General features: G+C 63.7%; 96 protein-coding genes and 1 pseudogene (1 of these 97 running past the window's edge). 40 read left to right on the top strand and 57 right to left on the bottom strand.

The genetic code is table 11. The annotated features are described in order from the left end of the window. Positions 1–162: the 3' end of a helix-turn-helix domain-containing protein gene (locus H163_RS0117785; protein ID WP_019965970.1), read on the top strand. 762 nt of this gene lie to the left of the window's left edge; the window shows 162 of its 924 coding nt (coding positions 763–924); its start codon lies beyond the left edge, outside the window; it ends in the stop codon at positions 160–162. Between the two features lie 167 nt (positions 163–329). Then, positions 330–2,318, top strand: a complete 1,989-nt coding sequence (locus H163_RS0117780; protein ID WP_174234536.1) for a copper amine oxidase — start codon at positions 330–332, stop codon at positions 2,316–2,318. 543 nt (positions 2,319–2,861) lie between these two features. On the opposite strand, the gene H163_RS0117775 is transcribed toward H163_RS0117780, so the two are convergent. The 4 genes from H163_RS0117775 to H163_RS0117760 form a co-directional block, all read right to left on the bottom strand. Then, on the bottom strand, positions 2,862–4,976 hold the full coding sequence (locus H163_RS0117775; RefSeq protein WP_019965967.1) for a UPF0149 family protein: 2,115 nt from the start codon (positions 4,974–4,976) through the stop codon (positions 2,862–2,864). A gap of 175 nt (positions 4,977–5,151) precedes the next feature. Further along, the gene (locus H163_RS0117770) at positions 5,152–8,226 is read right to left on the bottom strand and encodes an AAA family ATPase (protein ID WP_019965966.1); all 3,075 of its coding nucleotides are present in this window, start codon (positions 8,224–8,226) and stop codon (positions 5,152–5,154) included. After that, positions 8,223–9,362 (bottom strand): exonuclease SbcCD subunit D, encoded by a 1,140-nt coding sequence (locus tag H163_RS0117765; RefSeq protein ID WP_019965965.1) that lies wholly within the window; start codon positions 9,360–9,362, stop codon positions 8,223–8,225. The genes H163_RS0117770 and H163_RS0117765 overlap by 4 nt, the downstream gene beginning before the upstream one ends. A 278-nt stretch (positions 9,363–9,640) precedes the next feature. After that, complete coding sequence (locus H163_RS0117760) at positions 9,641–10,537, bottom strand: LysR substrate-binding domain-containing protein (protein WP_019965964.1); 897 nt, start codon at positions 10,535–10,537, stop codon at positions 9,641–9,643. 186 nt (positions 10,538–10,723) lie between these two features. Here H163_RS0117760 and H163_RS0117755 point away from each other — a divergent pair, with 186 nt between their 5' ends. From H163_RS0117755 to H163_RS0117700, 12 genes are all read left to right on the top strand, one after another. Continuing rightward, on the top strand, positions 10,724–11,725 hold the full coding sequence (locus H163_RS0117755) for a hydroxyacid dehydrogenase (RefSeq protein WP_026356007.1): 1,002 nt from the start codon (positions 10,724–10,726) through the stop codon (positions 11,723–11,725). A 10-nt stretch (positions 11,726–11,735) separates the two neighbouring features. Further along, positions 11,736–12,416: an RraA family protein gene (locus H163_RS0117750; RefSeq protein ID WP_019965962.1), complete on the top strand. Its 681-nt coding sequence runs from the start codon at positions 11,736–11,738 to the stop codon at positions 12,414–12,416. Positions 12,417–12,440: 24 nt separating this feature from the next. Then, entirely contained in the window at positions 12,441–13,400 is a 960-nt protein-coding gene (locus H163_RS0117745; protein WP_019965961.1) for a Bug family tripartite tricarboxylate transporter substrate binding protein, read from the top strand. A gap of 63 nt (positions 13,401–13,463) precedes the next feature. After that, on the top strand, positions 13,464–13,925 hold the full coding sequence (locus H163_RS0117740) for a tripartite tricarboxylate transporter TctB family protein (RefSeq protein WP_019965960.1): 462 nt from the start codon (positions 13,464–13,466) through the stop codon (positions 13,923–13,925). Between the two features lie 6 nt (positions 13,926–13,931). Beyond that, positions 13,932–15,440, top strand: a complete 1,509-nt coding sequence (locus H163_RS0117735) for a tripartite tricarboxylate transporter permease (RefSeq protein WP_019965959.1) — start codon at positions 13,932–13,934, stop codon at positions 15,438–15,440. Positions 15,441–15,442: 2 nt separating this feature from the next. Beyond that, the gene (locus H163_RS0117730; protein ID WP_019965958.1) at positions 15,443–16,486 is read left to right on the top strand and encodes an amidohydrolase family protein; all 1,044 of its coding nucleotides are present in this window, start codon (positions 15,443–15,445) and stop codon (positions 16,484–16,486) included. 5 nt (positions 16,487–16,491) lie between these two features. Beyond that, positions 16,492–17,427: a tripartite tricarboxylate transporter substrate binding protein gene (locus H163_RS0117725; RefSeq protein ID WP_019965957.1), complete on the top strand. Its 936-nt coding sequence runs from the start codon at positions 16,492–16,494 to the stop codon at positions 17,425–17,427. Between the two features lie 59 nt (positions 17,428–17,486). After that, positions 17,487–18,461 carry a TRAP transporter substrate-binding protein DctP gene (dctP, locus tag H163_RS0117720; protein ID WP_026356005.1) on the top strand — a complete coding sequence of 325 codons (975 nt, stop codon included), beginning with the start codon at positions 17,487–17,489 and terminating at the stop codon, positions 18,459–18,461. 1 nt (position 18,462) lies between these two features. Continuing rightward, a complete protein-coding gene (locus tag H163_RS0117715; protein ID WP_019965955.1) occupies positions 18,463–18,981 on the top strand; it encodes a TRAP transporter small permease in 519 nt (172 codons plus the stop codon). Then, positions 18,981–20,273 carry a TRAP transporter large permease gene (locus tag H163_RS0117710; RefSeq protein ID WP_019965954.1) on the top strand — a complete coding sequence of 431 codons (1,293 nt, stop codon included), beginning with the start codon at positions 18,981–18,983 and terminating at the stop codon, positions 20,271–20,273. Before H163_RS0117715 ends, H163_RS0117710 begins: the two co-directional genes overlap by 1 nt. A 4-nt stretch (positions 20,274–20,277) precedes the next feature. Beyond that, a complete protein-coding gene (locus tag H163_RS0117705; RefSeq protein WP_019965953.1) occupies positions 20,278–21,243 on the top strand; it encodes an SMP-30/gluconolactonase/LRE family protein in 966 nt (321 codons plus the stop codon). 181 nt (positions 21,244–21,424) lie between these two features. After that, positions 21,425–22,015, top strand: a complete 591-nt coding sequence (locus H163_RS0117700; protein ID WP_026356004.1) for an exopolysaccharide biosynthesis protein — start codon at positions 21,425–21,427, stop codon at positions 22,013–22,015. A 75-nt stretch (positions 22,016–22,090) separates the two neighbouring features. Here the strand turns inward: H163_RS0117700 and H163_RS23770 are convergent, their stop codons facing one another. The 14 genes from H163_RS23770 to H163_RS0117630 all read right to left on the bottom strand — a co-directional run bounded on the left by H163_RS23770 (position 22,091) and on the right by H163_RS0117630 (position 45,115). Then, a complete protein-coding gene (locus H163_RS23770; protein ID WP_019965951.1) occupies positions 22,091–24,439 on the bottom strand; it encodes a Kelch repeat-containing protein in 2,349 nt (782 codons plus the stop codon). Between the two features lie 7 nt (positions 24,440–24,446). Next, on the bottom strand, positions 24,447–28,211 hold the full coding sequence (locus H163_RS0117690) for a hypothetical protein (protein ID WP_019965950.1): 3,765 nt from the start codon (positions 28,209–28,211) through the stop codon (positions 24,447–24,449). 4 nt (positions 28,212–28,215) lie between these two features. Continuing rightward, positions 28,216–29,043: a hypothetical protein gene (locus H163_RS0117685; protein WP_019965949.1), complete on the bottom strand. Its 828-nt coding sequence runs from the start codon at positions 29,041–29,043 to the stop codon at positions 28,216–28,218. Positions 29,044–29,085: 42 nt separating this feature from the next. Then, a complete protein-coding gene (locus H163_RS0117680) occupies positions 29,086–30,597 on the bottom strand; it encodes a hypothetical protein (RefSeq protein ID WP_019965948.1) in 1,512 nt (503 codons plus the stop codon). A 37-nt stretch (positions 30,598–30,634) separates the two neighbouring features. Then, a complete protein-coding gene (locus H163_RS0117675) occupies positions 30,635–34,972 on the bottom strand; it encodes a DUF6603 domain-containing protein (RefSeq protein ID WP_019965947.1) in 4,338 nt (1,445 codons plus the stop codon). Positions 34,973–34,990: 18 nt separating this feature from the next. Then, positions 34,991–36,457 (bottom strand): ComEC/Rec2 family competence protein, encoded by a 1,467-nt coding sequence (locus tag H163_RS23125; RefSeq protein WP_040679159.1) that lies wholly within the window; start codon positions 36,455–36,457, stop codon positions 34,991–34,993. Between the two features lie 205 nt (positions 36,458–36,662). Then, a complete protein-coding gene (locus H163_RS0117665; protein ID WP_019965945.1) occupies positions 36,663–37,709 on the bottom strand; it encodes a hypothetical protein in 1,047 nt (348 codons plus the stop codon). Positions 37,710–38,300: 591 nt separating this feature from the next. Beyond that, positions 38,301–39,299, bottom strand: a complete 999-nt coding sequence (locus tag H163_RS0117660) for a Gfo/Idh/MocA family protein (protein ID WP_019965944.1) — start codon at positions 39,297–39,299, stop codon at positions 38,301–38,303. Then, positions 39,299–40,186, bottom strand: coding sequence for a sugar phosphate isomerase/epimerase family protein (locus H163_RS0117655; RefSeq protein WP_019965943.1), 888 nt, complete (start codon positions 40,184–40,186; stop codon positions 39,299–39,301). Before H163_RS0117655 ends, H163_RS0117660 begins: the two co-directional genes overlap by 1 nt. A gap of 26 nt (positions 40,187–40,212) precedes the next feature. Continuing rightward, on the bottom strand, positions 40,213–41,046 hold the full coding sequence (locus H163_RS0117650) for a carbohydrate ABC transporter permease (RefSeq protein ID WP_019965942.1): 834 nt from the start codon (positions 41,044–41,046) through the stop codon (positions 40,213–40,215). Further along, a complete protein-coding gene (locus H163_RS0117645) occupies positions 41,046–41,972 on the bottom strand; it encodes a carbohydrate ABC transporter permease (protein WP_019965941.1) in 927 nt (308 codons plus the stop codon). The genes H163_RS0117650 and H163_RS0117645 overlap by 1 nt, the downstream gene beginning before the upstream one ends. A gap of 246 nt (positions 41,973–42,218) precedes the next feature. Next, a complete protein-coding gene (locus tag H163_RS0117640; protein WP_019965940.1) occupies positions 42,219–43,445 on the bottom strand; it encodes an ABC transporter substrate-binding protein in 1,227 nt (408 codons plus the stop codon). A 45-nt stretch (positions 43,446–43,490) separates the two neighbouring features. After that, positions 43,491–44,432 carry an alpha/beta hydrolase gene (locus tag H163_RS0117635; protein ID WP_019965939.1) on the bottom strand — a complete coding sequence of 314 codons (942 nt, stop codon included), beginning with the start codon at positions 44,430–44,432 and terminating at the stop codon, positions 43,491–43,493. After that, complete coding sequence (locus H163_RS0117630) at positions 44,429–45,115, bottom strand: GntR family transcriptional regulator (RefSeq protein WP_019965938.1); 687 nt, start codon at positions 45,113–45,115, stop codon at positions 44,429–44,431. Before H163_RS0117630 ends, H163_RS0117635 begins: the two co-directional genes overlap by 4 nt. Positions 45,116–45,265: 150 nt before the next feature. Between H163_RS0117630 and H163_RS0117625 the strand changes: the two genes are divergently transcribed. After that, positions 45,266–46,372, top strand: coding sequence for an ABC transporter ATP-binding protein (locus H163_RS0117625; RefSeq protein WP_026356002.1), 1,107 nt, complete (start codon positions 45,266–45,268; stop codon positions 46,370–46,372). A 214-nt stretch (positions 46,373–46,586) separates the two neighbouring features. After that, positions 46,587–47,081, top strand: coding sequence for a cupin domain-containing protein (locus H163_RS0117620; protein ID WP_019965936.1), 495 nt, complete (start codon positions 46,587–46,589; stop codon positions 47,079–47,081). Positions 47,082–47,127: 46 nt separating this feature from the next. On the opposite strand, the gene H163_RS0117615 is transcribed toward H163_RS0117620, so the two are convergent. Next, positions 47,128–48,048 carry a LysR substrate-binding domain-containing protein gene (locus tag H163_RS0117615; RefSeq protein WP_019965935.1) on the bottom strand — a complete coding sequence of 307 codons (921 nt, stop codon included), beginning with the start codon at positions 48,046–48,048 and terminating at the stop codon, positions 47,128–47,130. Positions 48,049–48,159: 111 nt separating this feature from the next. Here H163_RS0117615 and H163_RS0117610 point away from each other — a divergent pair, with 111 nt between their 5' ends. After that, positions 48,160–49,542, top strand: a complete 1,383-nt coding sequence (locus tag H163_RS0117610) for an aminotransferase-like domain-containing protein (RefSeq protein ID WP_019965934.1) — start codon at positions 48,160–48,162, stop codon at positions 49,540–49,542. 28 nt (positions 49,543–49,570) lie between these two features. Here H163_RS0117610 and H163_RS0117605 read toward each other — a convergent pair whose 3' ends face one another. From H163_RS0117605 to nirK, 8 genes are all read right to left on the bottom strand, one after another. Further along, positions 49,571–49,981: a hypothetical protein gene (locus H163_RS0117605; RefSeq protein WP_019965933.1), complete on the bottom strand. Its 411-nt coding sequence runs from the start codon at positions 49,979–49,981 to the stop codon at positions 49,571–49,573. 15 nt (positions 49,982–49,996) lie between these two features. Further along, entirely contained in the window at positions 49,997–51,160 is a 1,164-nt protein-coding gene (locus H163_RS0117600; RefSeq protein ID WP_019965932.1) for an NnrS family protein, read from the bottom strand. A gap of 448 nt (positions 51,161–51,608) precedes the next feature. Continuing rightward, positions 51,609–52,040, bottom strand: a complete 432-nt coding sequence (locus tag H163_RS0117595) for a pseudoazurin (RefSeq protein WP_019965931.1) — start codon at positions 52,038–52,040, stop codon at positions 51,609–51,611. A gap of 79 nt (positions 52,041–52,119) precedes the next feature. After that, on the bottom strand, positions 52,120–53,253 hold the full coding sequence (locus tag H163_RS0117590) for a hypothetical protein (RefSeq protein WP_244296156.1): 1,134 nt from the start codon (positions 53,251–53,253) through the stop codon (positions 52,120–52,122). After that, positions 53,220–53,588: a metal-sulfur cluster assembly factor gene (locus H163_RS23120; RefSeq protein WP_019965929.1), complete on the bottom strand. Its 369-nt coding sequence runs from the start codon at positions 53,586–53,588 to the stop codon at positions 53,220–53,222. Before H163_RS23120 ends, H163_RS0117590 begins: the two co-directional genes overlap by 34 nt. A gap of 103 nt (positions 53,589–53,691) precedes the next feature. Then, positions 53,692–54,084 (bottom strand): hypothetical protein, encoded by a 393-nt coding sequence (locus H163_RS0117580; protein WP_019965928.1) that lies wholly within the window; start codon positions 54,082–54,084, stop codon positions 53,692–53,694. Further along, positions 54,069–54,902 carry an SUMF1/EgtB/PvdO family nonheme iron enzyme gene (locus H163_RS0117575; RefSeq protein ID WP_019965927.1) on the bottom strand — a complete coding sequence of 278 codons (834 nt, stop codon included), beginning with the start codon at positions 54,900–54,902 and terminating at the stop codon, positions 54,069–54,071. Before H163_RS0117575 ends, H163_RS0117580 begins: the two co-directional genes overlap by 16 nt. Positions 54,903–54,982: 80 nt before the next feature. Then, complete coding sequence (gene nirK, locus H163_RS0117570) at positions 54,983–56,113, bottom strand: copper-containing nitrite reductase (RefSeq protein WP_026355999.1); 1,131 nt, start codon at positions 56,111–56,113, stop codon at positions 54,983–54,985. A 175-nt stretch (positions 56,114–56,288) separates the two neighbouring features. On the opposite strand from nirK, the gene H163_RS0117565 reads away from it, so the two are divergent. Together H163_RS0117565 and H163_RS23765 are read left to right on the top strand one after the other, a co-directional pair. Then, positions 56,289–56,993 carry a Crp/Fnr family transcriptional regulator gene (locus H163_RS0117565; protein WP_040679157.1) on the top strand — a complete coding sequence of 235 codons (705 nt, stop codon included), beginning with the start codon at positions 56,289–56,291 and terminating at the stop codon, positions 56,991–56,993. Positions 56,994–57,095: 102 nt separating this feature from the next. Beyond that, positions 57,096–57,434, top strand: coding sequence for a DUF2249 domain-containing protein (locus H163_RS23765; protein ID WP_019965924.1), 339 nt, complete (start codon positions 57,096–57,098; stop codon positions 57,432–57,434). 42 nt (positions 57,435–57,476) lie between these two features. Here H163_RS23765 and H163_RS23110 read toward each other — a convergent pair whose 3' ends face one another. The 6 genes from H163_RS23110 to H163_RS0117530 all read right to left on the bottom strand — a co-directional run bounded on the left by H163_RS23110 (position 57,477) and on the right by H163_RS0117530 (position 62,794). After that, positions 57,477–57,758: a DUF6522 family protein gene (locus H163_RS23110; RefSeq protein WP_019965923.1), complete on the bottom strand. Its 282-nt coding sequence runs from the start codon at positions 57,756–57,758 to the stop codon at positions 57,477–57,479. Next, positions 57,755–57,988 (bottom strand): DUF1858 domain-containing protein, encoded by a 234-nt coding sequence (locus tag H163_RS0117550; protein ID WP_019965922.1) that lies wholly within the window; start codon positions 57,986–57,988, stop codon positions 57,755–57,757. The genes H163_RS23110 and H163_RS0117550 overlap by 4 nt, the downstream gene beginning before the upstream one ends. Positions 57,989–58,105: 117 nt before the next feature. Continuing rightward, positions 58,106–60,013, bottom strand: coding sequence for a nitric oxide reductase activation protein NorD (locus tag H163_RS0117545; protein ID WP_019965921.1), 1,908 nt, complete (start codon positions 60,011–60,013; stop codon positions 58,106–58,108). A gap of 3 nt (positions 60,014–60,016) precedes the next feature. Further along, positions 60,017–60,823, bottom strand: coding sequence for a CbbQ/NirQ/NorQ/GpvN family protein (locus H163_RS0117540; protein ID WP_019965920.1), 807 nt, complete (start codon positions 60,821–60,823; stop codon positions 60,017–60,019). Between the two features lie 117 nt (positions 60,824–60,940). Continuing rightward, entirely contained in the window at positions 60,941–62,299 is a 1,359-nt protein-coding gene (locus H163_RS23105) for a cbb3-type cytochrome c oxidase subunit I (RefSeq protein ID WP_040679156.1), read from the bottom strand. A gap of 12 nt (positions 62,300–62,311) precedes the next feature. Beyond that, the gene (locus H163_RS0117530; RefSeq protein ID WP_019965918.1) at positions 62,312–62,794 is read right to left on the bottom strand and encodes a c-type cytochrome; all 483 of its coding nucleotides are present in this window, start codon (positions 62,792–62,794) and stop codon (positions 62,312–62,314) included. Between the two features lie 193 nt (positions 62,795–62,987). Here H163_RS0117530 and mog point away from each other — a divergent pair, with 193 nt between their 5' ends. From mog to H163_RS0117510, 4 genes are all read left to right on the top strand, one after another. Beyond that, a complete protein-coding gene (gene mog, locus H163_RS0117525) occupies positions 62,988–63,521 on the top strand; it encodes a molybdopterin adenylyltransferase (protein WP_019965917.1) in 534 nt (177 codons plus the stop codon). Positions 63,522–63,615: 94 nt separating this feature from the next. After that, positions 63,616–65,121 carry a UbiD family decarboxylase gene (locus tag H163_RS0117520; RefSeq protein WP_019965916.1) on the top strand — a complete coding sequence of 502 codons (1,506 nt, stop codon included), beginning with the start codon at positions 63,616–63,618 and terminating at the stop codon, positions 65,119–65,121. Beyond that, positions 65,118–65,747, top strand: a complete 630-nt coding sequence (locus H163_RS0117515; RefSeq protein WP_019965915.1) for a UbiX family flavin prenyltransferase — start codon at positions 65,118–65,120, stop codon at positions 65,745–65,747. Before H163_RS0117520 ends, H163_RS0117515 begins: the two co-directional genes overlap by 4 nt. Next, positions 65,744–66,439 carry an NnrU family protein gene (locus H163_RS0117510; protein WP_019965914.1) on the top strand — a complete coding sequence of 232 codons (696 nt, stop codon included), beginning with the start codon at positions 65,744–65,746 and terminating at the stop codon, positions 66,437–66,439. Before H163_RS0117515 ends, H163_RS0117510 begins: the two co-directional genes overlap by 4 nt. 24 nt (positions 66,440–66,463) lie before the next feature. On the opposite strand, the gene H163_RS0117505 is transcribed toward H163_RS0117510, so the two are convergent. Further along, positions 66,464–67,162 carry a cyclic nucleotide-binding domain-containing protein gene (locus H163_RS0117505; protein WP_019965913.1) on the bottom strand — a complete coding sequence of 233 codons (699 nt, stop codon included), beginning with the start codon at positions 67,160–67,162 and terminating at the stop codon, positions 66,464–66,466. A gap of 220 nt (positions 67,163–67,382) precedes the next feature. On the opposite strand from H163_RS0117505, the gene H163_RS0117500 reads away from it, so the two are divergent. Genes H163_RS0117500 through H163_RS0117470 form a run of 7 tightly spaced genes read left to right on the top strand, consistent with a single transcriptional unit; the run spans position 67,383 to position 78,190 of the window. Next, positions 67,383–70,136, top strand: coding sequence for a nitrate/nitrite transporter (locus H163_RS0117500; protein ID WP_019965912.1), 2,754 nt, complete (start codon positions 67,383–67,385; stop codon positions 70,134–70,136). Positions 70,137–70,158: 22 nt separating this feature from the next. Then, entirely contained in the window at positions 70,159–73,908 is a 3,750-nt protein-coding gene (locus H163_RS0117495; RefSeq protein WP_026355997.1) for a nitrate reductase subunit alpha, read from the top strand. Beyond that, on the top strand, positions 73,905–75,428 hold the full coding sequence (gene narH, locus H163_RS0117490; RefSeq protein ID WP_026355996.1) for a nitrate reductase subunit beta: 1,524 nt from the start codon (positions 73,905–73,907) through the stop codon (positions 75,426–75,428). The genes H163_RS0117495 and narH overlap by 4 nt, the downstream gene beginning before the upstream one ends. Continuing rightward, entirely contained in the window at positions 75,425–76,132 is a 708-nt protein-coding gene (gene narJ / locus H163_RS0117485) for a nitrate reductase molybdenum cofactor assembly chaperone (RefSeq protein ID WP_019965909.1), read from the top strand. The genes narH and narJ overlap by 4 nt, the downstream gene beginning before the upstream one ends. Beyond that, positions 76,132–76,842, top strand: a complete 711-nt coding sequence (narI, locus tag H163_RS0117480; RefSeq protein ID WP_208975431.1) for a respiratory nitrate reductase subunit gamma — start codon at positions 76,132–76,134, stop codon at positions 76,840–76,842. Before narJ ends, narI begins: the two co-directional genes overlap by 1 nt. Before the next feature lie 2 nt (positions 76,843–76,844). Beyond that, complete coding sequence (locus H163_RS0117475) at positions 76,845–77,642, top strand: peptidylprolyl isomerase (RefSeq protein ID WP_019965907.1); 798 nt, start codon at positions 76,845–76,847, stop codon at positions 77,640–77,642. Then, complete coding sequence (locus H163_RS0117470; RefSeq protein ID WP_019965906.1) at positions 77,639–78,190, top strand: DUF2478 domain-containing protein; 552 nt, start codon at positions 77,639–77,641, stop codon at positions 78,188–78,190. The genes H163_RS0117475 and H163_RS0117470 overlap by 4 nt, the downstream gene beginning before the upstream one ends. Positions 78,191–78,272: 82 nt before the next feature. Here the strand turns inward: H163_RS0117470 and H163_RS0117465 are convergent, their stop codons facing one another. From H163_RS0117465 to H163_RS0117375, 20 genes are all read right to left on the bottom strand, one after another. After that, positions 78,273–79,208 (bottom strand): FAD:protein FMN transferase, encoded by a 936-nt coding sequence (locus H163_RS0117465; RefSeq protein WP_019965905.1) that lies wholly within the window; start codon positions 79,206–79,208, stop codon positions 78,273–78,275. A gap of 13 nt (positions 79,209–79,221) precedes the next feature. Beyond that, a complete protein-coding gene (locus H163_RS0117460) occupies positions 79,222–79,800 on the bottom strand; it encodes a nitrous oxide reductase accessory protein NosL (protein ID WP_019965904.1) in 579 nt (192 codons plus the stop codon). Then, positions 79,797–80,618, bottom strand: coding sequence for an ABC transporter permease (locus H163_RS0117455; protein ID WP_019965903.1), 822 nt, complete (start codon positions 80,616–80,618; stop codon positions 79,797–79,799). Before H163_RS0117455 ends, H163_RS0117460 begins: the two co-directional genes overlap by 4 nt. Further along, on the bottom strand, positions 80,615–81,538 hold the full coding sequence (locus tag H163_RS0117450; RefSeq protein WP_019965902.1) for an ABC transporter ATP-binding protein: 924 nt from the start codon (positions 81,536–81,538) through the stop codon (positions 80,615–80,617). Before H163_RS0117450 ends, H163_RS0117455 begins: the two co-directional genes overlap by 4 nt. Next, positions 81,507–82,850: a nitrous oxide reductase family maturation protein NosD gene (locus H163_RS0117445; RefSeq protein WP_019965901.1), complete on the bottom strand. Its 1,344-nt coding sequence runs from the start codon at positions 82,848–82,850 to the stop codon at positions 81,507–81,509. The genes H163_RS0117450 and H163_RS0117445 overlap by 32 nt, the downstream gene beginning before the upstream one ends. Position 82,851: 1 nt before the next feature. After that, positions 82,852–84,810 (bottom strand): TAT-dependent nitrous-oxide reductase, encoded by a 1,959-nt coding sequence (gene nosZ, locus H163_RS0117440; RefSeq protein WP_019965900.1) that lies wholly within the window; start codon positions 84,808–84,810, stop codon positions 82,852–82,854. Beyond that, entirely contained in the window at positions 84,803–87,097 is a 2,295-nt protein-coding gene (locus H163_RS0117435) for a NosR/NirI family protein (protein ID WP_115336490.1), read from the bottom strand. The genes nosZ and H163_RS0117435 overlap by 8 nt, the downstream gene beginning before the upstream one ends. Beyond that, complete coding sequence (locus H163_RS24460; RefSeq protein ID WP_040679153.1) at positions 87,094–87,510, bottom strand: DUF2946 family protein; 417 nt, start codon at positions 87,508–87,510, stop codon at positions 87,094–87,096. The genes H163_RS0117435 and H163_RS24460 overlap by 4 nt, the downstream gene beginning before the upstream one ends. A gap of 140 nt (positions 87,511–87,650) precedes the next feature. Next, entirely contained in the window at positions 87,651–88,772 is a 1,122-nt protein-coding gene (locus tag H163_RS0117430) for an FAD-dependent oxidoreductase (protein ID WP_040679167.1), read from the bottom strand. A gap of 46 nt (positions 88,773–88,818) precedes the next feature. After that, entirely contained in the window at positions 88,819–89,577 is a 759-nt protein-coding gene (locus H163_RS0117425) for a TVP38/TMEM64 family protein (RefSeq protein ID WP_019965896.1), read from the bottom strand. Between the two features lie 116 nt (positions 89,578–89,693). Continuing rightward, positions 89,694–90,311 (bottom strand): CDP-alcohol phosphatidyltransferase family protein, encoded by a 618-nt coding sequence (locus tag H163_RS0117420; RefSeq protein WP_019965895.1) that lies wholly within the window; start codon positions 90,309–90,311, stop codon positions 89,694–89,696. Continuing rightward, on the bottom strand, positions 90,308–91,822 hold the full coding sequence (locus H163_RS0117415) for a dihydrolipoyl dehydrogenase family protein (protein ID WP_019965894.1): 1,515 nt from the start codon (positions 91,820–91,822) through the stop codon (positions 90,308–90,310). The genes H163_RS0117420 and H163_RS0117415 overlap by 4 nt, the downstream gene beginning before the upstream one ends. A 152-nt stretch (positions 91,823–91,974) precedes the next feature. Further along, positions 91,975–92,943 (bottom strand): threonine ammonia-lyase, encoded by a 969-nt coding sequence (locus tag H163_RS0117410; protein ID WP_019965893.1) that lies wholly within the window; start codon positions 92,941–92,943, stop codon positions 91,975–91,977. Positions 92,944–92,986: 43 nt separating this feature from the next. After that, a complete protein-coding gene (locus H163_RS0117405) occupies positions 92,987–93,979 on the bottom strand; it encodes an ornithine cyclodeaminase family protein (RefSeq protein ID WP_019965892.1) in 993 nt (330 codons plus the stop codon). Between the two features lie 176 nt (positions 93,980–94,155). Beyond that, complete coding sequence (gene dld, locus H163_RS0117400) at positions 94,156–95,841, bottom strand: D-lactate dehydrogenase (RefSeq protein WP_019965891.1); 1,686 nt, start codon at positions 95,839–95,841, stop codon at positions 94,156–94,158. 70 nt (positions 95,842–95,911) lie between these two features. Further along, complete coding sequence (locus H163_RS0117395) at positions 95,912–97,189, bottom strand: TRAP transporter large permease (RefSeq protein ID WP_019965890.1); 1,278 nt, start codon at positions 97,187–97,189, stop codon at positions 95,912–95,914. Next, positions 97,186–97,677, bottom strand: coding sequence for a TRAP transporter small permease (locus H163_RS0117390; RefSeq protein WP_051105423.1), 492 nt, complete (start codon positions 97,675–97,677; stop codon positions 97,186–97,188). Before H163_RS0117390 ends, H163_RS0117395 begins: the two co-directional genes overlap by 4 nt. Beyond that, positions 97,674–98,654: a TRAP transporter substrate-binding protein DctP gene (dctP, locus tag H163_RS0117385; protein WP_019965888.1), complete on the bottom strand. Its 981-nt coding sequence runs from the start codon at positions 98,652–98,654 to the stop codon at positions 97,674–97,676. The genes H163_RS0117390 and dctP (H163_RS0117385) overlap by 4 nt, the downstream gene beginning before the upstream one ends. Positions 98,655–98,710: 56 nt before the next feature. Beyond that, entirely contained in the window at positions 98,711–100,225 is a 1,515-nt protein-coding gene (locus tag H163_RS0117380) for an aldehyde dehydrogenase (NADP(+)) (RefSeq protein ID WP_019965887.1), read from the bottom strand. A 27-nt stretch (positions 100,226–100,252) separates the two neighbouring features. After that, the gene (locus H163_RS0117375; RefSeq protein WP_019965886.1) at positions 100,253–101,389 is read right to left on the bottom strand and encodes an iron-containing alcohol dehydrogenase; all 1,137 of its coding nucleotides are present in this window, start codon (positions 101,387–101,389) and stop codon (positions 100,253–100,255) included. Between the two features lie 161 nt (positions 101,390–101,550). On the opposite strand from H163_RS0117375, the gene H163_RS0117370 reads away from it, so the two are divergent. Continuing rightward, positions 101,551–102,492, top strand: coding sequence for a LysR family transcriptional regulator (locus H163_RS0117370; protein ID WP_019965885.1), 942 nt, complete (start codon positions 101,551–101,553; stop codon positions 102,490–102,492). 11 nt (positions 102,493–102,503) lie between these two features. On the opposite strand, the gene H163_RS0117365 is transcribed toward H163_RS0117370, so the two are convergent. Beyond that, positions 102,504–103,460, bottom strand: coding sequence for a LysR family transcriptional regulator (locus H163_RS0117365; RefSeq protein ID WP_019965884.1), 957 nt, complete (start codon positions 103,458–103,460; stop codon positions 102,504–102,506). 152 nt (positions 103,461–103,612) lie between these two features. Between H163_RS0117365 and H163_RS0117360 the strand changes: the two genes are divergently transcribed. Genes H163_RS0117360 through H163_RS0117350 form a run of 3 tightly spaced genes read left to right on the top strand, consistent with a single transcriptional unit; the run spans position 103,613 to position 106,028 of the window. Beyond that, positions 103,613–104,863 (top strand): flavin-containing monooxygenase, encoded by a 1,251-nt coding sequence (locus H163_RS0117360; RefSeq protein WP_019965883.1) that lies wholly within the window; start codon positions 103,613–103,615, stop codon positions 104,861–104,863. Positions 104,864–104,901: 38 nt separating this feature from the next. Beyond that, positions 104,902–105,315, top strand: coding sequence for a RidA family protein (locus tag H163_RS0117355; RefSeq protein ID WP_019965882.1), 414 nt, complete (start codon positions 104,902–104,904; stop codon positions 105,313–105,315). A gap of 35 nt (positions 105,316–105,350) precedes the next feature. Further along, the gene (locus H163_RS0117350) at positions 105,351–106,028 is read left to right on the top strand and encodes a DUF1028 domain-containing protein (RefSeq protein ID WP_019965881.1); all 678 of its coding nucleotides are present in this window, start codon (positions 105,351–105,353) and stop codon (positions 106,026–106,028) included. A gap of 11 nt (positions 106,029–106,039) precedes the next feature. Here H163_RS0117350 and H163_RS0117345 read toward each other — a convergent pair whose 3' ends face one another. After that, positions 106,040–106,810, bottom strand: coding sequence for a GntR family transcriptional regulator (locus H163_RS0117345; protein ID WP_051105422.1), 771 nt, complete (start codon positions 106,808–106,810; stop codon positions 106,040–106,042). Between the two features lie 13 nt (positions 106,811–106,823). Beyond that, on the bottom strand, positions 106,824–108,542 hold the full coding sequence (locus H163_RS0117340) for a glycerol-3-phosphate dehydrogenase/oxidase (protein WP_019965879.1): 1,719 nt from the start codon (positions 108,540–108,542) through the stop codon (positions 106,824–106,826). 215 nt (positions 108,543–108,757) lie between these two features. Between H163_RS0117340 and H163_RS23095 the strand changes: the two genes are divergently transcribed. The 6 genes and pseudogenes from H163_RS23095 to H163_RS0117310 form a co-directional block, all read left to right on the top strand. Further along, on the top strand, positions 108,758–110,260 hold the full coding sequence (locus tag H163_RS23095; RefSeq protein WP_019965878.1) for an FGGY-family carbohydrate kinase: 1,503 nt from the start codon (positions 108,758–108,760) through the stop codon (positions 110,258–110,260). A gap of 44 nt (positions 110,261–110,304) precedes the next feature. Continuing rightward, the gene (locus tag H163_RS0117330) at positions 110,305–112,071 is read left to right on the top strand and encodes a thiamine pyrophosphate-binding protein (protein ID WP_115336488.1); all 1,767 of its coding nucleotides are present in this window, start codon (positions 110,305–110,307) and stop codon (positions 112,069–112,071) included. An 80-nt stretch (positions 112,072–112,151) separates the two neighbouring features. Further along, complete coding sequence (locus H163_RS0117325; protein WP_026355989.1) at positions 112,152–113,234, top strand: ABC transporter ATP-binding protein; 1,083 nt, start codon at positions 112,152–112,154, stop codon at positions 113,232–113,234. A 13-nt stretch (positions 113,235–113,247) separates the two neighbouring features. After that, positions 113,248–114,318, top strand: coding sequence for an ABC transporter ATP-binding protein (locus H163_RS0117320; RefSeq protein ID WP_019965875.1), 1,071 nt, complete (start codon positions 113,248–113,250; stop codon positions 114,316–114,318). A 3-nt stretch (positions 114,319–114,321) separates the two neighbouring features. Next, positions 114,322–114,900: pseudogene (locus tag H163_RS23090) on the top strand (carbohydrate ABC transporter permease); the annotation flags it as partial. A 55-nt stretch (positions 114,901–114,955) separates the two neighbouring features. After that, positions 114,956–115,343: IS256 family transposase (locus H163_RS0117310; RefSeq protein ID WP_040679161.1), on the top strand; the 388-nt coding region annotated here is incomplete at its 3' end.

Raw genomic sequence — 115,343 nt, 5'->3', positions numbered from 1 at the left:
CTTGAGCTTGCCCATGCCAGGCTGACCGGTGCCTGCCGCCGTCCGGGCGAGACAGTCACCTCCATTGCGCTGGATTGCGGCTTCAATGACCTGTCCTATTTCCACCGCGAGTTCCGCAGGAAATACGGCGCAACTCCAAGGACTGCCGCCAACGGCAGCTGACGGTTTTTTTCAATGGCCCTGTCGGCTTCGTCCAAGTCTGACGGCCAGCCCGCTTGCACAATCGGATCCCTGAAGCCTTCCGGGGTGCGGAAGCTTGAGCTTTTCAAGGCGTGATGCGCCAGCATCTGCTGCCTTGGGACAACAGCAAAAAACAAGAGGGAACACGGATGAAACTGACAAGACATCTGGCGTCCGGAGCATTGGCTCTGGGACTGGGCGCGGGGCTTTGGGCCTCAGGAGCCGCTGCTCATCCGCTCGACGGGCTGACGGCGGAGGAATACCAGAAGATCAACCAGATCCTGCGCGAGCAGAAGGTTACGGACGATGACACGCTCTATCCGCTGATCGAACTGAAAGAGCCGCCCAAGGCGGATGTTCTGGCCTGGACCGAAGGCTCCAGTCTCGACCGCAAGGCAACGGTTTATTTCACCAACGCCGGCGGCTTTGGCGAGGCGGTTGTCAACATCACGCAAGGCACGGTCGAAAGCAATGAGCGGGCCGCAGGCCAGCCGATGGTGCTCTTCACGGAGTTCATCGACGCGCTGGAGGGCGCTCTCAGCCATCCGGAGATGGTGGCGGGCCTTGCCCGGCGCGGGGTGACGCCGGAGGAGGCCTTCTGCCTGCCGCTGACGGGCGGGAACTTCTTTACCGAGGAATACACGAACTCCCGGCTGATGAAGGTGCCCTGCTACAAGGTGCCGGATGGATCCAACTTCTACGCCAAGCCGATCGAGGGGCTTTTCGCCATCTACGATATCGGCAAGAAGGAGGTGCAGCGCGTCATCGACACCGGCACCATTGCATTGCCTCAGGATGGCTGGGGCTATACGGAAGAGGAAGTGGCCGCGCGCCTGCCGCTGCGCCCGCAGTCCAATCCCGCCACGCTGTCGCAGGACGGCGGCCCGAACTTCACGGTCAAGGGCAGTCATCTTGAATGGGACATCTGGCGCTTCAATTTCCGCATCGACAAGCGCCCGGGCCTCGTGATCTCGAACCTTGATGTCAATGATCAGGGAACATGGCGGTCTGTCATCTATCAGGCGCATCTGTCCGAGGTCTTCGTGCCCTATATGGACCCGACCGAGGGCTGGTACTGGCGCACCTACATGGACAGCGGCGAATATGGCTTCGGACTGTTCCTGAGCCCGCTGCGGGCCGGGATCGACTGCCCGAAGCACGCCACCTTCCTTCCGGCGACCATTGCCGATGACAAGGGGGCAGCGCTGGTCATTCCCGACGCCATCTGCGTCTTCGAGCGCAACACCGGTGATCCGGCCTGGCGGCATTTCGAGGTCTTTGCCCAGACCCCGGAAACACCTGTTCCGGCGGAAGGGCGGCCTGCAACGGAGCTGGTTGTGCGCACCGCCTCGGAAGTGGGCAACTACGACTATCTCATCGACTACCGCCTGCAGCAGAACGGGCAGATCAACATCTATGTCGGGGCCACCGGGCTTGATGCCGTGAAGGGCGTTGTCTCAACCTCAATGAAGGATGCGACGGCAAAGGAGGACACGGCATATGGCACGCTGATCGCGCCGAACCTCGTTGCGGCCAATCACGATCACTATTTCAACTTCCGCATCGACTTTGACGTCGATCAGCCGGTGAACCATTTCTCCACCATGGACATCGTGCCTGCGAAGCTTGACCCGTCTTCCCCGCGCAAGTCGATGTGGACGGTCGAGCACAACATGCCGCATACGGAGCTGGAGGCGCGCTACAAGATCTCGGCCATGCAGCCGCGCTACTTCCATATCTCGAACCCCTCGCGCGAGGGCTATCTCGGCCATGAGCCGGGCTGGATGATCCATCACGGCAATGTTGCCTATGGGCCGTTCGACTTCGCCAACGATCCGCCGATGAAGCGCAACGCCTATATCGAATATTCGGTCTGGAATACGGTCTATGATCCGGAGCAGCGCTATGCGGGCGGCAAGTTCGCCATGCAGAGCGACGGTTCCGGCACGCTGGCCGAATGGGTGAAGCAGGACCGGAGCCTGATGGGCCAGGACATCGTGACCTGGTTCTCCGCCGGCTTCCACCACATTCCCCGCATGGAGGATTGGCCGGTCATGTCGACGGAGTGGAAGACCGTCCACATCATGCCGCACAACTTCTTCGCCCATAATCCGGCCCTGACGCTCAGAAAGGACTGAGTTCAGGACCTGACCGGGACCATGAACGAAGGACCGGGCCCCGGAGAGGCAATCCTCCGGGGCCCGGCTCTTCAGGAAAGTGTTTCCATCGGACTGCCAGTCAGGCACTTACTCCTCTCCCCCCCCCTTAAGCTACTGCATGCACATCTTGCTTGAAGCCGGAGACGGCTTGGAGAAAGCCTGAAGTCTGGTCACACTGGCACGGTCTTTCAGACCCCTCCCACGAAACATGCAAGCCGGGGACAAACCAAGACACACAAACCACACACCATTGATAGGGGGACCAGTGCAAGCAACGGCCAAGGACAGATCAAAACGATGCATTCGCCGCTGAAATGAGGTGAATGCGGCTACTTTCTTGCCGGTATGGTGCTCCAATTTTTACTCAGATCTGAGTTTGTTCTCTGGGGGGCATTCTTTGTCACCAATCCGGACGCAGACGGCTTACCTGAAGCCCTGCTTCTCACGGACTGGAGTCTCCGGCAAAGCCAGTGCTGATCACTTGACCAAACCTCGATGAGTCAAGCTCATTGAGGTTTGGTCTTACTCCATGTTCCGGGTGTGGCGGGCCGCGATGCATTCGCTCAGGGTCTTTATCTCTTCCGGGTGGAACCCCCTCGGGATGGCATCTGCCACGGTCTGCAGCATCTGCCGGTCGCTGGAGGTCATCGCCTTGGCCGGCCAGGATGACTTGAAATGCGTCCGGGCATGGCTGAAGCCTGTGGCCCAGGCCTGCATGGCCTTCCTGCTCCGGCGGGACATTGCTGCGGTAAACAGTGCGCCTTCATGCGCCTGATCGAGGCAATTGTTTGCCCGCATCATCAGCAGCCCGGCAAACCGCTGGATGTTGTCCATTGTGATGCTTGCCCTCGCGTTGTTCAGGATTTCGGGTAGCCATTTGTCTGGAGAAATTTCCTTAGGGGCGATGACCGCCGCCATCAGGAAACCGTCAATCCAGTCGGCCGTGACGGTGGAACCTTTCAGAATGCCTGCCAGTTCCCCCTTGCGTTCAGGGGCTTCCTCATCTTCCTCTGCTTCGTGCAATTCCTCGGGCATGGGGCTCATGTCCATGTAATGGGCATCCTGCAGCAGTGCCTGCATGGTCTGCCCATGGATGAAGGACATGGCTGGTATTTTCTTCAGGTCCTGCCCTTCGAGGAGGGCGAGGGCGGCCGCCGTGAAACTGTCCGCATCCGGGTGCCCGGCATCTGCCAGCGTGCCGGCTGACAGGGCGAGATGCCGTGCCCAGACGTCACGCCGGGTCTCGAGCAAGCGCCACAATGCGTTGTCCCGGGCCTTCCTGCTTTTGTGGCTTCTGAGCAAGTCGTGTGACTGATCGCTGTCCTCGAACCAGCTCAGGATGATCTCATGGCGCGTCCACCACTCAGCGCTGGCATTGACAAGCTTGCCACGCTCTTGCGCCGGGAGGCCGCGGATCCGCTGTGCTGAAGGCAGATCCTCGATCAGGGCTTCGGTGCTGACCGTTTCCGGCCGCAACGCACCCAGTCCGCAAAGCTCTGCAACTTCCATCAAGCCAGGTGCCGGGGGCAGGCCGGCAGCCAGGCCATCGGCAAGCGCCATGGCGAGACTGCGCTCCATCCATGAACGGCTGATCTTGACCGGGCTGGTTTCTACGCTGAAGTTTTGGATCAGGCTATTTTGCTGGCGCACGGAACCGAAGCTGAGTGCGTAGGCGTCCTTGATGCCATGGCCCTGCTTGAGAAGCAGCATGGCAGCCTTCCGGCGGTGTCCCGACTGCAGTGCGACGAGAAAACTCCATGCGCCAGCGCCATCAGGCAGAGTTGCCATGACCGACTGGATGGTCCAAGGGACGGTGGGCGTTCCCGCCGAATATCCAGACCGCATGGCTTCCTTCAAGGCACGGTCCACGGCGGCACTTGCACCATCCTGGGGCATCCAGTTCCGCAGGAACGCCAGCTTTCCGGCCGTGTCAGACGGGAGCATTCCGGCCGCAGCGTTTTCCGCAAGGCCATGGGCGGCAATGGCGCGAACGGATGCACTCTGGTCAAGCAGCCAGAAGCACGACAGTTTCGCGTGGACAGGCCCCGGCTGGCGGACCGACCATGCGATGAGATGCTCACGCATTTGCGCAGGCATTGCCGCCAGCATTTCCACCAGCAGCCCGTAGACTTCCAGTGCATCGCCTTCCGTCTGTTCCAGCAGATTGCTGAACAGCTGGTCCAGCAGTGCGTGCTCCTCTGCTGCGTCCTGTATGGGAAGTGATACGGCTTCCTGCTCCATGCCGGAGGCGCGGATCTCCAGTGATGCGGGCGCCGGCAGCCCGGCCCGTATCCATAGAGGCGCGAGACGCAGCCTGTGAAACGCAGTCAGGCGCTGCTGCCCTGCTGCCAGATCAACCGCCTCTGTTATGGCCGCCAGCAGCGCTCCGCCACGCTTCTGGTGGCTTTCATAAGCCATACGCGCAGTATCCAGGGCATTTCCCAGCAGTTCGGCCAGCACTTCCAGCTTGGTGTTACCCTCGTCCAATGCACAGATTTTCATGACCAGCTGCCCGCCGAGCGCAGGCGAGCGCAGCAGCGACTGGCTGATATGGCCGGTCACCTCGCGGCGGATATCATGATGATCCTTCAGCCTGAGCAGCTCTGCCAAGGCGATCTCGAACTGTTCGCTTGTCACGTTACCCAACCTTCTGCATTGCACTTCTGCTGCTTGGTACTCTGGCAAGTGGGGCTGTCATTGTCACTCCTGTGGATGCAGTCTGCAGTCTCCGCCCACAACAGTTCCTGTTCTTTCCTATCCGGGAGGTTCCTTGCCGGATAAGGATGCCTGACTGGGGTCCCCTCAAGGGCGGTCAGTCCTGCCCGCGCTCCCCGATGCTGCTGCCGCCTGCGCTCTTCTTGACGTAGAAGCCGTTGGGAATGGCTTCCTGCACCTGCGGCACATGGGAAATCAGGCCGACGGCCCGGTTTTGGCTGACCAGCGCGCCCAGCACCTGCAATACCTGATCGAGTGTGCCTGAGCCGTTCTCCGTATCGAGACTGCCAAAGCCTTCGTCGATGAAGATCGTGTCGAGCCGCACCTTGCCGCTGGCGCCTTCCACAACATCGGCAAGGCCAAGTGCAAGGGCGAGGGCGGCGATGAAGCTTTCGCCGCCCGAGAGCGTGCCCGTGCCGCGCGCCTTGCCCGTGTGCATGTCGAAGACCTGAATGCCAAGGCCGCGCTTGCCGGCGCCTGTGCCGTCCATGTCGCGCTCCAGCCGGTAGCGGCTCGCCGTCATCGGCGCCAGCCGCAGGTTGGCCGCCTCCAGCACCTGATCGAACATGGCACCGATGGCAAAGGTCTCCAGCGTCAGCTTCTGCGGGTTGCCGCCATTCACCAGCGCTGCAAGCGCCCGCAAGGGGGCTGTTTCAGCCTCTGCAGCCTTCGCCTTCTCGACCATCCCAGACAGGGAGGTCTTGACGCGCTCGAGGTGGGCCGCCCGGCTGGCGGCTGCGGCGCGCTCTTCCGATGCCAGTGTCAGCTTTTCAGCAAAGGCTGCATGCGCCTCACGCAAGGAGGCGGTATCCGGGCGGCTGGCATCGCCGGTCGCCAGCGCCGCTGCGCTGGCGGCGTCTTCCGCGCTCCGGTGCTCGCGCCAGAAGGCTTCAACTGTTTGCCTGTTGGCTTCAAGCGTTGCGATCGCCGGTTTGAGAGACTGAAAAGCCTCAAGGCTCAAGTCCGCTCCGGCAAGCCTTGCAGCAAATGCCTCCTCGGCCTTCAGCTGCCGCTCCTGACAGCTCAGATGCTGCGCCTTGGCGTTCTCGAGGTCGCGTGCGGCGGCAAGGGCCTTTTCCCGTGCAGCCCGGTCAGCTGCGGCGGCTGCCGTCCGCCCGGCCACAAGCTTGTCCAGCGCCTGCGAGACCTTTTGAAGGGCCGCAGCAAGGGCCTGCGGGCTCCTGAGGTCTGCGGGCACGTCTGCAAGCTGGCTGTCCCTGGCGCTGATGGCGGACGTTGCCGTGTTGCGGCTTTCTTCGAACTGATCCCGCAGCCTGTCGCGCTCCAGTTCAAGGGCTGCAAGTTGCCGGTCCAGCGCGGCAAGACCGTCTTCGGCAGACGCGCCATCTGCCTCCTGCCCGAGCGCAGCGAGCGCGTCTGCCAGCTGTTTCAGCTGTCCGGCCAGAAGCGGCGCAGGCTCTTCGGGCTGTGCAAGCGCGGCAAGGCGCGCTTCCCGCTCCGCCTGTGTTGCCTTGAGGCCTGCCAGCTTTTCAGCCGCCTGGCTCACCTCGCGGCTGGCTGCCTCCCATGCGGCCTTTGCCGTCCGGAAGGCCGCGTCCAGGCCTGCGTTTGCGGCTTCGCCCGTGGCGGGTGCCGGATGCTCGGTCGCGCCGCAGACGGGGCAGGGCGCGCCCGGCTCCAGCCGGGTGGCCAGATGCAGCGCCTGAGCGCCCGAAAGGCTCTGTTCAGCGGCATCAAGATCCCGCTGTGCCTGTCCGGCCTTTTCCTGGGTTGCGGCATGAACAAGCTGCTGCCGCTCTTCCGCGTTACGGGCTGCAGACACCTCCTCAAGCGCTCTGGCATAGGCGGATGCAGCCGCGTGTCTTGCGTCAAGCTCCCGGTGCTGTCCGGTGAGAAGGGTGCGCTGCTTTTCGGTCTCGCGCTGCACCCTCAAGGTTTCCTGCGCCCGGTCCCGCTCCTGCCGCAGGCTGGCAAGCCTGCCTTGCGCCGTCTCCAGCTTGGCTGCTGCCTCTTCCTGTGCCTTCAGCGCGGCGGTGGCTGTTTCGCCGCTTCCGGCAGCCGCTTCCAGAACACGGCCATAGCGGACGAGGTCGTCCTTCTGGCGGCGCAGTGTCTCCACGTCGTCAGACCGCGCCTCCTCGCGCTGCAGCGCCAACTCTGCCTCTGCCGCCGCTTTTGCGGTTTTCCCGGCGCTCTCTGCCGCGCTCTGCAGAACACCGGCGGCCTTCGCGGTCTCCGCCTTTGTGTCTTTCACCCGCTCTTCGGGGTCGAGCAGGCCGCGCGCAAGATCTGCCTGCCGCACCTGTCCGGCCAGCGTCTCAATCTGCTGGCGTGATGCTTCCAGTTCTGTCAGCCGCGCCTGCGCCTGATCTGCGGCGGTGAATTTCTCCTCAAGGGTCTCTGCGAGCCGCAGGCGTTTTTCGGCGGCTTCCGTTTCCGCTCTCGCCTCCGTCTGGGCGAGCTCGAGCCCGGCAAGGCGGGCCTGAGCCGCTTCGATGCCCTCATCCAGTGCATCGAAGCTCTCGAAGCCTTCCGCATTCAGCTGCCGGGCGGACAGGGCCAGCTCCTCGCGCACATGCCGCTCGGCAGCCTCGGCTTCCGATTTCAGATCCGCCATGAGCGCTTCATAGCGGGAGACATCGAAGAGCTCGCGCAGGATCTCCAGCCGCTCCTTTGTCTTGGCGGCGAGAAACTCCTCAAAGCGGCCCTGCGGCAGCAGCACGATCTGGCGGAACTGGCGCGCGCCATAGCCGAGCAGATCCTCGATGGCCGCATCCACATCCCGCACCTTCTTTTCGGCGATGATGCGGCCGCGCTGCGTCTGTGAAATCTCCTCCGGCTCCAGACCGGAGGCATCGAAGAGATAGGCTTCATGCGCGCTGCGGGTTTCGCCGCCGCCCCGGGTCTTGAGGCGCATCTGTTCCGGGCGGCGCAGGGCGGTGTAGCGGCGCTCTGCGATGTCGAAGACAAATTCGACTTCGGTCGGCATGTCCGCATCGGCATGGTCCGACCGCAGCGAGGAGGCGTCCTGCTCGGCCTTGGCGGCCTCGCCGAAAAGGGCGAAGGTCATGGCGCTGAAGATGGTCGATTTGCCCGAGCCTGTCTGGCCATAGATGCCGAAAAGGCCGGCATCGACTGCCTTGCGGAAATCAATGGTGACCCGGCCGGGGTAGGGGCCGAAGGCCTGAAGGGTGAGCTTGACCGGTCTCATTGCCCGTCCTCCTTCACGCGCAGGCGCTCCAGCGCGGCGCCGAGAACCTTCAGTTCCGCCTCAGACAGGCGATTGCCGCGCACCTGTTCCAGGAAATCGCCCATCACCGTCACCGGGTCGGCCGCCGCCACCGTGTAGCTGGCGGATTTCGTCTCCGGCGCACGCTGATGGCACTCGTAGACGAGTTCGCAGGCATTGGGAAACACCTCCCGCAGCCGCTTCATGCCATCGATGACCGGTGCCTCATCGGTGAGAACGGCCTTGATGAAATCGCCCGAGGGCGGTGCCTGAAGCAGCTCTGCATGTGTTCCCTTCAGCACGCGCACCCGGCGCAGCGGCGCGAAGGGGATTTCCTCAACCCTGGTCTGGCCTGCTGCATCCAGCTCGACAAGGCTCATGGATTTCGCACAGTCGGCCTCATCGAAACCGAAAGCCAGAGGCGACCCGGAATAGCGGATATGGGGTGCTCCCACCTCCTGCGGCCTGTGCAGATGCCCGAGCGCAACATAGTGGGCGCCAGCGAACACCTCCGTGCTGACGGTCTCGATGCCGCCGACCCGGGTCAGGGGCCGTTCGCTTTCGCTGTTGGAGGCTCCGGCCACAAAGGCGTGTGCGACAGCGACCCAGCGCGCCCCTTCGGGCAGATTGCCGCGGGCGCTGGCGATCTGGGCGCGCAGCACGTCCTCAGGGCTCTGCAAGGTCTCGTCGGACAAACACTCGCGAGCAGCGTGCTCATAGGCAAAAGGCAGGCCAGTGAAGGCCACCGGTCCTGCTGCATCCTGTAGAACGAGCGGCATCTCGCTGGCGCTGATGACACCCCGGATCAGGGCGCGGCGTGTGTCGGTCATGACGGACATTGCGGCAATGCGGTCGCCGGAATCATGATTGCCGGCGATCATCACCACAGCCGCGCGGGTCTGAGAGGCGACCTGCGATAGAAAGGTGTTGAACTGGCGGACGGCGGGGGCAGGCGGCGCGGCCCGGTCGAAAATATCCCCGGCGATGACGAGGACATCCGCATCCCTGGACACGAGCGCATCAAGGATCTGGCCAAGGATGGCATCATGATCTGCCTCCAGCGGCAGGCCGTTGAACTGCCGCCCGAGATGCAGATCTGCCGTGTGGAGTATCCTCATGCGTATACCTGTCAGGTTTTGAACGCATGAGGTTTAAAGGCAGACCGGCTGCTTCGTCTACCTGCAGTATGTCCGGTCCGGCGGGGCAGCCACCGCCTGTCGGTCATCTGCCGCCGGACCGCCCGCTGGAAAAGTCTCGCGGCTCCCCTCAGAGGCTTCTGGCAAATCTGGTGCTGTGCACCAAGGCGGCGCATGCGTCTTCGAGAGACCTGAGAACCACCGGCTCGGTTCCCGGCAGTGGCGATCGGAGCCCCCTTTGCCTGCGACCGCCAGACCCGTTACTGCCTGACATTCCGTGACAAGCCGTGCTCTCCGCAAAGGCTGGCGAGCATTTCGTGCAGATCCCCGATAATTTCTGTACGGGGCGAGACTGTCCGTTCCACTATTCCGATCTGCCGTGTCAGCTGAGGGTCGCCAAAGGCCAATTTCACGAGCTCCAGGTCTTCAGGTTCCTGAAGAGCCACATGCGGGACTATCGACACGCCGAGCCCCTGCCTGACGCAGGTAACGATCGAGCCGATTGTATCGATCTCGGCGATGTCCTGCGTCACGATTCCAAGCCGGGAAATCTCGGCATCTATGACGTTCGCCAGTGGCACCGCACTTCTGAAGCGAATGTAGGGCGTTTCCGTCAGCAGCTTTACAGCATTCGTTTCCCGTGTTCCCTTCGGTGCAATCAGCCAAAGAGGTTCGCGCAGGAACGGGCTCCACCGCAATGCTGGCGGTATGCCCATGTGATCAGCCACAATGGCTGCATCCAGCCGTCCACCGGCCACATCAGCAATCAGGATGGACGACTGGGATATTCGCAGGCTGGTCTTGAGCTGAGGGTACTGCGTACGCATCTGCACGATCGCCCGGGGCAGGAGATTGAGCGCACTCGAGCGCACCGAGCCGATGATCAGTGTGCCCGCGATCTTCTCACCTTTCAGGCTGGCTTTTACATCTTCCTCTTGCCGCAGAATGTTTCTGGCCATTTCCAGAACCTGCATTCCCTGCGGCGTCAGCGTCGGCGGTCTGGATGTGCGGTCAAAGAGCTGCGCTCCCAGCTCCATCTCAAGGGCGTGAACTTGCTGACTTACAGCCGAAGGCGTGAGCCCGACCACGTCCCCGGCCTTTGCGAATGTGCCATGCGTGACAATTGCCACGAGTGTCTTCAGCTGACGCGTATCCATCTTTAAATCCAGTTTTTCTACATCTAATAAGCAAAAATATTCGCTTTTGTGAAGTTATTCTCTCCATTAACGTTCTCCGACGGGAGGATTGCAGGTGTGCCGCCGGGAGCCGGCCGCCTGACCAATCGAAAAAATCAGACGGATTGACGAATGCCTGCGCAGGGCATTCGTTTGGAGAAGTGTGCGATGAAACGAACCATTCTCGTAACCGGACCGGACCTTGATCCGAGTGCGAAGAAGCTCTTGGCCGAATTTGGTTATGAGGCCGTACACACCCCGCCCTATGCCGACAGCGGCGTCATTTCCGAATATCTGAAATCCTCGGGCGCCGTGGGGATTGTCTCGCGCATGGGCCGGATCGATGAAAGCGTCATGGCCGGTGCGCCGCATCTGCGCGTGATTTCCAAGCATGGCGTGGGCGTCGACAACATCGATCTTGAGGCTGCGGCGCGGCGCGGCATTCCGGTGCTGGTTGCCGCTGGCGCCAACGCTGTCTCTGTCGCGGAACATGCGATCGCGCTGCTTCTGGCCGTCGTGAAGCGCATCCTGCCGCTTGACGCGGGGCTGCGCGCAGGCCGCTGGGAAAAGCCGGGCTTTGCGGGCCGCGAAATTGCTGGTGCCACGATGGGGCTTTTTGCAATGGGCGCGATTGCCCAGGCGACCGGCCGCATGGCGCAGGGGCTCGGCATGAAGGTCATCGGCTATGATCCCTATGCTGACGACAGCGTATTCGAGACCCTGGGCGCCGAGCGCTGCACCAGCTTTGAGGACATGCTCTCGCGCTCGGATATTCTGAGCCTGCATAGCCCGCTGACGGAGCAAACCCGCAACATCCTTGATGCCAGTGCCATCGCACGCATGCCGGGAGGCAGCTATGTGATCAACACCGCACGCGGTGGTTTGATCGACGAGACGGCGCTTCTTGAAGCCATTCAGAGCGGACATCTGGCTGGCGCTGGGCTCGACACCTTTGCAGTCGAACCTCCCAGGGCAGACCACCCCTTCTTCGCAGAGCCCCGGATTGTGCTGACACCGCATATTGGCGGCGTGACGCGCGAAGCAGGCGCGCGGGTGGGTGTCGAGGCGGTTAGCGGCATTTTTCAGGTGCTGGCCGGGGAGCCTGTGCCGCCGTCGCGAATTGCGAACCGCAAGCTCCTTGATGCCGCCAATCGCTCACTTGCCGAATAGAGGATTAGAAATGTCTACTGGTTTCCGTATCAACAATCGCGGGAAAGTCGCCTCGAAAGAACTGGTCGACGCCTTTGCCGTGCTTCCGGTCGCCAATGTCTCGGATGCCATGGCCCGCATGACAGCTGCCGGGCCAACGCTTCGCCCCATGCATGCATCAGGTGGAATGGCCGGGGTTGCCTTGACGGTCAAATCGCGTCCTGGCGACAATCTCATGCTGCACAAGGCCATCGATATGGCGGTGCCCGGCGACGTTATTGTCGTTGATGGGGGCGGTGACCTGACGAACGCGCTGATGGGTGAGCTGATGCTCGCCTATGCGGTCAAGAAAGGCGTCGCCGGTTTCGTTCTGAATGCAGCCATTCGCGATGCCGATGCCTTCGTATCGACCAACCTGCCGACCTTCGCCGCTGGTGTTACACATCGCGGCCCTTACAAAGACGGTCCCGGTGAAATCAACGTTCCGATCAGCATCGGCGGCATGGTGATCGAGCCGGGGGACATCATGCTCGGCGATTCCGACGGGGTTCTCTGCGTTCCGCTCGCCGATGCCCAAGCCATCCTCAGCAGGACACAGGCCAAGCAAGATGCCGAGGCCAAGCAAATGCAGGCGATCGCTGCCGGCACGAATGACCGGACTTGGGTTGACGCCACGCTGAAGAAACTGGGGTGCGCATTTCCAGAAAACTGAAATAAAAGTGGAGGAGGAAATACCATGTTGAAGTTGATGAAGAAGACGGCACTTCTGGCGCAAGCTGTCGTTCTGTCTGCGGGCACCGTGATGGCCGCTGATTACCCAAACAAGCCAATTGAGGTGATCGTAGGCTTTGAGGCCGGTGGAGGCACGGACGTCATGGCTCGGACGGCTGCTCCGTTCATCGAGAAATATCTCGGCCAGGGCGCAAGCGTCGTCATCAAGAACGTACCCGGTGCCAGCGGGCAGATCGGTGTGACCGAGGTGGCCCACGCGTCTGCGGACGGCTACACGCTTGGCACGTTCAATCTTCCGGGAATGATGGCCCGCACGATTGACCGCAAGGCTGAATACGAGGTCGACAGCTTCACCTACCTTGGCAATGTGGTGAACGACCCCAACGTGATCGTGACATCCAAGGCAAGTGGTCTCGATACGCTCGACAAGCTGATCAGCGAGGCAAAGGCGAATCCGGGTGCGATCACTGTGGGCATGTCGAGCCTCGGCGGTGACGATCACTTCGCCCTGATCAAGCTTCAGAACCTCTTGAGCACCGACTTTACGATTGTTCCGTTCAAAGGGTCTGCGCCTGCGCGCACGGCGCTGCTTGGCGGCCATGTTGCTATGGGTATTCTCAACATCTCCGAAGTCGCCGAGTTCCGGGAGCAGCTTAATGTGCTGGGCGTTGCTCTCGACCAGCGCTCCCAGTTCGCGCCTGACCTGCCGACATTCAAGGAACAGGGGCTCGACCTCGTAAATGGCGCCATGCGCGGGTTCGTCGCACCGGCTGGATTGCCGGACGACGCCCGGGCCAAGCTCATGGATGCGTTCTCCAAGCTCAAGGACGATCCCGAGTTCCTGAAGGCCATGCAAGATACCGCCAATCCGGTGGAGGTTGTCACGGGCGACGACTTCAAGGCGATGACCAAGGATATTCACGATCTGGCGAAGGGTGTGTGGGAAACCACGCCCTGGAACTGATCCGCCTCAGGCACGCAGCTCCTGGCTGCGTGCCCTTCCCGCATCATCGAATGGAGCCGGATCATGTCCGCAACCCGTCCCTCTCGCCTGACGCGCCCGGAGACCTTGACTGCAATCGGCATCATCATCGTTGCAGGTGCACTCCTCGTTCCGGCACTTGAATTCAGGCCGATTTCCGCCCTTCTTCCGGTCTCCATGCTGGCCGGCATGATCGTGCTGTCGCTTGCCCTGCTCATCAAGGACCAGAAAAACGCCGCAAAAGGCCATGTGGCGAAGCCTATGATGGTGGCGCCGCCGCGTGTCGCTGGCGCCTTCCTTCTGATCACCGGCTACGTGGTCGCAACCGGTCTGATCGGCTTCTATCTCTCGACCGCCATTACGGTCCCGCTGGTCGCCTATGCTTTCGGTTACCGGAGCGTGCCTGGCCTGCTGACTGCCACTCTCATCGTTGTCGGTGCCATCTACGCGATCTTCGATTTCGCGATGGCACAGCAATTTCCCGTCGGCATTGTGTGGGCAAGGTAAGCAGACATGTACTACGAACTGTTGCACGCGCTTCCCGAGGTCCTGAGGTTCTCGAACTTCCTTGCCGTGGTCATCGGAGTCGTCGCCGGTATCATCGTCGGAGCCATGCCCGGCTTGAGTGCCACCATGGCCATCTCGGTCCTTGTGCCTTTCACCTTTGGCCTGGAGCCGCTCGTGGCCCTCGGTCTCATGGCTGGCATCTACAATGGCGCCATGTATGGCGGGGCCATTCCGGCCATCCTCCTGCGCATTCCCGGCACTCCGGCCGCAGTCGCGACCACGTTCGACGGCTACCCGATGGCCCAGAAAGGCGAGGGTGGTTTTGCCCTGCAGGTCGCTGTCGTGTCCTCGTCGATTGGCGGTATTGCAAGCGCCTTTGCCCTCATGCTGCTTGCGCCTCCCTTGTCGAATGTCACCTTGCTGTTCGGTCCGTCGGAAGTCTTCTGGGTGGCGATCTTTGGTCTTGCCAGCATCATTTTTCTGCTCGGCGGAAGTCCGGTCAAAGGGCTGCTCAGCGCCTGTTTCGGGGTGTTTGTATCGGTCGTCGGATCGGATCCGATCTTCGGGACGGACCGCTTTACCTTCGGCCAGCTTGAGCTGCTGGACGGGATCAACATCGTCATTCTGCTCGTCGGGCTCTATGCGCTTCCGCCTGTGATCGATCTGCTCGAAGTGCCACTCAAGACCGAGGGCGTGAGCAGCAGCAAACTGGGAACAGAACCACTTTGGCGCGCGCTTCCGCGTATGGGGCGTTTCTGGAAAACCTGGATACGCTCTTCAATCATCGGCATCTGGATCGGTATCCTGCCCGGTGCCGGCGGCTCGATGGCGGCTTTCATGTCCTATAATGAGGCACGCCGCGCCAGCAAGACACCCGAAACATGGGAAAAGGGCGAGCCGGAAGGCGTTGCTGCTGCCGAGACCGCCAACAATGCCGATACCGCATCTGCGCTTATTCCGGCCCTGACACTGGGCATACCCGGCACGGCCGTTGCCGCCGTCATGCTGGGTGGGCTGCTGATCCATGGTCTGCAGCCGGGGCCGATGCTGTTCCGCGACAATCCGGACATCGTCTTCGGCTTCATGTGGCAGTTCCTGTTTGGCGCCGTGCTGCTGGTTTTGCTCGGAGGTTCGCTTGCCACCAACAGCTTCGCACGGCTTTTGAACCTGCCGCGCCCGCTGCTCGGGTCTGTCATCATCGTCTTGATGCTGATCGGCGTCTATTCGATCCATGGCCGCATGTTCGATGTCTATCTCATGCTCGGTTTCGGGGCGATCGGCTATGTCATGGACAAGCTGAAGTTCCCGCTTCCACCCGTCGTCCTGGGGTTGATCCTCGGCGCCTTTGCAGAGGAGAACCTGCGGCTTGCATTGCGCATCGGCCGTGGTGACTGGTCGATCCTGTTTGCCAACACGACGAGCCTTGTCATCGTCGCGCTCACGGTGGCTGTCGTGGTTGGCCCCATGATCAAACGGCGCCTCGGCAACAGAAAAGCTGCAAGCCCGGAGGCCTGATCATGGCAAAGGCCAATCCACATTTTGTGGTGAGAGATGACTGGCTGGCACAGGCGCAGGAAGAGATCCTTGCGCCGGAACAGCCGATCCTCGACGCGCATCATCATCTGTGGGTGAGGCCCGGCGGCCGGTATGCTGCCGCCGAGTTCCTGGACGACGTTTCGTGCGGGCATGATGTCCGCGCGAGCATCTATGTCCAATGCCGCACGGGCTACAACATGGATGCCGAACCTGCCCTGCAGCCGGTGGGGGAAGTGGAAACAATCCTGAACTGGTGCCGGGCACAGCCCGATTATCCCGCTGCCCTGGTTGCCTTTGCAGATCTGCAGCTGGGCAGTGAGGTTCGCCGCGTTCTGGACCCGTTAATGGAAGCCGGTGGTGGCAAGGTGCGCGGCATCCGCAACACCACTGCCTACCATCCCCATCCTGCCGTGCGCTCCAATCCGAACCCGCCGCCCGATGGGTTGTTGCGGAGCGATGCATTTCTGGAGGGTGCAAGGGTGCTCGCCAAGAATGGCCTCACGCTGGATATCTGGGCCTATCATACGCAGCTTGGCGAGGTATTCGATCTGGCTGCTGCCGTGCCGGACCTCACGGTGGTGATCGACCATTGCGGTGGTCCCCTGGGTGTCGGGCCCTACAGGCTTTCGGGGCAAGAGGTGCTGGCGGACTGGCGGAAATCCATCACTGCCTTGGCACAATTGCCGAATACCCGCATCAAGATCGGCGGGTTTGGCCTGACGGTTCTCGGCTACCGCTACGCTGACGCACCGCAGCCCCCGCATTCCGGGCAGCTTGCAAGTGACTGGGCGCCTTACTTCTTCCATTGCCTTGAGACCTTCGGGCCGCAACGCGCCATGTTCGAGAGCAATTTTCCCGTCGACAAGGGGCAGTTCAGCTACGGCGCCTTGTGGAATGCGTTCAAACGGCTTTCGGAAGACCTCTCAGCCGAGGAGCGTGACGACCTTTTTTGGCGGACCGCGTCGCGTTCCTATGGACTGGATGAGCAGATTTTTACCAAAGACAGAGGGAGGACTGTGTCTTGAAGAGAATGCTTCTAACACTGGCGATAAGCGCGCTTAGCTGCGCGCCCGCCTTCGCCGGGTTTCCCGAAAAGCCGATCGAAATCGTCGTGGGCTACTCCGCAGGCGGTGGCACCGACGTGATGGCGCGCACGGTTGCGCAGTATCTGGAAAAGGAGTTGGGCGAGGGGGCGTCCGTCATCGTGAAGAACATGCCCGGCGCGGGCGGTCTGATCGGCTTTACCGAGGTCGCAAAGGCGGCACCCGATGGCTATACGCTCGGCACTTTCAACCTGCCGGCGGCCTTCGCCCTCACAAAGGACCGGCCGGCCGGCTACGGTGTCGACAGCTTCACCTATCTTGCGAATTTCGTCGATGACCCGAACACCGTCGTCGTCAGCGCCTCGTCGGAGTTTGAAAGCCTCGAGGAGCTCATGGCTGCGGCAAAGGAGAACGCTGGCGCGGTCACCTTCGGTCTTGCCTCACTTGGGGGCAATGATCATTTCGCGGCGAATATGCTGGCCGATGCTGCGCAGGCAGAGTTCACGCTCGTTCCCTTCAAGGGAGCTGCCTTGGCGCGCACGGCGCTCCTGGGCGGGCATGTCGCCGCTGGCACCATGGCACTGAGCCAGACCACGAGCTTCAAGGACGATATCAGAGTGCTCGCCGTACTTTCTGACAAGCGTTCCGCCTTCCGCCCCGACGTGCCGACGGCCAAGGAACTCGGATTTGACGTGGAGATGTCGTCTCTTCGCGGCATCGTCGCTCCAGCCGGCATGGATGCAGAGATCACTGGCAAGCTTCGCGATGCACTGAACGCAGTCAATTCGAACCCGGACTTCCAGAAAGCGATGGCTGATCAGGGCAATCCGATGGCCTTTGTCGCGGGAGACGCTTTTGCGGACCTGGCCCGGAAACAAGATGGCGTCGCTCAGGCCATTTGGGACAAGAATCCGTGGAAATGACGTCACAGCTTGGATGATCCGGACACTGAAAAGACGGACTTCAACAGGAGGAGAAACGAATGAAACTGTCGACAATGGGCGCAGTGATTGCCGTCGTGGCATCGGCAACACTGGCCAAGGCTGAAGACTGGACTGCCTATACCTATTCCGCTGTTTCCACGACGGCTGCGGTCACGGGCATGAACCGCATCGCCGAACGCGTTGGCAAGGAGACCGATGGCGAGCTGACCATGACGCTGCATCTGGGCAAGACGCTGCAGATTGCGTCTTCCGACATCACGCAGGCGGTCGGCGACAACATCGTCAACTTTGCCGCTGACTTCTTCTTCTCCGGCAGCGTGCCGATCGCCCGTGTCCTCAATCTGCCGATGCTGATCGAGAATGACGACGAGTGGGCCAAGTCGGCCGCCGCGATGGAACCGATCCTGGTCAAGGCCTTCGCGCAACAGGACGTCACCTTGCTCGGCGGATACCGTTATCCGGAGCAAACCATTTTCACGACGTTCGAGATGAAAAGCCTTGCCGATATGAAGGGTCACAAGATCCGCGTGACCTCGCCCGAGCAGGGCAAGTTCGTTGAAGCATTCGGCGGGGCGCCGATCACGCTTGCCGGGACAGAGGTGCCGACCGCCCTCGAGCGTGGCGTTATTGAGGGCGTGCTGACTGCCAGCGCCGGTGGTGCGAAAAACTGGCACGAGTTTCTGCCCTTCAACTATCGCTTTCCCGTCAACTACGGCAACTCGATGATCATCGCCAACACCGGCTCTTTCGATGCTCTGAGCGAGAAAGATCAGCAGATTCTCCGCAAGATCGTTGCCGAGGAGGGGGCTGCCACCACCAGGGAGTTCATCGAGGACGAGACCGTGCAGAAGACTGCACAGGCCAATGGCGGCATGAAGATTGTTGAGCTTGCGGACGGTGATCTCGCAACGGCCCGCGAAAAGCTCGCCCCCTACTGGGAGGCGTGGGCGAAGGAGAACGGTCCTGAATATGAGGAAGCCCTGAAGATCATCCGCGCGGCCATTGGAAAGTAAGATGAACGGCGATTTTCCTCAAGGGCAAGCGTCGGCAGGCCTGTTCTTTGACATTATTGCTGCGGTGGCGAAATTCGCCACCGCAGCGGTGCTGATTGCACTTGTCCTGCTCGTTGCGGGCGAAGCTGTGTCCCGCAGTCTTTTCAACTATTCCCTGGGATTTGCGGAAGAGATAACCGGCTATTGTGTCGTCATGCTGACCTTCTTCGGCGCCGCGATCGCCATGCGCCGCGGCAACCTGTTTCAGGTCCATTTTCTCTACGACACGCTGCCGGAGGCCGGACGGGTCTGGGTTACGCGGATCTTCGTTCTTGTGGCACTGATCATCTGTGGTGTGCTGATCTGGAAGACCAACGATCTGATGCTGAGCTCATTCAGTCGCGGCAAGTTCGCGCCGACCGTACTGCGGACACCGCTCTGGATTCCGCAATTGCTGCTTCCGGCCGGTTTCAGCGTGATCGGCATCTTCCTCATCGAACAATTCCTGCTGACCATTGGCAGGTTCAAGGGTAATTCCTGATGGACGCGATCCTTGCTTTTGGACTCCTGATTGGCCTCATACTGGGGGGCATGTGGGTCCAGTTCGCCGTAGCTGGCGCAGGCCTTTTCTATATATGGCTCATGAAGGGGTTCGTGGGCTGGAAGGCCCTCGGCATCGTCAGCTGGGGTTCGGCGAACAGCTTCACGCTGGCGGCCATTCCTCTTTTTGTGTTGATGGCAGAGGTGCTGCTCGGATCCGGTCTCTCGAGCAGGCTCTACAACGGTGTCGCCCCCTTCGTTCGCCGTTTGCCGGGCGGTCTTTTGCATACCAATATCGCGGGCAGCGGAATCTTTGCGGCGATTTCGGGTGGAAGTGCACCTACTGCTGCCGCTATGTCCACGGTTGCCCTGCCGGAGCTTGCAGCGCGCGGTTACGACAAGCGTCTGGTCGCAGGGTCGCTTGCCGCGGGTGGCACGCTCGGCATCCTGATCCCGCCTTCGATTACGATGATCATCTACGCCACATTCACCGAGACCTCGATCGCGCGGCTGTTCGCGGCCGGTCTCGTGCCTGGCATCCTGCTTGCCCTCTTCTATATGGCGTTCATTGCAGCCCGGGTTCTGCTGAACCCTAAACTCGCGCCGAAGACCGGCATACGAAGCTCCTGGCCGGAGCTTGGAGCCGCACTGCTCGACATCGTGCCCTTTCTGATCCTGATCGCGATCGTGCTCGGCAGCATTTATGGCGGTTTTGCCACGCCGACCGAAGCCGGCGCCGTCGGTGTCCTTGGCGCAATCGCCATCGCGGCGCTTTACCGGCGCTTAAGCCTGCAGCTTCTTGCGGATGCCTTGCGCCGCACGGCCACGATGAGCGGTAATATCCTGTTCGTGGTGTTCACCTCGATGATTTTTGCCTATGCGACGGCGCTCTCCGGTGTTGGGGAAGATCTGGTCGCAATGCTGAACGATGCAAACGTGTCGCGCCTGACCTTCCTTTTGATCATCATGGTCACCTTCGCCATCCTTGGCTGCTTCATGGAAGGCCTCGGCATGATTGCGATCATCGTGCCGGTGATCTTTCCGGCGCTGCTCGCGCTCGGGGTCGATCCGGTCTGGTTTGGCGTCTTTGTCGTGATTCTGGTCGAGCTTGGACAACTGACTCCGCCGCTCGGCGTCATTCTGTTTGTCGTCGCCAGTTCCTCGAACGAGGTAAAGGTGGAAGACGTCATCATGGGCACGGCGCCGTTCTTCGCCATCATTCTGATGTTCATGCTGTTGATGATCGCCTTCCCGCAAATCGCGCTCTTTCTGCCATCGATCACCATCGGATAAAGCCATGCACCATACCTATCCTTTCCCCGAACCGGTGATCATCGACGCGGAAGTCTTCGCTGAACTGCCGGCGGAGCTGCGGCGAACCGGTGTTTCGTCCTATTGGGCAGAGCGCAACCGCCGTGGGCAGGCGGTCGACAGTTTCCTTGAGGGGCCGTCCTTCGATCTCGCAGGCAACCTCTGGTTCGTGGATATCCCCTTCGGGCGGATACTCCGCAGCGACCCGTCGGGAAATATTCGCCAGATCGCGGAGTATGAGGGGCAACCGAACGGGCTGAAGATCCATCGTGACGGACGGATCTTCATCGCCGACTTTCAAAACGGGATCATGCAGCTTGACCCGGTGACCGGGGCAATTTCCCATGCGCTCCGCGATTGCGATACGGAGGGGTTCAAGGGCTGCAATGATCTGCATTTCGGCAGCGATGGCGCTCTTTACTTCACGGATCAGGGGCAGACGGGTTTGCAGGACCCCACGGGCAGGGTTTACCGCTGGCAGCCGGAGACCGGCGCGCTCGCATGCTTGATCGACAAGGTCCCGAGCCCGAACGGCCTGGTGCTCGATATCAACGAGCACGTGCTCTATCTCGCCGTGACACGGGCAAACGCCGTCTGGCGTCTGCCGTTGTCGGCGAGCGGACGGGTCAACAAGGCGGGGCTTTTCATCCAGTTTTCCGGTGGCCGGGCCGGGCCGGACGGCCTGGCATTGACGGCGCAAAACGGCGTCGTCGTCTGTCAGACAGGCATGGGCCTTGTATGGGTGCACGACGCACTTGGCCGTCCTGTTGCCGTGGTGCGGTCGCCGCGAGGTCTTGGGACGACAAATTGTGCCTTCGGCGGCCCTTACGGACGTACGCTCTACATTACAGAGTCGGACAGCGGCAGCATCCTGCGGGCTGAGTTTCCCGAAGAGCTGCAGATCTCGGGCGCGCCAATGTTCTCGCATTACCCAAAGACCTCTTCCGCGTAAACGCGGGGAGCGGAGCATAAGTCTCCCGGTCCTGTCCTGCCGGTTTCCTCGGAGGTCAGCCTCAGCATGTGCGCGCTTGCCACTCCTGCCAGCACCCGGCGGAAATGTTCCAGCCTTGGTGGAACAGTCCTGCCTCAGCCGGGTTTCCTGTCAGCGGTAAATGAAAAGGACGGTGCTGGAGATGCAGGACAACAACCTCGTGCTCGGGGTAGTGCTGGACCAACTGGAGGAGGCAGGCAAGGCGGAAGCGGTCAGCATCGGCACGATGGTCGAGGCTATCGGTGCCCGTTCTTTTGCGGCGCTCATGCTCATTTTTGCGCTGATTACCGTATCTCCGGCCAGCATCTTGCCGGGCATGACGACCCTTGTTGCCCTTCTTGAGTTCATTCTGGTGGCGCAGGTGATCCTCGGGCGGCGGCACATATGGCTTCCCGGCATTCTGCACCGGCGGGAAATCTCCGGCGGACGGCTGCGCGGGGCGGTATCCTGGCTGCGCAAACCGGTTGCATTCGTCGATCACATACTTCAGCCGCGCTTCAGCGTATTGACGGAGAAGCCCTGTCTCTATGTCTGGCTGACGATGATCATGGCGCTGACCGTCTTCATGCCATTCATGGAGCTGGTACCTGGCAGTGCCACGATTGCCTCCAGCTTCATTGCCCTGGTCGCCGCCGCAATCCTCACCCGTGACGGGCTGCTGCTGGTCTTCGCAGTCCTGTGCCTCACGGCGCTGTGCTGGACGTTGCACCGTGTCGGTGAAGCCATGCTCTGACAGGTCCGGCCATTAGCCCTCTCGCTGAACGGGCTTGATCTGCTCTCACCATGCCAGGCTCATCGAGAGCTGGTATCATCCCAATCCCCACACGGTGCGGTTTGCCTGTGCTCCGGCCGTGCCGCCGGCGAACCATTGGGCGCCGAGAAACGCGGCAGACGCAACGTTGAGCGTGTCTCCGCTCCAGCCCGGCCCAGCCCCGAAGCTCCAGGGTTTTCCGGGAGCAAGGATATTGTTGTCCGAGATGGCCTTGCCATCGCGGCCTGTTCCGCCGATTACGTAGAGCGATCCGTTGACGACGTTGACGTTGGGGCTGGAGCGGGCCAGCCAGTTGGGCGTGCTCGCAAGGCCGTCCCAATAGAGCCCGTCCATGCTTTGCCAGGCATCGGCGAGCGGTCCATTGGACCCATTGCCTGCTATGATGCACATGGCTCCTCCGAAGACCACCGCACCAAGCGCAGACCGGGTCGGCCAGACCGCCTTGGCCGTGACCTGTGTCCAGTTCACCCCATCCAGAGAGTTCCAGACGTCGCCCAGCGGCTGCCCGTTTGCATCTGCTCCGCCGAAGATCCAGAGTTTACCCGCAAAGGCGAGGCAGGCATGGCGGCTGCGCGGGGACCAGTGGCCATTTGCGGCAGCCTGTGTCCAGGTGACGCCGTCTGCTGAACTCCAGATCTCGTTCACGCTGCCAGCCCGGGTCTTGCCGCCCGTCAGCCACATGCGCCCGTCAAAGACACAGCCAGCGGCATCCCCACGCGGGGAGTAGGCTGCATTGTCGGTCGCGTAGTCCCAGCTGAAGCCATCAATGCTGCGGAAAATTGAGCTTTTCAGTTCTTCGGAGCCTCCAGCCAGGAACCACAGCCGCCCGGCAAAATCAGGGATCAGAACCGGCCGGGAAAACGTGGTCCACAGTCCCGCATTGGCGGCGCTGCGCCAGCCGTTGGGAATGGGTACGATGGTCAGGCTGCTTTGCACAGGCCCGTTCTGCCCCTGTGCCGTGACGGTGTATTGAACCGTGGCGGCGGGGTTGATGACGAGACCTGAGGACGAAAGCGGTACCGTGCTTGAGCCGTTGACCGGCGGGCTGATCGTGCAGGCTGTGGCGGAGGAGGTCGCCCAGGACAGGGAGACCGGATCACCGTAGTGGATCCCGGTGGAGGGGGACGCGCTCAGTTGCTGTGTGAAGCGGACCGGCAGGACATCGATGGTCAGGGGAAGGCTCGTGCGGGTCCCTTGCGTGTCGTTGAAGGCCGTCAGCGTATAGGTTGTCGTCATCGTGGGCGTGACCGCATAGGTGCCCGGCGACTGCACCGGAACCGGCACGCTTTGGCCGTTCACCGGGCTCAATTCGCAGCGGTTTGCATCGAAGGTCCGCCAGTTCAGCGGAACCTGCGTTCCGGCGGCGACATTGTTCTTGCCGGAACTGAAATCCTGGATCGCAAGCTGAGGCGGCCGCTTGTCGATGACCAGCGCCTGAACACCGTCATCGAAACCGGGAATGCCGGAGGACTGAAGGTAGAGGTTGGTGCCTGAGGGTTCGAAGCTGGTGACGATGCCGTCAATCCTGAATTCGACGAGCGCGCTTGCCCCGATCCCGAGAATCTCCTGACTTTTCGGGTAGATGGCCCAGTGGGGAGGGGTTTCCTGGGTGCGATCCTGGATGGTCCAGGTTGTCCCGTAGTCACCGGCGAGTGACACGGTGACGTTCTTCAGCCTGTCGATTGTGGTCAGCGCGCCATAGCCGGGGCCGCTGGTTGCGGTCACGAAGCTGAGATAGAAAACCGGGGTGCCGGGCCATGGCGTATCGGGCGGGACGATTGGCTGCAATGCGGTGTTGTCGAGCCGGAGGATCAGCGCATTCGGCGGGATCGAGCCGCTGTTGTTCACGTCGATGAAGACCGTATTGCCCTCGGCAAAGGAGATTGTCAGCACGTCCGCAAGACGCTTGTGGGTCGATGGGGGCAGTTCGAGGGCGAGGGCGAGCTGCGTTCCGTTGTCGGCAACGCCGGGCACATTGTAATTCGTGACGTTGAATGAACCGGGGCCCGTCTGGCCATCGGCGGCAAGATTGCTCAGGTGGAAGACGAAACTGTCGCCCGGCTGTACCGTGATGTCGGAAACCGGGGTGAGCGCAAAACTTGTCAGCTGGGCCGCCTGCCAGCCAGCGGGCGGGGTTACTTTGATTGCCTGGAATTCTGCCGGCGTCAGGAATGGGGTGATGGTGAAGTAGAGGGATGCCGGGCTCTGTGGTGTGATCTGGCCTTCCGGGACCGGAGTGCCCCCCTTGAAGGTGACCGGTGAGCTGCCGGAGTAGGTAACGGTGAAGACGAGATCGTTCATCGCCGTGTCTTGGGTCACGTAGATGACCGCTTCACCGGTTGTGGCATTGGCGATGGCCAGTCCGATTGATGCCTGTGCGCTCATGCGGTCCTCACTTCTTGCGGAAACGCCGGGGGCTTGCGCCGCTGCGCGTGTCCGGCGCGTGTTCGAGTTTGAGCCAGCCTTCCTGGATCTGCTGCGGCAGCAATGAGACGTCGTCACCGCCGGCTACCGGCGTCACGCTCCACTGGCCCGCACCTGCGATCTGCGTGACCCAGTTCCACACGTATCCGCTCTCGGGCGGCACCGGGATTTGCGGCTCGCCGGTCAGAAGCACCGGTGTGGTGAGGAAGGTCACAGCGATCCGGGCCAGATCGTTGGAGATCATCGAGGACGGGATGGCGAGTTCGGTGAGCGGCAGCAGGCCCGTGCGTGCATGGACCGGTGCATTCGGATCAATCAGCATCGCGACGGTTACGGGTGTGCTCGCAGCCGATGTGACGAGGGTGATCTGGTCCGGCGCAGGCGGCTTGACGCCGTGGCTGTTCCCCGGGTCTGCCGCTTCCGTGTAGAAAGTCTGGTAGGACGTCCCGCTGCCGTCATCGATGAAGTAGCCGGTCAGCCCGTCGTCAATGTCGTCGAATGCACCGAGCACGACAGGGATTTCGACGGCCGTTGCGCCGCCATCGTCCCGCTGCAGCGGATCAGATGCTCCGGTTGCGGCGGCGAAGCTTGCAAGGCTCTGGTTCATGGCCGGCAGGCCGAGCAGCTGAAGGTCCAGCGAGGCGCGCGTCAGGGCGAGAGGCCGGCCGATCAGGATCGAAAGGCTGTCGAAGGGCTGGTTCTGGCCGGGGGCAATGAAGCCCAGGCTCTTGTCGATGGCCTTCAGCATTTCTCCCAGATAGGCAACCGGGTCGGCGGCGGAGGACATGCCCAGGGCGAAGGCGCGCAGATGCGGATTTGCTTCGGCGAAGACTTCCTCGATGGGCTTTGCGAAAGTCGCCTGATTGCCGGGGGCGCCTTGCCAGAAGGGGCCGAGCAGGTTGAACGAGCCGAGGGCCGTCCCGCTTTCGTCATAGATCATCAGGGCCTGGTCGAGCCGGTTGAACAGCACCCAGCCAAAGACGGGTGTCGTTGCCGGATGGCTGTTCATCTCCACCGCATCATTGTCCGCCGACAGCCAGTTGAAGAGGAGCCGCGAGGGCTGCGTGATCCGGAGCGGCAGGTTGATCAGTTCTTCGCTTTCGGCGGGAGGGATCAGGTTCTCAGCCCGCACGATGGCTGGAGCGGCAAGGTCCAGTGGCTGTCCGAATGTGTCGATGATGCGCACCCGGGTCACACGGAACCCGCCATTGCGCAGTGGCGAGAAGGTGTTGTTGCCAAGCGGGCTGTCGGTGTTGAAACCAGCGGCAGCCTCTTTCACCGTGACATTGGTGAAATTGGCAAAGAACACGCCCTTGAGAATCCCCAGCGGATCGGAAACGCCCATTTGCAGGATGCGGGCCAGCATGAGGAAGGACTGGTTGAAACCGCTGAGCGCCTGCGCCTGCATCGCCGGATGAAGGTTGTCGAGAATCTCGCGCAGCTCGGCGTCGATGTCTGAATCGGGGAAATTGGTGAGATAGGCCTCGATCTGCTGGCGAATGTTGATTTCCGTGTTGCCGGTCAGAACGATCGTGCCCTCATAGGTCCGGCTGTTGCTCTTGTCAGCCGGAATGCTGCCGTTGAACTGCAGATCAAGCTCGTCCGGCCCGAAGGTGTAATTCGCGGTCAGAAAGCCGGGCGGGTATGGGGGAAGGGCATTGGGAAAATGCTCCACCTCCCACTGCAGGATGATTGGCAGCCATGGCCGCGACCAGGGTTTGAAGGCGAGCGGGCTCGGCGGGGTGCCGGTGAAATGCAGTGAGGGCTCTGGCGCCGTTCCGTAGAGAGCGGCTTGTGCGGCCTGAATCTGTGCGGTGAAACTGGAGAAATCGGCAAGCGCCGGATTGCCCGCCCCTCCGAGCTTCGCGAATGCAGCTGCGGCAACGGGGGCCTGCACGGGATCTGCGAGGAAGGCTTCACCGGTCAGGGCGGTCATGGCCTCCGCAACCGGCAATCCGGCCGGAAGAGCAAGGGCAGGCAGCGATGCGGCATTGATCATGAACTGTGACTGGCCGCTGGTGGCGGTGAGGGAACTCAGGACCGTGGTGGCCACACGGCAAACCATGTTGCCCGCCGGATCGCGGGCTTCGGCGGGTGCTGCCCTGTATGCCGGACGCACCTCTTCGCCTGAGAAGAGCAGGGCCGGATCCGTCGGGGCATAGAACCTTGCGCCGTCCGTCGTTGTCAGGCTGTAACGCGGGTCGAGAATGTCCAGAAGGGCGGTCTGAGCAGTCAACACAGACTGTCTGGCGGTCTGCAGATCCGACAGCAGGGTGTTCAGGCTGCCGGTTTCGGCTGTGATGAACTGGCGCGCCTGATCTGCCGTGACCGGATACCCGCCGGGCGGGGGCGGGGAATACTGGATCTGCATGTAGCGCACCCAGTCGGCGAAGATGCGGGCCCTCAGACTGTCGCAGTTGCGCTCAAGCTCATCGGCCTGCGCCTGTGCAAGATTGAGAGCGTTGAGTGCATCGCCCGTCTCCGGCGGCAATTCGGCCAGACTGGGAGCGCCCTCGGCGGAACCTAGATCTGCGCCCGTTGCTGCCTCGATGGTCCAGACCGTGCCCTGGCTGGCTGAGGCAAAGCCGTTCTTGTGCAGGGCATCCTCGACATCGCGCAGGCCTCCCGGCAGTTCGATCCGTGTCAGCAGGCCAAGCTGAAGTGCATTGAGGATCAGTTCGACATTCTGCAGCCCTGCGAAGTCCGGCTGTGCCGCAATCAGTGCCGACAGGGCTTCCGGGGTGGTGTTGCCGATCGCAACCTCGATGCCTGCTGGGCCGGGCTGGCGCGGCGTGATGTAGTGGGTGGTCTTGTCCCAGGCGATGTCGGTCAGCAGAGAGGTGTAAACGGTCCGGCCGGGCACCGCTGCAAGGCCGTCTGCCGGGAAGCTCCAGCCATAAGCTGCTGCGATTGCTGCGATCTTTTCGGCCAGCGTGGCCCCGGCAGGATAGGAAATCCGGGTGAGCGGGTCGTCCTTGGCATCCGCATGCCAGCCAGCCAGAAGATAGGATACGCGCGTGCTCGCAGGCGGGTAGGCGGCGGGGTCAAGATCCGCCAGCGTGTCCCAGAAGCCGAAAACATTCGGGCAAAGCTGGTAGGTTGCGGCATAGATCGCCTCGCCATAGCCGAGCGCCGTCAGGTCCGCGCGCTGGGCGGACGGGTCTTCTGCCCAGCCGTCGAGCGCAAACACCCGGCCCAGTGTCTTCCAGGATTTGTTGGGCTGCACATTCGGATTGGGCTCGATCGGAACGGCCAAGCTTGCCGCATTCTGTACTGGATCGGTAGGCTGCAGCGGGGTTTCTCCGTCCCACAGCCGGTCGCTTTCGAGGATCCAGGCCTTCAGGCTGGTCTCGGGAGTTTGCGGTACGGCCGTGTTTGTCGCGATGCGAAGCACGAGCCAGCGGTTTGGTGCGGCCTGGAAACTGATCGACCCTGCCGTGTTCTGCGTCCCGTGCGTGAGGGTCTCCGGCAGTGCCCAGTGCAGGTGGATGCCTGTGTCGAGCGGATCGGAGGCCTTCTGGAACGCGCCGGGCAGGACCTGGGTGCTGAGATAGGGGCCAGAGTTGCGGGCGGTGCCGTCCGCAGCATAAGGCAGCAGCGAGAAATCCGGGGCCAGCCGCGAGAAGTCTTTTGTGCCATAGGGCTGTGTTGCTGATCCGTTGACGTCCGTCTCGCCGACGCACAGCGCGGCAAGATCAACCGGGACAACGAGCGTGTCGGAAAGGGCTGCCATTGGCTCACTCGTCCTCCTTCGGTGCCGTCTGGAACGTGACTTCCTGCGTTCCTTCAACAAGTTGCAGTGCGAACTCGGCGGAGGTGAAGGGAAGTTTGCTGCCATCGGCGGAGTTGTCGGCATCGCGGGCGTAAAGAGCGGCGGAAAGATCCGACGCGAGCCTGGCGATCTGGATTGTGCGATGGGTTGCGTCCCTGTAGACGGGGGTCACGCTGGCGCCGTCAATCTGGTCACCGGGGCGCGTGCCCTCAGGCGCTGTCTTTGGAACGGTGACATAGCGCAAGGGCTTGCCACCCTGAATGCCGATGCCGAAATGCAGGCCAATTGCCGGCTCACGCAGGATCACCTTGTCCAACTGGCCTTCAACCACATAAAGCAGGATCGAGTCCGTGACCCGCTCCATGCGGATCACGTTCGTCAGTTCCTGATTGCTGGCATCAAAGGCCACGATCTCGAGTTTCGGCCACCCGGCGACAACCTGACTGCGCAGGAGGAAGCCCGATGCTGTATCAGGTGCCGTTTCGCCTGCCGCCGCAGCTTTGTCTGCAGCTGCGTGAAGTCTGGGCATGGTAACCGTGTGCAGGGTGTCATCCAGCGCGCTTGATTGCCCGATGCTGCAGGCGCCCTCGACCAGCGCGAAGAGCCAGTTGAAATCGACATTGAAGAAGCGGATGGACTCGTTGGGAAGCATCCGTCCGTTCGCCACGAGATAGCGGAACGGAACTCCCTGCAGCTGCTTCAGCCGCCCGAGCCAGTCCGTCACGGTTGCGGCTGGATCGTTGCCGTCGAGGGCCGCCTTCAGGCTGGACTGGTCCTGAAGAAAGGATGTCATCCGCAGGCGTCCGCCGCCACGTGCGCTCAGTCGAACCATGGCTTAATCCTCCCTATCTGCCGGCCCGTCACGGCCGCCACCGCTGCCAAGGCCCGGGGCGAGAAACTGCTTGAGCCGGGTGCGGATGAAATCGGCGGCGGCATGGTGAAGCTCGTTGCCGTCAGCCCGGGTGGCCCGCATCTGCGTGAGGGCAAGGGTTCCGCCGAAGGCTTCCTCCAGGACCTGCCGCTCGAAAGTCTCGAACACCTTCCGGGTGTTGCCGGTTTTCCACCGGACGAGAGCATCCGAGAAACCCTTGTCCTGCAGGGCTAGAAGACGGCCGATTTCCCAGGCGGCCGCGTAGCTCACGTCCATCATCCCTGTGTCCGGATCGTACCGCACGGCCTCGTCCGCCGTGCGGATCGGAGTGGCACTGTCCGTGCCGCCGGGAACCGGCACAGTGATCGTGCCGGAGACTTCGAAGGGGACGAACGGGCCGCGGTACCACGACACCGTGCGGCTGCCCTGACGGGTGTGATGGTTGGCTGGCGTGTAGCCGAGATTGAGCGCATTTGCGGCATAGCGGCCGGCTTCCGAGGTATCTTCGGCGCCGTTCTTGATGGCAAAGACGCGCAGTCCATCCTCGGCATCAAGGTTCATCAACAGGCCCGTGAAGGTCTGCTGCGGATCGACCGAGCGGTAGCTCCAGCTGAAAAGGCTTACGAGGCGGATGGTTTTGGCCGGCGTCCCATCCGGCAGCAGGATGTTTGCGGGCGTGTAGCTGTCGCCTTGCGGGAGCAGGCTTGCCATGCCTTCGAGCGAAACCAGATGCACGGTCACACGGCTGTTCGGATCGGGCAGCCGGTTGCCGGTGACAACGGAGGTCTCGATGCTGGTTTGTCCGCTGGCAAGGCCTGCTGCCCGCAGCGGCGCCGTGCTGCTCACCGTGCGGCTGTGGGCCAGCCAGGGCATGTCGGCAAGCCCCGGTGCAACGGCGTTGAACAGGTCCACGGGCACATCAATCACCCGGCACGGGTCCCAGGGAAACTGGCCGTATTCCAGTGTCAGTCCCGGATAGGATACGGCGTCAGCAGGAAGCGTGCTTGCGGCCGGAGCCTCGCCCTGCGCATGCGGGAAAGGCGCAGGCGTCAGGTCTCCCGTCATGACCTCGCTCACCCTTGGCGGGGGATCATTTTCGTCGAAGACAAGCAGGGCAAGCCAGCTTGAGTCCTGTGCGTCTCCGAGGGAGCGCTGCCAGGGCAGGCTTTGCAGGTTGAAGACGGCATGCGGCAGCACCGTCGCATATTCCCCCTGGCTGCCGGCGGGAGGAAACGAGCTGTCGATTGCCGTGCTGTCTAAGGAGAAACGCGCCCCCGCGACCTGGAACCGCCGCGTATGTGTATAGGTTTCGTCGAACTGCGCATCCGGCCGCGCATTGGCATCCGTGTTCCGCACGCGCTGGGCGACGGTGATCTCATAAAGTCCATCCTCCAGCGCGGGCCGGTGGCTCTGGATGAACGTGATTGTGCCCGTGACCGGCTCGGGATCCTTGGCTGCCTTCGGTTTCGTGCTCATGTTTGGTGCCCGTCCCTGTAAGCTGGCTCTGCCGTTGTCATGCCGCACGCTCCTCGCCGAGGTAGGAGAGAACCGGAGGGCTCAGCAGCACGATGTCTGCCTCGGCCGCCAGCACGCTGACATCGACCTGATCGTAGACACCCAGATCGAGCCCCGGCCCGTTCAGGACCGAGAGGATCGCGGTGCGCTTTGCCGCAGAGGACAGCAGCGTGGTCTGGAAGGTCTCCATGGCCTTGCTCTGGTCGAACGGATCGGTCTGCGGGATGTCCGGCGTCAGCCAGGCAAAGGTGACCGTGCCCTCGTTGTCCTGCTGCAGGATGGTGATATCGATCGGCAGCGGCGTGTGGTCCGGGACAGCCGGATTGGCCTTGATGCTGTAACCGACGCTGAGGCCGGAGATGTTCGCCGGTGTTGAGTTGATCTGGCTGATCGACGGATTGACGATGGTCTTTCCGCCCCAGGTGGCGGATGGAAGGTTGGAGGTTGCAAGCGTCACCACTGCCGTCGTTTCGATGTCGAAGTCAGGGTCTGCGGTGCCGTTGACAATCCGGTTGACCGTGATCGCATGGGATGAGCTGAAGTCGTCAATCGCAACGCCCACAGGGCCGACGCCGAAGCCGGACTGTCCCACTGGCAGTGGCACCGTCCTGGTGGCAGCGGTGGTCAGGCTGGCCGTTTTGCTGGGCAGGGCCGTCATGGTGACGATTTCAAGCGCCTCGCCCGAGACGATCCAGTCGGGAACGGAGGGATCAGACTTATGGTCCGTCAGATCCTTGATGAGCCCTGACGCAACGGAGGAGAGGCAATAGGCGTCTGTCGTCACAGTGCTGCGCAGCGCCAGGCCTTGGGCATGGGGAGCATCGCCCTGCGGCAGGAACGAGGTCTTGAAATCCGTCCAGCTGATCGGCTGCGGTGCCGGCTTGTTCCGGTTGCCGATCGAGACGGTGAAGGTGATCACCGACAGGTCGACATAGATCGAGCCGCCAAAGGGAGGCCCCCAAAGGTTGAGCTCCACGCCGATATGGACGGAGATCGTGACCGAGGTGAACAGGAGATCCAGCTTGTAGGAGGCGCCGATGCTGAGGCCGATGCTGGCCTCATAGTGGAACGGCTTCCAGGACAGCAGGAAGTCGGCATGGGCTGTGAACCAGGCCTTGAGGTCGCCGCTCTGCCAGACGGCTTCCAGTGCGCCGCCAGCCATAAGCGCGGAGGGCGTGAGCGCAAAATAGATGCCGCCCTGGATTGTCGTGTTGCCATCGACCTTCCAGTTGAAACCGAGGCGCGGGACTTGCGGAAAATAGGCAGGCCGGGTGAAGGCCGGATTGTATCCGCCCAGCGTGACCACAAAGTCTCCTGCGTGGTAGCCGTTCGCGTCTCCGGCAGGATTGTCCTTGAACCACATGTAATAGGCGAACCCGCCCGTCAGCACGCAGCTCTTGTCGAGGATGAACGAGGCCGGGGTCAGCTTCGCCTCGATCTCCAGAATGCCGGTGGCCGGGGAGAAGCTTGCGCGCAGCGCCATCTCCACATAGCCGATCGGCTGGATTCCCGTTCCGGCTTTCGGGGGCAGGCTTGCGGTCGTCAGGCCGAGCAGGGCGAACTTGAAGTCGGTGCCAAACGCGACCGTGACCAGTGCGAAGGAATCCAGGATCTTGAACGAGGAGAACTTGATACCGGCGGCAATCCAGTACTGCCCGACCCTCGGGGGGATGTCACTTGCAAGGTCCCCGATGACTTGCTGAACCTGTGATCCGATGTCGCCGGCCGGATTGGCGCCCGGCGGGTTCTTCCCGGTGGCCCAGGCCACCAGAGGAAATCCTGCAACGCCGTCGATGTCCGGCAGCAGCAGGTCGCGGTTGAAGCCAAGGCCCCCGGCAATCCCGTCTAGGAAGAAGAACGGGTAGCCGAACAGCGGCCGGTTGACCGAGACATACATGAAGAACGACGGATCAGAGCCAAGCTGCGCATAGCCGCCAAGTGCGCCGAGCGTCAGCGACGGCACCGACACCTGCAGGGCACCGTTGAAATTGAGCGGGTCGATCGTGCCGTAGAGGCCGCCGCTGACATTGACCGGGCCTTGCGCTACGGTGATGGTGAGGCCGGAAAGTGTCACGGCCGGATCGAAGGAATCCACCTTGGAGCCGATACCAAGGCCGAGCAGCCCGATGCTGAGAACCTCCGCATTGAGCGAGATGTCACCCGTCACGAACAGGCGCTGGTTCTGATAGCTTAGCCCGAGCTTGCGGATGCCGAGCGGGCCGAACTGCTTCTGGATGTTGACCGACAGGCTGGCGGGCGGGGTTGCTGCATCTGCAGCCGCTCCGGGTTGGTTGTACGCCTGATCATCTGCCAGGCTCTCCTTGCTGGAGCCTCCGGTCGGGATCTGCAGCTCAAGGCTTTTCACCGTGTCGCCGAGCTGCAGGTTCGAGGACACAAGAATGCCCTCGGAAAGACCGTCTCCGGGCAGCGGTATGATGCCTTTCGGCAACAGCGCATTGACGGCAGCTGCCTGGGTCTTGTCGAAGCCGGGCTTGGCATAGGCGAACTGGAGCTGGTCAAACTCGACCGTCAGATCGGCCGGAAGCTTGCCGCCGATGAGCGGGATATCGGTGAGACTGATGCTCGCGCCAAGCTCCAGACCGAAGAGGAAGTGGTTTGTGGGCTGGGACTGGCCTGCGTCCTTCGCCTTGAGATAGGCGAATTTGACCGCATCCAGGGTGATCTCGATGTCTTCCGGGACAAATCCGGCAAGCTGCTGCGATACGTCAGCCACAAGGTCATGCAGGCGCACGGAGCCGCTGCTGCGCTGGTAATCGGCGATGAAGATGCTTTGGCCGGTGTCAGTTGTGTTGAACCGGATCTCGAATGTGTTGCCGGCAAAGACGACGGCGCCGCCGAAGGTGGCGCTATATCCGCGCGCTGTCGCCACGGCTTCGGGCCCCATGCGAAGCGCCTCGGGCGAGTTGGGATGCACGATATCGACACTGAAGGTGACCTCGACGGGCGTGTCGTAAACTGTGAAATCGCCAATGCAGAGAAAATGGAAGTCGCCCGTCTGCGTGTTGTAGCTGGTGGAAAGTGTCTTCAGCACCAGGGTGCGGACCGGCTCCGGGATCTGGTCGGGCGACAGGCCGAACTCGCGGCCCCAGTAGGTGATGATCTTGCCGATCGGGACTTCGGTGGCGCTGCCGGAGAGCGTCAGTCCTCCGCCCTTGCCATCATAGACAGCCCCCAGGAACAGCGCGGTGGCTTCGTCGATGACGATGGTGCCATGGAAATCTCCCGACACTGTTGCTGTGGGCGTGGCCGATACGCCGACACTTGCGGTGAGGTCCTGCAGCTTGAGATCGCTGCCTGCGTCGATCTGGGCGACAAAATCGAACGAGTACTGGCTCTGCGACAGATTGGCGAGCAGCGACAGCTTGTCGATTTCGACCTCTGGAAACCCCGCCGGAAGCGTGACGTTGAAATGGGCGAAAACGTCCGCGATTGAGACGGTCTTGTCCTGTTGCAGGCGTCCCCAGACAAAGAAATTGCTTGGCGCAAAATGCGCGCCGATGTCGAAGGGCACACCCGCAAGGTCAAATTTTGCCTGAAGCTCGACATAGCTGCGGGCGCTGTCGAGAAAATCGACCATGAACTTGAGGGTGACCCCGCCTGCGGGAACATCGATGATGCCGAGCGCCGACCAGGCATCCGTATAGGCGATGTCCATATACACATAGGACAGTTTCGCGCCCGTGGGGTTGAAGGAGATCTCCAGCTCGGTCATCCCGAATTCGGCAAGCGTGTCGAGCGGGCTGGGCAGGTAGTCGGACAGGACGAGGCCGCCTGCCAGGGCAGAAAAGGCGTCAACGGAAAGAGGCTGCGCCGTGAAGGTTCCGCTCACAACCCAGTCGAGATCTGGATAGGGCGGTACCGTAACGGCAGTCGGCAGCGTCAGCGTGTTGCCTGTGCCGATCACGATGTCGCAGGCCATTCCCGCAGTCAGGACTGCCACATCCGCCGCCGGCTGGAAGGACATGGAGGGGGTGGAGAGAACGAAGCCTGTCAGCAGTTCCCACTGTGTCCCGGCAGCGGTTGTGGTTGTGATGGCGAGCGAGAAGGGGCCGTCCGGCTTGCTCGCGTCCACGGGCTGGAACACCAGCTGCGTGGCCAGCCCGGTCAGTCCGAAGAGGGACGCTGTGCCGGTCACCGTGACGGACTGTGGGCCGGACGTGCATGTCTCCACCGTGACAGTGGTGGCAAGGGCCAGCGCTTCATAGCTTGCGACCATGGCCGGCGACACATCGGCAGGGCCGATGGTCAGGCTGTCGCCGGGCTTGAGACCCTGTGCCACGGCGGCAAGGGCGTCATAGGTGGTGATCGCTGCCATGGCCTCGCGCGCCTCCGTCTACTGGAGTGTCTTTGGAAAGACGTGGAAGGGACAGTTTGCGACGCCGCAGGCCGGAGGCACCACGTTGTTCGCCATCATGATGTTGCCGCGCCCAGCCACGCCCGAGTTCGGTCCCGTTTCGGCCGTCGAGGCGACATTGAGGAAATTGCCCCAGCCTGCGACCGGATAGGCTGCGACGGCGGCAGGGTTCGGATGGCCATAGCAATGCACGCCGCCCGGAACACCGCCATTGACCCCGTATGAATAGGCAAGGCGGCCCTGATTTGCGGCATAGGGCGCCGGAATCGGCGGGGCGGCCAGCGGTGCTGGCGGCGGGACCAGGTTTGTCGCGGAACCATGGTGGGTTGCCGTCATCCAGCGCAATCCGCCAAAAGCGCCAAGGCCCGGTATCGACTGGAAGGCGGCATCACCCGGCAGCAGCATGTCGCGGTTGTTGGGAATGTCGAGATGCACGATCACGGCAAGCCCGGTGTTGTTCACGTCACCAGGTGCAACGCCAGCGCCTGGCACACACTGGATGATGTTGACATAGCCGCCGGGCAGCACGCCGAGACCGGCAGGGAATATGTGCACCTGACCATTCGGCGAACCGTTGATTCCCAAGATGATGGCCGCAAGAGCGGGGCTGGCCACCTGCGGCGGGAAGATCCAGTCCCGGTTGCGCAAGGCGGCCGCATTGGCCGACATGCCAAGCATCGAATAGTGATCCCAATGGAAGTGCGTCAGGATGCCGGGAGGATTGTTGGCGAGACACGGGCCGGGATTGATGATCTCGACATTGCCGAGTGCATTGGCTGGCGGCATGCTGGGGATGTTCGGGAACAACGGCAGGCCCGCATCTACATAGATCTGCGGTGTGCCGTTGGCATCGTAGATCAGGTTGCAGGATGCCTGCCCGGTGTCCATCACGCCGACTTCACGCGGCTGCATGGCCATCAGCATCTTGATGATTTTTGCAAGGTCGATCCGGGCTATCGGTTTGTAGCGCCGCCGCAGCCGGGAGAGCTTCGGGCCAAACAGTTTGCGCCCCGTTGCTTTCAGCGGGATCACGGTTGTGCCAAACACCGGGCGGGCCCGTTTGGCCGAAATGCCGCCCTTGCTGGGAAGCGTCAGGATGTACCAGTCACCTTCGGCGATTTCGCCAGCCGTTGTGCCGAGCGCTTCGGCCACCTCGTCAAGGGGAGCGTCATCGAAGACGAGCAGTGTGACCGGCGCGGGCGGTGGCAGGTCACGCACGCTGTCCCCCAGGTTCATCACGGCTGCCTCGATCCACTCGAATGGCACGAGTTCAAGTTGGACCGACTGGAGGACGGGGCCCCCCTCCTTGTATTGCACCTGTTCGATCTCGGACAGATAGCCGTAATAGGTCTCGCTGGGAGAATCGTCCTCGTTGAACTCGGTGCCCTGCTTGCGCACGTCATCCATCGTTGCCAGAAGCGGTGCCGGGATCGCTGAAACTGCCAAGACTCTCTCCCTGAGGTTCGCGCCCGGAGAACCGGGTATGGCAGAAGGGGGATGCTCTGTTCAGGGCAGTGCGATCAGACGAACTGCTCCGTATTCCGGTTCAAGGCGGCGGCGGTTCTGTACTGGCCGGAGCCACTGCCGGGACTGCTTATCTTTGCGGCCGGAAAGCCTCCGGCCGCGGATCGGGAAGGCTGCGTCAGGAGCCTTACGGAAGCTTCGTCATGTCGCTTCCTACGGGGATCAGATAGTTCACCGGCATGTCACCCAATGCCGTCAGCATGCGCCCGTTGTCTGCGACATGGACGTGGTTGGGGAACACATCGACAGCCGGGCGGGCATAGGCGGCAAAGACCTGACTTCCCGGGGTGCTCGTCAGGATGGACGCGCTCATCGACACCGAGAAGTTTCCGTCAACGGGCGGATTGCCATTGGCGTAGTAGGAGTAGCTGATCGGTGACGTCCAGCCTGCAGGCACCTGATATGTCACCGTGAAACCGAGCTGGGTCGGCTTGGTGATGGTGGTGGGCGGCAGGTTGATGTAGGTGCCGTCCGGCAGCGGGGTTCCGCAAGAGAACGAGACCTGCGAACCCACAGGGCAGCTTACGCAGGTGATGGCGAACTGGATGGTCGCAGCCGTGGTGGATGGCGGATAGACCGTCGAGTTGGTGAAGGTCGGTGCACCGGCCGAGGTAAACTGCACGTTGTGCCATCCGGTGCCGCCTGTCTTGCCGATCCAGGCCGCCAGGTCGTTCATCGAGGTAACCGCGTTGGGCGGCTTCTGGCTCTCGAACGGATATTCGGGCGTCGAGATGAAGCCGACAAGGCAGGTGTGTTCGCTGATGTTGGTGGGCACCCAGACGAATGGATCGGTTGTGACACCGATCGCGTTGGGCGCGACGGAACCCATGTCGCTTGTGGCGGAGCCGCGCGACGTCAGGATAGAATTATTGAGCCACTGTACGGGGTAGAGAAACAGAGACTGCGGCGCATAGAAGACGCGGGCTGTGCCGGTCTGGGCTGCCGCATTGAGGTTCTTGCCGCGCAGATAGACGTAATTGGTGGCGTTCTGCACGACCGGCTGCGTCGGGTCCGTCCCGTAGCTCGCAGCGGTGCTGAACACTGCCTGCGGATTCTGGGTTGGCTGTGTGCCGGCCATGATGATGTCTGGGCTTGCCGTCCAGCCGCCAGTCCGGGGCATGAGGCCCTGGTCCTGAAGATTCTGGCGCAAGAGAATGCCGTCGTACTGGGTCATCGACTGCCTCCCGAGCTTTGTGAAGCTGTGCCTGGATAGATTGAACTTTCCGGAGCGGCCGTCGTTTTCGCAACCGCAAGTTAAGCTACCGCAGGGGTATACATCTGGCAACCGGAATCTCTCGCAATAGTTTTTTATTAAAGATTGATCAGCCTATGATTGAAATCAGGGTGTTGCGTGCAAGTCGTGCCGCCTGCAGCATTTTGGGCGTAAGCCGGATTTTCCGAAGTCTTGTCAGAGGGGGGCGCAACTGCAGATTTTTCTTGCGGGCAAGCGGAGCGGGTGCCTGCTTTTCGCAAACGGCTGCTGACTTTTGCCGCAGCTGACAGTCACAGCAGTGCCCGTGTTTGTGGCATCAACACGGGCAGGATCTGCGTTGTATGGTTCTGTTGCCGATCGACGGCGGGGCAGGCAGGCGTCATGGGTGGTCCTTGGCACGATCAACGTCGCGGCCGTTCATCGTGCCACTGCCATTTCCCCGCCCGTCCTTAGACCCAGGCTTTCGATGCTGACGCATCACGCCTTGAAATTGCTCGGGCGCCGCACGGGCTTGACCAATTCTTGATGAGTCAAGCTCATCGAGAATTGTTTTTATCCCTCGATCAGCGCAATCATCGTCTCCAGCCGCTTCATCGCCAGCCAGCCGTCATGGATCTGCGGAGCATTGTTGCTCTCGCCGCGCATGGTGGCAGCCACGTCGAGGAGGAGGGCGTGGTAGCCCTTGTAGTCCTCGTTGGCGGCGGCGGTGAAGTTGGGCGACCAGGTGAGGCTGTCGCAGCCCGGGTCAAGGCTTGCCTGCGGGTCATCCACCTTGAAGGGCGGGTTGCGGTGCCAGGTGACGTTGATGACGTTCTCCACCTCGATGCGGTTGTGGTCGCCCATGATCTGGACGAACTCCATCGGCGTGCCGCGTGACTGGACCGTGCCCATGATAATGTTGCCGATGACGCCGTTTTCGCACTCGAAGTTCATGTGCAGCAGCATCTTGCCCTTGTCCGGCACGTTCTTGCGCAGGCGCACGTCGGCAAACTCGGAACCGGCAAACCAGGTGATCAGGTCCATGTAGTGGACACAGTGATGCAGGTAGAAGCCGGTGTAATCCACCTCTCCGGCGAAATAGGTCGGCGCGGTCATGTAGCTGCCGTGAATGCCGAGCACCGGACCGAAGGCGCCGCCATCGAGGATGTTCTTCGCAACCTTGTTGCCGGCCGAATAGCGCTTCATGAAGCCGACGGTGACGGGCACACGGGCCGTTTCTGAGGCCTTGACCAGTTCCAGCGCCTGCGCCGCCGTTGCCGCAGGCGGCTTTTCCATGAAGACGGGCAACCCACGCTTCAGGGCGGAGAGCGTTGCCCGGTAATGGATATCCGGCCCCACCGCCATGCCAACGGCATCAATGCCGCCTGCTGCGATCATCTCTTCAAAGTCCGTATGGACGGACGACGCGCCGAATTGCCGGGCGGCATTGCGTGCTGCGGCCTCGTCCCTATCGCAGACGGCGGTGATTTCGAAGCCGCTGCGGGCAAGTTGTGGCAGCAGCATCCAGGTTGCGTGGCGGCCACAGCCGATCCAGCCGATCTTGATCGTCATCAGTGATTGACCTCCGCAAATGTCAGGGCCGAGCGGATCAGGCCAAGGCCCGCCCGCAGCTTTTCGTCTTCATCCTCATGCGGTGCGCGCCAGTGGGCGATGGGCAGGGCCACCCGGTCATCCTCGCGGCGGAAGGGTTCCAGCGACACCGGCCCTTCGTAGCTGATCGCGTGGAGTGCGCGGGCAATGGCCGTCCAGTCCATGTTGCCGGTGCCGGGAAAGCCGCGATGGTTTTCGTTGGCCTGGAAATGCACCAGCCGGTTTCCGGCAGCGCGGATGGCATCGGGGATGGAGCGCTCTTCCATGTTCATGTGGAACGTGTCCAGCATCACGCCGAGGCCGGGGCTGGCAACTGCATCACAGACCTCGATGGCCTGCGCGGTGGTGCAGATGATGTCGGTCTCGAAGCGGTTCAACGGCTCCAGTCCGAACACCTTGCCAGCTTCTGCCGCCTGCCTTGCAGCAACGGCAAGGCCCTCGATGGTGCGGGCTGCGCGTGCGGCGATCTGGTCTGCGCTCCAGGGGAAGGGCGGCCGGCCGGCAAAGACCAGCGGCTCGCCATAGAGAGGCCCGCCGATGATCGTGGCGCCAATGCGCTCTGCCGCCGTAAGGCAATAGGCAAGGTAGTCCTGTCCGCCCTTGCGTGCGCCTGCATCCTCGCTGGCGATGGAGCGCTGCAGGTTGACGCGGGCGGCCAGCACGATGCCAAGGCCTTCGCCCTCGCAGATGCGGCGCACTTCGTCCGGGTCGAGATCATCCTCCGGCTCCGGCACCAGCAACTCGATGAAATCGAAGCCGAGTGCGCGGGTCTTCTTCAGGAAGGGCAGGGCGGCGTTGGTGAAGGGCCGCGTAAATTGCATCGAGATGATGCCGATGGGGTTTTTCACGGAATAGGTCCTCGTCTTGGATGGGATCAGCCCTTCACGGCGCCTTGCGTCAGGCCGCCCACCAGCCGCCGCTGCACGATCAGGAAAAGGAGGGTTGCGGGCATGGCGCCGACGATGCCGCCGGCAGTCAGAAGCCCCCATTGCACCTGATATTCGCCGATCATGCTCTGCACGGCGACGGTGATGGGGCGCACGCTCTGGCCGCCGAGTGTGAGGGCGTAGAGATATTCGTTCCATGCGGTGATGAAGATGTAGATGCCCGTGGCGATGATGCCGGGGGTGCAGAGCGGCAGCACCACCCTTGTCATGGCTTGCAGGCGCGAACATCCATCGGTCATCGCGGCTTCATCCAGCGAGCGGGGAATGCCGTTGATGTAGCTCGTCATCATCCAGACCGAGAAGGGAATGGCGATGGTCGAGTTGGCGATGATCAGGGCAAAATGCGTGTCCAGAAGCCCGAGCTGACGCATCAGCACGAAGAGCGGCAGGATCAGCAGCACCAGCGGGAACATGTTGATCAGCAGGAACTGCAGCAGCAGCACCCGCTTGAAGCGGAAGTCGAAGCGCGAAAAGCTGTAGGCGGCGGAGACCGACAGGGCGAGGCCCACCACCACCGTGCCCGAGGCGATGATGAAACTGTCGAGCATGTTGCGGGCAAAGCCCACATTGGCAAACAGGCGCTCATAGTTATTCATCACCAGATCGGCCAATGAGGGCCCGCGGGTGAAGAGCTGGTCTTCTGCTGTCAGGGATGTCAGCGCCATCCAGAGATAGGGACCGAGCGTGAAGGCGAGGATCGCCAGCATCGGCAGGTCCACCGTCAGGATGCGGGCGAGGGTTGTCTTGCGTCCGAGGGCCATCACTGCACCGCCTTTGCCGAACGTTTCAGATAAAGCACCACCACGCCCAGAAGCAGCAGGGTGAAGGTCATGGCCAAGGCCGAGCCGTAGCCGAAGTCGAGGTTTGTCCGCGCCTCGAGGAAGGCATAGAGCGGCAGGGTGTAGGTGGAATAGCCCGGCCCGCCGCCGGTCATGACGAAGATCACGTCCATCGAGTTGGCGACCCAGATGGTGCGCAGCAGGATGGCGGTGAACAGCACGCCCGAAATGCCCGGCAGAGTGATGTGCCAGAACTGGCGCAAGGCAGACGCGCCGTCGATGGAGGCCGCTTCATAATAGCTTTTGGGGATCGACTGGAGACCTGCGAGGATCATCACCGCGAAGAAGGGAAAGCCCTGCCAGGTGAGCGTCAGGATGATTGCGTAAAGCGCAGTATCCGGATTGGCGAGCCAGGGGATCGAGGTTTCCAGAATGCCGATGCGCAGCAGAAGGTCATTGAGGATGCCGTAGTTGGAATCGTAGATCCACGACCACATCAGCGCGATGACCACCGAGGGCAGCGCCCAGGGAATGATGATCAGCGCGCGGGCGAGCGGCCGCCAGGGAAAGCTCTGGTTCAGCAGCAGCGCCGTTGCCAGCCCCAGCAGGGCCTGTGCCGGAACCGTGAGCGCAATCCACAGCACCGTGTGGCGCAGCGAGATCCAGAATATCTCGTCCTGCAGGATCGCCAGATAGTGTGTAAGCCCGGCCCATTCGAAGCTTCGGGGCCGGAACAGAACATAGTGATGCAGGCTCATCCAGGCGGTCTGCACCATCGGAAAGAAGACGATGGCGAGGGTAACCAGAACAGCCGGGGACAGCAGGGCCAGCGGCAGCACCTGCCGTGACAGGGCCGCCCGCCGTGATGTCTGGATATCCCCGCCGCAGGGCAGTGTGGTGCTGGACATGGTCTGGCTCTTCAGGGTTTCCGTGGTGAGAGTTTGTTCCGGATCGCCAGGTTGGGCCCCAACTCCTCTCCCCCCTTGAGGGGGAGATGCCCCCGGCAGGGGGTAGAGGGGGGTAGCTGACTGCCCGTTATGAGAGAGTTTCCGCCGTTTTGAAGCGCTGACACCCCCCTCTGTCTGCTGGCGCAGACATCTCCCCCTCAAGGGGGGAGAGGAATGCTGCGGCTATTGGAGAGGGTCTCCGCCCCGTCACTGTCCTTCGAACAGCTTGGCGATGGCTGCGTTCATGTCCGCTGCGGTGATCTGGCCGAGCAGCGCGCGCTGCATGTTGGCCGGCCACACCGTGTTGACGAATTCCGGCGTGTTGGATGAGGCCGGCAGCAGATGGGCGAAGGGAAGTGAGTCCTTCGTTGCCTCAACGAAGCGCGCCTCATGGCCGTTCCAGCTGGCGGTATCGGTCTTGGTTACGGGAAGCTGGCCCGTCGCGGTGTTGAAAAGGGCATTGTTGCCTTCGGTGGAGAGGAACGACACCCACTTCCATGCGGCCTCCTTGTCGGTGGCCGAGGAGAGCACGCCGGTTGATTCATCGCCGAAGGTGGTCCAGCGGCCGCCACCGCATTCGGGCACCGGCACGGCACTGACCTTGTCGCCAAGGGCGGCCACCAGATCGCGGGAAGAGCCAACATGGTGGATGGTCATGGCGGTCACGCCGGTCTTGAAGGCGCCGATGATTTCCTGGAAGCCGTCATTCGGGGCTGAGGGCGGGAACACCTTGTCCTTCTGGAACAGGTCCACGACAAACTGGGTGCCTGCCACGCCAGCCTCGGAGTTGAGGCTTGCATCGAGCGCCACACCGGTGCGGCCAAGGGTGAAGGCGCCCCAATGTTCATGCCCGGACTTGCCGCCCCGGAAGCCGAAGCCGTAGGTGTCGATCTTGCCATCGCCATTGGTGTCGCGGGTCAGCTTTATGGCCGCATCGCGCAGTTCTTCGCAGGTCTTGGGCGGGGTCAGTCCCAGCTCGGCGAACATGTCGGCGCGGTAATAGAGATAGAGCGCCACATATTGCACCGGCAGATAATAATGCTTGCCGTCCTGCGCCTTGGTCAGGTCGAACAGGTTGTCGAGAATGTTGTCCTTGCCGTCCCAGCTGTTGATCTGCTCATCCAGCGGCTCCAGTGCTTCCATTTCCAGAAGTCGGGGCAAGGCGAACATCTTCAGCATCGCCGCGTCCGGGGCATTGCCGCCGGCAATCGCGGTGTAGAGATTGTCGTAATAGCTGTTCCAGGGAATGTTGCGGGCATCGATCTTGATGTCCGGGTTTGCTGCCTCGAACTTCTTCACCAGATCCGACATCGGGTTCTCCGGGTTGTCGAAGTGGTACCAGAAGCGCACGGTGCTTGCAGCTTCTGCCTGACCGGCAAGCAAAGCAGTGCCGAGGCCGGCCACGAGGGCCAGCGTGCTGATCATGGTCTTCATGTGCTATTCTCCTCCCAAAGAACTCGCGGGTAATTTACGGCGGGTTCAGGTCATCGTGCGGAACGCCTCGCCCGCACGGTCAAAGGCAGCCTCCGCCTGAGGCAGCCAGATGCTCATCTGCATGAAGCCGTGCACCACACCGGGCACGGTGTCGAAAGGGTCCTTGCGGCCAAGCGCATGCAGCCTTGCGGCCAGCGCCTCGCTGTCGGAGCGCAGCGGATCGACCTCTGCGGCATTGAGATAAAGCGGCGGCAGGGCGGCGAGGATCTCATCGGATGCGCGCGCCGGGGTCAGGCAGGGGTCGGACAGGCGCTGGTCTTCCGGCGCATAGAAATCCCAGTAACGCTGCATCTTGCCGCGCGTCAGGCCGGGGCCCTCGGCCACCTGCCGGTAGCTGGGGCTTTCAAAGTTCGCGTCGAACACGCCATAGAACAGCAGCCCGCAGTGCGGCAGATCGCGGCCCTTGAGGCGGATCATCAGCGCCAGCGCCAGATTGGCTCCGGCGCTGTCACCGGACACCGACCAGCGCCGGCCGGAAAGGACATGCTCGCGCTCCGCCCAGAGCGATAGGCAATCGTCCAATCCTGCCGGATAGGGATGTTCCGGCGCCAGCCGGTAATCGAAGGTGATGACGGGTGCGCCCGTTGCCAGAGCCAGACGCCGGGCCGCGCCTTCATGGGTTGCCGCCGAGCAGAAGGCCCAGCCGCCGCCATGGATGTAAAGGATGGCCTCACGTCCCGTATCGGACGGGGGGATGAAGACGAATGCCCGCCGCCCGCCAGGCGTTTCCACGATCAGTTCCCGTGCCATGGCCGGGGCGGGGCCGTTCCAGCGCCGGTTGGCAGCTTCGGCCTTTGCGCGGCCTTCGGCCGGCAGCAGCAGTGTCGGGTCCGGCTGCACGCCGTCTTCGGCCATCAGCCGCTCCATCACGGCCTGCATCTCCGGGGCAAGCGGCGGCAGGGGCAGAGTGTCGCGGTCCGCCTTCATGATGGCATGCCCCCCACCGTCATCACCGCCGGCCCCAGATCGACGATGGTGGAGATGTGATGGGAGAGGGCCTGATGCAGCGCCTTGGCATCGCGGGCCTCGACGGCCTCGATGATGACCACATGCCGGTTGGCAGTTGCCATCAGGTCGCGATCTTCAGCGCGGCTGTTGAGGATCTTGAAACGCTGGCTGTGCACGAGGCAGCGGGCCAGCACCGGCTCGACCACAGGCATATGCGCGGCGGCGAAAAGGCTCAGGTGGAAGTGGCAGTCGTGCTGAAGCAGGGAGTATTCATCTTCCTGCAGCGCGGCAAGGCGCATCATCTGCAAGTGGCCTTCCAGCGTCTTCATCAGCGCGCCATCGGTTGCTTCGGCCACGCGGATGGCGGCCCGGCATTCGATGTCATGGCGGATGTGCAGCAGCTCGCGCACGTCTTCGGAATTCGCCGGGGAAACATGGGTGTCGCGGCGGGCGCGGCGGATGATCAGCCCTTCCTCGGACAGGCGCATCAGGGCCTCGCGGATGGTGCCCTGCGCTACCTCGAAACGCTGGGCCAGCTCCAGCTCGCGCAGCACTTCGCCCGCAGCCAGCTTGCCGAGAACGATCTCGCGGCGCAAAGCCTCCTCAACCAGCTCGCTGCGGCTGGGCTGTGTCCGGGATCTGAGGTTTTCAACGGCGCTCATGCAGGATCTTCCGTTCGCCACGGGTATTTCAGTCGTATTGATAATCGCATTCTTATTGATAATGTCAACCGTATTGATAATATGGTTTTGAAATTTCCGGCTGGGAGGCCGGAGCGCGGTATGAATGCACACAAGCTTGAGGAGGAAACGATGGCGCGGATTGAGCTGGCGAAGGTCGTCAAACGCTATGGCGCGGTGGAGGCCATTCATGGCGTCGATCTGGAGATCGGGGACGGGGAATTCGTCGCTTTTGTCGGCCCTTCCGGCTGTGGCAAGTCCACCATGCTGCGCATGATCGCGGGGCTTGAGGAGATCAGCGGCGGCACGCTGCGCATTGGCGAGGCCGTGGTCAACGATGTGGAGCCCAAGGGCCGCGACGTGGCCATGGTGTTTCAGGATTATGCCCTCTACCCGCATATGAGCGTGGCGCAGAACATCGCCTTCGGCCTGAAGATGCGCGGCGAGGCGCCGGAGGTGATCCGCCAGAAGGTGGAGGAAGCCGCCCGCATCCTGCAGCTCGAAGACTATCTGGAGCGCAAGCCCGGCCAGCTGTCCGGCGGCCAGCGCCAGCGCGTTGCCATGGGCCGGGCCATCGTGCGCAAGCCCAAGGTTTTCCTGTTTGACGAGCCGCTGTCGAACCTCGATGCCAAGCTCCGGGTGGAAATGCGCACCCAGATCAAGCGCCTGCACCGCATGCTGCGCACCACGACCATCTACGTCACCCATGATCAGGTGGAAGCCATGACGCTGGCCGACCGCGTGGTGGTGCTGCGCGGCGGCAATCTCATCCAGCATGGCCGCCCGCTGGAGCTTTACGAGCGCCCCAACTGCCGCTTCGTCGCCGAATTCATCGGCTCACCGCAGATGAACATCCTGCCCGGTGTGGTCATCAGTTCCGATGGCAGCCCGGCCGTGGAACTGGACGGCGGGGCAATGGTCCAGACGCCCGGTCTTGCGGCTGAGCCCGGACGCAAGGTAGATGTCGGCATCCGGCCCGAGCATATCGAGGCCTGCGCCGAAGCCGAGGCGGATCTCATCGTGGACGTGGATGTGCTGGAGGAGCTTGGCTCCGACACGCTGGCCATCTGCCTGTGGGCCGGGCGCGAACTCACCGTCCGCCTTCCCGCCGGTCCCGGTTCAGGCCAAGGCTCAAGCATGGGCTCAAATCTGGGCTTCGCCGCCCGCTCCCGCCTTCCCTTGCGCTTGCGCCGCGATTGCCTGCATGTCTTCGACGCGCAGACTGGTGTGCGTTTGTGAGGGATGTCAGCTGCCGTTCCTTCGGCTTGCGGCAATCCGTCCCTCCTGCAGCCACCTGAGGGCAATGGGCCAGAGGGTGGGGCGGAAGCGGGTGTGGAAGAAGTTGCATCTGTCGATTGACCATAGCTGCGGCGGGACTGAAGAGCATTCACTTGCGCCGGGCTGCATTGCGGGTTCCTCTGCAAGGTGAGGAAACCTGTCAGGACACTGCAATATGAAACCGGTTGTGACACTTGCCACCCTTCCGATGGAAACACAGGCCCATGGGGAGAGCTTTGAGGCGCGCAAGGCGGCGGTGGCAGCGCCGCTGGGCGCCACGCGGCTCGGCGCGCGCTATGTGGAGATCCCGCCCGGCAAGAAGGGCTGGCCCTATCACTGCCATCTGGCCAATGACGAGATGTTCGTCATCCTCTCCGGCTGCGGCACCTTGCGCTACGGCGAAGAGGAGTTTCCGTTGGCGGCGGGGGATGTAGCCGTCTGCCCCGCCGGCGGGCCGGAGACCGCGCATCAGCTGATTGCGGGGCCGGATGAAGCGCTGCGCTATCTCGCTGTCGGCAGCATGCATGAACCGGACGTGGTCGAATATCCCGACAGCGGCAAGATGGCGATCTATGCCGGGGCCGCGCCGGGCGGCGATGCCAGGGCGCGCCGCCTTGCGCTCACCTTCCAGCGCCCTGCGGCCGCCGGATATTGGGATGGCGAGGACTGAGCATGCTTGCCTGGTTGCCGGCGCGTCCATCTCGCCGGGACCGGCATCAGCCGGCGCGGCGCAGATCGCCGGTTTCCGCCAGCAGCCATGTTCTGAGGTTGCGGATGCGCCGGTCGCGCTCCAGCGCAGGCGGATAGCACAGGTAATAGCCGGCCTCTGCTGCCACCCGGTGGGCGAAGAGCAGGGACAGCCGCCCGGCGGCAATGTCCTCAGCCGCAAGTTCCGGCCCGGCAAAGGTGATGCCCGTGCCATCCAGCGCCGCCTTGAGGCTGAGGCTGGTGGAATCGACGGTGATGATGGTGGCGGGCTGCACCGGGGCGCCGGGCAGGGAGGCATTCCAGCGGGCAAAACCCTCGTGCCGGTGGCCGGAGATGAAGAGCGTGCTGCGGCTGACAAGCGCGCGGGCATCCTCTCCGGCTGTTCCCCGGCCCAAGAGGGTCAGGGTCTCGTCGAAGAGGTGTTCGCTCACCGTGCCGGTCCAGTGCCCCTTGCCATGGCGCACGGCGGCTTCGGCGCTGCCCGCGGCCAGATCGGCCACCTCCTGCGTGGTCTGCAGTTCCAGTTCAAACCCCGGCCGGGCCGCCGGATAGGCGGCAAGGCGGGGCAGCAGCCAGTGGGCGGCAAAGCCGGGCGGCAGCGACAGGCGCAAGGGGCCGAGCTTGCGCCCGGTCTGCAAGCTGCCGACGCTCTCCGCGATCTGGCGGAAGCCCGCGGAAAGCCCCGGGGTCAGCATCCGCCCGGCCTGCGTCAGCTCCAGTCTTGCGCCCGTCCGGCGCAGCAGCTCCACGCCCAGGCTGTCTTCCAGCAGGCGGATCTGGTGGCTGACAGCCGAGGGCGTGACGCCGATTTCTGCTGCGGCACCCTTGACCGAAAGATGCCGCGCTGCCGCCTCGAAAGCCCTCAGGGCATTGAGCGGAACGGGAAGGCGCACGGGGCCGCCGTGCAAAGCCTTGTTATCCTGCTGCATGGCTCTGATCCTGTTTCCGGTTCTGTTTGCTGTCCCGGAAGGAGGATCGTAGAGCTCGTGACACTCGTGGTACAATGCAAAAGCGTCACGTGACGCAATTGGAGACCTCGGATGCGCCTCAAGTCGCCCTGGAAGCCGCGCCTTTCCGGTGAAGCGCAACTGCCCTGCGACAGGCTGGCGGCGGCACTGGCGGAGGATATCCTTGATGGAAAGCTTGCCGCAGGCGAGCGTTTGCCGCCGCACCGCGACCTTGCCTGGCATCTGGGCATTGGGCTTGGCTCGGTGACCAAGGCTTACGGCATTCTGGAGCGGCGCGGCCTTGTCTATGCGGTCAAGGGCAGCGGTACTTTCGTCGCGGCGACCGGCGGGCGCAAGGGGGTGGTGATCGACCTGTCGCAGAACGCCCCGCCTGCTGTCATGAGCGAGCGGCTTCTGGCCCGCACGCTGACGGCTCTCGCCCGGCAGGCAGAGCCTGCGCTGTTCAATGCCTATCCGCCTGTGCCCGGACATGTGCGTTTTCGTGCCGGCCTTGCCCGCTGGTTCGGACGGCTTGGTACGGAGACGGACCCCGGCCGCCTGCTGCTCACCGGGGGCGCGCAGCACGCGCTGACACTCTGCGTGTCGATGCTGTGCGGCCCCGGCAGCCTGCTGCTGGTGGAGGCGCAGACCTATCCCTGTCTGCTGACGCTTGCCCGGCACACAGGCGTGCGGATGGCCGCTGTGGCCATGGACGGGGAGGGTATGATGCCGGAGGCGCTTGACCGGGCCTTGCAGGCGGCGGGACCGGATGTGCGGGCGTCTGTCTATCTGATGCCCACCATGCAGAACCCGGTTGCCACCTGCATGAGCCGTGCCCGGCGGCAGGACATTCTCACTGTCTGCCGCAGGCATGATGCCTTGATCATCGAGGACGATGTTTATGCGCTGGGTGCCGATCCTGCGCTGCCCTCGCTCGCGAGCCTTGACCCGGAACGGGTGTTCTACATCAACAGCCTGTCAAAAACGCTCAACCCTTCGCTGCGCATCGGCGGGCTGGCGGTGCCTGCGGCCTGGCAGGAGCGCACCGAGACCAGCCTTTATGCCACGGGGCTGATGATCTCGCCGCTCAACTGTCTGGTGATGGAGCACTGGATCATGGATGGCACGGCGCAGACCATTTGCGATGCCATCGGCGAGGAGGCGGCGCGCCGGCGGGCACTGGCCGCCAGCATTCTGGGTGACGCGATGCTGCCGCACTCGAACCTTGGCTATCACGTGTGGCTGCCGATGGCGGATCAGGAGGCGCAGGGGCTGGCTGCAGCAGCGCGGGCGCTGGGCATTCTCGTCACCGATCCGCTGGCAACCGCCGCCGCACCGGAAAACGGGGCGGCTGGCGTGCGGCTGTGCATCGGCGCCCCGGCGCAGGCGGAACTTGAAAGCGCGCTCAAGGCCATTGCCGGGCTTCTTGCCAACCTGCGCGGGCCAGTTGCCGAGCCGCTGGCCTTTCAGGCGTAGTTCGAACCAAGAGGCATCTTGCTGCACGTCACATTTCGTCATGCCAGAAGCTGGGCAGCAGGGCGCAGAAGATAAGCGCAGTGAATTGGATGAGCCCATGCGCTTCCGTAAACCGGCTGAAATGGCGGGCGAGCGGAACGCCGCACAGGCCAGCAGCGATACTGGCATCCAGCAACAGAAATAGGATCAGCATTCCCGTTCCGGCTGATATGGGGTGCTGCCGGATCGCCCGGTCCTGCCAGCCACTGGCGAGCATTGCAAGGCAGAGGGCCAGAAAGACCGCTGCCTCCATCAAGGCGCCGGGCAGCGGACCCGCATGGGCATCAAGCCAGAGAGTGCGGGTGATGCCGGTGGCGATGTAAGCGGCGGACAGCGGCAGGCCATAGGCAAGAGCGGCCTGAAGGCCATGCCCGGTCCTGTTCGGCGCCTGCCGGTCCATCGGGCAGTTCTCCCTTCATCCCGCCTTGGCCGGGGGCAGCAGCAGGCGGCGGGCATAACCGGCGGCAAAGGCGAGATAAGCTCCGGCCCAGGCGAGTGCCGCAGTGTCCAGCAGGGCCCGTGCTGCGTCTCCCGCATGAGGAGAGGCGATACGGGCGATCGTGCCGAGGATGACCAGCGAAAAGATGGCCAGATCCAGCCTGTCTGCCGTCAGCGGATGGCCCGAGTGGCCCCGGCTGGCGCGGGTCATGACGGCCAGTGTCATGACGCCGATGGCGCCTGCCGTCCACAGATGCACAGACGCTGTTGCATCGCCAATCTGCGGCAGCAGCAGGGCACAAGGCACCGCAAGAAAGCCGAGCGCAAGAATGAGGTGGCCGATATGGAGGATGAGCAGCAGCGGTTCACGCCTTGCCGCCAGCCCGCACCAGCGCGTCAGCCGCCAGATCTGCCCGGCTCCTGCCAGCAACATGATGATGGCTGTTGCCAGAGCGTCCGGCAGGATTGTCCAGAGCACAAGCGCTGCGCCACTCAGCACCATGATGGCGGCGTCGGCCTTGTTGAAGGTGACCGGCAGTTTCGCCGCCTTGCGGGCGTTGAGCCAGTTGCGGGTAAAGGCCGGGATGATGCGCCCGCCGATCATGAGAATGAGCAGGATCACCAGCGACAGGCTCGCCCTGAGCGAGACATCTGCCACGCCGGTCTGTGCTACTTCCAGATGAAAGCCGAGATCCGCCAAGGCCAGCAGGCCGATCACGGCGGCGATCTTCAGATTGCGCAAATTGCGGGCGGCGATCACCTCCCGCGCCATCACGCCAGCGAGGGTGACGGGAAAAAGCACATCCAGCACGGCCACCGGAAGGGGGCCGAGATTGGCGCCGCATGTGACGGCCACCCGTCCCGCCAGCCACAGCAGCACCAGCGCCAGCAGCAGCGCGCCCGAAACCGGCGGACGGCCGGTCCAGTTGGCCACCGCCGTCAGACCGAAACCCGCGATGATGGCCATGGCACCGCCAAACAGCAGCGTATGCACATGCCAGTCCCGTGGCACGAACAGGGTGGGCACAGTGAAAAGGCCCGTATAGACCGGCACCCACATCAGCACGGAGGCTGCCATGGCAAGGGCGCCAAGGAAGAAGAACGGCCTGAAGCCGCCGGAAAGCCAATGCGGGTTGGTCATGTGATGATCTCCCTGGCGGTGCCTTGCGGGATTTTGAATGCGTCTCAGCAACTGCGTTCTGTGGGGACAGCCGGTCAGGCACTTATTTTTCTGCCTGCTTGGGCCGAGGCTGGTGATTTCCCCTCCTCTCAAGGGGGCAATGTTTACAACGGACAGCCAGTCAGGCTCCAACTCCTCTCCCCCCTTGAGGGGGAGATGCCCCCGGCAGGGGGCAGAGGGGGGTATGCAGCCTGTCCGGTTGTAAGAGAGGGCCTGCCGTATTGAGGCGCTGCTACCCCCCTCTGTCTGCTGACGCAGACATCTCCCCCTCAAGGGGGGAGAGGGGCGCTGCGGCAAAACGAAGGCCCAATCTTCCTCCGTGCGTCCAAAGTAAACACTGTCCCTCAAGGGGAAGGGGGCTGAAAAGCCGTGCGGTGGTGGCCAGATTGCCGCCTCGTCCCAATGCCGTTCAAAGCCCGCCGAGCAGGGCTTCGAACTTCTTGCCGGCCTTGCCGGGGGTCTTGACGGTCTTGGCGGTTTCCAGATTGACCGGGGCGCCGACGACGACGGCGGCGACCATGCCCATGCCCAGATGCGGCTTGCATTTGATGCCGTAGACGCCTTCCTCAGTGAAGGTGACAGTGACATCCTTGCCCATCTTTCCAACGAAGGGTTCGGCGCCTTCCGGCAGCATGCCGGGGATGGTTTCAGCGTTGTGGCCGGCATCCGTCGCCTTGAAAGTGACGGTGTCGCCGGGAGCGATGGTGATCAGTTCCGGCTCGAAGACCATGGCACCGGCCTCGCCCTTGTTCAGCATCTTGACTTCATGATCGGCCGCTGCGGCCATGCCGGTGAGGCTGACGACCATAGCCGTGGCGAGGATGAGGGAATTGATGGACATGACATTCTCCAAAGTTGAATTTTAAATTCAGGTATGTGGAAGAAATAGCCTCCGGCACGGCGGGCGACGTTGAGCCAGGTCAAACTGGATGACGGTTGTTGTGCGCTGCACAGGCTTTGCGCTGGCGGTGCCGGCTGGAGAGAATAAGTGTTGCTGCATAGAGGCCGAGCGCGCCCATGGTGAGCCAGCCTGACGCATTGCGCAGGCTGTCCTGTTCCAGCAGGTTGCCCGCCACCCGCAACGCCGTTGCGCCTTGCAGAAGCGCAAGCGGCAGGTAGAGCGCGGCCGAATAGCGGATGCGCATGCCTGCGACGGCGGGCAGGATGATGGGGGCATGGGCAAAGACCATGGACAGCACGAAGCCGAGGCCGATGGCATGCAGCGCAATGTCATGCCCCGCCGCAGAAGTTCCCGGCGGCAGGATCAGCAGCGCTGCTGCGGCCACGAGCAGCCAGCCATAGCCGCACAGAAGGGCGGCGGCGGAATAGCGGGCAAGGCCTTCGCCCCTTATGGTGATCAGCGCCACGTCATTGACCGTCAGCCACAGGGCAAGCCCGGCGAGCGCCGCGCCTGTGAACCAGGGCACTCCGGCAAAGGGCTCGCCCGTCAGCAGCCCGAGGCAGAAGACGGCAACCAGCGGGACCAGCAATCCGGCCTGCAGAGGCCCGCGCTGGCGCAGGCGGGACAGTTCGATCCGTTCCGCCGTGATGGTGAGGATGAGGAAACCCAGCCAGATATAAGCGGCAAGGGCCGGGTCACCGGTGAGGAGCCACATGCCCGTGCCTATGGGCCAAAGCACTGCAGCCACCAGCAAGACGACGCTGAACAGGGTGCGCAGCGCCAGCGCCGCCTGCGCGCTCAGAATGCCAAGGCCTGCACCGGCAGCAAGGAAGGCGAGGGCGGCTGACTGCGGCTCGAACCAGATCAGAACGGCGCCGATCCCAGATACAGCAGGCACGGCGAGGGCTGCAGCCGAGCCTTGCGCCACCGCCCGCTCCAGCGCGATCAGGGTGCCGAAGAAGCCGCAGAGCATGAAGACCGAATGCCGGTCCGAAACTGAAAGGGCAAGATCGAAAAGCCCCAGCCGCGCCAGCCCGGCGCCAAGGCCCGTGACAAGGCTCGCCAGCGCCAGCACGGCGGTGAGAAGGCGGATTGCTTGCGCCATGGAGCGGGGCATGGTCAGCGCCACAGCCTTGCCCGCAGATGCTGCCAAAGGCCGGGGCCCGTATCAGCGGCTGGTGCAGGATTTTCGCCTCCAAAACGCTGGCGCACATGCGGGGCGGCGAGGTCCGGCGTCCAGCGGAAGGCGCGGTCGAGCGTGACTTCCACTTCCGTCTGCGGCGCGGCAATCTCCTCCACGGCGATGGATGCGGTTTCGGCGATCAGCCCGCCCAGCGGACAGGTGGGCGTTGTCATGCCAAGGGTGATGCGGATGCGTCCGGGCGTGCAGGCGATCTCCCGGACAAGCCCGAGATCCACAATGCTGACGCCCAGTTCCGGATCATCGACGGTGCTGAGAGCTGCGAGGATGGAGGCTTCGCCGGTCATGGGACAATTGCTCCTGTGGGGCTCCTGCGGGTGGATGTTGCAGGAAGTGTGCGGCAGTTGCCGCTCCGCCTCTTTGTGCAGGCACAAGCTTTGACGCAGCTTGTCAGCCGTCCTGCCGTGAGGCGCCCGGCTGCATTGCGGCCAGAAGCTCAAGGCTTGCCACCCCTTGCGCGGCGGCAGCGGCAATCTGGCGGAAGGCATCGGCGAGAACGGCAAGGTCGGAGGCATCCATTTCGGCCGCACCGGGGGATTCAAGATCCTGCAGATAGGGAAGGAAACCGGCCAGCTGGCGGGTGCGCTCCCTTGCGCTTTCCAGCAGGCGGCGGCGGGTGCGGCGGATTTCGAATTCGGTGAAGACGGCGACCGTCCGCTCCACCTCCTCCTGACAGGCACAAGGCAGGCCCATGTCCTGCAGAACATGCGCCAACCGCTGCAGCAGGGCGGTGTCTGCCGCAGCGGGCTGGGGCTTGAGGTCTGGCTCTAGAAACCCAGCCATTGCCGCACTCCCGTTTCCTCGCGCACCAGCCGGATGCCGAGATTGGCGGGCGGCACGCCCACCGAACAGGCCCCGGCCTTGGGATCGCGGAAGAAGGTTGTCATCAGCGCCCGGTGGCGCCCTTCGGCGACGCGGATGCCGCAGTTCTCAGTTTCCCGCACCTCTCCGCCGGGCAGCACATGGTGGCGGCGGTAGCAGGTGGAGGTCCATTCCCAGACATTGCCGGCAAGGTCCTGAAGCCCGTGCTCATTGGTGCCGAAGTGTCCGGCCGGCATGGGTTTGGGGTCGATCTCCTCCTGCAGTTTCGATTCAATATCGTAGACCGCAATCCAGCGCCGCGACGGGTTGGCCGGGTCGCTGATCTCCGTATAGGCATCGTCCTTGAAGCGCGATCCGGCGGCGAGCGCCCATTCCCGGTCGGTCGGCAGGCGCCACGTCTCTCCGGTCTTGGCCGACAGCCAGGCGGCATAGGCTTCCGCATCGATGAAATTGACGCCGGTGACCGGCAGATCCGGCGCGCCCTTTGTGCCGAGCGCAAGGCAGGCTCCGTCGGCCACGCAGGTATCATAGGCGCCGCGCGTCACCTGCGCCCGCATGATGGTGAGCGGGGCTTCCAGCGTCAGCGGCACCCGCGGGCCGTTGACTGGCGTGCCCCGGTCCAGAAACTCGCCGGGCTCCCGGTAGGCGAGGGCGGCCTCTTCCAGCCTGACTGTCTCCGGTGCGGGATGTGGGGCCTTTGGTGCGGCTGCAAAGCCCTGCAGCAGAGTGAGGAGGGCAAGGCCTGCAACGGCGGCGCTGGTGTATCTGATCAAGGTCATGGATGACCTCCTGATCGCCAGAGGGGGAGAGAAGAGGGAAGCTGCGGCAGCCCGGAGAGGCGGACTGCCGCAGCATGCTGTCAGTTGCTGGGGATCGGGCCGGGGGCCGAGACCTGCATCATCAGGTCATTGTCCCAGTCGCCTTCCACCTTGAAGTGGGCGGCTGCCCCCAGTTCCATGGCCTCGATGAGGTTGTGGTTGACATAGGCGTAGATGCCCGGCTGAAGGAACTTGTAGGTCGCCACGGCGGCGCTGCCGCCGGCCACGAACCAGGTTTCCAGCCCCTTTTCCGGCGGATTGTCGAACTTGCCGCGCTCCCAGACATGGTCGCCGTGGCCGCCGATGAGATGCGGGCGGGTGTCCCGGTTGGCCGAGCTGTGGATCATCAGCACGGTCTCGCCAACATTGGCCTTCATGGCCTTCTCGCCCGTCAGCGCGCCAACGGCGCCGTTGAACACGACATGGGTGGGCACCAGCCCCTTCATCACCTCCACCGTATCGGCATAGGCCTCGCCGGGGCTGTCGTAGTCCACGTATTTGCCGTTCTCGTCCTTTGGCACGTAGAGGTCGAACTCGCCGATGGTATAGGCCCGGTCATAGTGGATCGGGTTGCCTGCCTCATCCTTCAGCCCGTCACGCGGCAGCACCAGAATGGTGCCCGACATGCCGCTGACCACGTGCCAGGCGACCATGCCCGTGGGAGCGCAGTGATAGACGAAGGCGCCGTTCTTCGTGGCCTTGAAGCGCAAGGTGGCCTGTTCGCCGGGGTTGACGAAGGTCAGCTGCGCGCCGCCGAGGGCACCGGTGGCCGAATGGAAGTCGATGTTGTGCGGCATCGAGTTGGTTTCGGGGTTGATCAGCGTCAGTTCGACGTAGTCCCCTTCATGCACCACCATGGTCGGGCCGGGCATCGAGCCGTCGAAGGTCATGGCCTGGAAGGTGGTGCCTTCGCCGTCGATGACGATCTTCTTTTCCTCGATGGTCATGGTGAACTGGACGACCTTCGGTCCGCCCTTGGCCACCTGATCATGCTCCATGACGAAGGGCGGGGCGACGAGTCTGGCCTTCACGCGCTCCAGTCCGGCGGTCAGATCCGTCTGTCCGGTTGCGGCCTTCAGCGTGGGGTTGGGGCCTTCTTCCGCATGGAGCGGCGCTGCGATCAGAAGGGCGATGGCGGCTGCGCCACACAGGGCTTCACGGCGGGTCAACATGGCATTTCCTTTCATTCAGGTTGCCTTGGGTGTTGACTGGATTACAGAACAAAGGGCAGTAGATGTGTTTGCGAAAAGGCAAACAGTGCAACGGTGGTTGCGGGGGATGCCATTTGGTCGCAGTTGATGAAACAAGTCATTGCTGCGGCTTTGAAAAGTGATCTGGAGAAATTCAATGGCCGTGCATCGACTGGATCGCTCGCTCATTCGTAACCTAAGTATTTTCCAGTACATGAGTGACGCGGATCTTGATAACGTCCTTTCCACCGCCAGTGTGCGTCAGTTGCCGGATGGGGCCGCAGCCTTCATGCAGGGTGTCGAGGCGACGGAATTCTTCTGTCTGCTGAACGGGCGGCTGAAGGTCATCCAGACCACGCCGGATGGCCAGCAGGTGGTGGTGCGGCACGTCAATCCGGGCGATATCTTCGGCATTGCAAGAGCCATGCGGCGTCCGGATTATCCGGCAACGGCCACCGCCATCGTCGACAGTCTGGCGCTGGCCTGGCCCTCGAACCAGTGGGAAGCCTTCATCGCCCGCAGCCCGACGCTGGCGCTCAATGCGCTGCAGACCGTGGGTCAGCGCCTGCAGGATGCACACACGCGCATTCTGGAGCTTTCGACGGAAGAGGTGGAGCGGCGCGTTGCCCATGCGGTGCTGCGGCTGGTGCGTCAGGCCGGCAGGAAGACGGAAGAGGGCATTCTCATCGATTTCCCGGTGACCCGGCAGGACATTGCGGAAATGACCGGCACGACGCTGCATACCGTCAGCCGGGTAATGACCGCCTGGGAAGCCAAGGGGCTTGTCCAGTCCAGCCGCAAGCGTGTTGTCGTGGTGGATCCGCACCGGCTTTATCTCTTGGCGGAAAGCAGTGGCGACTAAGCCGGGCCGGGCAGAGGCGCTCCGGAGTTTGTTCCCCGACAAGGAAAGCAGCATGCTAAGCTTCTAGCTGTTGAGGCCTCAACCTCTGTCACGGAGCCTCAGATGACCCTTTCCGCTGTCCAGCACGATCCTGTTCCTCCGGTCACCGTCGACCTGCGCCCCCTGCCGCGCCCGCAGCGCCACATGCTGGTCTTCCGCCAGTTCGAGGCGCTGATGCCGGGCGAAAGCTTCGAGTTGATCAACGACCACAATCCGCTCGGCCTGCTGCATCAGTTCGAGCATTATCTGCCGGGCCAGTTCACCTGGACCTACCGGGTGGAAGGACCTGCCGACTGGCACGTCATCGTTGGCCGTCCTCGGGACGGCGAAGTTGCCAAGGTGGATCACAGCCATTCGGACAGCTGCGGCTGCGGTTCTTCGGGCCGGGGCGGTTGTGGCTGATGCTTGAACACCGGCTGCCCGGTCCGCCAGTGCGGACCGGGTTCAGCGCAGTTGCGGGCCCTGGCGCATGGCAGGGGGCAAGGGATGCTGGCCGAAGTCGACGAGGCTGCGGCGCAGAATGGTTCCGGCGGCATCGGCGATGAGCGTCAGGCGCTTGTTGCCATGGAAGAACAGGCAGGCGAACCGGCCTTCGTCCTCATCGCGCCCCTCATGCAGACGGCAGGTGATGCCCCCCGCCCGCATCAGGCGCAAGGCCTCTTCCGGCGGCATCTGCAAGCCGGCGGCGATATCCTTCAGGTCGATTTCCGGTGCTTCGCGTGTCATGGCGTCTTTCCTCTGGCGCCGAGGATAACCCGGTTCACGTCGCTCAGGAACTCCTCAAGCGGCACATGATGCTCCTCGCAGGCCTCCCGCACATCATGCAGATGGGCAATGGGGCAGCCGATGCAACGCATCTTGCGGCGGATGAAGACGGGGATGGTCTCCTTGTAGGTCTCCATCATCCCGTCCAGGATGGTTTCCGCGCAGACCGGGCCCCTCAGGATCGTGACCATGTTTCTGCCTCCCTGGCTGATGCGAGGCCTCCTTCGGGTGGAGGCCTGCAGCCTTCATGCTGCGCCTGCAGGCGGCGGGCGACGTTGCGCGGGCGCAAAGTTTCAGCTTGTTGCAAGCTATCCCACCAGCTGCCGGTAAATGGCCGGAAGCGCCGAGGGCAGACGGTCCGGATGGGTGATGATGGCATAGGCGCCCCGTCCGAAGAGCCAGGGGAAATAGTCCCGCGCCTCCTCGTCCACCGTCACGCCGAACACCTTGAGCCCTTGCTTGCGTGCTTCCCGGATGGCCGCGCGGGTGTCCTCGATGCCATAGCGGCCTTCGTAATAGTCGATGTCATTGGGTTTGCCATCGGTCAGCAGCAGGAGCAGCCGGTGGCGCTGCGGGCGTTGGGCCAGTTGTGCGCTCACATGACGGATGGCGGCGCCCATGCGGGTGTATTGCCCCGGCTTCAGCCCCTCGATCCGCCGCAGCACCCGATTGTCCACGGCATCGCCGAAGTCCTTCACCGTATCCACCTGCACGGCGCTGCGGCGGCGGGAGGTGAAGGTGAAGATGGCATGCTCGTCCCCGCAGGCATCCAGCCCTTGCGTCAGCGCCAGAAGCGCGGCCTTCTCCACGTCGATCACCCGGTGGGTGCCGAGGGATGCATCCGTCGACAGGGATACATCCATCAGCACGGCCATGGACAGGTCCCGCTCGATGGCGCGACCGGCGAGAAAGAGGTTTTCCGAGCCAGCGCCCCCTGCCTTGCGGTCGGCGGCGGCGCGCACCAGAGCCGAGAGATCAAGGTCTTCGCCATCCGGCTGGCCATGCAGCACCACGCGGCGCGGGCGCAGGGCCTCGAAGTGGCGCCGCACGGCCCGGATCTGGCGCTGCATCTCCCCCGTGGGCTGCCAGCCTTCGCTGTCTTCCCTGGCACGGCCGGTAATGACCCGGCAGTGATCCGGGCGCAGCGTCTGCTTTTTCCAGTCCCATTCGGGATAGGTCAGGCCCGATGTGAGGCTGGTTTCTTCAGCATCTGCCGGGGCTAGGTCGAGGTCCAGCTTCAGCCTTGCAGCCGTGCGCTGACGGTTGGCACCGATGGTGAGTTCGCTCATGTCTTCGGCTGCCTGTCTGGCGCCATCCTCGTCGTCTTCATCGACACGGCGGTTCACATTCACCATTTCAGCCAGCGAGAAGATCGTCTCGAAGCGGTGGAAGCAGAGCGGATCGCCCCGGTCGCTCTGATCGGTCTGCCGCCGCTCGGCCTGCCGCCGGCGCGCGTCGGCGGATACGGAGCGCCCGTTTGCCTCGTCCCGCTCGTCCGGCTGGGGCGCGCCTGCGGTCAGGCGGATTTCCCCGAACAAAGGTACCGGCAGGAAAGGCCGGTAGCCGCGCGGGGCGCGGAACATGCGAAGGTCTGCATCCGGTTCCTCGATGGCGGCAAGAAGGCTGTTGTCGGGCGGGCGGCGTCCGCCCAGAAGGGCGCAGATGGCCTCTTCCAGCCTTGCCTCCACCGGCGGCAGGCGGCGTTCGGGCCGGACGGAAAGAGCGGCCGCACGCAGCCGGTGAAACAAGGCTCTCAAGCCCGGCCATGTGTTCAGCGCCTCCCGCGTGGCGGCAACCGCAGCGCGCAGGGAGAGAAGGTCGCTGACGAAAGGATCCTCATGGGGCGACACCGGCTCCGCATGGGCAAACCAGGCGGCGAGCCATTCGTAGAGCGCGGCATTGTCTTCCTTCTGCGGAAAACAGTCGATCACCGGCGGCAGGCGCAGCGCTGCGGTATCGAGAACGGCGCGCTCCAGCTTTTCCTGTCCCAGCCCCACGCGGCGCAGCAGGCTGAGCCGGTGGCCGGACACGGCGGGGGCCGCTTCCGCAATGCGGATGGCGCCGCTGCCGCCCAGCGCCCGGAACAGCACGCCGAGCCGCAGGCGCATGTCTGCGAGCGGCACGCCTGCCTCCGGGTGGCGGGGCAGGGTGGTGAGACTGCCCACCAGCGCGTGCCAGTGCGAGCCGACGAATTCCTCCGGTTCGAAAATCGGCATGTTTTACCCCAGTGCGAGTTCCGCCACCCGTGCCAGTGCCGCCTGCACGTCGGCATCATCGCTGAGCGGCTGCAGCAGGGCAGCTTCCAGCGCGGCGGCGGGTTTCACGCCGGCGCGGATCAGAGTGGCGGCATAGACGAGAAGCCGGGTGGAGGCGCCTTCCTCCACGTCCTGGCCCTTGAGATCGCGCAGGGCATTGGCGACGCGCACCAGCGGCACGCAGCGGTCCTTCGGCAGGCCGCTTTCGGCCGAGACGATGGCCGCTTCCGTGTCCGGATCGGGATAGCCGAACTCCAGCGCGATGAAGCGCTGGCGGGTTGAAGGCTTCAGGGCCTTCAGCACATTCTGGTAGCCGGGATTGTAGGAGATCACGAGCATGAACTCCGGCGGGGCGCTCAACATTTCGCCGGTGCGCTCCAGCGGCAGGATGCGCCGGTCGTCGGTGACGGGATGCAGCACCACGGTCACATCCTTGCGCGCCTCCACCACCTCGTCGAGATAGAGGATCGCGCCTTCACGGATGGCGCGGGTCAGCGGGCCATCGGCCCAAACGGTCTCTCCGCCTTTCAGCAGATAGCGGCCCGTCAGGTCGGCGGCCGTCAGGTCATCGTGACAGGCGACCGTATAGAGCGGGCGGCCAAGGCGTTCGGCCATATGGGCGACGAAACGGGTCTTGCCGCAGCCGGTCGGCCCTTTCAGCAGCACCGGCAGGCGGTTGCGGTAGGCCTGCTCGAACAGCAGGCATTCGTTGCCCGAAGGGGCGTAGAAAGGCGCAGCGGATGCCGGTTGCGCAGAGTGCGGGGCGGTCATGAAGATCTCCTTGAATACTTCTTTGGGATCACGCCTCTGGGCTCACGCCTCTGGGATCACGGCACTGGCGTGAAAGGGGGCTCCGGGCGCGGCCCACCACCGCGCCCGGAGCAAGGCTCATTCGGCAGGCTGGGGAGCTGCCTGAGCCTTTCGCTGGGCGGCCAGCCGCCTGTCACGGACAGGGCCGAAGACGGACCAGAGGAACATCAGCGCAGCAATCAGCACCAGCACGCCGGAGCCGAGGCGCACCCAGTAGAACGGGGCGATTTCGTCCTGCACGTCCATGTAGGACATGCCCATCACCCGCTGCAGATGCACCTGCACCGCACCGGCGAAGGTGAGGGCAAAGGTCATCACCGTCATCGCCCCGCTCATGATCCAGAAGGAGATGATGTTCAGCGTCTGGTGATAGGGCGCCTTGCCGCGCAGATAGGGCATGGCGTAGCTGATGAGCGCGAGGTTCAGCATCACATAGGCGCCATAGAAGGCGAGGTGCCCGTGTGCGGCCGTCACCTGGGTTCCGTGGGTGTAGTAGTTCACGAAAGACAGGGTGTGCAGGAAGCCCCAGACGCCCGCCCCGAAGAAGGCACCCACCGTGCAGCCCAGCGACCACAGCATGGCCGCCCGGTTCGGATGGTCCTTGCGGCCCTTGAACACCATGGAAAAGGCGAAGATGACCATGGCGAAGAAGGGGGCAATCTCAAGGGCGGAGAAGATCGATCCCACCCACTGCCAGTAGCCCGGCGCGCCGATCCAGTAATAGTGGTGGCCGGTGCCCAGCAGCCCCGAGAAGAGGGCCAGGCCGACGATGGAATAGAGCCACTTCTCGATCACTTCCCGGTCGACGCCGGTCATCTTGATCATCAGGAAGGCAAGGACCGAAGCCATCACCAGTTCCCACACGCCTTCCACCCACAGATGGACGATGTACCACCAGTAGACCTTGTCCAGCGACAGGTTGTCCGGCGCATAGAAGGCAAAGAGCCAGAAGACGGCAATGCCCCAAAGGCCCAGCAGCAGCACGCTGGTGACGGCGGTGCGGCGGCCCTTCAGCACGGTCATGGAGACGTTGTAGAGGAAGATCAGCGCCACCACGACGATGGCGATCTTGATCCAGAGCGGCTGCTCCAGGAACTCGCGCCCCTCATGGATGCCCTGCGTATAGCCGATGACGGCGGCAAGCGCGCCGAACATCAGCAGGCCAAGCTGGATATAGGCCAGCAGCGGGCTTTCGATGTCCCGCTCTGCCTCTTCCGGCACCAGATAATAGGCGCAGCCGAAGAAGCCCATCAGCAGCCACACGATCAGCGCATTGGTGTGGATCATGCGGATGATGTTGAAGGGCATCAGTTCGGACAGGGTGTTCGGCAGCACATAAACTGTGCCGGCGAGCGCGCCCGCGGCGATCTGCACGCCGAAGAGGATCATGGCGCAGACGAAGTACCAGTAGGCCACTCTTTGGGAAGCGTATTTCATGATTGTCCCTCCTCAGCCCGCGTCATTGGGCGGCCAGCCCTGTGTGTCGATGCGGCTGGTCCATTCGAGGAAATCGACGAGGTCGTTCAGTTCCTGATCTGTCAGGTGAAACTGCGGCATCTGGCGGCGGCCCTCGATGCCGGAAGGCTGGGCCTGCATCCAGGCAATCAGCCCCTCGCGGGCGGCCTGCGGATCGTCCTTGCCGCCATAGCGGACCCAGACGTTGCCGACTTCAGGCGCGAAATAGGCGCCTTCGCCGAGGATCGAGTGGCAGTTGACGCAGGCGTGCTTTTCCCACACGTGCTTGCCGCGGATGACGCCCTCGGTCAGTGTTGCCTCGTCCGTGGACTTGGTGACGATGTGCCAGTGGCTTTGGGCGGTGAGCCCGGCGAAGACAAGGAAGAAGAAGATCGACCCGCCGTAGAAGATGTTGCGTGCGGCCGATTTCGTGAAACGCCCGGCCGGTGGCCGGTGCGGTTCATGAGGTGATGACATGCTGTGGTCTCCCGTTGTTGGCGATTGCCAGCGGTGGGCTCACAGCTAAGGTCTTCGGGGGCGTGGGACGTTGTTGCGGAACAAACTTCAGCGTCCTTGCAGGTTGCATATCCGTTTGCGCGGACGCAAACTGGCCACTCGCCCGCAATGCCAAGCCTTCTCCCGAAGATGATTTTCAAGAGGGACAGACCCCATGCCCCTACCTAAGATTGCCATTGTCACCGTCTCCGACCGGGCGAGTGCGGGCACCTATCAGGACCTCAGCGGACCGGCCATCTTCGACTGGCTGAAGGAAGCGGTGCTGCCGCCGTTTGAAGTGGTGTGCCGGCTCATTCCGGATGGTGCGGACAGCGTGGCCACGACACTGCAGGCGCTGTGCGATGTGGAGCGCTGCGACCTCATTCTCGTGACCGGCGGAACGGGCCCCGCGCCGCGCGACCAGACGCCGGAAGGCGTCAGCCTCATTGCCGAACGGCATCTGCCGGGCTTCGGCGAGACCATGCGCCGGGCCAATCTTGCCGAAGTGCCGACCGCGATTCTCTCCCGTCAGGAGGCCGTGACGCGCGGCGCCAGCCTCATCATCACCCTGCCGGGCAAGCCTGCGGCCATCGCCACCTCACTCAATGCCATCTTTGCCGCTGTTCCTTATTGCCTTGACCTCATCGGCGCGGCCCGCATCGAGACCAACCCGGATGTGGTCGCGGCCTTCCGTCCCAAGGGGGCGTGAACTTCCCGTCCGCCAGATTGATGCGCATCAACCTTCGGGGGCAGGAGGGCTGCTAAGCCTTGCCAGTCTTTTGCCGTCTTTTGCCCGGGCCCTCATGCGCACGCTTCCTCCCTTTCCCGATCTCCGCTCCTTCCTAGGCTGGTGTGCCGGGGAGGGCACGTTCCGGCGCATTGCCTCGCCTGTCGCGCTTGCCGAGGAAATGACGGCGGTGCACCGGCAGGTGCTGCTGAAGGGCGGGCCTGTGCTGCAATTCGATGCGCCGATGCATGCAGACGGGCGGATCAGTCCGTTGCCTGTTGTCACCAATCTCTTCGGCACGCGGGAGCGGGTGGCGGCAGGGCTGGGCGTGGGGCTTACGGATATTCCGGCGCTGGGCCAGTTTCTGGCGGCCCTGCGCAATCCGGTGCCGCCGGACGGGGTGCGGGACGCGCTCTCGCGCTGGCCGCAACTGGCCGCTGCCCTGCGCAACCGGCCGAGGCTGACCAGCCGGGCGCCGGTGCAGGACGAGGTGATGAAAGAGCCTGATCTTTCGCTTTTGCCCGTGCAGACCTGCTGGCCGGAAGACGGCGGGCCGCTGGTGACCTGGCCGGTGGTTCTGACCCGGCCGGAAGGTTCTGCGCTGACGGATACGGCCGCCTATAATGCCGGGGTGTACCGGGCGCAGGTGCTGGACAGCGGCAGGATGATCCTGCGCTGGCTCGCCCATCGCGGCGGTGCTGCCCATCACCGCAGCTACATGAACGCTGATGCCGGGCGCGGCAAGCCGATGCCGGTGGCGGTCGTGCTGGGCGCCGATCCCGCGCTGTTGCTGGGGGCTGCCTTGCCCCTGCCGGAAACCGTTTCGGAACTCGCTTTTTCCGGGGTTCTGCGCGGAGCGCGCACCCGTCTTGTGCCAGCCCGCACCATTCCCATGCTGGTTCCCGCGGATGCGGAGATCATCATCGAAGGCTGGGTGCAGCCGGGTGACACGGCGCCTGAAGGCCCGTTCGGCGATCACACGGGTTACTACAATTCGGTCGAGCCTTTCCCCGTTCTGACGGTCAGCGCGATCACTCACCGGCGCGATCCGCTGTATCTCTCCACCTGGACCGGCCGCCCGCCGGATGAGCCCTCGGTCATCGGCGAGGTCTTCAATGATCTGGCCCTGCCGGTCATCCGCCAGCAGATCCCGGAGGTGCGCGATCTGTGGCTGCCGCCGGCTGCCTGCTCCTACCGCATGGCTGTGGTCAGTATCGCCAAGCGCTATCCGGGGCAGGCGCGGCGGGTGATGATGGCCTTGTGGGGTATGCTGCCGCAATTCAGCTACACCAAGATGGTCGTGGTGGTGGATGAGGATATCGATCCGCGCAATTGGGATGACATCGCCTGGGCGCTCGCCACCCGCTATGACCCCGCCCGCGACAGCATGATCCTCGACCGCACGCCGATGGATTACCTCGACTTTGCCTCGCCCCTCGATGGGCTGGCGGGCAAGATCGGCCTTGATGCGACGGTGAAGCTTGGCGCGGAAACCCAGCGCCCCTTCGGCAAGGTCATGAAGCTGAGCGCTGCCGCCGAGGCCGCTGCGCAGCGCATTCTGGCGGCGGAGGGCCTGTCATGAGACACGTTGTTCTGGGCGTCTCGGGGGCATCTGGCGCGGCGCTGGCTCTGGCGGCGGCGCGGGAACTCACAGCCCGGTCCATCCGCTTTGATCTGGTGACAAGCCCGGCAGCAGAGCGCACGCTGATGCTGGAATGCGGGGCAGGGGCATTGGAAAGTCTCTCCGCGCTTGCTGCCTGCCATCATCCGGCGGACGATGTGGGTGCGCGCATTGCCTCCGGTTCCTTTCCCGTGGACGGCATGATCGTGGCGCCCTGTTCCATGCGCAGCCTTGCGGCCATTGCCCATGGGCTGGATGACAATCTGCTGGTGCGTGCGGCCTCGGTGCAGCTGAAGGAGCGCCGCCCGCTGGTGCTGCTGGCGCGCGAAGCCCCGCTCACGCTCGCCCATCTGCGTAACATGACGCTGGTCACCGAAATGGGCGGCATCATCCTGCCGCCGGTTCCGGCCTTCTATCTGCGTCCGGCAGGTCTTGACGAGGTGACCGCCCAGATTGCCGCCCGCGCCATCGATCTCCTGCGCCTCGGCCCGCCGCGTGCGGCGGCGTGGGCGGGGGCGGAGATGCGGCCTACACATGATCAGGTCAGGGCCGCTGGCGCTGGCGGTCTGCGGAGGACTGGGGAATGAGTGCTGTTCTTGGCGCCGGCGAGTTCATTCTTGCCTTCATGGTGTTCCTGCTCGCACACCGGATACCAACCATTCCGGTGGTCCGCTCAACATGTGCCGCAACACTGGGGCCGCGCGGCTTCACACTGGCTTACTCGGTCCTCTCCCTGCTGCTGCTGGCATGGGTGATTGGCGCCGCCGGCCGTGCACCTTATGTGCATCTCTGGGATACGGTTCCCGCTCTCGCCTATTTCGCACTTGCCCTGATGATGGCTGCATTCCTGATCTCGTCTCTGGCGCTCGGGCGCCCAAATCCGTTTTCCTTCGGGGGCATGAACAACGGGCAATTTGATCCCGCCCGGCCGGGCATCGTGCGTTTGACGCGCCATCCGCTGCTGGTGGCGCTGGCGCTCTGGTCGCTTGCGCATCTCGCGGCCAAGGGCAACGCCGCGCATGTGCTGATGTTCGGCAGTTTCCTTGCGTTCTCGTTTCTGGGAATGCGCATGCTGAACCGGCGCAAACAGCGGCAGATGGGCGGGCGCTGGCAGGAGCTTGACTCAGCCGTTGCCGCAAGGCCTTTGCCGGCTTGCCTTCTGCCGCTGCGGGAAACGGTGCTGAGAGGCTGTGTGGCCGTCGCGCTGCTTTACCTGATGCTGCTGCTGCATCCCGTTCTGTTAGGCGTTGATCCGCTGCATGCCCATTTTCTGGGGTAAACGAGGCTGCAGTCCCCGGCTGCCTCAGGACGATGGATCGTCGATGAGGGGCGCGGGCCTTGCAAAGCGCTCCAGCTCCGCCCGCTTCTCGATCACCACGCGGCTGCCGTCGATATGGACGCCATAGGGTGACAGGGCTTTGATGGCACGGGACATATTCTCGGGGGTCATGCCCAGAAGAGACGCAAGTTTCCGCTTCTCCAGGTCAAGCACATAGGCATCGGCCCCGTTGCGGGCGGCACTTTCCTGCAGAATGTAATTGGCAAGCCGCTCCAGCGAGGTGCGCAGTTTCAGCGTCTTGGTGTGCTTGATCGAGGCCCGGTAGCAGGTTGCAAGCTCACGCACGACCGCACGGGCGAAACCGCTGTCGGCATCAAATATGCGGCGCACGTCCTCGGAAGGCAGCATGACAATGCGTGAGCGCTCAAGGGTTTTCGCCGACATCAGATAAGGCGCGTTGCGGATGGTGGCTGCCAGGATGAAGGTTGAGACCGGCCGCACGATGCTGATTGTCGTCTCCTTGCCGGACCAGGTGGCGTAAAGCTCGACGCTGCCGTCAATGATGACATGCAGAAAATCGCTGCTGTCGCCTTCATGGATCAGATCCACCAGAGGCGGGAAGGACTGCACATAGGCGCCACGCATGACAGCTTCGAAATTCTCGTCCTGCATGCTGTGGAACAGGTCGAGCTGCCGGATTTCGTCCAGATAGGCTGTTTTCATGTCGCGCCTCTATTTCCTTCGCAAATAGTGTTCTATTGATTGATAATTGTCAATCCTTCTGTCGAACTATAATTTTTGAACTGTAATAAATCGTCAATCGCATGTAGTGATAGTTTCTTGTTTAGATTTATTTCGATCTGCTTCTGGTTTGTTTTGATGCAGGTCAAGTTTATGGTCTGCAGTCATTGGCAGTCTCCCATCGGCATCGCGACGCGAATAGATGCTGGAACCGGGAGAGTTTCCTGTGATTACATCCCCCTCCGTAACGAGTGGGGCGCAGAATCGTGCGCTTGCACTCAGTACCATCGCCTTCACGGCCTGCTTTGCGGTCTGGACGATCTTTTCCATCATCGGTGTTGCCATCAAGGAAGAGCTGGGCCTGTCCGAGTTCCAGTTCGGGCTGCTCGTGGCGACGCCGATCCTCACCGGCTCGGTGACGCGCCTGTTTCTGGGTGTCTGGACCGAGAGGTTCGGCGGACGGCTGGTGTTTTCCGCCCAGATGCTGCTGACGGCAGCGGCCACCTGGATCCTGACCTTCGCCAGCACCTATCCGATGTATCTGCTGGCCGCGCTCGGCATCGGCCTTGCCGGGGGCTCCTTCATCATCGGCGTTGCCTATGTCTCGCGCTGGTATGATGCGGGCCATCAGGGCACGGCGCTTGGCATTTTCGGTGCGGGCAATGTGGGTGCGGCGGTCACCAAGTTCATCGCGCCCTTCGTCATGGTGGCCTATGGCTGGCAGGGTGTTGCCCATGTGTGGGCGGCAGGTCTGGCGCTCATGGGCATCGCCTTCTATCTGCTGGCGGAAGATGACCCGCAGCTGGTGGCGCGCCGCAAGTCCGGTGTGAAGGCACCGTCCCTTGCCGAGCAGTTTGCGCCTCTGAAGAACCTGCAGGTCTGGCGCTTCTCGCTCTACTATTTCTTCGTCTTCGGCGCCTTCGTCGGGCTGGCCCTGTGGATGCCGCACTACCTCATCTCCGTCTATGGCGTGGATGTGAAGACGGCCGGCATGGCGGCTGCGGCCTTCTCCCTGTCCGCCTCCCTGTTCCGCGCCTATGGCGGGCACCTGTCGGACCGCTTCGGCGCACGGTCGGTGATGTACTGGACCTTCGGCTTCTCGCTGGTCCTCCTGTTCATGCTGTCCTATCCGCCAACGGACTACGTCATTCGCGGCAAGGACGGGCTGATCACCTTCTCCACCCAGATGGACCTGTGGCCCTTCGTCATCACCATGTTTGTCCTCGGCTTCTTCATGAGCCTCGGCAAGGCGGCGGTGTTCAAGCACATCCCGGTCTATTATCCGCAGCATGTGGGCGCAGTCGGCGGTCTGGTCGGCATGATCGGCGGCCTCGGTGGCTTCATCCTGCCGATCACCTTCGGCGCACTGCTCGATGTCACGGGCATCTACACCAGCTGCTTCGCGCTTCTCTTCCTGCTGGTGGCCGTGTCGCTTGGCTGGATGCACATGTCGATCCGCCAGATGGAACGCGCTGCCCACGGGGCCGAACTCGACAAGCTGCCCGCCCTGCCGGAAATGCAGGAAATCCACCAGCCGGGCCGCACAGTCATGAAGAAGGTGCTGGACGACTGGCGGCCGGAAGACCCGCAGTTCTGGCAGGAAAAGGGCAGGGCGGTTGCCCGCCGCAACCTGTGGATCTCGATCCCCGCGCTGCTGCTGGCCTTCTCGGTCTGGATGGTGTGGTCCGTCGTGGTTGCCCGGCTTCCGGCCATCGGCTTCAACTTCACGCCCTCGCAGCTGTTCTGGCTGGCGGCCCTGCCGGGCCTGTCGGGCGCGACGCTGCGGATCTTCTACAGCTTCATGGTGCCGATCTTCGGCGGACGGCTTTGGACGGCACTTTCCACTGCCTCGCTGCTGCTGCCGGCCATGGGCATCGGCTATGCGGTGCAGGACCCCTCGACGCCTTACCTGATCTTCCTGGTGCTGGCGCTGCTGTGCGGCTTCGGCGGCGGCAACTTCGCCTCCTCCATGGCCAACATCGCCTTCTTCTTCCCCAAGGCGGAGAAGGGCAACGCGCTGGCCCTGAATGCCGGGCTCGGTAATCTCGGTGTGTCGGTCATGCAGTTCCTGGTGCCGGCCGTCATCACCACGGGTGTCTTCGGTGTCCTTGGCGGGGCGCCGCAGACCCTGAGCGACGGCACGCAGCTGTTCATGCAGAACGCCGGTTTCATCTGGGTGCCCTTCATTCTGGCAGCCACCGCCCTGGCCTGGCTTTGCATGAACGACATTGCCGATGCCAAGGCGAGCTTCCGCGAACAGGCCATCATCTTCTCGCGCAAGCACAACTGGCTGATGTGCATCCTCTACACCGGCACCTTCGGCAGCTTCATCGGCTATTCGGCGGGCTTCCCGCTGCTGACCAAGCTGCAGTTCCCGGATGTGAATGCGCTGCAGTTCGTCTTCCTCGGGCCGCTCGTCGGTGCGCTCAGCCGCGCCGGTACGGGCTGGATCAGCGACCGCTTCGGCGGCGGGCGGGTGACGCTGTGGACCTTCGCGGGCATGATCATCGCCGTCTTCGGGGTGATCAGCTTCCTGCCGCAAGGCGGTGAAGGCGGCAGCTTCATGGGCTTCTTCGCCTGCTTCATGGCGCTGTTCTTCCTCACCGGTGTCGGCAATGCCTCCACCTTCCAGATGATCCCGGCGATCATGGCCTCGGAAATCCCCCGGCTGATGCCGGAACTGGATGAGGCGAGCCGCCGCCGTCAGGTGGAGCGGGAAAGCGCTGCCATCATCGCCTTCACCAGTGCGGTTGCGGCCTATGGCGCCTTCTTCATCCCCAAGGCCTATGGCACCTCCATCGAGATGACCGGCGGCCCGGTGGCCGCGCTCTGGGGCTTCCTCGCCTTCTACGTGATCTGCCTCGTCATCACCTGGGCCGCCTACACCCGGCCCGGCGGGCTGCTGCACGCCATCGAAACACGCCGTGCGGCGCCCCGTGCCGCCCACCCTGCATGACCGGTCCTGAAAGGAAAGCCAGATGAGCCATCTGCTCGACCGATTGAACTTCTTCCAGTCCAGACAGTTGGACACCTTCTCGGAAGGCCACGGCCAGACGACGCGCGAAGACCGCAGCTGGGAAGAGACCTACCGGAACCGCTGGCGCCACGACAAGGTCGTGCGCTCCACCCACGGGGTCAACTGCACGGGCTCCTGCTCGTGGAAGATCTACGTCAAGTCCGGGATCGTCACTTGGGAAACCCAGCAGACCGACTATCCCCGCACCCGGCCGGATCTGCCGAACCATGAGCCGCGCGGCTGTGCGCGCGGTGCTTCCTACAGCTGGTATCTCTATTCCGCCAACCGGGTGAAGAACCCGCTGATCCGGGGCCGCCTGATGCGTGCCTGGCGGGAGCTGCGCAAGACCATGAGCCCCGTTGCGGCCTGGACGCGGCTGCAGCAGGACCCGGTGCTGCGGGCAAGCTATGTCACCACGCGCGGCAAGGGCGGTTTCGTGCGCGCCTCCTGGGACGAGGCGGCGGAGATCATCGCCGCCGCCAATGCCTATACCGCAAAGACCTGGGGCCCGGACCGGATCTTCGGCTTCTCGCCGATCCCGGCCATGTCCATGGTCAGCTATGCCGCCGGCTCGCGCTACCTGAGCCTTTTGGGCGGCACCTGCATGTCCTTCTATGACTGGTACTGCGATCTGCCGCCCGCCAGCCCCATGACCTGGGGCGAGCAGACGGACGTGCCGGAATCGGCCGACTGGTACAATGCCGGCTTCCTGCTGCTGTGGGGCTCCAACGTGCCGCAGACCCGCACGCCGGATGCGCATTTCTACACGGAGGCCCGCTATCGCGGCGCGAAGTCTGCGGTCATCTGCCCGGACTATTCGGAAGCGGCCAAGTTCGGTGACGTGTGGCTTGCGCCCAAGCAGGGAACGGATTCTGCGCTCGCCATGGCCATGGGCCACGTCATCCTGCGCGAGTTCCATCTGGACCGGCAGGCGGAGTATTTCGAGGATTATGCCCGCAAATACACCGACATGCCGATGCTGGTGCGGCTGGAAGAAAAGGACGGGCGGCTGATCCCCGGCCGGTTCCTGCGCGCCGATGACTTCGACGGCAAGCTGGGCGAGACCAATAATCCGGACTGGAAGACGGTCGCCTATGACCGCAAGTCCGGCCGGATGGTCGTGCCCAACGGCTCCATCGGCTTCCGCTGGGGCGAAACGGGCGTCTGGAACCTCGAGGAGCGGGCCCAAGGCGAAGACACGGACCTGCGCCTGTCCTTCGTGCTGGAAGAGGATCAGGATGATGTGGTCAGCGTCGACTTCCCCTATTTCGGCGGCAAGGCCAGCGGGCCTTTCGAGGTCTGCCAGCATCCGGATGTGCTGACCCGCGCGATCCCGGTCAAGCGGCTGAAGCTGGCGGATGGCGAGGCGCTGGTGGCGACGGTGTTCGACCTGTTCTGCGCCAACTACAGCCTCGACCGTGGCCTTGGCGGCAGCTGGGCAACCTCCTCCTATGACGAGGACATGCCCTGTACACCGGCCTGGGCCGAGCGAATCACCGGTGTGCCGCGCGACAAGATCATCCATGTGGCGCGGGAGTTTGCCCGCAACGCGGAGAAGACCCGTGGCAAGTCCATGGTCATTCTCGGGGCCGGTCTCAATCACTGGTACCACATGGACATGAACTACCGCGGCATCATCAACATGCTGGTGATGTGCGGTTGCGTTGGCCAGTCCGGCGGCGGCTGGTCGCATTATGTGGGGCAGGAGAAGCTGCGTCCGCAGACCGGCTGGGCACCGCTTGCCTTCGCGCTCGACTGGGCCCGCCCGCCGCGCCACATGAACTCCACTTCCGCCTGGTATGCTCATACGGACCAGTGGCGCTACGAGACGGTGACCGCCTCCGAAATCCTCTCGCCCACGGCGCCTGACGGTGACTGGAACGTCAGCCTCATCGACTACAACATCCGCGCTGAGCGGATGGGCTGGCTGCCGTCTGCCCCGCAGCTGAAGCAGAACCCGCTGGAGGTGGGCCGTGCTGCGATGGCCGAAGGCATGGAAGCGAAGGACTATGTGGCGCGCGGCCTCAAGGACGGCTCGCTGCAGATGTCCTGCGAGGACCCGGATGCCCCGGAAAACTGGCCGCGCAACCTCTTCGTCTGGCGCTCGAACCTGCTGGGCTCCAGCGGCAAAGGGCACGAGTATTTCCTCAAGCACCTTCTGGGCACCGATCACGGCGTGCTCGGCAAGGATTTGGGGGAGGAAGGCGGCGTCAAGCCGGTGGAAGCCGTCTGGCACGGCGAGGCGCCAAAGGGCAAGCTCGACCTTCTTGTCTGCATCGACTTCCGCATGTCGACGACGGCGGTCTATTCCGACATCGTGCTGCCGACGGCCTCCTGGTACGAGAAGGATGATCTCAATACCTCGGACATGCACCCCTTCATCCATCCGCTGCAGGCGGCGGTGGATCCGGCCTATGAAAGCCGTTCCGACTGGGAAATCTTCAAGTCCATCGCCAAGAAGTTCCAGGAGGTCGCGCCGGAGGTTCTCGGCAAGGAAACCGATGTGGTGGCCCTGCCGCTGCTGCATGACACGGCGTCGGAACTTGCCCAGACCGATGTGCGGGACTGGAAGAAGGGCGAATGTGATCTCATCCCCGGCAGGACGGCTCCGGCCTATATCACTGTCGAGCGCGACTACACCGCCATCCACGACCGTTTCACCGCCCTTGGCCCCCTCATGGAAAAGGTGGGCAACGGCGGCAAGGGCATTGCCTGGGATACCAGGCAAGAGGTGCATCACCTCAAGGCGCTGAACGGCGAGCACCGGGACGGCACGGCCAAGGGCCTTGCCCGCATCGACACCGCCATCGACGCCTGCGAGGTGATCCTGATGCTGGCGCCGGAGACCAATGGCGAAGTGGCCGTGAAGGCCTGGGACGCCCTGTCCAAGGCCACGGGCCGTGAGCATGCGCATCTGGCGGCAAAGAAGGAAGACGAGAAGATCCGCTTCCGCGACATCGCCGCCCAGCCGCGCAAGATCATCTCCTCGCCCACCTGGTCGGGCATCGAGAGCGAGGAGGTCTGCTACAACGCCGGCTATACCAACGTGCATGAGCTGATCCCCTGGCGCACGCTGACCGGCCGTCAGCAGCTCTATCAGGATCACCTGTGGATGCGCGCCTTCGGCGAGGGATTCTGCCAGTACCGGCCGCCGGTGGACCTTAAGACCATCACCCCGGAGGTGAATGACAGCGCCCGCGATGGCCGCCCGCATATCGTGCTGAACTTCATCACGCCGCATCAGAAGTGGGGCATCCACTCCACCTATTCCGACAACCTCCTGATGCTGACGCTGAACCGCGGCGGCCCGGTGGTCTGGCTGTCGGAGCGGGATGCGAAGAAGGCGGGCATCGCCGACAATGACTGGGTCGAGGTCTACAACTCGAACGGGGCGCTGACGGCCCGTGCGGTTGTCTCCCAGCGCATGAAGGACGGCACGCTCTTCATGTATCATGCCCAGGAGAAGATCGTGAACACGCCGGGTTCGGAGAAGACCGGCCTGCGCGGCGGCATCCATAACTCGGTCACCCGCGCCACGCTCAAGCCCACCCACATGATCGGCGGCTACGCCCAGCAGAGCTACGGCTTCAACTACTACGGCACCGTCGGCTCGAACCGGGACGAGTTCGTCATCGTCCGCAAGATGAACAAGGTCGACTGGCTTGACGAACCCGCCAGCGCAACCGCCATCCACAAGGAGGCTGCGGAATGAAAATTCGCGCTCAAATCGGCATGGTGCTGAACCTCGACAAGTGCATCGGGTGCCACACCTGTTCCGTCACCTGCAAGAACGTCTGGACCACCCGCGATGGCGTCGAATACGCCTGGTTCAACAACGTGGAAACCAAGCCCGGCACCGGTTATCCGACCGACTGGGAAAACCAGAAGCGCTGGAACGGCGGCTGGACCCGCAGCCGCTCAGGCAAGCTGCAGCCCAAGCAGGGGGCGAAGTGGCGCATCCTCGCCAATATCTTCGCCAACCCGGACCTGCCGGAGATCGATGACTATTACGAGCCCTTCGACTTCGACTACGACCACCTGAAGTCCGCGCCGGAAATGAAGGCCTTCCCCACCGCCCGCCCGCGTTCGAAGATCACCGGCGAGCGGATGGAGAAGATCGAGAAGGGGCCGAATTGGGAGGAAATCCTCGGCGGCGAATTCTCCAAGCGCAGCAAGGACTACAATTTCGAGGGCGTGCAGAAGGAGATCTACGGCGAGTACGAGAACACCTTCATGATGTATCTGCCGCGCCTGTGCGAGCATTGCCTCAATCCGGCCTGTGCAGCCTCGTGCCCCTCGGGCGCGATCTACAAGCGTGAGGAAGACGGCATCGTCCTGATCGATCAGGAAAAGTGCCGGGGCTGGCGCATGTGCGTCTCCGGCTGCCCATACAAAAAGGTCTATTACAACTGGTCCACCGGTAAGTCGGAGAAGTGCACCCTGTGCTATCCGCGCATCGAAAGCGGCAATCCGACCATCTGCTCGGAAACCTGCGTCGGCCGCATCCGCTACATCGGCGTGATGCTCTATGACGCGGACCGCATCCTTGAAGCAGCTTCCGTGGAGAACGAGCAGGATCTCTACGATGCCCAGCTCGGCGTCTTCCTTGATCCCAATGACCCTGCAGTGATCGCCGAAGCGCGCAAGGCGGGCATTCCGGAGGACTGGATCAAGGCTGCGCAGGAAAGCCCGGTGTGGAAGATGGCGATGGACTGGAAGGTGGCCTTCCCGCTCCATCCGGAATACCGCACCCTGCCGATGGTCTGGTACATCCCGCCGCTCTCGCCGATCCAGAACGCCGCCCAGGCCGGCAAGATCGGCACGGATGGCGAAATGCCGGACGTGCGCTCGCTGCGCATCCCCGTGCGCTACCTCGCCAACATGCTGACGGCGGGCGACGAGGCGCCGGTGGTGCAGGCACTGGAGCGGATGCTGGCCATGCGTGCCTACATGCGGGCCAAGACCATCGACGGCATCATCGATGAGGGCATCGCGGAAAAGGTGGGCCTCTCCGCCGCCATGATCGAGGACATGTACAAGATCATGGCCATTGCCGATTACGAGGACCGTTTCGTCATCCCCACCACCCACCGCGAACAGGTGGAAGAGGCCTATGACCTCAAGGGCGGCTGCGGCTTCACCGATGGCAATGGCTGCTCAACGGGTATCTCCAAGACCTCGCTCTTCGGCGCGTCCAAGCGGCCGCTGCGCATGCCGGAGGAGGTGCAATGATGGACCGTTCCCTGAAAGCCCTCTCGCTGCTCCTGACCTATCCCTCCACGGAACTTCAGGCCGCAATGCCCGAGATCACAGCGGTACTGGTGGCAGACAGCCGCCTCACCGCCTTGGCCCGGCGCGAGCTTTCTGCCCTGTGCGGCGGACTGGCAGAGGGTGACATCTACGATCTGCAGGAGATCTATGTCGGGCTCTTCGACCGCAGCCGCAGCCTGTCGCTGAACCTGTTCGAGCATGTGCACGGCGAAAGCCGCGACCGGGGCAGCGCCATGGTGGATCTGCTGGAGACCTACCGGGCTGGCGGCTTCGAGCCGGTGACGGGCGAACTGCCCGATCACCTGCCGGTGCTGCTGGAGTTTCTCGCGGCCCAGCCTGCTGCGGAAGCACGGGGCATCCTCACCGATGCCGCTCCGATCCTGGGGGTGCTGCAACGCCGCCTGTCGGGCCGCGAAAGCCCCTATGCCGCCGTGTTTGCAGCGCTTGAGGCCCTGTCCGGCACGGCCGCAGCGGAAGGCGCCGTCGAGGCGTTGATGGCGGCGCCCGAGGATGACCCGCAGGATCTCGCAGCCCTTGATGCGGTCTGGGAGGAAACGCAGGTCACCTTCGGCCCGGATCCCAATGCAGGCTGTCCGCAGGTCCGCGGCATGCTCTCCCGTATGGATCAACCGGCCCGGCCCGCAGCGGCTGGCGCTGCCGGATGATGGAGGCTCACATGCACAATTTTGTCTTTGGCATCTATCCCTATATCGCCCTGTCGGTGCTCGCCATCGGCTGCATCGCCCGCTATGAGCGCGATCCCTTCACCTGGAAAAGCTCGTCCAGCCAGCTTCTGCGCCGCAGGCAGCTGGTCATCGGCTCGGTGCTGTTCCATGTGGGCGTGCTGGTCATCTTCTTCGGCCATCTCTTCGGCCTGCTGACGCCGATCTGGATCTTTGATGCGCTCGGCATCAGCCACGGTGCCAAGCAGATCCTGGCCGTGGTGGCCGGTGGTGTGGCTGGTGTCATGGCGCTTGCGGGTGGCCTGATGCTGCTGCACCGGCGGCTGATGGACCCGCGCATCGCCGCCAATTCCAGCTTTGCTGACACGGGCATCCTGATCCTGCTCATGGCCCAGCTGCTGCTGGGGCTTGGCACCATCTTCGTCTCGCTACAGCATCTGGACGGGCACGAGATGACGAAGTTCATGGCCTGGGCACAGGGCATCTTCACCTTCGAGGCGAATGCTGCGGCGCATATTTCGGATGTGAACTGGATCTTCAAGCTGCATCTGGCGCTGGGGCTGACCATCTTCCTGCTCTTCCCCTTCACCCGTCTTGTGCACATGCTGTCCGCGCCGGTGCGCTACCTGTGGCGGCCGGGTTATCAGGTGGTGCGCTCGCGCCGCCAGTCCGCCCATGTGCCGGGAGAGTGACCATGGCCAGCGTTGCCGCCCCCGTCATCACGGTCAACGGAACCGTCATTCCTGCCAGCCGCATTGCGGCTGAAGCGCAGAACCATCCGGCCGCCTCAGGGCGTCCGGGAGATGCCTGGCGCGCTGCTGCAAGGGCGCTCGCCATCCGCCAGCTGCTGCTGGACGAAGCCCTGCGGCGCGGCGTTGCCGCCGAGCCGCAGGACCTTGGCGGTGCCCGCCGCGAAACGGAGGAAGAGGCCCGCATCCGCGCCCTTCTCGACATGGCGCTGGATGTGACGCCGCCATCCGAAGCCGAAGTGATGGCCGAATGGCAGGCGCATCCGGAGCGTTACCGCTCGCCGGATCTCTGGGATGCCTCGCATATCCTGTGTGCCGCCGCTCCCTCCGGCGCCAAGGCGCGGGCGGCGGCGGAAGACCGGGCCGGGCAGATCCTCGCCCGGCTGGAGCGCGAGCCGGAGGCCTTCGCTGTCCTGGCGCGGAGCGAAAGCGATTGCGGTTCGCGTGAGGCGGGCGGCGCCCTTGGTCAGATCGCCACCGGCCAGATGGTGCCGGAATTCGAGGCAGCGCTGGCAGCTGTGCCCGAGGGCGGTCTGTCGCGGGAGCCGGTGGCGAGCCGTTTCGGCTTTCACATCATCAAGGTGCATGCCCATGCGGCTGGCCAGCCTCTGCCCTTTGCCACGGTCCAGCCTGTCATCGCAGAAGCGCTGGAGCGGGCGGCCTGGGCGCGGGCCTCGCGCGATCTCGTTGCGCAGCTTGTCAGCGCGGCGCGGATCGAAGGCATTGCCATGGAGGAGGCATGACCCATTTCCCGCTCGCCTATATCCTCGCAGAGGAAGCCGGGTCCGTTGACCCGGTCCTGCTGGAAGCCTCTGTCCGCCTCAAAGCAGCTGGGGTGAGGCTTGCCGGAACGGTGGCCCTGCCGTCCGCTGCGGAGGCTGGCCATCCGTGCGAAACCGGCCTGCTGGTGCTGCCCGATGGGCCGCAGATCTGCATCTCGCAAAAGTTGGGCCGCCACTCGCGTGGCTGCCGGCTGGACCCGGCAGCGCTGGAAGAGGCGGTGATGCAGGTGCAGCTTTCATGTGCCGAAGGGCCAGCCGGGGCCTTCCTGCTCAACAAGTTCGGCAGGCAGGAAGGGGAGGGCAGGGGCTTCCGAGATCTCATCGCCGGGCATCTGGCGGCCGGCCGGACGGTCGTCGCCGGCATCAACGGGCTCAACCTGCCCGCCTTTGAAGCCTTCGCCGAAGGCCTTGCCACGCGGCTGCCCTGCGAGGTTGAGGCGGTGGTGAGTTGGGTTCTGTCCGTCTCTGGCGAAGCGCAGCTCAGTGGCGCCGCCCTGGAGCCGGCCTGAGGCCGAAGGCAATCAGGACTGATCCGGTTAGCCCGCCGATGCCGTGTGTGAAGACCGCTCGGCGTTGCCGGGCTGAGCCGCGTCAGCTCAGGTTGACGAGGCTCGCCTGCGGCACGGCCGCCAGCGCGGCATCAATCTCCTGCCGTGTCATCAGGCAGAAGGCGGTGGAGAGCGCGTCGGCGAGGGCCGCTGCCGGGGTGGTGACGCTGACCTGCGTCCAGCCCTGCCGGGCGGGCAGGCCGCTGCGCGGATCAAGGATATGCCCCGTGGTGCCAGCCTGATCAAAGGTGGTGCCCAGCGGTGCGGAGGTTGCCAGCGCCCTGTCCCGCAGCCTGTGCGATCCCCGCCCGCCTGCCAGCGTCACGTCCCAGTCCCCGCCGCTGGGCTGTCCGCCGAGTGCGCGGATCTCGCCGGTATCAATCAAAATGTCCGTGAGGCCTTCACCGCTCAGCCATGCCGCAATCCGGTCTGCGATATAGCCCTGGGCGATGCCGTTGAGGGTGAGGCCCGCGCCCTTGCGGGTCAGGCGGATGGCATCTGCCTCCAACTCCACCAGCGGCCAGCCCGTGAGGGCAAGGCGCCCTGCCAGTTCGTCTGCATCCGGTGTCCTGCCTTCAACCGAGGCTTGCGCATAGGCGGCCCAGAGCGGCTGCACCGTGGGATCGAAGGCACCGTCCGTTGCCCGCCACACCGCGCCGGCAATGCTCAGGCATTCCAGCAGTTCCGGTGCGGGATCCGCCAATTCGCCGTCGCGGTTGAGGCGGGAAAGGGCGCTGCCGGGCCGGTAGAGGCTGAAGATGTTCTCCAGCCGGTTCAGTTCCGCCTCGATGCCCGCGAACAGGCTGTCTGCCTGCGGATGGGCCAGCGTGATGCGGGCGGCGCTGCCAAGCGCTGTGCCGCGCCAGGTGCTGACCGGCACGGGCGAGGCTGCGGCCAGCGCCGGATGTGCCGCAAGGGCGGCAGCGGAGACAGCGCTGGCGGAGATGGTGAGAAAGCGGCGGCGTGACAGGGCGGTCATGATCCCGTCTCCTTCAGTTCAGCGTTGCATTTTCCGGCGGCAGGAAGTTGCCGTCCGCGTCCGTCGCAAATTCTACCGGCGCCAGAATTTCTTCGTCCGGGATATCCTTGAGCGTCACCAGTTGCCCGCCATGCCCGGCGGCAAAGGCTTCGGCCTTCTCGCGGCTGGAAAAGGGTACCAGTTCCGGCGCTCCCATGCCGCCTTGCACCGTGGCGCCGGTGACATAGACGGCGGCATCAGCGGCGATCCAGTTGTCGGCGCCCGGCTTGTCCCAGCTTTCCGCCTTGCCCATGTCGCTCACATAGATGGCGGTGATGACGCCACTCTGCTCGGGCATGCGCTGATAGGCGATGGCATCGCGCACCTGACTGAAGAACAGCGGCTTACCGTCCATGCCCGCCAGATGCACCTGCGCCTTGGGGCCGGGGTGCTCCAGCAGGTTCATCTGGCAATAATGGCCGAGCGAGGCGGCCGTCATCGCCACCGGCTCCGGCCGCTGGGTGGCCGCCTCCGGCTGGCAGGCCGCCAGAAGCAGGGCGAGCGGCAGAAGGGCAAACTGCAGGCGCGGGCGGGAACATGTCTGGCGGGTCATGGAGTGATCCTCCGGAAGGCGGCGATGGCCGCGGCAAAGGCGGCGAAGGCCCAGAGCACGAGGGAGAGGAGCGGTTGAACGGCTGGAATGGCGTCGGCTGCGCCGCTGATGCCGGAGGCGGCGGCGGTGGCCTCGGATGCTGCGAGGTTGAACAGCCGGAAGGCATCGGCGGGGTTTGCCAGCAGCGCCAGCGGGAAGATGCGGGTGGTGAAATAGCCGCCGCCATCTGCGGCAACACCGGCCAGCAGTGCCAGATCGTAGAGCACGATCATGACGAGCCACAGGGCGACGACCAGCGAGGCCGCCGTACCGGGCCGCCGGGCCAGTGCGGACACCGTGTAACCGGCGCCGAGGAACACTGCGCCCAGCAGCAGCGATGTCCATGTCAGCCGCCACAGGGCGGGAAGGCCTCTCACGGCGTCCGCCCCGCCGGAAAAGGCCATGGCGGCGGCGATGCCGTAGCCCGCAACGACGGCGAGCGCGAGGATGACGAGATGGGCGGCGAACTTGCCTGCCACCAGCTGCCAGCGCTTGACCGGATAGGCGAGCACCAGGGCCAGCGTGCCGCGCTCCACCTCTCCGGCAATGGCATCAAAGGACATGAGCAGGGCGATCAGCGGCACCAGATAGACGCCGAGCGAGGTGAGGCTGGCGACGGTGACGCTGAGCCTGTCCGCGCCCAGCTCTCCCATCGGGGCGGAGCCTGCCGCCGAGAGAACAGCGGCAAAGAGCACCATGATGGCCATGGCGACCGCGACCCAGCGGTTGCGCAGGGCGATGCGGAATTCCGCCGAAGCGGCGGCGAGAAGGCGGCTCATCCTTCGCTCCTCTTGCTGAAATGCGTGTAGATGTCCTCAAGGCTGGGCGGGATGATCTCGACATCCTCGACAAGCGCGCCCAGTTCCGTCACAGCCCGCAGCACCGGGAGCTTGCGATCCGGCGCGCAGGCCAGATCGAGCCGCGCGCCGCCGCTCACGGCTGCGGCGGTCATCTCCCCCTCCGCCAGCCTTGCAGCCAGCGCAGCCGTGACCGCGTCCCGCTGGCCGGGCGCAAGGGTGAGGTGGAAGCGCAAGGGCAGGCGGGCGGAGAGCCGCAGGGCCGACAGCGTGTCATGGGCCATCAGCCGCCCTTGCGAGAGGATGGCGATCCGGTCCGTCCGCGCTTCGACTTCGGTCAGGGCGTGGGAGGAGTGGAGGATGGCCGTGCCTTCCCGTGCCAGCTCGTCTAGGATGGCGTAGAACTCCTGCCGTGACAGCGGGTCAAGTCCGCTGGTCGGCTCGTCCAGCACCATCAGCTGCGGCCGCCCGATCAGCGCCTGTGCCAGACCGACACGCTGGCGCATGCCCTTGGAATAGGTGCCGATGCGCCGGTTCATCGCCTGCGCCAGCCCCACCCGCTCCAGCAGGGCAGGGGCCTTGGCGGCCGGCTCACCGCGCAGGCGCAGATAGAGGCTGATCTGCTCGCGCCCGGTCAAGGCCGGATGAAAGGCGGCATTCTCCGGCAGATAGGCCGTCACTTCCCGCGCCTCCTGGCTGCCGGGGCGGTGGCCATTGACCGTCACCGTGCCGCTGTCTGCAGGCAGCAGCCCGAGCACGATCTTCATCAGGGTCGATTTGCCCGCGCCATTGTGGCCGATCAGGGCCACCCGCTCGCCCCGCGCCACGCCGAGGCCGGCGGCGGCAAGGGCGGTCAGGGACCCGAAGGTCTTAGTGAGCTGCGAGATCTTCAGGATCGTCATCGGCTTGCTGTCTCTGGCTTGCGGCTTCAAGCGCGCGCTGTTCGAGCGCGGCGTCTTCTGTGCTAACGGGAATGGAAAAGGGCCGGGTCAGCGGCGCACTGTCGGTGACACCGCCGGGCAGGATGGCGGGAAAGGATTCCTGGCTCCAGCGCACCAGCTGCACCGCCGGGGAGCCGAGCAGCAGCTTGGCGGCAGGCTGGGACCAGAGGATATGATCCATCAGGTCATTGGGGCGGAACACGCTGTCGGCGATGCCGTCGCCGTTGAGGTCAAAGGCGGTGTGGTCGGACCAGTAGTTGCCCCGTCCCGCCTCGCTCCATTCCACATGCCGCGTGCCGACATATTTCACCTGATTGCGGTTGCCGATGAAGGCATTGCCGGTGATGACGTTGCGCTCCGATCCGGCGGTGAAGTGGATGCCTGTCTCGCAGCCTTCAAAGCGGTTGCCGGAGATGCGGTTCTTGTGGGCGTTGTAGATGAAGGTGCATTTCTCGGCCCGTCCGCCGCGCACCAGATTGCCGGAGACCACCGCATTGTTGGCATAGTTCAGCATCAACCCGTGGCGCCGGTCGGCCAGCGACTGGTTGTCCGTCACCGTGATCCTGTTGGAGAACATCAGCGCAAAGCCGAGCGTGTTTCCGATGGAGACATTGCCCGAGATTTCGCTGTTGTTGGTGTACATGTAGTGGACCGCAAAGCGCAGATCCCGCATGCGGTTGTTGCGGAAGACGTTCTGCTTCGAGGCATTGGCGAAGATGCCGTCCCGCCCCCAGCGGATGTCATTGCCTTCCACGATTGTGCCCGGTGCATTCCAGACATAGATGCCGTTGCCCCGGTCATTGACGCGCCCGCTCTGCCGACCGTCGATCCGGTTGCCGGTGACAAGGCTGTCCGCCGCGCCATGCAGGGTGATGCCGTGCAGGTTGCCCGTCAGATGATTGTTCGCGATCCGGGCGTTTCTGGCGGTTCTGGCCACGAAAATGCCGCTGCTGATTGCGGTTGCATCATCGCCCGAGCCACTGATGGCAAGGCCTGTGACCGTCACATCTGGGCCGGTGATGGTGACCGTGTTGCCGGTGCCATCGCCGGTCAGGCGGGCGCCGGGCTTGCCTTGCAGCGTCAGGGGGAAGTCCAGCGTGACAGGGCCGGGATGGTCTCCCGGCTCCAGCACGAGGATATCGCCGGGGCTTGCCCCGGCGATTGCTTGTGCCAGCGCGCCCGGCACAGGCGCAACCTGCCGCGTTTCCGCTGCCGCCGGAAGGGCGCCACCAAGACAAAACGCCAGCAGGAGGAGTGCCGGGACGCGCCGCATCTCAGGCTTCCTTCGGTTCGACGAACATGCGGCCGCGCATTTCCATGTGCAGCGCATGGCAGAACCACTGGCAGTAGTACCAGTAGACACCCGGCTTGGCGGCGGTGAAGGTCACCGATGCGGTCGCCTGCGGCGCCACTTCCATGGCCACGCCATGGTCGCCCATGCAGAAGCCGTGGGTCAGATCCTCGATGTCGTCCATGTTGGTCACATAGACGGTCACCTCATCGCCTTCCTTCACGGTGAAGCTTTCCAGGCTGAAGGCCGGGGCAACCGAGTGCATGTAGACGCGCACCTTGTTGCCGTCGCGGATCACGTCGGCGGCGTAGTCGATGTCCACGCCATCGGCCTCGGCCTGCTTGCGGGCATCTTCCCAGAAGGGGTCGTTGCGGTCCCACACATGCACCGGGTTCACCACGGAGCGGTGCACGACGATGGAGTCATGCGGTTCGGCGAAGGTCGGCCCGTCATGAAGCAGCGTCAGCTTGTCGCCATCGATGGCAAAGAGCTGCTCGTTTTCCGGCTTCAGCGGCCCCACGTTGATGTAGCGGTCCTTGGAGAACTTGTTCATCGACATGAAGTACTTGCCGTCCGCCTCCAGGGTCTCGCCCATGGTGGTGGAATTGTGGCCCGGCTGGTAGTGCACATCCGTCTTGGAGATGATCGGGTCAACCTTCTCGCCGGCAAAGGCACGGACCGCCTTTTCGATGTTCCAGTAGACCACCTGGCTGTCGAGGAAGAGCGTCGTATAGGCGTTGCCCTTGCCGTCGAAGGCGGTGTGGAGCGGCCCGAGGCCCAGTTCCGGTTCGGCCACCACCGCCGAGCGCGGATCGGCATCCGTCTCGAACAGGGCGTCCAGCTTGCGCACATCGATCACCGACACGGTCGGAGACAGCTTGCCGCCGATGCACAGGTGGATCTTGTCCGGGGCCATGTTGCAGCCATGCGGATTGTTCGGGATCGGGATGTAGCGGGTGTACTTCTTGTTCTTGCCCTTGCGGCCGTCGATGACCTTGACGCCGTTCAGCTCGGTATAGTCACCGGCAGCGATGCCCTTTTCGATCTCAGCCAGATTGAACACCACCACATGGTCACGGTCGGAGGCGGTCATTTCCGCCAGAGTGGTGCCCATTTCGGAGTTGTAGGAGGTCGAGAAGGCGTATTTGCCGTCATAATCGGCATCGGTGTTGTCGAGGTTGCCGGTCACCATCACCTGCCAGGCGATGGTCATGTCGTCCGCGTTGATGGCGGTGTAGAAGTTCACGTACTGGGACGGATCATCGAGGATCTTGCCATCGTTGACCATCGGGCCCTCGTCTTCGCCATTGCAGAAGACATAGTTGGTGCGCGGCCACTTCTGCGGGCGCAGGCCGTGAATGGCCTTGGCATTGGGGATTTCGATGATCTTGTCGGCCCGCATCACGTCGCAGCGCACGCGGGCAACGCGGGTGTTGGCCTTGTCGTTCATGAACAGGAAGCGGCCGTCATACTTGCCCTCGGTGAAGGACATGTGGACGTGGTGCAGGTCGCCGTTGTCGTGGATCTTCTTGCCGTTGGCGGCGAGGAACTTCTTCGTCTTCTCGCTCATGTTCTCGGTCAGGACCTTGAGCGACTCGTTCGTCTGGCCCCAGCCGGTGGCCGAGCAGCGGTTGAACACCGGCACGCGGATCAGCTCGCGCATGGACGGAATGCCCAGAATGCGCAGCTCGCCCGTCTGGCCGGAGGACCAGAAGCCGTAATATTCATCGAGCTCGCCCGGGCCGACATGGCCGGAGGCCGCGCCGCTGCTGCTTCCGGAGGCGGCTGCCGCTTCGCCGGTGCTGGTCAGCAGCGCGCCGGTGCCGCCGGCCGTCAGGGCAATGCCCCCTACCGCCACCGATCCCAAGGCCGCGCCGCCTGCGACGGTGGCGCCCATCAGCTGGCGGCGTGTGAGGCCGCCGGTTTCATTCGTATCAGACATGTGCTTGTCCTTTTTGCTGGCTTGGCGTGTTGATCACGGGCTTGTGGCCCTCGGACGGGGCCGGGCGTTCGCCCGTGCCGGCCGCTGCCCGCCGCTTCAGCTTGCGCATGACGACGGGGCATCTCGTTTCGGACTGGTAGAGCACCTGGCAATTCATGCAGTTGACGCATTCATTGGGGTTGATCTCACCGGTCGGGTGAATGGCCTGCACCGGGCAGGTGTTGGCGCAGGTCTGGCAGGGGTTGCCGCACTCGTGGTAGCGCTTCAGCCAGTCGAACATCCGGACACGGGCCGGAATGGCGAGGGCGGCGCCCAGCGGGCACAGGTAGCGGCAGTAGAAACGCTCGACGAACAGCCCGGCCACCAGCAGCGTGCCGGCATAGAGGACGAAGGGCCAGCCGCGTGCGAATTTCAGCACGATGGCGGTCTTGAACGGCTCGATTTCGGCCAGATGCTCGGCCTGCTCCAGCGAGGCGAGGGAAACGCCGAACAAGCCGAGGAAGACGATGTATTTCACCGCCCACAGCCGCTCGTGCAGGCCCCAGGGCAGGGTGATCTGCGGCACGCGGAAGGCGCGGGCGATGCGGTTGGTCAGCTCCTGCAGCGCGCCGAAGGGGCACAGCCAGCCGCAATAGGCGCCCCGGCCCCAGAAGATCAGCGCTGCGGCCACCGAGAACCACAGGATGAAGGTCAGCGGATCGAGCAGGAACGCTTCCCAGGTGAAGCCGGACTTCACCGATGTGGCCAGCGCGAAGATGTTGACCACCGACAGCTGCGCATTGGCGTACCAGCCGAGGAACACCAGCGTCACGGTGAGAAAACCCATCCGGAACCAGTGGGTCAGCCGTGCCGACCGGGTGAGGAAGGTCTGGAAGAAGAAGGCAAAGGTCAGCACCGCCAGCATGATGGTGACGCCGGCGATTTCCAGCGTCTTGCCACGCCAGATGCGCTGCCACAGCTGCGCCTTTGCACTGGCTTCGTCATCAATCCCGGCCTGAGGCGTGTCTGCGGCCACGGGTGTTGACGCTTCCGGGCTTTCCGCCGGAGCGGGGGTGATCGTCCTGACGAAGGCCGCCGTGGGCTGCCAGCCGAGATCAAAGGTGGTGAACAGCTTCTCGATCGGTCCCACGTTGCGCTGGACCAGAAGCTGGATGCGGAAGGGCTCGGCCGGGTTGAAGCCGGAGCCTGCCGGAATGCGGAAGATGTCGCGTTCGCTCAGCTCCGGCGCCCCGGCAAGAGCCAGCGGGCCTGCACGCTTGTGGTCTCTGTCGCGGAAGCGGACGGACATGTCGCCCTGGATGAGATGCACCCGGTCGAAGATGCCGCCGCGCACATAGCCCGAGCCCTTGAAGGAATAGCGGCCTCTGGCGGCCAGCAGCAGCGCGCTGTCCCCCGGCTTCAGCCAGGCATCGATGGCGGCCTTTTCGCCGGGCTCCAGCAGGCTTTCGCCAATGCCGGGAATGCTGACGAGCGTGGCATAGAGGTCGATGAAGGTGGCATCCGCCGGGCCTTCCTCCGGGCGCTCTGCAGCGCGCTGGTCTGGAAGGGCGGCAAAGGCGGCATTGACCTGCCCCACGTCCAGCGACAGGCGGCGGAGGGTGCCGTCTCCTGTTTGCGTCAGCCAGTCGTCAGCGGCTTTGGCTTCCGGATCGATGACACGCAGCGGGCCTGCGGCGGGGGCCTCCGTGGAAAGCCCGCCGAGGCTGAGGCTGCGCGCCACCTTGATGCTGGCGCGCACGACGGAATCGTCGATCACCATCACCGTGACCGTGGCGCCGGAAATGATCTTGAGGTCGTGGCTGGAGCCGCCGGATGCGGCTTCCTTTGCGATGTCGAGGCCCTTGTAGCCCTCGATCAGCTCCACCATCCGCGCTTCGGGAATGCCGACCAGGACGATGGGCTCGGAATGCTTGAGAAGCTTCACCCCCTTCAGCAGCCCGTCGGTGCCGATGGCCACCATCACGTGGATGGGCTTGCCGGAATAGCCTGTGGTGCCGGCAAAGTCGGAGGTGACGAAAGCATAGGCGATCGTTTGTCCTCCGCGCAGCACGGGCGCGGCGGCAAGATCCGGCCGGACAGGGCCAAAGGCATCTGCCCCTTCCACCAGCGAGGCCGGGGTGACCTGGGGCAGGAAATGGGAAAGCTGTGAGCTGTCCTTGATCTGTTGAGCCATCACCGGCCCGGCCGGTGTGATCAGAAGCAGGAAGGCGGCCAGCAGTCCGGCGAGCAAAGTGCGGACGAACGAGGGAGGGGCCGCAGGGGAGGTGCGGAAGCGCAAGTCTGTCATCGGCCTGTCCTTGGCGGTGCGCGCTGGGAGGCGCGCGTCAGCACCGGACCGGGTGCAAACGCGGCGGCCCATGCGGGCGCGGGCTGGCTGGAGGCGGGGGCGTGAAGGGAAAAGACCGCAGGCATGTTTCCTGACGAAGAAGAACACAGGGTGCAGCCGAGGCATTGGCCGTCGCAGCAGGGCGCCGGGTGGCTGGTTCTCGCGTCTTCGTCCAGCACCTGCCCGTGCTCATCCATTCTGACGATGCGCATGCCATCGTCAGTGCAGATGACGAATTCGATGACCTTGGCGCTTTGGCCCTTATGGGGCACCCCTGCCTTTGCCCCCGTGCCAAAACCCGTCAGCACTGCCACGGCCACCAGCAGGCAGGCGAGCAGGACGGAAAAGACGGGCCGGGGGACACGGGTGTTCATAGCCCGAGTTAGACCAACCGGGCTTGGGGTTTCTTTGATTCTCGTCAATCAGATTTGAAATAATCAATTGAATTGATTATTTCGTATTTCTGAATGTTCGTGCTTCTGACGCTTGCGCCGGTCCGCTGGCTTGCAAGCGCCTATTCAGTCCGGGGCGTTTGATAGCGCCGGAGGAAGCGCGTGTCGGTGTGATGCTTCCAGCGCCGGACCCAGCGGCCGCATACGGCAAGGCCCCATTTGTCGGCAATCGCCCGCCCGCCCGGAAGGGAGATGAGTGCGAGCCAGGCGCGCTGGGGGCGGTAGGGCTTCAGCGCTGCGCCCGTGAGACTGTGGTGGATGTTCTGCGCCAGTACCGGCCCCTGCCGGACGGCAAAGACCCCGGCCTTTGACCTCGGGTCGGGCAGGGAGGCCACATCTCCGGCAGCAAAGACATCCTGATGAGAGACAGACCGCAGCGTGGCGTCCACACGGATGAAACCGGCCGCATCGAGGGCAAGGCCGCTGCCCTGCAGCCAGCCAGGTGCTCCGCTGGAGGTGGCCCAGACCACCTCATCGGCTGCAAGCTGCCTGCCGTCGCGCGCCGTCAGCCGGCCATCCGAAAAGGCAATGGCATCAAAATCCGCATGATGGCTGATCCCGGCCCTGTGCAGCTCTCGTTCCACCATCCGCCGTGCAAGTTTGCTGCGGTCCGGCAAAGGGCGGTGCGAGCGTCCGGCCAGTGCGATCTGCACCCCGCGATGGGCGAAGCGCTGCTGCAGGGAAAAGGCCAGTTCAACGCCTGCCACCCCCTGGCCAACCACGGCGATCCGCAGCGGCGCTTCAGTGCTCGCGGCCAGCGCGTCCAGCTGCGCCAGCGCCTGTGTGAAGCTTGAAATCGGCTTCACCGGTATGCCGCCGGACAGGCCTTGCGGGAGCTGGGGCGTTGAGCCTGTGTCGATGGACAGCAGGCTGTAGCCAAGAGTGCTGCCATCTGCGAGCGTCACCGTCCTTGCGGTGGGATCGATGCCGGTAGCAGCGGTTTCAAGGAACGTCACACCGCAGCGCCCGCACAGGGCCGCCAGATCAATATGGAACTCCTCGAAGCGGTACTCTCCGGCGGCATAGCCGGGCAGCATGCCGGAATAGGGCGTGTGGCGGGCCGGAGACACGAGCGTGACCGGGCGGGACAGGCGCATGCCGCCCAGATGGCGGACAACCTCGACATGGGCATGGCCGCCGCCGAGAAGCACAATCGGGGCGGGTTCGGGTGCTGCGTCGGGCATCCAGGGCTCCCGTGTGGCCAAGGCGGTCAGACCATTCATTTTCGGCTCAGCTTTGTGCCGCTTTTTGTTTACGGATCAGCTTCACCAGTGTGGGAAGAAGGGCAAATGCGGCCAGCAGGAAAAAGGCGAGGGTAATGTCACGCGTCACCAGATCGGAGAGTTGCGCCTCACGGCCGGATGCCTTTGCGGCCACAAGCACGCTGTCCACGCCCTGCCCGAGATAGGCATAGGCGAAGGTGCCGGGCAGAATCCCGAAAAACGTCGCCGCCACGAAGCGGCCAAGGCTGATGTCGAAAAGGGCGGCGGCTATGTTGACCATGAAGAACGGGAAGACCGGGGCAAGACGGATGGCGAAAAGATAGCCGAAGGCATTTTCCCGGAAGCCGTCTGCCAGCGTCTTCAGGACGCCTTTGACCCTGTGGCGCAGGAAGCCGCCGAAGGCCGAACGTGCTGCGAGGAAGAGAAGCGAGGCGCCAATCGTTGCGCCGGCGGAGACCAGCGCGCCCCCCGCCAGCCAGCCAAAAAGAAAACCGCCGAACACGGTCAGGATCGATGCCGCGGGAAAGGAAAAGGCGACGGCGAGAATATAGACCGTCAGGAACAGGGCGGCAGACCACAGCATATGGGCCTCCACATAGGCTCTGAGCGCCGCCCGCTGCCCGGCAAGATAGTCAAGGCTCAGATAGTCCTGCAGCCCGAGCGCATAGCCGGTCACAAGGCCCGCCACAACCAGCACGGCAGGTGCGAAGCGCCATGGGCTGCGCTGCGCGGGCGGCTGCTGCGTGTCTGTGCGGGGTTCGCTCATGGTTCCCTGTCTGCGCGAATATCCTTGGCCCGCAATATTGCGCAAAGCCATCCGTCCGTGTGGTCACTATGGCTTGATCGGCGCCGTCTGCCAGCCCCCGGCGGATGCTCTTTGCATCATTGTCCGGGTTGAGAGAAGGCAACCCAGCCCTGCCGCCAGCGGATGAGCGTGGTGAGGCCGCAGAGGGCGGCAAAGCCATAGGCGATCACGGCAAAATGGCCGGGAAACAGGCACATGGCGGCAAAGACGGCGATTGTCTCGAAGCCCTCGGCAAGGCCCCCGGCATAGTAGATGCCTTTGGTGGGGAACTCCGGCGCCTTGCGCCCGAGCTTTGCCGCAACGGCCGAGAAGGCCAGAAAAGACGAGCCGGTGCCAACGAAGGATACAATCAGCACGGCAGCGGGCAGGGCATGGTCCTGCGGTGCCTGAATGGCAAAGCCGAGCGGGACCAGCGCATAGAAGACCATATCCAGCGCAATATCGAGATAGGCGCCCCGGTCCGTGGGGCCGTGAATGCGGGCCACGGCTCCGTCCAGCCCGTCGAGCAGGCGGTTCAGCAGGATGAGCAGCAGCGCCGTCAGCCACTGGCCGAAGCAGAGCGCGGCAAATGCGCCTAGCCCGGCGAGGAAACCGGTGATGCTGAGCCTGTCTGCGCTGACGCCCCGGCGGGCGAGAAAACCGGCCAGAGGCTGCAGGGCAGCGCGTTGCAGGGGCAGAAGCCGGGCGTCGATCATCCGCGCCTCCAGGTGTGGAAGCGTTCCAGAAGGGACAGCAGGAAGCCGTTGACATGATTGCGCCGCCACTGGCCCGCCGCCATCTTGCCGGCCTCCGCCAGCGTTGGATAGATATGGATCGTGCCGAGGATCTTGCCGAGGCCATGCCCGTGCTTCATTGCAAAGACGAATTCCGCCAGCAGGTCACCGGCATGCTCCCCGGCAATGGTGACGCCGAGGATCCTGTCCTTGCCGGGCACCGCCAACACCTTGACGAAGCCATGGGCCGAGCCGTCAGCAATGGCGCGGTCAAGATCATCAAGCCCGTAACGCGTCACTTCATAGGGAATGTTCTGCGCCTTTGCCTCTGCTTCGGACAGACCCACCCGGGCCACTTCCGGATCGGTGAAGGTCGCCCGGGGGATGATGCTGTAATCGGCCTTGAGGCGCTTGAAATCACCAAACAGGGCGTTGATGGCCGCAAACCAGGCCTGATGCCCGGCCACATGGGTGAACTGATAAGGGCCCGCTACGTCACCTGCCGCCAGAATGCTGGGGTGGAGCGTCTGGAGGTATTCATTGGTCTCCACAACCCTTTCCGCCCTGATGCCGAGCTCTTCCAGCCCGAAGCCCTTGAGGCGGGGGGCACGGCCCACGGCGACGATCAACTCATCAAAGATGATGCGCCTTGCGCCGCCGGCGTGCTCCACCTCGATCCATTTCTCCCCGGTGTCCGCCACGCCGCAGGCGGCTGCCCTGTGGCCGGTCAGAACCGTCACGCCATCGGCTTCCAGCGATGCCGTGACGAGGGCGCCTGCATCCTCGTCCTCGCGCATCATCAGGCGGGGCGCCATTTCGATCTGCGTTACGGCAGAACCGAGCCGGGCAAAGCTTTGGGCCAGCTCGCAGCCGACCGGTCCACCGCCCAGAACGGCAAGGCGCTTTGGTGCTTCCTCCCTTCCGCGCAGATTCTCCCACAGGGTGTCGGAGGTGAGATAGCCCGTCTTGTCCAGGCCGGGGATGGGCGGCACGAAGGGCTGCGCACCGGTGGCAAGGATGATGGCACGCGTGGTCAGCCGCTGTCTTCCGCCGCCGTTCAGGGCGATCTCGACCGTCCAGGGATCCACAAGCCTTGCATAGCCCTGCAGCACCTCGACGCCGAGGCCGGTGTAGCGCTCGATGCTGTCATGGGGCTCGATTGCGGCAATCACCTGGTGCACGCGTTCCATCACGCGGGCAAAGGGCACCTTGGGCTCCACCGCTTCAAGGCCGTAGCGGTCTGCGTGGCGCATCTGATGCGCGGCTTTTGCGCTCCGGATCAGCGCCTTCGAGGGGACGCAGCCGAAGTTGAGGCAATCGCCCCCCATCTTGTGTGCCTCAACAAGCGTGACCTTCGCCTTTGCCGCTGCCGCAATATAGGAAGACACCAGCCCGGCGGCCCCTGCGCCAATCACGATCAGATTGCGGTCGAACCGCCTCGGCTTCGTCCAGCCGCTCCTGGCTGCCTCTGTCTCCCTGCCAGCCAATGCCATGAGGATCCTTCAAAAAATGCGGCGCCCGAAGCCCGGGCCAGCCACAATTCTATCAGGGTTTTAGGGGGCGTTGCATCACGTCTTGGTATTCAGCTGCAGCGCATCCCCTGCGCCGCATTTGCAGCCCGGTCAGCCGTGGCCAGTCTCAAGGGTCAGAGCCTGTTGTAGACGTCCGCGAGGCTGCTCAGATCCCAGTTGCCGCCGGTGAGGATGGCGCAGACCTTTTCACCCGGCGCCAGGCTGATAGATCCGGCGAGCAGGGCGCCGATGCCGATGGAGGCAGCGGGTTCTGCAATCAGTTTTGCATCCCTTGCCAGCACCTGCATGCCCTCGACGATGTGCGCGTCTTCGACGAGGACGATCTCGTCGACGTATTTCTCTATGATGGGATAGGGGTTGCGGCCCGGAACGCTGATCCGCAGGCCGTCTGCGATGGTGTCCAGAAGCGGCAGGGAGGTGGGCTCACCGTTCAGGCGGCTGTGGTAATACTTCGGGGTCAGGGCGGGCTCGGCACCGATGACGCGCACCGAAGGCTTGAGTTCCTTGAATGCGGTCGCCACGCCCGAGATGAGACCGCCGCCACCCACCGGCACGATGACCGTGCTGACATCCGGCAGATCCTCAAGGATTTCGCAGGCCATTGTCCCCTGGCCGGCCATCACCAGCGGATCCTCGAAGCCGTGTACGACAGTGTAATTGTTACGCTCCGCGATGTCGTAGACCTGCTTCCAGCGGGAGGCATTGTCCCCGTCAAACAGGATGACTTCAGCGCCCAGAGCCTCAGTGTTGGTGACCTTCAGCTTGGGAGTGGTGACCGGCAGAACCAGCACCACCTTCACGCCCAGCATCTTTGCCACATAGGCCAGCGCCTGGGCATGGTTGCCCGATGAACTGGAGATGAGGCCCTTCGCGGTTTCCTCCCGTGGCAGAGACAGAACCTTGTTCAGGGCGCCCCGGATCTTGAAGGCGCCTGTGACCTGCAGGGTTTCCGGCTTGAGGTAAAGCTCGCAGCCCAGCTTCTTCTCGATCTTGTCCGCCCGCAGCAGCGGGGTGTGGCGGATATGCGGCTTCACCCGCTCTCTTGCGTCGTGAATATCCTGGATCGTCGGATAGTTGCGCATGCTGTGTTGGCTTTCTGAAAGTCCGGAGGGCGGGGAATATGGATTACTTGAAGAAGCTGAACCAGGTGCCGGCGTTGCGTGCAACGGCGTTGTCATAGATCTTCCGGGCGGCCGTATTGTCCTGAATGGCCATGCCGGTGGAATCGAAAATGGTGATTTCGTCATCCCTCTCGCGGCCCGGCTTGTGCCCCAGCAGAATTTCGCCGATCTCGCCGTGGATCTGCTCCTGCGTGATGATGCCCGCATTCAGCGGATGCCAGGTTTCGCCCTTGCTGATGCACTGGGAGAGGGAGTCCACGACGATGCGGGCGCCGCGGAAAATCTCAGGCTCGAATTCCTGCTTGCCGTGCTGATCCGTGCCGATGGCGATGATGTGGGTTCCGGGCTTCACCCAGCCCGCTTCCACCACTGGCCCCGTGCCTCTGGTCGCCGTAATCAGGATGTCGGCCACTGCCACGGCGTCTCTGGCGCAGGAGGCAGCGGTGACGGGGATGCCGAACGCCTGCTCGATCTCTTCCTTGAAGGCGGCGAGCTTCTCCGGTGTCCGGCACCAGGCGTGGATTTCGCCAATCGTCATCACTTCGCGGATGGCGCGGATCTGCATCCTGGCCTGATTGCCGGTGCCAATCACCGCCACCGCCCGGGCATCCTTGCGCGCCAGTGCCTTCACGGAGACGGCGCCCGATGCGCCCGTCCTGAGGCCTGTGAGAAGGCTGCCATCCATGACGCAGGCCAGCGCGCAGCTTCTGGCATCAAACAGGAGAACGGTTCCCATCCCGCTGGGCACCCCATGCTCCGACGGATTGTGCGGGAAGCCGCCAGAGGAGGCTTTCAGCGTGATGGTTTCATTGGCCTGATTGTATCCTGCCTTGAAATCGATCTCTCCGCGCGGGGCAGGCAGGTGCAGGCCCATGTAGCCGGGCTGCTGTACCAGGCCGCTGCTGAAGGCCTTGTAGGCATCCTCCACCGTGCCGATGACCTCAGCCATGGAGATCAGGCCTTTGACGTCTTCCTTCGTAAGCAGCAGTGTCTTCATCACGCGGTCCTGCCCGGAGCAACCAGCCTTGCCGAAGACCGCGCCCCTGCAGCAGAAGGCGGTCTGGCCTGTTGGGGCGCAGTGTTGCATCGCAGAGGAGGCAGAGAATGCTGATTGAGACCGTTCAGCCAAATTTCCGGCGGGCGGGTGGCCGCCCTGCCGTATTCAATCGGACCCTAGTGCCAGTGGCGGCATTTTGAGGTTTTGCCGATGCCGGGGTTGAAGGTGTTGGTGGGGTCGAGGCTGCGGTAGAAGTCCCGCAGCGCGGGCTTTGCCTCATAGAGATGGCCGACATTGTGCTCGGCCGGATATTCCGCGCCGCGTGCGTCCAGCAGGGCGCAGATCTCGTGCTCCAGCGCCTCGCAGTCCACCCCCTTCTTCACCAGATACTCCTGATGCATGACATGGCAGAGGAAGTGGCCGACATAGATCTTCAGCGCCATTTTGTCCGAAATCTCATCCGGCAGGGTCTCGAACCAGTCGATGGTGTCACGCGGCAAGGCAACGTCAAGGGCAACGATATCCTCTACCGTGCGGCCATGCACCGCCCGGTAGCGCACCACGGCGCTGCCCACGGTGAAGCGGTTGAGGAAGGCGGCCTTGCCTTCGGCTTCCGTGCATTCGATGAAGTTGCCAGCCGTGCTCGGGAAGATGGAGGCGAGATAGTCCCGCGTCTCGGCGATGCAGGCATCGCCTGCCCGGATCATCAGATGATGCGGATAGGTGTCGCGGCATTCGATCAGCCGCTTTGGCATCTGCTCGGGCAGGAAGCGGCTGGCGAATTGCAGCAGGTGATCGGACACCGCCTTGCCGAGGCCGAAGCGCTCCGTCAGGCCGTCGAACCAGCTCTTGGCCGCAAAGGCGCGGGGAACATTGACGGTGCCGAAGGTGCGGATGAAGAGGTAGAGATCCTTGCCCCAGACCTGCGCCGCACGGAAGGCGTCCGCGTGCATGTACTCCCCGGCAATGGGCAGGTTCTTGAAGTTTGCCAGAATATGCCGCCGGATGGTTTGCAGCTCGGCCGGGTCGCGGGTGCCGATGTAGAAGACCTTTTCCTCTTCAGCCACCGCGAAGGTATCAAGCCGCACGGCAAAGACGCCGATCTTGCCGGCCGAACCTGATGCCTCATAGTGGCGGCGCGGGTCGGCGTTGAAGCGGGCCGGGGTGCGGGCGGCAATGTCGCGCACATGGTCCTTGTACTCGATGTCGGACGCCTGCGCCCCTTGCGGGAAGTCCACGTCCGCCTCGGTGTAATTGCCAGCATCCAGCCGGGAGAGGATGTCCAGCGGCTGGCCGCCAAGGCGGATGCCGAGGTGATTGACGAGATGCAGGCGGCCTTCCGTATCCACCTGCGCAAACAGCGACAGCTGGGTATAGGCCGGTCCGCGCTGCACCAGCGAGCCGCCGGAATTGTTGCAGATGCCGCCCGTCACCGATGCGCCGATGCAGCTGGAGCCGATGACGGAATGCGGCTCACGGCCCAGCGGCTTCAGCCGCCGTTCCAGCTGGTCGAGCGTGGCGCCGGGCATGCACAGCACCTGCCGCCCGTGGTCGAGAAGGTCAATGCGCGTGTTGCGCAGGGTGGAGACGATGACGATGGGCCGGTCATAACCGTCCCCGAAAGGCGTCGATCCGCCGGTCAGCCCCGTGTTCGCCGCCTGGAAGATGATGGCAACGTCTGCCGCAACGCAGGCTTCCAGCACGCGCCATTGTTCCACCAGGGTGCCGGGCTCGACAGCAGCCAGAACCTCGCCATCGCCATAGCGGTATCCCCGGCGGAAGCGCCGGGTGCCCCGGGCGCCGGTGTGAACGAAGCGGCGGCCAACGATATCCTGCAGCTGGTGGATCAGGGAGCCGGTCATGTGGGCAAACTCTTCCAGATGTGAGCAATCCTGCCTGCCCCGTGAGCGGGGCAGGCGTGTTTGGGGGTGTTCAGCGCCCGATCAGGGAGGGCAGCGTCATGCTGACCGCAGGGACGAAGGAGATCACCAGCAGGCACAGCACGATGACGCCGACGAACACCATCAGCGGCTTCAGCATCTGCGTCACCGAACACCCGGCGATCTGCGCGGCGGCGAAGAGATTGACCCCGAGCGGCGGCGTGATCATGCCGAGGGCGAGGTTCACCACCATCACGGTCCCGAAGTGCACTGGCGCAATGCCGACGCGGGCGGCGGCGTCCTGCAGGATCGGCGCCAGAACGATGATGCTTGCGCCCGTCTCGATGAACATGCCGATGACGAAGAGCATCGCGTTGACTGCCAGCATCAGCGACACTGGGCCGTCAAAGGTGTTCGTCAGCCACAGGGCCGCAGCATCGGGCACGCCCTGCCGGTTGAGCAGATAGCCCATCAGGCTTGCAGTGCCGATGATGAACATGATGACGGCAGAGGTGACGACCGACTTGCGGAAGGCGTTGATCAGGTCCGTCCACGTCATCTCCCGGTGCAGGAACAGGCCCACCACCATGGCGTAGATGACGGCGATGACACTGGCCTCGGTCGGCGTGGTAACGCCGCCATAGATGCCGCCCATGATCAGCACCGGCATCAGCAGGGCCCAGACGGCACGCCGGGTGGCAGTCAGGCGCGGCAGGCTGCCTTCGCCGTCGCGTTTGCCCCAGCCCCTGATCCGGCACCAGACGAGAGCCGTCAGCAGCAGGGCGCCCGCGATCATCAGGCCGGGCAGGATGCCTGCGAGGAACAGCTGCGGGATCGAGGTCTGGGTGGCAACGCCGTAGAGGATCATCGGGATCGACGGCGGGATGATGACCCCCAGTTCTGCCGAGGTGGCCATGAGGGCTGCGACGAAGCCGACGGGATAGCCGAATTTCCGCATGGCGGGAATAAGCACGACACCAACGGCGAATGTGGTGGCGACGCTGGAGCCGGAAATGGCGGAAAACAGCATGCAGGTCAGCACGCAGGTGGCAGCAAGCCCGCCCTGGATCTGGCCGACGAAGGCGCGGGCGAACTCGACGAGGCGGCGCGACAGGCCGCCGACTTCCATCAGGTTGCCGGCGAGGATGAAGAAGGGGATTGCGGCCAGCGGAAACTTGTCGAGGGCGATGTAGATCTGCTGCGGCACGACGATGGCAGGCAGCGTGGTGAAGCCGAAGAGCCCGATCATCGAGGCGAGGCCGATGGAGATGGCGATGGGCACCGAAATGGCGAAGAACACCAGCATCGCGGAGACGATTGCACCGGTCATTGCGCGGTCTCCTTGCCGGACTGGAGGAAATGCACGATGGCGCCAAGGGCAGCGAAGAGCGATCCAACCGGAATGGCGGCATAGCCCCAGGCCATGGAAATTTCCAGACCGGCCATTTCCTGCATCTGCACGCGCTGGGCGGTGGCGATGCCAAACCAGAAGAGGGTGGCGAACATGATCAGGCAAGAGGCGAGAGTGACCGCCTCGATGCTGCGGCGCAGCCCGCCCGTTGTGGCCTCCCGCGCCAGATCAATGGCCACCAGTGCGCCTTTGCGAAGGGCAACGGAAATGCCGAGCAGAACCATCCACACGAGAGCAAGCCGTGTGAGTGCTTCGGACCAGCTGGCAGGTGTATGGAACAGGAAGCGTCCCATCACCTGCCAGCAGCTGGAGGTGACGGCGATGGCCAGTGCAAGGGAGGCGGCAGCCGCCACCCCCCCTGCAACAAGTCCGTCAGCGCGACGGATCAGTGCCGCCGCTGAACTCATTGAGCTTTCCAGTCCCGGATGCGCTTGATGAGGTCTGCGCCGAACTGGCTTTCAAACCCGGCATTGGCGGAGGCCATTGCCTGACGATAGGCGTCGCGGTCGCTGATTTCGACTACTTCGATACCGCGTGTGCGCAGGGTCTCGATACCGGCGGTCTCGTCCTGCTCCACCCTTGCGCGGTTGGCAGCCGATGCAGCCTTGCCACCCTCTTCCACGGCTGCCTTCTGCTCTTCCGTCAGACCGGCGATGAAGTCCGGATTGCAGACGAAGATGCCGGGCGAATAAACGTGGCGGGTCAGGTAGAGGTGCTTCTGCATCATGTCGAGGTTGTTCGACAGGATCACCGGGATCGGGTTCTCCTGGCCATCAACCGTGCCCTGCTGCAGGGCCGAAGGCAGTTCGGAGAAGGCCATCGGCGTCGGCAGAACACCGGCTGCCTGCCACGCCTGCATGTGCACCTGGTTTTCCATGGTGCGGATCTTCAGGCCGCGCAGATCTTCCGGCGAGTTGACGGCCTTGCTACCGGTGGTCAGGTTGCGGAAGCCGTTTTCCAGCCAGGCAACGCCATAGAGGCCGCGTGCCGGGAAGAGGGCCAGAAGCTCCTGTCCGGCATCCGAGTCCAGAACACCGCGGGCATGGTCATAGCTGTCAAACAGGAACGGCACGTCAAGGACGCGGGTCTCGGCCACAAAGTTGCCGAGCGGGCCTGCCGAGCCCATGGCACATTCCTGCGAGCCGAACTGCACGCTTTCCAGCGCTTCGCGCTCGTTGTCCATGCGCTGGATCACGACATTCAGCGTGCCGCCGGACTTCTCTTCGGCCACCTTCTTGAAGGCGGCAGCGGCGAGGCCGAAATGGCTGTCTGCGGGCGAGGAATGGGTGACGGTCAGGGTGGTCTGGGCCGAAGCAGTCAGGATGCCCCCGGCCAGAACCATGCCGGCGAGAACGGCTGTTTTCGTGGTATGTGCGAGTTTCATGTGTTTCCTCCTCCAGGTAGAAGGCATGCCCCGGCGGGGCACGCCGTATCCGGGTGCTAGAGCACGCCTTCCGGCAGCAGGCCTGCCGGGAAATTCTGGTAGCTGACCGGCCTCAGGAAGCGCCGGATTGCCATGGTTCCGACGCTGGTGGCGCCGAAGTTCGTAGAGGCCGGGTAGGGGCCGCCATGCACCATGGCATCGACCACCTCCACGCCGGTCGGGAAACCATTGACGAGCACGCGCCCGGCCTTGCGCTCCAGCACCGGCAGCAGCGACTTTGCCAGCGGCAGGTCGCCGTCATCCATGTGCAGGGTCGCCGTCAGCTGGCCCTGGAAGCTCAGGGCAATGCGGCGCATCTCTTCCGCCGTTTCCACCCGGACAACGAGGCCCAGCGGCCCGAACACTTCTTCAGAGAGTGCATGGTCCGCGAGGAACTGGCTCGCCATCGTCTCATAGAGGTTGGGGTTGGCGCTGCGCCCTTCCGACGCGGTTTCATGCACCGGCTGCACCGTCTCGCGGTTCTGCAGGCGGGCCTGACCGGACTGATAGGCGCGGGCAATGCCTGCGGTCAGCATCACCTGCGGACCGGTCTTGGCGAGGGCTTCCTTGGCGGCGGCCACGAAGCTGTCCGCATCGCTACCTGCCACCACAACGGCAATGCCCGGATTGGTGCAGAACTGGCCGGCGCCCATCGTCAGCGAGGCGGCCCAGCCTGTACCAAGTGCGGCTGCACGGGCCTTCACGGCTTCCGGAAGAACGAACATCGGGTTGACGCTGCCCAGTTCCCCGAAGAAGGGGATGGGTTCCGGGCGGCTGGCGCACAGGTCAAACAGCGCCCGCCCGCCCGCCAGCGAACCTGTGAAGCCGACGGCCTTGATCAGCGGGTGAGTGACGAGAGCGCTGCCCACGTCCCGGTTGCCGCCCTGCACCAGGCTGAAGACGCCCGGATCAATCCCGAGCTTGCTGATGGCGGCATGGATGGCCTCTGCAACAATCTCACTCGTGCCGGGATGGGCGGAGTGGCCCTTCACCACCACCGGGCAACCGGCGGCAAGGGCTGCAGCCGTATCACCACCTGCCGTGGAGAAGGCGAGGGGGAAGTTGGAGGCGCCGAACACGGCAACCGGGCCAACTGGCCGCTGCATCAGCCGGATTTCAGGACGCGGCGCGGGCTGACGGTCCGGCAGGGCCGGATCGAAGCGGCGGTCGAGATAATCGCCCTTCTCAATGTGGCTGGCAAAAAGCCGCAGCTGACCGGCGGTGCGGCCGCGCTCGCCTTCAAGCCGGGCTGCGGGCAGGCCGGTTTCCTGGCAGCCAACCTCGGTGATGGCTGCCCCGCGTGCCTCGATCTCATCGGCGATGGCGCGCAGCAGGGCGGCGCGGTCAGCGGCGGAGGAATAGCCGTAGGACCAGAAGGCGTTCTCGGCGGCTTCCGCAGCGCGGTTCACCAGATCCACGGTGCCCACCGAGAAGGCGGCGGGCTCACCGGAAACGGGCTCGTTGTAAAAGCGATCGGGCGTCGCCACCCATTCGCCGGCAATCAGATGATTGCCGTGCGGCGTGTAAGTCATCTTGTCACTCCCCGGGGAGGCTTGCGCTCAGAGCGCAGCCTGCAGCATGGCGTGGTAGTCTTCGGCGGTGGCGTCACGCGGGTTGGTGCGGTGGCTGTGGTCGGCCAGCGCGCCCTTGACCACCTTGTCGAACAGGTCTGCGGTCACGCCCAGTTCCGAAAGGCGGGTGGGCAGGCCGATGGCGCGGGTCATGTCTTCGATGGCAGCGCCAATGTCCGCGTCAGCGGCAAGGCCCATGGCATCGGCAAGGCGGGCGTATTTGTTCTCCTCCACCGAGGTCTTGGCGTCGCGGTTGAAGGCCAGCACCGGCGGCATGAAGATGGCATTCAGCGTGCCGTGATGCAGCTTCGGATTGATGCCGCCCAGCGAGTGGCTGAGGCTGTGCACGCAGCCGAGACCCTTCTGGAATGCCATGGCACCCATGGTCGCCACGATGGCCATGTTGGCGCGGGCGTCGCGGTTGTTCGGCTCTTCCACGGCAAGGCGGATGTTGGCCCAACCCCGGCGCAGGCCTTCCAGCGCAATGCCATCGGCAGGCGGATTGAAGGACGGGGCGAGATAGGTCTCGATGCAGTGGGAGATGGCGTCCATGCCCGTGGCGGCGGTGAGCATGGGCGGCAGGCTGAGCGTCAGCTCCGGATCGACGATGGCGGCTTTCGGGATGAGATAGGGCGACAGCAGCCCGACCTTGCGGCCATCTTCCAGAATGATGATGGCGGCGCGGCCGACTTCGCTGCCCGTTCCGGCGGTGGTGGGCACGGCGATGGTCGGGAAAGTGCGGGAGGTGATTTTTTCCAGCCCGCCTTCAACGACGGCATAGGTCTTCAGCGGGCCTTCATGCGCGGCCATGATGGCAACGGCCTTGGCCAGGTCCAGCGCCGAGCCGCCACCGATGGCGATGATGCCGTCGCCGCCAGCTTCGCGGAAAAGGGCCGTGGCCTTGACGGCAGCGGCTTCAGTGGGGTTGCCGGGGGTCTCGTCAAAAACGGCGGCAGGCGTGACGCCGGTTGCCGCTTCGATGCGCTCCAGCATGCCCAGTGCACGCACGCCCTTGTCGGTGACGATGACCGGACGGGTGATTCCGGTCAGTGCCAGCTCCGCCTTCAGCGTTGCGATTTCGCCGTATCCGAACTGGACCCGCGTTACGTAATTGATCAGGCTCATGCGTCCCCCTGCTTGGCTATTCCCATTTGGTAACCCAAGGGTGTGGAACATCGTCCCTCCCCCCGGGCATTCCTGTTGGGCTGGCAGGATAAAGACAGCGCCGGAGCTGTAAATACGCTATTCTCGGATACTGATATAACGAAATAGAAACTCAAAAGCCGATGCCGCGCACCCATTCCATGCCGCTGATCCGCCTTTCCATGCGGCAGATGCTGCTGATTTCCGCCATCGATGACAACGGCTCCCTGAAACGGGCGTCCGAACTGATCGGCATGAGCCAGCCGCGCGCCACCAAGGCGCTGCAGGAGGCGGAGGATCTGACGGGGACGAAGCTGTTCAACCGCACCAACCGGGGGCTCATCGCAACGCCTGCCGGGGAATGCATGATCCGCCATGCCAAGACCATGCTGTCGCAGCTGTCGGCCATGGCGCAGGAAATCCACAGTGCGTCTGACGGGGAGTGGGGCCGGTTGCGCATCGGCACCATCATGGGCGCCGTGCCCTATGTGACGGAAACCATCAGCGCCTTCCTGCGGCGCTTTCCCCGCACCTCGGTGGAAATTCTGGAAGACACCAGCGTGGAACTGCTGCGCCAGCTGGACCGGGGGCTGCTGGACCTCGTCATCGGCCGCAGTTCCATGAGCACCACGCCGCAGTTGTACAATGTCACCGCCTTCCATGACGAGCTCTTGGCCGTGGTGGCCAACCCGGCCCATCCGCTGATCGGCCGCAAGAAGGTGGGGCTGAAGGACCTCGTGGATGCGCGATGGATCGTCTACACGGCGTCCATGCCCATGCGGCTGTCACTGGAGCAGGAGTTCCGGCAGGCGGGGCTTGAGATGCCACGTGCCCTGCTGGAAACCCGCTCGGCGCTGACCACCATGTCGCTGATGCAGGCGGAGCCCAACACGGTGGCGCTGCTCTCCAGCGATGTTGCGGCGTTCTTCGTGAATTTCGGCATGGCCAGCGTCCTGCCCATGCACTTGCGCTCCAAGAGCGAGCCTTACGAGGTGATCACCCGCAAGTCGGCCGATCTCAACCCGCAGACCCTCCAGTTCATCGAGGATCTGGTCGCCGGCGTGCCCAGTGCTGCAAGGCTGTGAGGGCGCCATTCTCAGTCTTTCATGTCCCTCCGCCTTGGCATGAGCACCGGGGCATCCATGCCGGGCACATAGCTGCTGGAAATCAGCTGGCGGCAATGGGTCTCAAAGGCCTGCACGAGCCGGGTGGGCACACGCTGTCCGGCGCTCAGAAGGCCGAGGCGCATCGGCCTGTGGTTTCCGGCAAGGCGCAGGCTGACAAGGCGGCGCCCGTCGAGTGCGGCCTTGTTGCGCGGGCGCACATTGGCCAGCGTGTAGCCATAGCGGCTGGCGACCATGGTGCGGATGACGTCGAGATGCTGGATCTGCGCAATGACGTTCGGGGTGACCCCGGCGGCTGCAAAAAGGGCGAGGAAATAGTCCCGAGACAGGGGCAGATCGAGCAGGATGAACGGCTGGTCCGCCAGTTCCGCCAGCGAGATGGCCGTGTGCTGTGCCAGCGGATCGGTTTCGGCCACCTGCACATGCGGCGGCAGTTCGGCGAGCGGGGTGAACTCAAACCCCTCCGGCACCAGCAGGTCATAGGACAGGGCAATGTCCAGCTCCGCCCGCTCCAGCCGTGCCAGCAGTGTCTGATGATCGCTGACCGTGGGGCGGATGGTGACACCCGGATAGGCGGCCTGAAAGCTCTGGCTGACTTCCGGCAGCACCATGGGCGCGAAGGTGAGCAGACAGCCGAGCGACAGAGCGCCGCTGACCTGTCCTGTGGCTTCCGAGGCGGCGGTGTAGAGGTTCTGCGCCTGCCCGATCACGGCCTTGGCCTCGACCAGCAGCTTCTGCCCCGCCGGCGTCAGCGATAGGCCCTGCGCATGACGGCGCAGGAAAAGCTGGGCACCAAGTTCCGTTTCCAGCTGCGAGATGGCGGTGGAGATCGAAGGTGGCGAGACGCGGATACGGGCAGATGCCAGCGCGATGCTGCCAGCCTCTGCCGCCGCGATGAAATACTCAAGCTGGCGCAGCGTGATCCGCATTCCTGTCTCCTGTTCCGAACTCTGAGGATCTGCTTCGGCTTTTCCTAATCAATGCTGCAAGATTTCGTATTTTTCCAGATGCAATCGACCCGCTAGACCTGAGGTGACCGGCGCAGAGGGGCTGCCCGGACAAGCTGCAGAGGGGCGGGCGCATGGCAGTCGAAACGATCCACACGCTGGTGGTTGGGGCAGGGCAGGCGGGTGTGGCCATGAGCGAGCACCTCAGCCGCAACGGCATTGCCCATATCGTGCTCGAGCGCGGCCGCATTGCCGAACGGTGGCGGTCGGTGCGCTGGGATTCCCTTGTTGCCAATGGCCCTGCCTGGCACGACCGCTTTCCGGGGCTGGAGTTTTCCGGCAGCCCGGATGCCTTCGTGGACAAGGAAGGTGTGGCGGATTACTTTGTGGCCTATGCAGATATGGTGAAGGCCCCCATCCGCTGCGGCGTCGAGGTCAGCCGGGTTGCCCGGCTGGAGGGCCGTCCCGGCTTCCGGGTGGAAACGTCCGAGGGCGTCATCGAGGCGCTGAATGTGGTGGCTGCGACAGGCCCCTTCCAGAAGCCCAGCATTCCGCCGATCGTGCCCGCAGACGCTGCTGTGGCGCAGATCCATTCCAGCGAATACCGCAATCCCGGCCAGCTTGCGGAGGGCGCCGTGCTCGTGGTCGGCTCCGGCTCTTCCGGCGTGCAGATCGCCGAGGAGCTGATGCTGTCGGGCCGCAAGGTCTATCTTTCCGTCGGTCCGCATGACCGTCCGCCGCGCTCCTACCGGGGCGGGGATTTCGTCTGGTGGCTGGGCGTGCTGGGCAAATGGGATGCGCAGGCGCAGGCCCCCGGCGCTGAGCATGTCACCATTGCCGTCAGTGGCGCCCATGGCGGCAAGACCATCGATTTCCGCCGTCTTGCCGCTCAGGGCATGGTGCTGACCGGCATGACCGGCACTTACCGCGATGGCACCCTGACCTTCGCTGATGACCTTGCCCGCAACATCGAGCGGGGCGACCGGAACTATCTGGCCGTGCTGGAGGAGGCGGATGCCTTCGTCGCCCGCAACGGCCTTGACCTGCCCGAAGAGCCGGAGGCGCGCATCCTCGGGCCGCAGGTGGACTGCGTTAGCACTTCCCTGCGGGAGCTGGATCTGGAGGCTGCGGGCGTTTCCACCATCATCTGGGCCACGGGCTTCGTGTCAGACTACAGCTGGCTTGAGGTCAACGCCTTTGATGAGGCTGGCCGGCCGAAGCATCAGCGCGGCGTCTCGGCGGAAAAGGGCATCTATTTTCTCGGGCTGCCCTGGCTGTCGGGGCGCGGCTCCAGTTTCATCTGGGGCGTCTGGCATGACGCGGGCTATCTGGCGGATCACATCCGCATTCAGGACAATTACCTTGCCTACAGGCCGCAGCCGTGAGCGGGCTTGCGGCATCTGACACACGAGGGGAAACGGCAATGGCACATACGCGCATCCGCAAGTTCAACACGCGGGACACCTATCCGGAGCAGAAGCTCGACAATGATCTCTGTCAGGCCGTGGTGGCACGCGGCACGATGATCTTCCTGCGCGGCCAGTGCCCGCAGGATCTCGACACGGCGAAGAACATCGAGAGCCACGACCCGGTGGAGCAGACCCACAAGGTAATGCAGAATATCCGCCAGCTGGTTGAGGAAGCCGGTGGCCGCATGGAGCATGTCACCAAGCTGGTGGTTTATCTCACCGACGTGCGCCACCGCGAGGCCGTCTACCGGACGATGGGGGAATATATCAAGGGCGTGTTCCCGGTCTGCACCGGCCTTGTCGTCGTGGCGCTGGCGCGGCCCGAGTGGCTGGTCGAGATCGACGCAACCGCCGTCATTCCAGATTGAGCCAGAGCGCCTGAAACCTCCGGAAAGGAACATCCATGACCTTCTCCATCGCCGCCCGCTGCGAAAAGACCGGCCAGTTCGGCGTTGCCATCTCGTCCTCCTCGCCCGCCGTTGCTGCCCGTTGTGCCTGGGCGCAGGCAGGCATCGGGGCTGTGGCAACGCAGAATGTCACCAACCCGGCGCTGGGCCCGAAAATGCTGGAGGAACTGGCGAAAGGCGCCGGCGCAGCGGGGGCTGTTGCGGCAGCGCGGGACAGCGACGGCTTCCCGGACTACCGCCAGCTTCTGGCGGTGGATGGGGAAGGGCGGACGGCCATCCATTCCGGCCCCAAGGCGCTGGGCATCTGGACCTCAGCAGAAGGGCGCCAATGCGTGGCAGCGGGCAATCTTCTGGCCCATGACGGTGTGCCGGCTGCGATGGTGGCTGCATTCGAGGCCGGATCAGGGGAACTCGGCGACCGGCTGATCGCGGCTTTGAGCGCTGCTGTTGCAGCGGGCGGCGAGGCAGGTCCCGTGCATTCTGCCGGGCTGCTGATCGTGGACAAACAGTCCTGGCCCTTTGCGGAACTGCGGATCGACTGGCTGGACGACGGCTGCCCGGTGGCCGCCGTTGCGAGGGCCTGGGAGATCTACAGGCCGCAGGCCGCAGATTACGTCACGCGGGCGCTCAATCCCGCTTCGGCCCCATCCTACGGTGTGCCGGGGGACGAATAGGCGGCGCCTGCTCAGGCGGTGTGGTCAGGCCGGATGGTGAAGTGCAGGCGGGCTGCATCCGTGCGGTAGAGGGCGGAGAAATACTCCGCATACCGGCCGTTCCGGATCGTCGAACGGGATTCGATCTTGATCAGTGCCGTGCCCTTTTTGATCTGCAGATGCGCGGCTTCCTCGGCACTGGCGTTCACGGCTTCAACCCAGCGCTCCGCACCTTCGAACGCGATGCCGTAAAGCTCCAGCAGCAGGGCATAGAGCGAACGGTCTTCCAGCGGATGATCCAGCAGGCCCGGCACCAGCGCCTCGGGAAGGACGCTGTGCACCAGAATGCGCGGCACCCCATCGACGCTCATGATGCGCCGCAGGTACACCACCTTGTCGTCCGGCCCCAGACCCAATGCCTTGGCGGCCTTGGCATCCGGCTCGCGGATGTCGGCGGCAAGAATGGTGCGTGAAACCTGATGGTTGCGGCTGCGGATATCGCCCGAGAAGCCGATGATCCGGCCGACGAAATCGCTGTCTTCCGACTGCTGGGCCACGAAGGCGCCGCGGCCCTGCTGACGGTAGACGAGCCCTTCTGTCACCAGCTGGCTCATGGCCTGGCGCACGACGATGCGCGACACCCCAAACTGGTTGCACAGGTCGGTCTCGCTGGGCAGCTTGTCGCCGGGCTGAAGGCCCCGCTGCACGATCATGTCCGCAATGGCAGTCTTCAGCTGCAGCCAGAGCGGAATTCTGGAAGAGCGGCCTTGCAGGGCCGGCATATCCAGGGGCTGATCGGACACGGGTGCATTTCCTTCATCCTGCCGGGCCCGCCGCTTTTCCCTGCTGCAGCTGCACCCGGTGCCTCGTTTTCAGCAGCCTGAGTGTGGCCTCAGCTTCCTGGTTCATCCGCTCGCCTGTCCAGGACAGGGCGGAGGCCATGATGCCGGCAACTTCGCCAATACAGGCGTCGCTGGCCACTCCCTCGAATGCCATCAGCGTGCGCCGGAGGATCATGTCTTCCAGACGTGTGACGCGCTCATTACGAGTGATCCATAGAATTTCTTCCCTTGAATAGCAAGGTGCACTCTCAAGCGGCGTATCCGGCTGTAGTTCCTGCGCAATCTGCTTTGCCGCCGTGCCGTAACGCTTGATCAGCAGCATTGCCCGTGCCTGGCTGAGACCGGCGGATGCTGATATCCCGGCCGCCAGTGCCTTCAGGCCCTGCGCGGTCTTCGGAAACTCCTTGCCACCGCCAATCGGCAGGTCTGCGGTGGAGGCGCGGCGCGTCCCGCCAATGCGGGGCAGAACCAGATCGGCGATCTGTTCGGCGCAGGCCCGGTAGGTTGTCCATTTGCCGCCGATCAGGGTCAGCAGCGGCACCTTGCGCCCGCCCGCAGGCTCGAAGATGCGGAAGGTGTGGTCGCGGCTGATCGAGCCTGCCGCACCGCCGGTCTGCCGGGGCAGGGGGCGCACCCCGGAATAGGCGAAAGCGATGTCCTGCCGCCGGGCGCGCGCCTTGGGCAGCACGGTGGCCAGAACCTCGAACAGGTAGTCGATCTCCGCCTCCGAGGTGTCCTTGTCGCCGGGGTCTTCGGTGCGGATGTCGGTGGTGCCCAGCAGCACATGCTCGCTGTCCAGCCGGTAGATCAGGCAGGCGCGGTGGTCCGGCGTTTCGAAATAGAGCATCACATCGCCAAGTCCGGCCGCAAGGTCCGGGCGCTTCAGCACCAGATGCGAGCCGCGCGTGCCGCCGGTCAACCGTTCGGCAATGCCAAGGTTTGCATCCACCTCGTCGATCCAGGCCCCGGCGCAGTTGATGATGAAGCGGCAGGTCTTGCGGTAGATCCGGCCCGTGAGCACGTCCTCAAGCAGGGCCGTTTCCCCCTCGATTCCCGCCAGCCGGACATAGGGAAGCGCGAGGCTGCCCGCGCAGTCTTTCTCCGCATCCGCCGCCAGCTCCAGCGTCAGCCGCTCGGGGCTGGTGATCCGCGCGTCAAAATATTCGGCGACGATCTTGATGTTGGCGGCGAGGTCCGGAACCGTTTCCAGCGCGTTCTTCCGCTTGACCAGCCTGTGCTTTGGCATGGAGCGGTTGCGGTTGCTGAAACTGTCGAAGATGGTGAGGCCGAGCTTCAGGATCAGCGCGCCCTTGGGCCCGGGGTCCTTCATGAGGCGCAGGAATCGCAGACCCGCCTGCACGGTGCCACCGGCCCAGGACAGGGCAGGCACCCAGACGCGGATCGGGCTCACTTGATGCGGGGCATTCAGCAGCAGGCTGTCGCGCTCTTCCACGGACTCGCGCACCAGCTTGAACTCGCCCTGTTCCAGATAGCGCAATCCGCCATGGATCAGCCGCGAGGGCGCGGCGGATGTGCCGCTGCAGAAATCGCCCATCTCGACAAGCGTTGCGCCGATGCCCTGTGCGGCGAGATCGCGGAACACGCCAACGCCGTTGATGCCTCCGCCGATGATCAGGATATCGCCGCTCTCCCCGCGTTCCAGCGCCTGCAGCGCCTCATGCCTTTGTCTCATGCTCTGTCCTCCCGGTTTGCCGCTGCGCTGTCCCTTGCCCGTCCTCCCGGAACAAGTGATGCGAAGGCGTATTGACAGGTCTGATCAACTCGCCTAGCCTCAACTTATTATAACAACCTTGCTTCAAGCAAGGGCGCAAACGGCCTCAAATGGCCGTTCGGAGGGATTGCCGGGGGCGGAAGAGGAGCCTCCCCGGCGCACGGGAGGAGACTACCATGCGCGAGCGCCTGATCGGCATCGACGCCGGTGGAACTATGACCAAAGCGGCCATGTTCGACCTGGACGGAAACGAGATTGCCTGCCGCAGCAGCCCCAACAGGATGCAGTTCCCCAGGCCGGGCTGGACAGAACGGGACCCCGATGCCATGTGGCAGGCCGCCTGCACCGCCATTCGTGACCTGCTGGACATCACCGGCACACCCCCTGAGGATGTGGTTGGCGTGACGCCCTCGGGCTATGGCGCGGGAGCCTATTTCATTGACCGGGACCTGAAACCAGTCCGCCCGGGACTGGTCTCCACCGACACGCGCACGCTTCCCATGATTGAGGAAATGCGCGGCACGGGCGAAATGGCCGAGGTTGACCGGCTGGTGGGCGCAAGGATGTTTGCCACCCATGCCATCCCGCTGCTGCGCTGGTTCGACCGGCATGAGCCCGATCTCTATGACCGCACCTGGAAGCTGGTCTTCTGCAAGGACTTCATCCGTGCCCGGCTGACGGGGCAGGTCTCTACGGATCCGACCGATGGCGGCATTGCCGGTATCTTTGATCTCTCCGCCAACCGCTATGCCACGGATGCCTTTGCCGCCGGCGGTGTGCCGCGGTGGCTGGACAAGCTGCCCGAGGTCGGCCCCTCCATCGATGTGGCGGGTCATGTGACGGCGGAAGCCGCCCGTCAGACGGGCCTCAAGGAAGGCACGCCGGTGATCCGGGGCGTGGTGGATGTGACCGGCTCGGCGCTTGCCTCCGGTGTCACCAGCCCGGACCTGATTTCGGTGGTTGCAGGCACCTTCAGCATCAATTCCATCATTCTGGACCAGCCGCTGCTGACGCCGCCGCCTTTCATCCAGTCGTCCTTCCCCGTCGGCAGCCGCTTCATTGCCACGGAAGGGGCGGCGACGTCCGCCAGCAATGTGGAGTGGATCTTCTCCACCCTGCTGGAAGCCGAAGGGGCACGGGCCAAGGCCATGGGCTCGTCCATCTATGAGGTCGGCAACAAGCTCGTCGCCGAGGCGATGGAGCGGGACAATGACATCCTGTTCCTGCCTTTCCTGTATGGCGGTCCCTCGCATGTGCCCGGCGGCATCATCGGGCTTTGCGCCCGCCACACCCTGGGCGACGTGCTGCGTGCGGCCTTCGAGGGCGTGGTTTTTGCCCACAAGACAGACATCGACCGCCTGCTGCCGCAGGACGCAGCGCTGCGGCCGAAAGTTGCCCGCATGGCAGGGGGCGCGTCGAAGTCGGCGCAGTGGTGCCAGATGTTTGCAGACGCGCTGAACATGCGCGTCGAGGTGGCCGATGGCTCCGAGTTCGGGGCCAAGGCAGGCGCCATCTGCGCCGCTGTAGCCCTTGGGTACCATGCGGATATTGGCACGGCAGCGCAAAGGATGGTGCGCGTCTCGCGCAGCTACGATCCGCAGCCGGACCGGAGCCAGGCGCTGGCCCGGAAAATGACGGTCTACAGGTCCGTCGTCGAAAATCTTGCGGCGCTTCACTAACGCCGCCTCACCCCACCCGTCTTCTCTCATGAATGGACCGGACAATGGCGCATATTGGCGACTTGATATCTGAAATGCTGGCACAATACGGGGTCGAACTGGTGTTCGGCATGCCCGGCGGCCAGACCACGGCACTGCATGACGGCATTTCCCGCCGGACGGACCGTATCCGCCACGTGCTGATGCGCGACGAGCGCAATGCCGCCTATGCGGCGGATGCCTATGCCCGGCTGACCGGCAAGCCCGGCGTCTGTGACGTAACGGTCGGTCCCGGCGCCAATCTGTTGTCAGCTGGTTTTCTGGAGGCGCTGAATGCCTCGATCCCGATGGTCGGCATCATCGGCGAGTTGCCGCTCGACTGGCTGACGCTGAAGGAAAAAGGCATTGCCAGTCAGGGATTTGATCAGCTCAAGTTCTTCCAGTCCATCTCCAAGAATGCCTGGCTCGTGCCCTCCGTGACGGCCCTGCCGGAGATTATCCGCACGGCCTTCCGCACCGCCGTGGCGCCCCGGCCGGGTCCGGTTGCCATCATCATCCCGCATGATATTTTCGATGCCGAATGGGACGAGGATGTGCTGAAGCCCGTGGTGGACGAGCGCTCCATCCATATTCCCTACCTGCGCTCCGTGCCGGTGGCCACCGAGATTGACAAGGCACTGGATCTGATCGCCAGGGCCAAGCGCCCGGCGCTGGTCTGCGGCGGCGGCGTGCATGGGTCTGATGCCGCAGAAGACGTGACGGCCTTTGCCGACCGGTTCAACGGTCTTGTGGTGACCTCCCTGTCCGGCAAGGGCTCGGTGCCGGAGACGCGGGACTATGCGGCTGGCATCCTCAACCCGCTCGGGTCCTGGGCTGCCATCGAGCTGATCAAGGAGGCCGACCTCGTCATCTGGTGCGGCTCCAAGGCCAGTCAGAACACGGCGATGAACTGGACACTGCCCCTGCCGGAACAGGCAACGGTCGTCATCGATTCCGATCCGCTGGAGCATGGCCGCACCTTCCGCCCGACCGTCTCTCTCTTCGGCGACGTGCGCGAAACCATCAAGCTTCTCGCAGCAGGCCTTCGTCCGGGTGAGAACGCGGAATGGAAGGCGTGGATTGCCACTGTGAAGGCTGAAGGCGAGGCCGCCAAGCAGCTGGAAATCGCCTCCGAGGAGATCCCGCTGTCGCCGCCGCGCATCATGGAGGCTGTCGGCCGGCGTCTGGGAGAGGATGATATCGTCGTTTCCGATGCCAGCTTCTCCGCCGGCTGGATCGGCGGATATATTCCGGCGCGCAAGCCGGGGCGCAACTTCCTCTATGCCCGTGGTCAGGGCGGGCTTGGCTATTCCGTGCCGGGGGCCATTGGCGCTGCAGCGACACGGCCCGAGGCCCGCGTGGTCACGGTGTCCGGCGACGGCGCCTTCTCCTACACCATCGGCGAACTTGCGACGCAGCTGCAGCAGAACCAGCGCGTGGTCAACATCGTGCTCAACAACGGGCGCCTTGGCTGGATCCAGCTCTGGCAGCAGCTCTACTTCGGCAATGTTCAGTCGGCCATGCTGGAAACGCAGAGCGCCCGCCCAGGCTTTGCTGCGGCCAGTGCAGGTCTGGGGCTGCTCGGGATCTATGTCGAGACGCCCGACCAGATCGAGGCCGCCCTGGATCAGGCCTTTGCTTATGACGGCCCCTCGGTCGTGGAGTTCCGCATCAATGATCTGGCCACTCCGATACACAGCTTCAAGCGGCGGCTGAAGGAAGGCGGTCAGATCCGCCCGCGTCCGGGCACCGTCTACAAGCTGAGAGACTGGAAGATTTCACCGGAGCTTTGATGGATGCGGGACCCTCTCTGGAGGGGGAGGGTCCCTATGCCTGCCGCTGGGATCACCAGCACCTTTGGGAGGAGGACGGCATGCTTGAACTGCGCAATGTCTGCAGGAGCGCCGGTGCGACCGAATATATCACCGATGTATCGCTGACACTCGAAAGCGGCTCGCTGAATGTGCTGCTGGGGCCGACGCTGGCGGGGAAGACATCCCTGATGCGGCTGATGGCGGGGCTTGATGTGCCCACATCCGGCTCCATCCATATGGGCGGGAAGGATGTGACCGGTGTGCCGGTGCAGCGCCGCAATGTGGCGATGGTCTATCAGCAATTCATCAACTACCCGTCCCTGACGGTTTACGAGAACATTGCCTCGCCCCTCCGGGTGCAGAAGAGGGACAAGGCGGAGATTGACCGCTCCGTGCGCTGGGCGGCAGAGCTGATGCGGCTGACGCCCTATCTGGACCGCACGCCGCTGAACCTGTCCGGCGGACAGCAGCAGCGCACGGCGCTCGCCCGCGCCATCGTCAAGAACGCCAGTCTTGTGCTGCTGGACGAGCCGCTGGCCAACCTCGACTACAAGCTGCGCGAAGAGCTGCGCGAGGAACTGCCCCGCATCTTCGCCGAAACGGGCACGATCTTCGTCTATGCGACGACCGAGCCGCAGGAGGCGCTGCTGCTGGGCGGCAACACGGCGGTGCTGCATGAGGGCCGTGTCGCCCAGTTTGGCCGGACGATCGATGTCTTCCGCTCCCCGGTAAACCTGCGCTCGGCACGAACCTTTGCGGACCCTCCGCTCAACACGCTGGTGATGGAAAAGCGCGGCGGTCATTTGACTCACCCCTGCGGGCTGTCGGTGCCTTTGCCGGTCTCACTCTCGCATACTCCTGATGGCGCCTACACCGCGGGCCTGCAGCCGCATCACCTCAGCCTGGGGCGCAAGACGCCCACCTGCCATCTCATCGAGGCGCAGGTTCTGGTGACGGAAATCACCGGCTCGGAAAGCTTCATCCACGTGACCTTTGCCGGTCAGGACTGGGTGATCCTGACGGAGGGCGTCCAGGAGCACGATCCGGAGGAAATCATCCAGATCGGGTTCGAGGCTTCCGACCTGATGATCTTCGATACCGATGGCCTCGCCGTCAAGCACAGGGCCGCAAGGGCCGCATAAGGGAGGACGGGACATGGCAGAAATCAGCTTCGACCGCATCCGCCACGCCTACCGCCCGAACCCGGAAAAGCCTGAAGACTTCGCCTTGCGCGAAATCAATCATGCCTTCCGCGATGGCGGGGCCTATGCCCTGCTGGGGCCATCCGGCTGTGGCAAGACGACATTGCTCAACATCATCTCCGGCCTGCTGCATCCCTCGCATGGGCGGCTCAGGTTCGGCGGGCGTGACGTGACGGATCTGTCCACCCAGGACCGCAACATTGCGCAGGTGTTCCAGTTTCCCGTCGTCTACGACACCATGAGCGTTTACGACAACCTCGCTTTCCCTCTGCGCAACCGCAGGGTCGAGCCAGGACTGATCGATGCCAAGGTGCGCGAGACGCTGGAGATGGTCGGCCTGTCGGGCCGGGCGCACCGCAAGGCGCGGCGGCTGACGGCGGACGAAAAGCAGAAGATCTCGCTCGGGCGCGGGCTGGTGCGGGCGGATGTGAATGCGATCCTCTTTGACGAGCCGCTGACGGTCATCGACCCGCACATGAAATGGGAGCTGCGCTCGCAGCTCAAGAAGCTGCACCGCCGCTTCGGCTACACCATGGTCTATGTCACCCATGACCAGACCGAGGCGCTGACCTTCGCGGATGAAGTGGTGGTCATGTACGAAGGGCAGGTGGTGCAGATCGGCACGCCGGCGGAGCTGTTCGAGCGGCCCATGCACACCTTCGTCGGCTATTTCATCGGCTCGCCGGGCATGAACCTCCTGCCCGTGGCTGTGGAAGGGCGCACCGCCCGCATCGGCACGCATCAGATCGAGCTTCCGCACGGTGCGCAAGGACTGCCGCCGGGCAGGACCGATCTCGGCGTGCGGCCGGAATATACCCGCATTTCGGATCAGGGCATTCCGGTGCAAATCCGCAAGGTGGAGGACGTGGGCCGCCGCCGCATCGTGCGGGCGGTGCTGGATGGCCGCGAGATTGCAGCCGTTGCGCATGAGCATGAACCCCTGCCTGCCTCGCCCCATGTGCAGTTCGCACCGGGCGGCATCAATCTCTACGCCAATTCCTGGCGTGTCGAGCTGGGAGCCTGACCCATGGAAAAAACCTGGAACAACAAGGCCTGGTTCCTCGTGCTGCCAGTGCTTCTTCTGGTCGCCTTCTCAGCGGTCATCCCGCTGATGACGGTGGTCAATTATTCGGTTCAGGACACGTTCGGCAACAACGAGTTCTTCTGGGCCGGGACGGAATGGTTCAAGGAGGTGCTGGCCTCGAACCGCTTCTGGGAATCCATGGCCCGCAACCTGCTGTTCTCGGCCATTGTTCTCCTGGTCGAGATTCCGCTCGGCATCCTCATCGCCCTCAACATGCCCAAGCGCGGCATAGGTGTGCCCATTTGCCTGGTGTTCATGTCCCTGCCGCTGCTCATTCCGTGGAATGTGGTGGGGACGATCTGGCAGCTGTTCGCCCGCACGGATATCGGCCTGTTCGGTTCCGTGATGACCTCGCTCGGCTTCGACTACAACTATGGCCGTGACACGCTGGATGCCTGGTTCACCATCGTCATCATGGATGTGTGGCACTGGACCAGCCTCGTGGTGCTGCTGTGCTACGCCGGGCTCATGTCGATCCCCGATGCCTATTATCAGGCGGCCAAGATCGACGGCGCCTCGCGGGACTGTCAGGAATTTCGTGTACGGGCGTGCATAATGGGTATGAAGGAGACCACCTATGGCGCGACGGAAAGAGCCGGTTATCCCGGACGCGATATTGGACCAACTGCTTGGCGGGGCTGATGCCAAGACGGCCTTTGACGGCGGCGGCCTGATCGACCAGTTGAAGAAGGCGCTGGCGGAACGGGCGCTGAACGCGGAGATGGATCATCATCTTTCAAGCGAAAGGTCCAGTGGCAACAGCCGCAATGGCTATGGAAAGAAGACGGTTCTGACGGATGGCGGGTCTCTGGAGCTGTCGATACCGCGAGACCGGCAATCGAGTTTCGATCCGCAGCTTCTGGCCAAGTACCAGCGGCGGTTTCCCGGCTTCAATGACAAGATCATCTCGATGTATGCGCGCGGTATGAGCACCCGTGAGATCGCCGGTCATGTGCAGGAACTCT

It is taken from the genome of Pannonibacter phragmitetus DSM 14782 (genome assembly GCF_000382365.1).
Taxonomy (GTDB): domain Bacteria; phylum Pseudomonadota; class Alphaproteobacteria; order Rhizobiales; family Stappiaceae; genus Pannonibacter; species Pannonibacter phragmitetus.
The sequence above is the reverse complement of the archived record's forward strand: the minus strand, read 5'-3'. Positions and strand labels throughout refer to the sequence as shown.

Coding starts and splice junctions, on each gene's coding strand:
- H163_RS0117705 (WP_019965953.1), top strand. CDS start 20,278: ATGCACCATACCTATCCTTTCCCCGAACCGGTGATCATCGACGCGGAA.
- H163_RS0117660 (WP_019965944.1), bottom strand. CDS start 39,299: ATGACGATCAAGATCGGCTGGATCGGCTGTGGCCGCCACGCAACCTGG.
- H163_RS0117760 (WP_019965964.1), bottom strand. CDS start 10,537: ATGGATACGCGTCAGCTGAAGACACTCGTGGCAATTGTCACGCATGGC.
- H163_RS23105 (WP_040679156.1), bottom strand. CDS start 62,299: ATGAAATACGCTTCCCAAAGAGTGGCCTACTGGTACTTCGTCTGCGCC.
- H163_RS0117600 (WP_019965932.1), bottom strand. CDS start 51,160: ATGACCAACCCGCATTGGCTTTCCGGCGGCTTCAGGCCGTTCTTCTTC.
- H163_RS0117325 (WP_026355989.1), top strand. CDS start 112,152: ATGCTTGAACTGCGCAATGTCTGCAGGAGCGCCGGTGCGACCGAATAT.
- H163_RS0117640 (WP_019965940.1), bottom strand. CDS start 43,445: ATGAAGACCATGATCAGCACGCTGGCCCTCGTGGCCGGCCTCGGCACT.
- H163_RS0117470 (WP_019965906.1), top strand. CDS start 77,639: ATGACCCATTTCCCGCTCGCCTATATCCTCGCAGAGGAAGCCGGGTCC.
- H163_RS0117425 (WP_019965896.1), bottom strand. CDS start 89,577: ATGAGCGAACCCCGCACAGACACGCAGCAGCCGCCCGCGCAGCGCAGC.
- dctP (WP_026356005.1), top strand. CDS start 17,487: ATGAAACTGTCGACAATGGGCGCAGTGATTGCCGTCGTGGCATCGGCA.
- H163_RS0117545 (WP_019965921.1), bottom strand. CDS start 60,013: ATGCCGATTTTCGAACCGGAGGAATTCGTCGGCTCGCACTGGCACGCG.
- H163_RS0117690 (WP_019965950.1), bottom strand. CDS start 28,211: ATGGCAGCCCTTTCCGACACGCTCGTTGTCCCGGTTGATCTTGCCGCG.
- H163_RS0117340 (WP_019965879.1), bottom strand. CDS start 108,542: ATGAGACAAAGGCATGAGGCGCTGCAGGCGCTGGAACGCGGGGAGAGC.
- H163_RS0117730 (WP_019965958.1), top strand. CDS start 15,443: ATGGCAAAGGCCAATCCACATTTTGTGGTGAGAGATGACTGGCTGGCA.
- H163_RS0117460 (WP_019965904.1), bottom strand. CDS start 79,800: ATGACCCGCCAGACATGTTCCCGCCCGCGCCTGCAGTTTGCCCTTCTG.
- dctP (WP_019965888.1), bottom strand. CDS start 98,654: ATGAAACTCGCACATACCACGAAAACAGCCGTTCTCGCCGGCATGGTT.
- H163_RS0117780 (WP_174234536.1), top strand. CDS start 330: ATGAAACTGACAAGACATCTGGCGTCCGGAGCATTGGCTCTGGGACTG.
- H163_RS0117505 (WP_019965913.1), bottom strand. CDS start 67,162: ATGAAAACAGCCTATCTGGACGAAATCCGGCAGCTCGACCTGTTCCAC.
- H163_RS0117595 (WP_019965931.1), bottom strand. CDS start 52,040: ATGTCCATCAATTCCCTCATCCTCGCCACGGCTATGGTCGTCAGCCTC.
- H163_RS0117350 (WP_019965881.1), top strand. CDS start 105,351: ATGACCTTCTCCATCGCCGCCCGCTGCGAAAAGACCGGCCAGTTCGGC.
- nosZ (WP_019965900.1), bottom strand. CDS start 84,810: ATGTCTGATACGAATGAAACCGGCGGCCTCACACGCCGCCAGCTGATG.
- H163_RS24460 (WP_040679153.1), bottom strand. CDS start 87,510: ATGAACACCCGTGTCCCCCGGCCCGTCTTTTCCGTCCTGCTCGCCTGC.
- H163_RS0117360 (WP_019965883.1), top strand. CDS start 103,613: ATGGCAGTCGAAACGATCCACACGCTGGTGGTTGGGGCAGGGCAGGCG.
- H163_RS0117445 (WP_019965901.1), bottom strand. CDS start 82,850: ATGCGGCGCGTCCCGGCACTCCTCCTGCTGGCGTTTTGTCTTGGTGGC.
- H163_RS0117515 (WP_019965915.1), top strand. CDS start 65,118: ATGAGACACGTTGTTCTGGGCGTCTCGGGGGCATCTGGCGCGGCGCTG.
- H163_RS0117370 (WP_019965885.1), top strand. CDS start 101,551: ATGCCGCGCACCCATTCCATGCCGCTGATCCGCCTTTCCATGCGGCAG.
- H163_RS23120 (WP_019965929.1), bottom strand. CDS start 53,588: ATGACCGGCGAAGCCTCCATCCTCGCAGCTCTCAGCACCGTCGATGAT.
- H163_RS0117395 (WP_019965890.1), bottom strand. CDS start 97,189: ATGACCGGTGCAATCGTCTCCGCGATGCTGGTGTTCTTCGCCATTTCG.
- H163_RS0117355 (WP_019965882.1), top strand. CDS start 104,902: ATGGCACATACGCGCATCCGCAAGTTCAACACGCGGGACACCTATCCG.
- H163_RS0117770 (WP_019965966.1), bottom strand. CDS start 8,226: ATGAGACCGGTCAAGCTCACCCTTCAGGCCTTCGGCCCCTACCCCGGC.
- H163_RS0117455 (WP_019965903.1), bottom strand. CDS start 80,618: ATGAGCCGCCTTCTCGCCGCCGCTTCGGCGGAATTCCGCATCGCCCTG.
- H163_RS23770 (WP_019965951.1), bottom strand. CDS start 24,439: ATGAGCGCACAGGCATCAATCGGACTGGCCATCGCCAATGCCACAACC.
- H163_RS0117635 (WP_019965939.1), bottom strand. CDS start 44,432: ATGAAGGCGGACCGCGACACTCTGCCCCTGCCGCCGCTTGCCCCGGAG.
- H163_RS0117540 (WP_019965920.1), bottom strand. CDS start 60,823: ATGACCGCCCCGCACTCTGCGCAACCGGCATCCGCTGCGCCTTTCTAC.
- H163_RS23110 (WP_019965923.1), bottom strand. CDS start 57,758: ATGACACGCGAAGCACCGGAAATCGACCTGAAGGATATCGCCGCCGGC.
- H163_RS0117650 (WP_019965942.1), bottom strand. CDS start 41,046: ATGGCCCTCGGACGCAAGACAACCCTCGCCCGCATCCTGACGGTGGAC.
- H163_RS0117735 (WP_019965959.1), top strand. CDS start 13,932: ATGTACTACGAACTGTTGCACGCGCTTCCCGAGGTCCTGAGGTTCTCG.
- H163_RS0117565 (WP_040679157.1), top strand. CDS start 56,289: ATGGCCGTGCATCGACTGGATCGCTCGCTCATTCGTAACCTAAGTATT.
- H163_RS0117615 (WP_019965935.1), bottom strand. CDS start 48,048: ATGCAGCAGGATAACAAGGCTTTGCACGGCGGCCCCGTGCGCCTTCCC.
- H163_RS0117740 (WP_019965960.1), top strand. CDS start 13,464: ATGTCCGCAACCCGTCCCTCTCGCCTGACGCGCCCGGAGACCTTGACT.
- H163_RS0117620 (WP_019965936.1), top strand. CDS start 46,587: ATGAAACCGGTTGTGACACTTGCCACCCTTCCGATGGAAACACAGGCC.
- H163_RS0117700 (WP_026356004.1), top strand. CDS start 21,425: ATGCAGGACAACAACCTCGTGCTCGGGGTAGTGCTGGACCAACTGGAG.
- H163_RS0117495 (WP_026355997.1), top strand. CDS start 70,159: ATGAGCCATCTGCTCGACCGATTGAACTTCTTCCAGTCCAGACAGTTG.
- H163_RS0117405 (WP_019965892.1), bottom strand. CDS start 93,979: ATGAAGACACTGCTGCTTACGAAGGAAGACGTCAAAGGCCTGATCTCC.
- H163_RS0117420 (WP_019965895.1), bottom strand. CDS start 90,311: ATGATCGACGCCCGGCTTCTGCCCCTGCAACGCGCTGCCCTGCAGCCT.
- H163_RS0117605 (WP_019965933.1), bottom strand. CDS start 49,981: ATGGACCGGCAGGCGCCGAACAGGACCGGGCATGGCCTTCAGGCCGCT.
- H163_RS0117685 (WP_019965949.1), bottom strand. CDS start 29,043: ATGACATCCTTTCTTCAGGACCAGTCCAGCCTGAAGGCGGCCCTCGAC.
- H163_RS0117680 (WP_019965948.1), bottom strand. CDS start 30,597: ATGAGCACGAAACCGAAGGCAGCCAAGGATCCCGAGCCGGTCACGGGC.
- H163_RS0117410 (WP_019965893.1), bottom strand. CDS start 92,943: ATGCGCAACTATCCGACGATCCAGGATATTCACGACGCAAGAGAGCGG.
- H163_RS0117330 (WP_115336488.1), top strand. CDS start 110,305: ATGGCGCATATTGGCGACTTGATATCTGAAATGCTGGCACAATACGGG.
- H163_RS0117765 (WP_019965965.1), bottom strand. CDS start 9,362: ATGAGGATACTCCACACGGCAGATCTGCATCTCGGGCGGCAGTTCAAC.
- H163_RS0117375 (WP_019965886.1), bottom strand. CDS start 101,389: ATGAGCCTGATCAATTACGTAACGCGGGTCCAGTTCGGATACGGCGAA.
- H163_RS23765 (WP_019965924.1), top strand. CDS start 57,096: ATGACCCTTTCCGCTGTCCAGCACGATCCTGTTCCTCCGGTCACCGTC.
- mog (WP_019965917.1), top strand. CDS start 62,988: ATGCCCCTACCTAAGATTGCCATTGTCACCGTCTCCGACCGGGCGAGT.
- H163_RS0117580 (WP_019965928.1), bottom strand. CDS start 54,084: ATGGCTGGGTTTCTAGAGCCAGACCTCAAGCCCCAGCCCGCTGCGGCA.
- H163_RS0117500 (WP_019965912.1), top strand. CDS start 67,383: ATGCTGGAACCGGGAGAGTTTCCTGTGATTACATCCCCCTCCGTAACG.
- H163_RS0117630 (WP_019965938.1), bottom strand. CDS start 45,115: ATGAGCGCCGTTGAAAACCTCAGATCCCGGACACAGCCCAGCCGCAGC.
- H163_RS0117750 (WP_019965962.1), top strand. CDS start 11,736: ATGTCTACTGGTTTCCGTATCAACAATCGCGGGAAAGTCGCCTCGAAA.
- narJ (WP_019965909.1), top strand. CDS start 75,425: ATGATGGACCGTTCCCTGAAAGCCCTCTCGCTGCTCCTGACCTATCCC.
- H163_RS0117510 (WP_019965914.1), top strand. CDS start 65,744: ATGAGTGCTGTTCTTGGCGCCGGCGAGTTCATTCTTGCCTTCATGGTG.
- H163_RS0117465 (WP_019965905.1), bottom strand. CDS start 79,208: ATGACCGCCCTGTCACGCCGCCGCTTTCTCACCATCTCCGCCAGCGCT.
- H163_RS0117450 (WP_019965902.1), bottom strand. CDS start 81,538: ATGACGATCCTGAAGATCTCGCAGCTCACTAAGACCTTCGGGTCCCTG.
- H163_RS0117380 (WP_019965887.1), bottom strand. CDS start 100,225: ATGACTTACACGCCGCACGGCAATCATCTGATTGCCGGCGAATGGGTG.
- narH (WP_026355996.1), top strand. CDS start 73,905: ATGAAAATTCGCGCTCAAATCGGCATGGTGCTGAACCTCGACAAGTGC.
- H163_RS0117715 (WP_019965955.1), top strand. CDS start 18,463: ATGAACGGCGATTTTCCTCAAGGGCAAGCGTCGGCAGGCCTGTTCTTT.
- H163_RS0117710 (WP_019965954.1), top strand. CDS start 18,981: ATGGACGCGATCCTTGCTTTTGGACTCCTGATTGGCCTCATACTGGGG.
- H163_RS0117645 (WP_019965941.1), bottom strand. CDS start 41,972: ATGTCCAGCACCACACTGCCCTGCGGCGGGGATATCCAGACATCACGG.
- H163_RS0117675 (WP_019965947.1), bottom strand. CDS start 34,972: ATGGCAGCGATCACCACCTATGACGCCCTTGCCGCCGTGGCACAGGGT.
- H163_RS0117575 (WP_019965927.1), bottom strand. CDS start 54,902: ATGACCTTGATCAGATACACCAGCGCCGCCGTTGCAGGCCTTGCCCTC.
- H163_RS0117610 (WP_019965934.1), top strand. CDS start 48,160: ATGCGCCTCAAGTCGCCCTGGAAGCCGCGCCTTTCCGGTGAAGCGCAA.
- H163_RS0117725 (WP_019965957.1), top strand. CDS start 16,492: ATGCTTCTAACACTGGCGATAAGCGCGCTTAGCTGCGCGCCCGCCTTC.
- H163_RS0117390 (WP_051105423.1), bottom strand. CDS start 97,677: ATGAGTTCAGCGGCGGCACTGATCCGTCGCGCTGACGGACTTGTTGCA.
- H163_RS0117430 (WP_040679167.1), bottom strand. CDS start 88,772: ATGCCCGACGCAGCACCCGAACCCGCCCCGATTGTGCTTCTCGGCGGC.
- H163_RS0117550 (WP_019965922.1), bottom strand. CDS start 57,988: ATGGTCACGATCCTGAGGGGCCCGGTCTGCGCGGAAACCATCCTGGAC.
- H163_RS0117415 (WP_019965894.1), bottom strand. CDS start 91,822: ATGGCATTGGCTGGCAGGGAGACAGAGGCAGCCAGGAGCGGCTGGACG.
- H163_RS0117530 (WP_019965918.1), bottom strand. CDS start 62,794: ATGTCATCACCTCATGAACCGCACCGGCCACCGGCCGGGCGTTTCACG.
- H163_RS0117625 (WP_026356002.1), top strand. CDS start 45,266: ATGGCGCGGATTGAGCTGGCGAAGGTCGTCAAACGCTATGGCGCGGTG.
- H163_RS23095 (WP_019965878.1), top strand. CDS start 108,758: ATGCGCGAGCGCCTGATCGGCATCGACGCCGGTGGAACTATGACCAAA.
- H163_RS0117320 (WP_019965875.1), top strand. CDS start 113,248: ATGGCAGAAATCAGCTTCGACCGCATCCGCCACGCCTACCGCCCGAAC.
- nirK (WP_026355999.1), bottom strand. CDS start 56,113: ATGTTGACCCGCCGTGAAGCCCTGTGTGGCGCAGCCGCCATCGCCCTT.
- H163_RS0117435 (WP_115336490.1), bottom strand. CDS start 87,097: ATGACAGACTTGCGCTTCCGCACCTCCCCTGCGGCCCCTCCCTCGTTC.
- H163_RS0117755 (WP_026356007.1), top strand. CDS start 10,724: ATGAAACGAACCATTCTCGTAACCGGACCGGACCTTGATCCGAGTGCG.
- H163_RS0117745 (WP_019965961.1), top strand. CDS start 12,441: ATGTTGAAGTTGATGAAGAAGACGGCACTTCTGGCGCAAGCTGTCGTT.
- H163_RS0117475 (WP_019965907.1), top strand. CDS start 76,845: ATGGCCAGCGTTGCCGCCCCCGTCATCACGGTCAACGGAACCGTCATT.
- H163_RS0117365 (WP_019965884.1), bottom strand. CDS start 103,460: ATGCGGATCACGCTGCGCCAGCTTGAGTATTTCATCGCGGCGGCAGAG.
- dld (WP_019965891.1), bottom strand. CDS start 95,841: ATGACCGGCTCCCTGATCCACCAGCTGCAGGATATCGTTGGCCGCCGC.
- H163_RS0117520 (WP_019965916.1), top strand. CDS start 63,616: ATGCGCACGCTTCCTCCCTTTCCCGATCTCCGCTCCTTCCTAGGCTGG.
- narI (WP_208975431.1), top strand. CDS start 76,132: ATGGAGGCTCACATGCACAATTTTGTCTTTGGCATCTATCCCTATATC.
- H163_RS0117665 (WP_019965945.1), bottom strand. CDS start 37,709: ATGACCCAGTACGACGGCATTCTCTTGCGCCAGAATCTTCAGGACCAG.